This is a genomic window from Paenarthrobacter sp. 10N417, assembly GCF_056394745.1.
The window spans coordinates 57,155-168,815 of sequence record NZ_JBFTIL010000012.1; the positions used below are offsets into that span (position 1 = coordinate 57,155).

The following is a 111,661-nucleotide window of genomic DNA, read 5'->3' on the forward strand; positions in this document are numbered from 1 at the left end:
GGCGACGCTCACGCACGTCGTGAAGGAAAGGACGTCAACCACAACAGCAAGGTCCGCCCGTGGCACTATGGCGCGGGCGCCGTCGAGCCCCCATTCGAACCGGACCGAGTACGGCAACTGCCGCTGGGGCGCTCCCGGTTCGCTCATCCGAGTTCGGCTATGAGGTTGCGGCGGGCTGCGTCAAGCCAGAGCGCCTTGGCCCGCTCACCGTGGAAGAGAGGGTCCAGTGACAGCAGATGACGCACGACGGCGGCACGCCCCTTGGCGAAATCGTCGTCGCTGACGTGGGCATAGTCTTCCCGGACGGCGGCCAGGTAGCGCGCGTAGGACTGTTCGTCGCCTCCGAGTACGGAGAGATCGGCATCGCAGAGGAGGGCTCCGGCATGGTCGCCGGGTTTGGGATTGTGTTCGGCGGTGAGCCGTACCAATCGGGCCACCTCGGCGACGTCTTCCGGGGCCAGACGCGCAGCAGTCAGTCGGTCCTCGGCAAGCCGCGCTGATTCTTCCTCGTCCTGCCCCGCGACGCCTTCATAGACGGCGTCGTGGAACCAGGCCGCCAGCGTGACTGTGCGGGCAGGGAGGGCGGGTTCCGTCAAAATGTCCAGGGCTTCGAGGACGGCCAGCAAATGGGTCCGACTGTGGTACTTACGGCCGTCCTCGCCCCACCGTTCCAGTAGTTCCAAGCCGAGTTCCTCGTGCCCGGGGTAGGTGCTGTTCCATCGCTCCATCAGCGGAACGGTGAGGGCTTTGCTGCGATCGCGTGCGGGAATGCGAAGGCCGCTCGCAATGAGTTTCCGCACCAGGACCCTTGCCTCCACGGGAATGGCTCCAGCCGCTACGAGGTCGTTGTAACGGCGTTCAGGAACGTCGTAGTGGTCGCCGTCGAACGCCCTTTCGGGGACTCCGGCCGCCTCGGCGAAAGCGTGAAGCTCGTCCAAGGACTTGTCTGATACCAGATGTGAAAACACGGTGCCGTGGGCGGGCCACAGGGGCGGATCGACATATACGGCCATTGGCAAAGTGTAAGCCAAACGATCCTTCCCAGTTACCGGTCGTCGGAGCGGCTACCGCCGAGCGTCCGCCCCGGAAGCACAGGCTTCGCTGCCCGTGTGGTCACAGCAACTGGGAAGGAGCGTAGGAGTTCCTTGGCAACAGGTTACGGCTATGACTCCACGCCGGATAGAGTACGACGGCGGCCCGCACCGTTTGCCGCCCAGCGCACCAGCGGCGCTCTCGCCTGGAACTAGACAGTAACATTCCGTTTTACGGAGCAATCACACAACACAATCCGCAAATACGGATCTAGAATCGATTTATGCCGCAAATACGGATTTCCGAAGCAGCCCGGTTCCTTGGTGTCAGCGACGACACTGTGAGGCGGTGGACCGAGAACGGAACACTTACCGCCCGGAAGGACGCCGCGGGCCGACTCGCTGTGGATGGCTTGGAGCTGGCCAAGGTTGCCCGCGATCAGTCCCACCTTCCGGACGATCCCGCCCGTACAGGCAGCTCGGCCCGGAACCGCTTCGTCGGCCTGGTCACGGGCATTACCGCGGACAAGGTCATGGCACAGGTGGAGCTTCAATGTGGGCCGTTCCGTGTGGTGTCGCTGATGAGCAGTGAAGCCGTGCGCGAGCTTGGTCTGGAACTTGGGTCAGTGGCTACAGCGGTGGTGAAGGCCACAACTGTCATCATCGAAACGCCTCAGGGAAAGAGCGTCGTATGAGGAACACTGGCACGAAAGCCATGGCTCTCTTAGTCGCGGTGGCCTTGGCGGCCGGTATGGCGAGCTGTGCTTCAAACGCCGCAGGCCCAGCGGCAACCGGGAATCAGCTGGGGGGCACCATCACCGTCTTCGCGGCAGCGTCCCTCAAAGCACCGTTCACCCAACTTGCCCAGGACTTCGAGGCCTCAAACCCCGGCACCAAAGTGAACCTTAGCTTCGCCGGTTCTTCAGACTTGGCAACGCAAATCACCCAGGGTGCACCAGCTGATGTGTTTGCCTCAGCCGATACCAAGAACATGACCAAGGTCTCGGACGCAAAACTCGTGGACGGCACCGCGACAAACTTTGCCACGAACATACTGGAGATCGCTGTCCCGCCCAGCAACCCGGCGTCGATCTCTTCCTTCGCGGACCTGTCCAAGCCCGGCGTCAAAGTTGTGGTCTGTGCCAGTCAGGTTCCTTGTGGTGCGGCCGCGGAGACGATAGAGAAGGCTTCGGGGACCACCTTGAGCCCGGTCAGCGAAGAGTCATCAGTCAGTGATGTGCTGGGCAAGATCGTCTCGCAGGAAGCCGACGCCGGGCTGGTCTACGTGACGGACATCAAGGGTGCCGGGAGCAAGGTGAAGGGCATACCGTTTCCGGAGTCCGGCAAGGCCGTCAATACGTATCCGATTGCCACTGTGGGCACCAGCAAAAACAAGGACCTCGCCCGGGCCTTCATGGCCATGGTCACCGGCAGCGCGGGGCAGAAGGTCCTGGGTGACGCCGGCTTCGGCCCGTCGTAGGAACGCAATGAATCGAACTGGATACCACGGCATCCCACGGTGGATCTACGTGATCGCCGTTGCGGGCGGTCTGCTGGTGATTCTTCCCCTGCTCGCGATGCTGGTGCGCGTGAACTGGTCCCAGTTCCTTCCGCTCATCACGTCGGAATCGTCGCTCGATGCGTTGGGCCTGAGCCTGAGGACGTCAGCAGCAAGCACCCTGTTGTGCATCGTGCTTGGTGTGCCGTTGGCCCTTGTCCTGGCCCGCGGGGAGTTTCCCGGGCAGAGGCTGCTGCGCTCCTTCGTGCTGTTGCCCCTCGTGCTGCCGCCCGTCGTCGGAGGTATCGCGCTGCTCTACACCTTCGGGCGGCAAGGTTTGCTGGGGAAGTCGCTCGAAATGTTCGGAATTCAGATCGCGTTCTCCACTACCGCCGTGGTGCTTGCACAAACATTCGTGGCCTTGCCGTTCTTGGTTGTCAGCCTCGAAGGCGCCCTGCGGACTGCGGGAAGCAAATATGAGGCCGTGGCGGCGACCCTGGGCGCGCGGCCAACCACGGTCCTGCGCCGGGTCACACTACCCTTGGTGGTTCCAGGGCTCGCGTCGGGGGCCGTTCTGTCCTTCGCGCGCAGCCTCGGAGAGTTTGGCGCTACCTTGACCTTCGCCGGCAGCTTGCAAGGCGTCACGCGCACTCTTCCCTTGGAGATTTACCTTCAGCGCGAAACTGACCCCGACGCCGCCGTCGCTCTTTCTTTGGTTTTGGTGGCGGTCGCCGCGGCAGTAGTGGGCCTGAGTTACGGTCGACGCCCCAGCAACACTGGTGCAAGCGCCCATGCGGACGTCCAGCCATGACGTTTGAACTGGAAGCGAGCCTTAAATCCCGCAACTTCGAGATGTCAATCAAGCTTTCCGACGGCGAAACCCTAGCCATTCTCGGTCCCAACGGCGCCGGAAAATCAACTCTTCTTGGCGTGATTTCGGGCCTGCTGCGGCCAGATTCCGGGAGCGCACAGATTGGCGGCCGGCAGCTTTTTGACCTCGACGGCGGCACCCACGAGTGGAGCGCACCGCACCTGCGCGGCACTGCGCTGCTCGCTCAGGAGGCACTGCTGTTTCCGCACCTGACCGTGCTGGACAACGTCGCCTTCGGGCCGCGCAGCAAGGGCAGATCCAAAGCCGCGGCCCGCGAAACCGCCCGGCTTTGGCTGACTGAGGTGGACGCACTTCACCTGGAATCCCGCAAACCAGCAGAGCTGTCCGGTGGTCAGGCGCAGCGTGTGGCCGTTGCTAGGGCGCTCGCCACGGAGCCCGAGTTATTGCTCCTCGATGAGCCGATGTCGGCCCTGGATATCCATGCCGCACCACTGCTGCGCCGCGTCCTCAAACGGGTCCTGGATGGACGCAACGCCATCATCGTCACGCACGACGTCCTGGACGCCTACATGCTCGCCGATCGCGTCATCGTCGTGGAGAACGGGCGGATTTCCGAGGAAGGCCCAACCCGCCAAGTCCTCGAACGCCCCCGAAGCCACTTCGCGGCCGGGCTTGCAGGACTGAACCTCATCAGCGGAATCATCACCGAGCAGGGAATCACGACGCCGGATGGCCGGCTTTTCGCCGGACAGCACGATCCCGAGTGGTCACCTTCGCCCGGCCAGGCAGGCGTGGCGGCCTTCCCGCCGTCGGCCGTTTCCGTTTTTCTTGGCGAAGTGCACGGCAGCCCACGCAACTCCTTTCCTGTCACCGTCAGTGACTTGGAGCCGCACGGCGACCAGATCCGCGTCAGGGCGGGCGGACCGGGCGCGGGGAAGCGCGGCACATTGTCCGCAGATATCACTCCTGCTGCCTCTGCCGATCTCGGCCTGGCACCGGGCGTGGACGTGCGGTTCGTCGTGAAGTCCGCGCTGGTCTCGATCTATCCGGCGTGAGGCCAGCCCCGCCTGGTTGGCAGTTACATGCCTGGAATGTCCAGGGCCTCGCAGACCTGGATGCTGGCTCCGGGCATCATCAGGTGCGGGTGGCCCTCCAGGAGAGCGAGGGCGCCGGCCATGTTTTCGGCCTGGAGGATGGTGTACCCCGCTACGCCTGTGTTGGTATCGGAGACACCTGAGTTTGCCACTTCCTTACCTCCGCCCAGAGGCGTGCCAAGATCGATGATCCCGTCGCCGGCCTTGTTGGCCCAGTCCATCCAGACCTTCATGCCTTCGGCTGCTGACTCCGGGGAGGCTTCTTCCATTGCGGATTCGGCGGACTGGGGAGCGGTGTAAAGCGCCACGTACTTAGTCATGTCGTGTCCTTTGTTGCCGGCATTTGTCGGTGGTTCCACCCTGTCACTGCCTGATCGTAGACCCCTGTTATTCACATAGCCATGGTTTCGTCTGGACAGGTGTTTCGCCGTGGGCAAACATGGAACACATGGGCCACAAAGCAAAGTTGAGCGTAGTAGACTCAACTTTGAAAGTATTGGTCTTACTCCAGAAAGGGAGCTTTCGTTGGACGTCAAATTCACCACCAAAAGCCAGGAGGCCCTTTCTGCGGCCGCCATGAATGCCTCTACTGCCGGCAACCCGCAATTGGAGCCAGCACACCTGCTGAAGGCCCTCATGGACCAGCGCGAGGGCGTTGCCGTGGCACTCCTGCGCGCCACGGGTGCCGATCCTGATGCCGTGAGCGTTCAGGCCAGTTCGGCCATCAAGTCGCTGCCGTCCTCTTCGGGCAGCTCGGTCCAGCAAGCCCAGCTGTCCCGGCAGTCCATGCAGGCCATTCAGGCTGCCCAGAATGAGGCCGATAAACTCGGCGATTCCTTTGTCTCTACTGAGCACCTGCTGTTGGGGCTTTCGGCCGGCAGCGACGCAGTCGGAAAGCTATTGCGCGACGCCGGTGCCTCCCACGAAGCACTGCTTGCCGCGCTGCCGGGTGTCAGGGGCGATCGAAAGGTCAACTCGCCGGATCCAGAAAATACGTTCCAGGCCTTGGAGAAGTTCGGCACGGACCTCACTGCTATTGCCCGCTCGGGGAAGCTGGACCCGGTCATTGGGCGTGACAGCGAAATCCGTCGCGTGGTTCAGGTCCTGAGCCGGCGCACCAAGAACAACCCGGTACTGATTGGTGAGCCTGGCGTAGGTAAGACCGCGGTAGTCGAGGGCCTCGCCCAACGCATGGTTGCCGGCGACGTCCCGGAGAGCCTCCGCGGCAAGACCCTCATTGCCTTGGACATGGCCTCCATGGTTGCGGGCGCCAAATACCGCGGTGAATTCGAGGAGCGGCTCAAAGCGGTTCTGGAGGAGATCAAGAACTCCAACGGCCAGATCGTCACATTCATCGATGAAATCCACACGGTAGTTGGAGCTGGCGCAACGGGCGACAGCGCGATGGATGCGGGCAACATGCTCAAGCCGATGCTGGCCCGCGGCGAGTTGCGGCTCATTGGTGCCACCACCCTGGACGAGTACCGCGAAAACATCGAGAAGGACCCTGCCTTGGAACGCCGCTTCCAGCAGGTTTACGTGGGCGAGCCGAGCGTCGAGGACACCATCGGCATTCTGCGCGGCCTCAAGGAACGGTACGAGGCCCACCACAAGGTGGCCATCGCCGACTCGGCACTGGTGGCGGCTGCAACCCTGTCCAACCGGTACATCTCGGGCCGTCAGCTCCCGGACAAAGCGATCGACCTCGTGGACGAGGCCGCGTCACGGCTTCGGATGGAGATTGACTCAGCGCCGGAAGAGATCGATCAACTCCGCCGTTCCGTCGATCGCCTCACCATGGAAGAACTGGCCCTGCAGGGCGAGACTGATCCTGCATCCGTTGAGCGGTTGGCTGCCCTTCGCGCTGACATGGCGGACAAGAAGGAAGCACTCAGGGCCCTCAACGCCCGTTGGGAAGCCGAGAAGGCCGGACTCAACCGCGTTGGTGACCTCAAAGCCAAGATCGACGAACTGAGGTCAGCCGCCGAAAAGTACCAGCGCGAAGGCGACCTCGAGTCGGCGTCGCGGATACTTTATGGCGAGCTGCCTGCCCTCGAACGGGAGCTCAATGCTGCGGCCGAGGAGGAGTCCGCGCGCGGCGACGCAAAGCCCGAACTCATGGTCGCAGAGGATGTTACTGCAGACGACATTGCGGAGGTCATCTCAGCATGGACCGGCATTCCCGCTGGGCGCATGCTGCAGGGTGAATCACAAAAGCTGCTGCACATGGAAGAGGAACTCGGTAAACGCCTGATCGGCCAAACCAAGGCCGTGCAGGCAGTTTCGGACGCCGTCCGCCGCGCGCGGGCGGGCATCAGTGACCCCAACCGCCCCACGGGCTCGTTCCTGTTCCTTGGCCCCACCGGCGTCGGCAAGACCGAGCTCGCAAAGGCCTTGGCCGACTTCCTCTTTGACGACGAACGGGCCATGATCCGGATCGACATGTCCGAGTACGGAGAGAAACACTCTGTCGCACGCTTGGTTGGTGCCCCTCCGGGATACGTCGGCTACGAGGAAGGCGGTCAGCTGACGGAAGCTGTGCGTCGCCGCCCGTACTCCGTTGTGCTGCTCGACGAGGTGGAAAAGGCCCACCCAGAAGTGTTCGACATCCTCCTGCAGGTTCTGGATGATGGCCGCCTCACAGACGGTCAAGGACGGACGGTGGACTTCCGCAATACGATCCTGGTGCTGACGTCCAACTCCGGAAGCCAGTTCCTGGTGGACCCGTCCCTGGATGCCAAAGCCAAGCGTGATGCCGTCATGGCCGTGGTACAGGCCTCGTTCAAGCCGGAGTTCCTGAACCGTTTGGACGAGATCGTGCTGTTCGACCCCCTGTCCGTCGAGGAACTGGCCCGGATCGTGGAACTTCACGTTGCCGAACTCACCAAGCGTCTGCGGGACCGCCGCTTGACCCTCGAGGTGAGCGACGGAGCCCGCGCCTGGCTCGCCATGTCCGGCTATGACTCGGCGTACGGCGCGCGGCCTCTGCGACGTCTCGTCCAGCGCGAAATCGGAGACCGCCTGGCCAAGGAGATCCTTGCCGGAACGATCACCGATGGCGACACCGTCTTGGTGGATACTGCGGCCGACGTCGATGAACTCACCATTGAGGGATTTGAGTCGCTGACAGGTCCTGACGGCGGCCCGTCTGTGGGCACTGGGCTACTGGTTCGGAAGAAGTAGGTCGGCGGGCTACTTATTGAGGAGGTCTTCCTTGATGGTGTTGCCCGAATCCACAACGATGAAGCAATCAACGCGGCGGTCGCCCCGATCCCAACTGGTGGTGCTTGGGTAGACGTTCTGCTGGAGCAGTACGTACTTATCGGCCGCCGCGTGATTCAGCTTTACGTCGCCGCAGACTTCACGGCCCTTGTCCTTCAGCGCGTTCGTGCCGGGGAAGGAATCGTCCGCTGGGTATGTGTGGACGGCGCCCAGTTGGGCTGAATGCTCGGTGTCACAGGGCACGGCCCGGGCTTTGGATGCGTTGGGGTCGAAGTCGGCAAAGCAATCGCCTACCTGGAAATCCTTGGCTTCTGTATCCCGCGGTAATGGGCCAAGGCTCGCCGTGGGGCTCGGGGTAGCCACAACAGCCTGAGGCCGTGTACCCAACAGGTTCAGCAGCACCCAGATCACGACGCCGATGAGCACCAGGACACCGACCACGATTGCGCCGATGACAAAACGCTGGCGTTTTACCGGGTCCCCGTGCGGGGCGGGTTGGGGCTGCTGGGGATCCCCTGGCTGGGAGGGGTCCCCGGGCTTGCCGGGGTAGTCTGGCTGGCCGGAGTAGTCTGGCTGGCCGGACTGCTCCGGCTTGCCGAGGTACTCGGACTGACTGGAGTAAGCGGGCAGCGCAGGATCAGGCTGGTCGCTGGGATTGGGAACGAAGTCCGGATCAAGATCCGGTGCAGGATCAGGCTGCAGGCCTGAAGCCTCGGGCTGTGTTTCCGAGGCTTGCTTCGGCTGCACTCCTGGGGCCTGCGGTGGCGTGGGCGGTACCCTGGGCGCAGGTGGCACCCCGGCTTCTCCTTTATCGCGTTTTTCGCGCGGTGAATCATCACGTGGTGGGGTGTTGTCCTCGCTCATATCCCGGAGTCTGCCTTCCTGCTTTGGAGCCGCATTGAGGCAGACTCTACCCAATTTTTTGGTGTATTGGAGGTGGTGGGGAGCGGTTTGGACCGTAGTTGTACCCGATGCAGGTCCGGGGTGGCACGCAGGCACCCCCGAAAGCATGTAATCTAGACATACGACAAATTGACCAAACATTCCGGGGCCTCACCGATAGCCAAGGTGACCACCTCCGGTCCAAGTACAAAAGGGGGTCACGCCATGGGGCGCGGCCGTCAAAAGGCAAAAGCTACCAAGCAGGCTCGGGACATCAAGTACTACTCCCCGAACACTGACTACTCGGCACTTGAGCGTGAGCTCACGGGCCCATCGAGTCGTGTAAAGAGCCACTTCCCCGAAGATCCCCCGGAGCCGGACTACTCGGCTTATGAGGACAAGTACGCGGAAGACGATGACGACGAGGTAGACACCCGCCGTATCGGATAGCTGTCGCAAACAATCGGTGCCTCTGGCACTGACTTGCGTACCGCCGTCGTACATTAAGGTCGTCGCGCATCTTCGGATGCCGAATATCTCTGAAAGAGGCCCGCAGGGCACGCCATTCATTGGCGTACCCTGCGGGCCTTTTTTCGTATCAGTACCACTGGGGTAATGCGGCCCACGTCTGGCGCAAGCAGTGGAAGCGCCATAGCGTAGTCCCCATGGACTCCGACGCGGGGTCAGTTAGGGCCCATTCCAGGCCTCAACACGGGCCACAAGTGACCCCGCGTTGCTAGGAAAGGGAGCGGCATGCCGGCGGTCGAGAGTTACAAGCAGGGGACACCATGTTGGGTGGACCTGTCCTCCACCGACGTCGAGGTTTCCCGGAGGTTTTACAGTGAGCTCTTTGGCTGGGAGCTGGATCCCATGGACGCCGGCAACGGCCTGACTTACTACATGGCAAAACTCCACGGCCGGAACGTTGCCGGCATGATGCAGCAAATGCCGGATGCGCCGGAGGGAATGCCGTCCTACTGGGCCAACTACATTGCCGTGGACTCAGCGGATGAGGCAGCGGAACGGGCTGTGGCGGCAGGCGGGTCGATCTTGTTCGAGCCTGACGACGTGCCGAATGGCAGCGGACGGATGTTCTTCGCCATAGATCCCACGGGTGCACAGATCGGCTTCTGGGAAGCTGGAACGCATCCCGGATCCGGCTTGGTCAACGAGCCTGGCACCATGATATGGAACGAATTACAGACCGACGACGTCCCCAAAGCCGTCAGGTTCTACGAGGCCGTCACGGGGTGCAGCAGCGAAACCACACCCGCAGGAGATCTTCAGGAGTACACCAGCCTGCTGGTCGATGGAAAGCGGATTGCCGGTGCCCTCAAGCTGCCGTTTGAAGGACTTTCGCCGTTCTGGATGACGTACTTCGGCGTCGAGGACGTAGATACTGGAGTGGAGCAGGCCGTTGAGCTTGGAGCGCACGTGATCGCTCCGGCGTTCGATGTCCCAGGCATCGGGCGAATGGCTGTGCTCATGGACCCCGCCGGCGCCGCATTCAGCATCATGACAGGACTTGCCGCATGACTTCCCGGACGCATTATTCAAGCGGTGAACCCTGTTGGGCCGATCTGCAGACCCCGGACGTACCCGCAGCCAAGGAGTTCTACGGCAAGCTGTTCGACTGGACATTTACGGACCTCCCCACACCTGACGGTCGCAGCTACGCTCAGGCCTTTGTTGGCAAGGACCTGGTGGCGGTCATCGCTCCGCAGAACCCCATGCACGAGGCTGCGGGCAAGCATGGACAGTGGAACATCTACCTCGCTGCAACGGACGCCGAGGAGATAGCGGAAGACGCCGTCCATGCTGGTGGGAAGCTCGAGTTTGGCCCGGAGCAGGTTGCCGATACAGGCGTCCTGGCGTTCATCGAGGCGCCCGGCGGCGGGACCACGGGGATCTGGCAAGCGGGCACCCACATTGGAAGCCATCTGTTCAATCAGGCCGGCGCCCTGGCTTGGGCTGAGCTGCTGACTCCAGAACCGCAGGCAGCCACAGCGTTTTTCCAGCAGCTTTTCGGGCATGAAGTCACGGAATATCCCCAGGACGACGGCGGCAGTTACAGCACGCTGATAGTCAAAGGCGAGGAGGTGGCCGGGATTGTCCCTGCCGAACAGGGCGAAGAAGCCGGTTGGCAGATCCATTTCGGAGTTGCAGACGTTCGTAAGGCCGCTGAAGCTGCGGTGGCCGCGGGTGGAATGGTGCTCGTGGAGCCGGAAGACAGGCCAGAAGCAGGATCTCTGGCTACTATCCAGGATCCCCAGGGCGGCGTTCTCAGCTTGATCCAGGTGTAGGTCTACTGGTCCTTCTCGTGGCAGAGGTCCAGGAGGGGGATCAAGACCTCCAGATCGCCTGCTCGGGCCGCCGCAACAATTTTGCGATGCGCATCCGCAACGCGATCAAGCTTGTCCTGGTTCAGGGGATAGGAGCGGCTAATGAGCCGTTGTACCGGGTTGTCCCACACTGATTGCAGCGTCTTTTGCAGGAAGCTATTCGGTGACGCCGCAGCCAGGCTCAGGTGGAAGGCACGCGTGGCCGAGAACAACTCTTCGGCATCCGTGCTGGCTGAGCCCTCGGCAATGAGGAGCTCCAATCGGGCGAGTTCAAGATTTGAATATTTCCCGCCGCCTTGCCTTATGGCCATGACCTCCAGGGCCTTGCGGACCTCGTAGACTTCTTCAACTTCTGACCGCGTAAGGGTTGTGGCGAAGTAGCCGGACCCAGGCTCGAGCGTTGCCAATCCATCGTGGACCAGTCGCGTCAGGGCGTCCCGGACAGGAGTCCGGGAAACACCGTATTCTTCCCCGATTTGCTCCTGGACGAGGGCCGCGCCGGGAGCAATGACGCCATTGACGATGTCGTTGCTGATTCTTTCGTAGACGTGCTCGCTCAGTGGCCGCACCTTCTTGGCTGCTTGCGCAGGCATTCATCCATCCCCTCGTCTGTACTTAAGACTCATTTGATCCTACGTGCTTTACAACACGGTATTCACTGTATACATTGAATCCAATTCTACCAAGCCTGAGGAAAGTTGCTCCATGACCTTGCACCTACCCCGTATCCCCGGCATCGATTTTGCCGCTGCCGGCAAGCAGTTGGGCTACCTGGAGATTGAATACTCGGACAATGAAAACGACGCCGCTGTCATCCCTTCACCTCTTGCCGTCATCAGCGGCGGCGACGGGCCAACTGTTCTCCTGCTGGCCGGAACGCATGGCGATGAATACGAAGGACAGATTCTGCTCCAGGAACTTATCCGCTCCGTTCAGCCCGATGATGTTGCGGGTCGGCTGATCATCCTGCCAGCCCTGAATATTTCCGCAGTCAGGGAAGGCCGACGCGTCGCCAGCGTTGATGGCGTGAACCTCAACCGTGCAATGCCCGGCCGGGCCAATGGAGGACCCGCGCAGCAAATCGCGTCCATTATTGCTGAAGACCTCATCCCTATGGCGGACTACGTCATGGACATCCACTCCGGCGGTGTGGCCTCTGAGTACGTGCCATCGGCCTTCGTCTATCTTGGCCCTACCGCTGAACTCTGGATGGAGAAGATCGCAGCCGTCGCGGCATTCAACGCCCCCTACTCGGTAGCGGTCAAGCCAATGCTTAAAGCCGGTTCCATTAGCGGCGCCGCAGATCTCGCCGGCATTCCGATGATTTCAACAGAATTGGGTGGACGAGGAACAGTGTCCTTGCCCATCCTGAATCGAGCAAGGTCTGGTCTTCGCTCACTATTGGGCCACTGGGGCGTGCTCAAAGACAAGCCAGCCATCCTTCCAGGGAGCGCGGCAGAACAAGCTATTCAGTGGGTGGAGCTGACGGGGCGGTCAGCTGTGTACTCCACCATGGCCGGGCTCCTGGAACCTGTGGTGGCACTCGGCCAGCAGGTCACTGCAGGCGACGTCGTTGCCAGGGTCCACTCAGTAGAGGAACTCGATAGGCCTGCCAAAGATTTCCACGCCCCGATTGATGGGGTGGTCGCGATCGTGCGGCACCCAGCAATCGTCAATGTCGGCACCATCCTGGTCAACATTGCCGTTGACCACGGAACAACCCCACCGGAAGGCCATCATGTCCCGTCCTAATATCGTCAGATCCGGCGCGTTGCTTCTGGCAGCCGCCCTCGCAATGTCCGGCTGTACCACCGCATCACTTGATGCGGGCAAGGAATCTCCAGTCACTTCCGGCCCAGGTACGAGTGCCGTTGGAGTAGCCGCATTCAACCAGGCAGCAGCCGACTTGCTGCCCGCGGATGTCAAAGCCAAGGGAACCCTGGTGGTGGGCACAGATCCCACCTTTCCGCCCTACGAATTCTATGCCGACGACAACAAGACAGTTGTTGGCTGGGATGCCGACTTCGCTAAAGCACTCGGCGAGACCCTTGGCCTCGAAGTGAAGATGACACCTGCAACCTTCGACACGATCCTGCCGGGTGTCAGCTCACGCAAGTACGATGTCGGCATCTCCGGCTTCAATGTCACCGCTGAGCGTCAGAAGAACGCCGATTTTGCGGCCTACCAAAAAAGCGGTTCCGGTCTGGCCGTGAAGGCCGGCAATCCCAAGGACCTGGAGCTGGATCCACTGAAGCTGTGTGGTACCAAGGTGGGCGGCGAGAAGGGGACGACGCAGGGAATCGAAACGCTCCCGGCATTCTCCCAACAGTGCGTCGCGGCCGGTAAGGCACCGATCGACATCCAACTCTTCCCGTCGCAGAACGAGGCGAATCTGGCGCTGGTCTCGGGCAGGGTGGACAGCATTCTATCCGGGCTCATCGGCACGGGATATGCCAGCAAGCTCTCCGGTGGGGCTTTCGAGCTCGCGAGTGATGAGGACTACGACCCCACTCCTGTCGGCATCGCGATGCCCAAGGGTTCGCCGCTGACGGCATCCATCGTGGCGGCAGTGAAGGCACTCGTCATAAGCGATACGTACAAGCAGATCAACAGCAAGTACGGGATTCCCCAGACGGTCGCCATCAGTACGGATGCTGTAGATGCAGGTGGGGCACGGTGAGCAGGCTCATGACCCCATCTGCTACAACAACCAACCACGGCCGTTTCACCGTAGTACCGGCCAGGCACCCATGGCGGTGGGTGGCAGGGACCGCCGTTGCCGTCGTCGTGGTTCTGCTAATGATCTCGACCGTGACCAATCCGCGTTTCGGCTGGGACAAGGTGGCGCTGTATTTCCGTGATGTCGCGATCGTGAACGGCATTGGGATCACTCTGTTCCTAACTGTGGTGTGCATGGCGCTGGGTGTTGGCTTGGGAGTGATCCTGGCTGTGATGCAACTATCGGCAAACCCGGTTGTCAAAGCCTCGGCAAGCGCCTACGTCACCATCTTCCGCGGCACTCCAGTGCTGGTTCAGCTTCTGTTCTGGTTCAACCTCTCGGCGCTTTACCCCGAAATCACCTTCGGTATTCAAGGGGTCAGCCTCGATGCCAACCAACTCATCACGCCCTTGGCTGCTGCGATCCTGGGGCTTGGCCTGAACGAAGCAGCGTACATGTCCGAGATCGTGCGGGCGGGCATCCAGTCGATTGACCAAGGGCAGAGCGAGGCGGCTGGGGCGCTGGGCATGTCACGGATCCAGACGCTTACCCGGGTTGTGCTTCCGCAAGCCATGCGCGTCATCATCCCCCCGACGGGTAATGAATTCATCGGCATGCTCAAGACCACCTCACTGGTCAGCGTGTTGGCCGTCCCGGAACTGCTCTACTCCGCCCAAATCATTTACTCCAAGAACCTGCAGGTAGTGCCGCTGCTCCTGGTGGCAAGCATCTGGTACATCATCATCACCACTGTGTTCAGCATTGGGCAGGCGTCCTTGGAACGCCGATTCTCCCGCGGTACGTCCCGTTCCGTACCGCCCACCACTGTGGAGCGCCTGCGGAAATTCTTCAGGGTCCATTCGCCACTGGCCACAGGAAAGGGCAAAGCATCATGACCATCGAGTCCACGAGCGCACCAGATACAAGGGTGCCATTGGTGCGGGCCCAAGACGTTCGTAAGAGTTTTGGGCCCCACGAGGTTCTCAAAGGAATCGATTTGGAGGTCAGGAGCGGTGAAGTGGTCTGTCTGATCGGCGCCTCCGGTTCCGGGAAAAGTACATTCCTTCGATGCGTGAACCATTTAGAGAAGATCGACGGCGGTCTCCTCTGGGTCGGCGATCGGGTAGTCGGATACCGAATTAAGGGCGACAAGCTCCACGAGCAATCGCATAACGAGATCTGCGCCGACCGGACAGACATCGGAATGGTCTTCCAGCACTTCAATCTGTTCCCGCACATGACTGTGCTGGAGAACCTGATGGAAGCCCCTCTCAGGGTGCTCAAACAACGCAAAGATGAGGTCCGGCGTCGAGCGTTTGGCTTGCTGGAAAAGGTGGGTCTTAAGGAGAAGGCGGACGCGTACCCGCGGCATCTGTCGGGTGGGCAGCAGCAGCGCGTGGCTATTGCGCGTGCATTGTGTATGCAGCCCAAGTTGATGCTGTTCGACGAGCCCACGTCGGCCCTGGATCCGGAGCTTGTGGGCGAGGTCTTGCGCGTCATGAAAGATCTGGCAGGGTCCGGTATGACCATGATTGTGGTGACGCACGAGATGGGGTTTGCCCGGGACGTCGCCGATCGGGTGGTGTTCATGCATGATGGCCGCATTATTGAGGAAGGGCCGGCCGAGTCAGTCATTAACCAACCGCAGCACGAGCGGACGCAGGCCTTCCTGTCGGCCGTTCTTTGACAGACAACTAAAAAAAGAGCGGCGGGGCAGTTGAGATCAACAGCCCCCCCGCCTTGTCGATCGAGTCAGTATCTGCAGTAACCGTGCCCATGATCCAGGACGGCAAGCCGCGCTCATTCAGGCGCGCCACGGCAGCGTCAGCGGCCTCCGGGGACACGATTGCCACCATGCCGACGCCAAGGTTCAGCGTGCGCTCGAGGTCGGCCAGGGGCACGTTGCCAAGCTCGGAAACCAGCTTGAAGATAGGCGGCAGTTCCCACGTATTGCGGTCAACCGTGGCAACCAGGCCCTGGGGGAGGACACGTGCGAGGTTAGCCGCGAGGCCACCACCGGTGACGTGGCTGAAGCCGTGGACGGCCGCGCCGGCTGAGACCGGGAACGTGCGGGCAAGGTCCAGACAGTCGGCGGCGTAGACGCGCGTCGGCTCCAGGAGCTCTTCGCCAAGCGTGCGGCCGAGCTCGGAAACCTGGCGGTCCAAGGCCCAACCGGCGTGGTTGATGACGCGGCGGACCAACGAGTAGCCGTTGGAGTGCAGGCCCGAGGAGGCCATGCCGATCACCACATCACCGGCGCGGACGCGGTCCGGGCCGAGCAAGGCGTCGGCTTCGACAACACCGGTAGCGGCACCCGCGACGTCGTACTCGTGCTCACCGAGCAGGCCGGGGTGCTCAGCGGTTTCGCCGCCAACCAGGGCGGTGCCGGCAACGGAGCAAGCAGCTGCGATACCGCGGACGATGTCCGCAATGCGCTCCGGGACAACCTTGCCGCAAGCGATGTAGTCCGTCATGTATAGGGGCTCAGCGCCAACCACCACGATGTCGTCCACAACCATGCCCACGAGGTCGAAACCGATGGTGTCGTGGATGTCCATGGCCTGCGCGATAGCAACCTTGGTCCCCACGCCATCAGTGGAGGTGGCCAGCAGCGGCTTCTTGTAGGTGAGCAGCTTCGAGACGTCATACAGGCCTGCGAAACCGCCGACGCCGCCAATCACCGAGGTGTTGTGGGTCGCCTTCACGGCGTCCTTCATGAGCTCGACTGCGCGGTCTCCCGCTTCGACGTCGACACCCGCGGAGGCGTAGGTGATGCCTGTTGAATTCGGGGTGCTTCCAGCGGCGGGGGTTGCGGAGGTCATACAGACTCTTTCTTGTCGGCGTCGGTCAAACGATCAGCGTCGGTCAGCAGGTTCTCGAATTCAGCATCGGGGCCCGGATCGCAGCCCGTAGCGCCGGGCTTCTCGGCCGGATCCTCGGAGTCGTCCACTGAGGAGGTGTCTTCAGCCGGAGCCAGTCCGCCGAGATCCGTGCGCTCCAGCAGGTTCTTGCCCAGCTTGTCGGCATGCGGCAGCTCAATCGGGTACTGGCCCGTGAAGCAAGCCGTGCAGAGGCGCTCGCGAGGCTGCTGGGTAGCGCCGATCATGCCGTCTTCGGAGATGTAGGCCAGCGAGTCGGCGCCGATTGCCTGGGAGATTTCCTCGATCGTGGCGCCGTTGGCAATCAGCTCTGCGCGGGAGGCGAAGTCGATGCCGTAGAAGCAGGGCCACTGGACCGGGGGAGAAGAGATCTTCACGTGGACAGCAGCGGCTCCTGCTTCGCGGAGCATCCGTACGATGGCGCGTTGCGTGTTGCCACGGACAATCGAGTCATCCACAACAACAACGCGCTTGCCCCGGATGACAGATTCCAAGGCGTTGAGCTTGAGGCGAATGCCCAACTGGCGCAGGGTCTGCGACGGCTGGATGAAGGTACGGCCTACGTAGGCGTTCTTGACGAAGCCATGAGCGAACGGGATGCCGGACTGCTCCGCGTAGCCAACAGCGGCCGGGGTTCCCGACTCGGGAACCGGGATGACGATGTCGGCCTCGTGGGTGTTTTCGCGGGCCAACTGGCGGCCCATTTCAACACGGGCTTCATACACGGAACGGCCGGCAATGGCAGCATCCGGACGCGCGAGGTAAACGTATTCGAAGACGCAGCCGGCAGGCGTTGCCTCGGCGAAACGCTGGGAGCGGACGCCGTCCTCATCGATGGCAATGAACTCGCCGGGCTCGATCTCACGAATGAAGCTCGCACCAACGGTGGCCAGGCCGGCTTGCTCCGAAGCAACAACCCAGCCGCGCTCCAGGCGCCCCAAACACAGCGGCCGGATGCCGTAGGTGTCGCGCGCGGCGTAGAGCGTCCCTTCATCCATGAAGACGAAACAGAAGCCACCCTTGATCTTGGGCAGCAGCTCCAACGCGGTCTGCTCCAGGGTTTTGCCCTCTTCGCCCTCAAGGAGTGCGGTCACCAAGGCGGTGTCCGAGGTGTTGCCCTGCTTCATCTCACCGGTCAACTGGCCATCGTTGCGCTGAAGGATCATTTCCCGGAGTTCAGCGGTGTTGGTCAGGTTGCCGTTGTGGGCCAAGGCAACCGTGCCGGTCGCCGTTGCGCCCAAGGTTGGCTGCGCATTGGCCCAGTGGCTTGCACCAGTAGTGGAGTACCGGCAGTGGCCAACGGCCAGGTGCCCAGTAAGGGTGTTCAGGGTCGTCTCATCGAAGACCTGGGACACAAGGCCCATGTCTTTATAGACGTTGATGCGCTTGCCGTCACTGGTAGCAATACCAGCCGATTCTTGTCCGCGGTGCTGCAGCGCATACAGCCCGTAATAGGTGAGTTTTGCTACTTCTTCACCGGGAGCCCAGACCCCAAAGACGCCACAAGCGTCCTGAGGGCCTTTTTCGCCGGGGAGAAGATCATGAGAAAGTTTTCCGTCGCCACGTGCCACTGGTCGATTGTCTCATGTTGTGGCCGTGGTAAGTTCCCGCTCCGGCTTTGTGACCCCACGAACAGGCCTGATTCGGCCAAAATGCGGTGTGTCTCACAGCATTACCTCCGAAAGAGGTGCGACGGGTTGCCTGCTTAGCGGCCGCCGTCGTGCTCTGGACCCTCATCCGGAACCGAATCCGGGACGGCTTCCACTACGGCGCGCTTGGACCGCTTGACGCTGATCCGGTCCAGAACCAGGGCGAGGATCGAGAACAGGATGACGCCTCCGGAAACGCAGGCCACAAGGAAGAAGCCGAAGACGGTGCTGGCGTCGAAGGCGGGGTCCGCGGGACGGCCGTACGCGATGAAGGCGGCGGCGATTGCACCCACAATGGCACCGAGAATCATGAACGGAACGAACTTGGGTGCGCGGCGAACTGTAATTTCGCGGCGGGCAGTGCCGTTTCCGGATTGGGCGTTGGTGTCCTCTGAAGCCATGCCTTCCAGCCTACCGTTCCTCGCCGACGTGGCAGTTAATGCCAATGTCTTCGCCAAACATTGGCATTAACTGCCACCTCGGCGAGTACTTCAGCTGCCGCGGTACGTCGAAAACGCGAACGGGCTCAGTAGCAGCGGCACGTGATAGTGCTCGCCGGCGTCCGAAACCGTGAAGTTCAAGTCCACTTCGGGGAAGAACGTTTCCGTGCCGAGGCCCTCGTAGTAGGCACCTGTGGCAAAGTTCAGACGGTAAGCGCCGCCCGGAATCCGCTCCGGACCGAGGTCCTTGATACGGCCGTCGGCATCGGTCTCGCCCTTTGCGATCAGAGTCCAGTTATCGCCTTCGCGGACGTAGAGTACGACGGCGACCCCCGCCGCCGGGCGACCGGAACCGGTATCCAGGATGTGCGTGGTTACCTGTGAAACACTCATGCATTTTCTCCTTCGCTGATCACGCCTGAGAGTCGCAGCAATGCGATCTCCCGCAGCTGGCCAGCCACAATTGCGTCTTCTTCTTCGGGGGTGTGGGTGAGGCGTTCCTGAAGGGAACTCAGGATCTCCTCCGCGCTGCGTCCTGCCGCGCGGATCAGGAAGACCCTGCCGAACTTCTCTTCGTAGGCGCGGTTCCCCTCGGCGAGGGCGGCGGCTGTGCCGTCGTCGCTGGGGTCCACTCCGGATTGTTCCGAACGGGACATGGCCGCCTCGGTGGTCTGGGCCTTGGGTCGTTCGCCGATCCGGGGGTGGTGGGCGAGCGCGGACTCCACCTCTTCCGGCATGAACGGCTCGGCGGCTTGGCGGGCCCGCCCCAGCAGTTCGTCGACGCTCGTGAAGGGTCGGGCGTCGGCGACGTCCTCAACCCAGCGGCTGATATCCAGGCAAGGGGTCAGGGTCCTGATGGCCTCGTCCCGGTCGACACTGTTGAATACTGCAAGCTCCATGCTTGTCATCCTCGTGCAAATGCTGGCATCCATGGTGTGGGCTATGCGGAACTCCTGCCTTTCAGCCGGAGGAAGCTTGCTTCTATGCTTCCGCATCATGGAACTGTTATTTCAGCATACGTAAATAGTTAAGCCGAGCAGTTGGGCTGGTGTCAAGAGAGTATTGCGTTGGAGCGGCGCGTTCTCACGGTGAGGTAGAGGCGGTGGGCGGTAATAACCAGGGCAAGCCAAGCTATCCCGAGAATCCAGGCGGCCAGGACATCAGTGAGCCAGTGGTGCCCGAGGTAGACGCGGCTCAAGCCCATGGTTGCGGCAAACGCTGACGCAAGGACGACGGTGATGATTCTGGCCTTGGCCGTTTTGAGGCGAAGAATGATCAAGTAGGCCACGATTCCTGCGATCACGATGGAGTTCAGGGAGTGGCCGCTGGGGAACGACGGCGAGTGCTCGTACGGAGGAATGGCGTCCGCGAGGTCAGGGCGGGTGCGGCCGAACAACGGCTTCCCCAGAATCGTCATGAGCAGTGAGCCCAGGCCCGCAGTCAGCATCAGGATGACAGGAGTCCAAGAGCGGCGCTTTGTGGCCAGCGCAATCATGATCCCCACTGCGATGATGGGCATGCCAACCGTGCCGCCAACATTCGTATAAGCAGTGATGGCAAGGTCCATTGCGGGGGAGCGAACCGTCTTGGCGGCGTCAAGGACCGGGTGGTCAAGGCCAGCGACCCCGTCAGCTTCCGTGACTGACTCGTAGACCTCGCCGAAAGCCACTGCGAGGGATACAGCGATGACAAGTCCCACTGCCAACGTGATGATCAGCGCGGCATACGGGCCCAGAAGTTTGGTGATTCGTTGTGCAGCTCCCGCCAGGACGCGGCCTACCCGGGTGTTCCACCGTGTGAGGTCCTGGCCTGCGACGAACCGGTCCTGGGTTACCTCGCCGCGGACGCCCTTCTCCGGCTGCTGTTCTCCTTCAGTCGTCACCCTTGTCCCCTTGCCGTGGCGGCTGCGCCCTCGCCGTGGCGGCCTCCGTATTGGTGAGTAACCTTAGCAGTTTGGGCTTGGAGGCAGCTGATGAGGGTCGCCCCGAACCCCACGCTGGGGCAGAATGACGAGAACCAGTTGAAGGAGTACGCCCATGCCCGACATTCTGACGTCAAGGTTCCTGTTCGGTCCCGGTCCGAGCAACTGCTACCCCGAGGCCATGGCCGCGCTGGCCTATCCGGTGCTCGGCCATCTGGATCCGGTCTTCATCGAACGCTTGGACCGTACATGCGAGGGTTTGCGGGCTGTCTGGGGTACTTCGAATGCGCGCACGCTCCCCTTGAGTGCCACAGGTTCAGGCGGCATGGAAGCCGCTTTCGTGAACACAGTGTCCGACGGCGACGTGGCAGTGATCGCTGTCAACGGACTTTTTGGGGCGCGTATGTGTGAGGTCGCGCGCCGGTGCGGGGCAACTGTCGTTCGAGTCGACCACGAGTGGGGCCAGCCGGTGGATGCAGATCGTGTGCTCTCGGCTCATCCGAATCCCAAGGTGGTTGCCGCCGTCCATGCTGAAACGTCCGTCGGCGTCCTCTCCGACATCGCTGCGCTGGGGGCAGGGAAGGGCGACGCCTTGCTGATCACAGACGCCGTGACGTCCATCGGCGGACTGGAGCTCTTGGCAGACGACTGGGGGATCGACGTCGGATATGCCGGGACTCAAAAGTGCCTGGGCGTTCCGCCAGGGCTTTCGCCATTCACCGTGTCCGACCGCGCGTTTGAGCGTCGCGTCAAGGATCCGCGCTCGTGGTACCTGGATATCGGCCTGCTCGGCGGCTACGTCGGGGCTGCCAGCGGTGCCCGTACATACCACCACACGGCGCCGGTCACCATGATCGCCGGCCTAGAGGCTGCGCTCGACCGCATCCTCGCCGAGGGGCTCGACGTAGTCCAAGCCCGCCACCGCGCTGCCGGCGCTGCCTTGCAGAGCGGCCTGCAGGAGATGGGACTTGAGCTGTTCGCGGCTGAAGGCGCCCGGCTGCCGAGCCTCACCACCGTGAAAGTGCCCGACGGCGTCAACTCGGCCGCCGTCCGCTCTTACCTTCTGGAGAACTTCAGTATGGAGATCGGTTCCGGGGTGGGCGAGTTCGCGGATACGGTCTGGCGCATCGGAATGATGGGGCCGAACGCGAACAGCGCCTCCGTGACGTTGGTGCTGGGGGCACTGAAAGAGGCCATCGACAAGGCGTAAGTGAGAGAACGTTCCGGGAAATCGGCGATTATGTGAGAGAAGGATCGGTACTTCGGATCCTCTCTCAGATCGTGATCGGTTTGGGCCGATGCTCTCTCAGATCGTGGTCGGTTTGGGCCGATGTTCTCTCACTTCCGGTAGTGCGGAAGGGTTAGGTATCGCGGGTCAGGATCCACGTGTTCGTGCCGTCCTGGCGTTCGAAGGTTACGGTTGTCACCAAGGCTTCGATGAGCGCCAGGCCTCGTCCGGATTCGGCGTCCTCGTCGGGCATGTTGGGTTGCATGTCCTCAGCGAAGGGTTCGCGGGCATTGTAGGCGCTGACGCGGGCCTGCAGACGAGTGGGACGGACGCTGATATCCACGCCGATCTCAACGGGCTTCTCGGCCACGGGAAGGGCGTGTTGCACGATGTTGGCGGCGGCTTCAATGACGGCGGTGGTGAAGGTCATGCGGTCCATGTCGGGTACGAAGGAGGCAGCGTCCCACAAAGCATCAAGCTCGGCATGGATGGCTTCGATGGCTTCTTCGTTGGACGGGCCGCGGAATCCCCTGCGTGCGATGACCTCAGTCATTTCCGAAGGCCTCCTCGGCTGAGGAGTACGCGGTGAGAACACGGTCCATGTTGGTCAGTTCCAGGACCATCTTGACCTGCGGCTGCACGCCCGAGATGCGCAAATCGCCGCCTGCCTGACGAGCCGCTTTGAGGCAGCCGATGAGGGCTCCGAGGCCGGAGGAATCCATGAAGTCGGTCTCTTCAAGGTTCACCACAACGCGGCTGGATCCACCAGCCACAACCTCGGCCACTAGTTCGCGCAGCTTCGGAGCGGCCACCATGTTCAACCGGCCGACGCTCTTCACCTCCGCGTAGGAGTCTTTGACCTCGTAGCTAAACTGCATCAGCATTCCTCTCTTCGGAGACTTCAGGAACAAATCCCTTGTACAAAACAGCCTTGACCAGCACGCTGAGGACCACCAGATCGTAAGCTACCCACGCTACGTTCACCAGGGTTCCGAGGGGCTCCGACAGCCCGGAAAGAAGCCGCGCCAGCCCAACAACCAGAGCAACGGCCAGCAACACAGCAACGATGATCTGCGGACGAATCAGGCTCCAACTGGGGCCGCCACTCTGCCGGGCTTTGGGCGTGACGGCAAACCCGAGGGGACGTCCGAACCAGACGTTACGTGCCGCCGTCGTGCAGGCCTTGATCCAGGTGGGGAACAGCGCGAGGCTGTACTGCTGCCCGCGCCAGGTGGGGATCCCGTGCCCGGCGATCACAAACAGCATCTGGTTTACCACCATGAACGGGATGAAGCGGGCGAAAAACTCGAGGCTCAGGCTGCTGACGGGGAGGATGCCGAGCGTCAGGTAGATGATAGGCGCCGCAAAATATACGACGGCCGCGAAGCCGCTGAGGTAGCTCCACATGGTCGAGAAGTACATGAGCCGTTGGCCCCAGCTGAGGCGGCGTTGGACCAACGGGTTCTCGCGCAGGAGGACCTGCATGGTGCCTTGGGCCCAGCGAAGGCGTTGGGTCAGCATGGTTTTGATGTCCTCGGGAGCCAGGCCGTTGGCGAGGACTTCGTGGTGGTAGACGCTCTTCCAGCCGAGGGCGTGAAGGCGCATCGCCGTAGCCATGTCCTCGGTGACGGAGATGGTGGCCAAGGGCATGATGGGCTGGGCTTCGTCGGTTCGTTCCACGGAGATGGCGTCCAGGACTGCGTGAACGGACTCGAGGGCGCCCAGCGGAGACCAGTCGCGTCCGGACATGCGGTCGACGGCGTCACTTGCCACTGTCGTGACGCCAGACTCGCCGACGTGGGCCAGTTCCATGGCAGCGATTTCTTCGAGGTCGGATTGGAGCGCTGAGAAGTCGGCGGCCACGAGCGTGCGAACGGCGTCGTCCACTTTGCGGCGCACACGGTACGTGATCTCGCTCAGGGATGCCCCGGCTTGGAGCTCCTGCTGGGCGCTTTCGGTGGCGGCTTCCACCTCGTTGAGCATTTGCTCCACCAACGGATTCTCCGCCTCGGCTGACCGCCTGGCCTTCTTGATAGCGGAACGGGAGGCAGCCAGAGCACGGCGCACACTCTTCTCCGTGGCCTTGACGTAGCCCACCAATCCAAGCTGCATGAGGGCTTCCCTCCGCAGGATTGCATTCGAGCCACAGAAGAACGCCGCGTTCCAGCCGTCCTTGCCCTGCTGGATGGGCCCGTAGAAGAGGGGCGCCTGGCTGCCCAGGGGATCGTCGGCGGGAACGTTGATGAAGTACTGGGGCGTCTGCACCAACGCCACGCGGTCATCGTTGAAGTAGCCCAGCGTCTTGTCCAGGATGTCCGGCTCGGGGATCTGGTCGGCGTCGAGAATCAACAGGTATTCGCCCGACGTAATCATGAGCGCGTTGTTCAGGTTGCCGGCCTTTGCGTGCCGCGGCATGTCCGGCGTCCAGTCGGCGCCGCGGGTTACGTAGCCGATCCCGTTCGACTCGGCGAGCTCGCGCATCTCAGGGCGGTCGCCGTCGTCCAGGATCCAGGTACTGTGCGGCCAGCGGATGGTCTTGGCGGCGAGGGCTGTGGTCATCACCAGGTCCAGCGGTTCGTTGTAAGTGGTGATGAAAACGTCCACCGTCGCGGTATCCGGCGCCGCGGGCGGTGGCTTGCGAATCTTCAGGTTCCAGACCGTCAGGCCGAAAAGCATTACGTCAATGAGGCTGTATGTTTCGGCAATCACCAGCGGGACAGCGATCCACCACGCCTCCCAGTTCAGCGAAGCCAGCCAGCGCCACGCGACGTAGTTCACGCCCAGAATGACCGTTAGGACAACACAAAGCCGAGTCCAGAATCGCGTCACGTTCCCCCCTTTTTGTGGCTAGTACTGGATGGTCTGAGCAACTCCGCTGTGGTTGCCTTCCAGCCCAGCATCACGGCCAACCTCACGCTGTCGATGAACCACGACGGCGGTCACGTCATCTTCCGCTGTGTCCGCCGGTGCCAGCTCGAGCAGGGCAGCGCAGACGTCGTCCGAGGTGCCCCCGCTCCTCGCTGCCTTCTCTACGTTCCGCACGAAATCTTCCAGGGAATCATGCGCGTCCAGCACGCCATCGCTGACGATCACGAGGGAATCACCCGGCTCCAGCTGCAGTTCCGCGGCCGGCCATTGCTGCCCGTCCATGATCCCGACAGGTGGCCCGGCCGAAACCAGCCTCCGTGCCGCCCCCTCAGCGGGAACGTGCAGGCCAAGTCCGTGACCGGCGTCGATATAGCTGAGCTTGCCCGAGGCACTGTCCAGGCGAGCATGGAACATGGTCACGAAGGACCCCGACTGGTCCAGATCGGCGGTGAGGGTGGCGCTGGCGGACTCGAAAGCGTCAGCAATTCCCGGGATGTCCGCCACCGACCGCATCACGGCGCGGACGGTGGCCGCTATCAAGGCCGCACCCATGCCCTTGCCCATGGCGTCGGCGAACGTCAGGTGCATGCCATCACTGGTCTGGTACCAGTCGTAGAAGTCACCACCCACGCTCCGCGATGGGCGGAAGGCACCAGCGACGTCGTAATCCTTCAGCCGGACAGTTTCCTGCGGAAGGAGGCTCGTCTGCACAACCGCAGCGCGGGCGAGTTCGTCAGTCTGGCGGGTGTCCTCGGCGGGTGCAGCGGGTGTTCGGGCACGGCGGAAAAGTGCACGGATGCGGGCCTGCAGTTCCTTGGGGCTGAACGGCTTGTTGACGTAATCATCCGCTCCGGTGTCCAAACCGTTGAGCCGGTCAATCTCGTCGGCTCGGGCCGTGAGCATCAAGATGTAGGCGTCCGAGAACTCCCGCAGGCGCCGGCAAACTTCCATGCCGTCGATGTCCGGGAGGTTGATATCCAGCGTCACCAGTTCGGCGTTGGTGTTACGGACAGCCTCGACGCCGGAAAGACCGTCAGGCGCTTCCGTCACCACAAAATCGAGCTGCTCAAGGACCAAAACGAGGAGGCCACGGATATCGGCGTCATCTTCTACGACTACAGCATGGCGAGGGGACGCGGTTGAGACCATGGCTCCATTAACTACTGCCGCGGGCCTTTTGTCACGTTTAGTAAAGAGACGTGTAACGCCCGCTCACAATAGTGGGCGGGCGTTACAAATATTGTGCAGTTATGTGCGAGAGGGATTCCCTTAAAGCCTCAGGATATGAGAGAGAATCCGCCCGAAATGCTGCAGGAAGTGAGAGAGGGTTAGACGCCCAGCAACTCTTCCTTCAGGGCCTGGACGTGGCCCTGCGCAGAAACCTGGTACTGGGTGAGCTTGACGGTACCTTCGCCGTCGAGCACAACGGTGGAACGGACCAGGCCTTCGACGATTTCGCCGTCAACAAGCTTCTCGCCCCAGGCACCGTAGGCGAGGGCTACTGCATGGTCCTCATCGGAGAGCAGCGGGAAGGTCAGCGCAAATTCACCAGTGAACTTGGCGAGGGCCTCGGGGCCGTCAGGGGAGATCCCGATGACGTCGTAGCCGTGGCCCTGCAGGCTTGCGAGGTTGTCGCGGAAATCGCAGGCCTCGGTGGTGCAGCCGGGGGTGGCTGCCTTGGGGTAGAAGTACACAATGACGTTGCGTCCGCGGTAATCGGACAGCGAGACCTTGGTGCCGTCGGCGTCGAGCAGCGCGAAGTCAGGTGCTTGCGTTCCGACGAGGAGTTTCTGGGTCATGGCGATCCTTTGCGTTTCACCGGCTTGCAGCCGGCATTGGTCATTCAAGAAAACGGATTGTCTAAAGACAGAACAGCGAAGTCAGATGCTGTATTCCGCAGGTCCGCGCACTGTGGCATAAGGCCCTGGCACGAACTGGTAGCCACCACCACGAACGGTGGCGACAGTGTGGCGGGCGCTTCCGAGCTTCCGCCGCACCCTTCCAACATAAACGTCAATGGAGCGAAATGCCGCCCCGGGGAGGTCAAATGACTCCAGAAAACGTTGCAATTCTTCACGACTAATGGCGCGCGAGCAGTTCACCACGAGGTAGCGCAGCAGCTTGTATTCCATGCCAGTAAAGGCGACAGGCTCGCCGTCGAGCAGCACTACTTCAGCGGCGAGGTCGATTGCAAGTTGACTACGACGCCCGGCCAACATGACGGGCTCGACGGCGGTGCTGCCGCCGCTTGTGGTCTGGCCCCCGCCAACGGACTTATCACCCTCGCGTACGGAGGTGATTCGTCCGTTGGAGGGGGAATTTCCGTCTTCCAGAGCCTCGGCGAGGGACAGGGAAGGGTGGGTACCGGCGTCGGCGGCTTCCTGCGGAGTGCCGCCCCAGGAAGTATCGCCGACGCCGGAGTGTTCTGCCCCGATGGCGGGCCAGATGCGGACTTCCGCCTCCGGGGCAAGTTTCATGGCCCGGGCCAGCACAAGGCGTGCTGCCCGTTCCCAGACTGCTGGATCCATCTCGTCGCCCTCGGCCGGGTTGACCCAGAGCGCGAGTCCCCGCGCGCTCACTCCCGGTCGCCGGTCCGGCCGGCGGCCCGTGGCCCGCGCTGCGGGATCACGGAAAGGCGGTGGCCCGTAGGCACTGACTGCCATGACGGTTGACCTAAACGTTGCCGCGGCGGAGCAGCTTGCCGCCGGGGTTCTGGCCGTCGATCGGTGTGCCGCGCAGATAGGTCTTGCGCACGACGCCGGCCAGCGGACGGCCGTCGTACGGCGTGATCGGGTTCTTGTGCTTGAGCTTGGTGACGTCCACAACGAAGGCTTCGTCCGGCGCGAAGATGGAGAAGTCGGCGTCGTAGCCGAGGGCGAGCTGGCCCTTGTTGTGCAGGCGGGCCAAGGCGGCGGGCTTCTCGGCCATCCAGGATACGACCTGTTCCAGCGGGATGCCGCGGTGGCGGGCTTCGGTCCAGATCAGGGACAGGCCCAGCTGCAGCGAGGAAACGCCGCCCCATGCCACTGCGAAGTCGCCGTTCTCCAAGTCCTTCAAATCCAGTGTGGAGGGGGAGTGGTCCGAGACGATGCAGTCGATGGTGCCGTCCTGCAGGCCCTTCCAGAGGAGCTCGCGGTTGGAGGCCTCACGGATGGGCGGGCAGCACTTGTAGGCGGTGGCGCCGTCGGGGATTTCTTCGGCCATGAGCGTCAGGTAGTGCGGGCACGTCTCAACCGTGAGGTTGACGCCGTCGCGCTTTGCTGAGGCGATCATCGGCAGCGCGTCGGAGGAGGAGAGGTGCAGGATGTGGGCGCGGGCGCCGGTCCAGCGGGCGCGTTCGATGACCTCGGCGATGGCCTTGTTCTCAGCGCCGCGGGGGCGGGATGCGAGGAAGGTTTCGTAGTGGTCACCGCCGGGGTGCGGGGCGCGGTCGATCGCGTGAGAGTCCTCGGCGTGCACGATCATGAGGGAGTCGAAGGACTTGAGCTCAGCCATGTCCTCTTCCATCTCATCTGCGTCCAGGTGCGGGAACTCGTCCACGCCGGAGTGCAGGAGGAAGCACTTGAAGCCGAAAACGCCTTCGTCATGCAGCGGGCGGAGGTCCTTTTTGTTGCCCGGAATGGCGCCGCCCCAGAATCCGACGTCCACGAACGCTTGGTCCTTGGCGACGACGCGCTTCTGCTCCAGTCCGTCCACGGTGGTGGTGGGCGGGATGCTGTTCAGCGGCATGTCAATGATGGTGGTGACGCCACCGGCGGCGGCGGCGCGCGTGGCGGAGGCGAAGCCTTCCCACTCGGTGCGGCCGGGCTCGTTGACGTGGACGTGCGTGTCCACCAGGCCGGGGATGAGGGTTTCGTCGTCTGCGAGTTCGATGACCTCGTTGCCCGTGAGGCCGTTGCCCAGGGGTTCGATGGCGACGATGATGCCGTCGCGGATGCCAACTTCGCGGGCTGCGAGTCCGGCGGTGGTCAGGATGCGCTGGCCCCGGATAACGAGGTCATAGGCGCCGATTGCTTCAGACATTGAGGTACTCCTTGTTTTCGGTCCGTTCCGCCAGGTACACGCCTATGTGCTTACCTAATTGTTCAAGCAACGGACCGGCTTCAGCGATACATTTCTGGACATCAGTTTCCATGTCGGTCAAAGCGTGGACCGTGTGGAAGCCGGCATCCGTGAGTTGTTCCCGGCTCAGGGTACTCCGGCCGCAGACTGCGATCACGGGAACCCCGGCCTTCTGTGCTGCGCGCGAGACGCCCATGGGGGTCTTGCCGAGCAGGCTTTGCTCGTCCAGGCTGCCTTCTCCGGTGATCACCAGATCGGCGCCCTTCAGTCTCTGTTCAAGGTCAGTGAATTCAAGCACGACGTCGATACCCGGCCGCCGCTCAGCCTTCAGTGCCGCTATCGCAATGTAACCAACACCGCCTGCTGCTCCTGCGCCGGGTGCCTTCGCGGCGTGCTTGGCCTGCTGGCCGGTTGTTGCTGCGAGGACGTTGACGAAGTGTGGTATTGCGGCGTCCAGTTCGGCGACGTCGTCCGGCGTCGCGCCCTTCTGCGGACCGAAGATGGCTGGGGCTCCGCTGGCCCCCAAAAGGGGATTGTCGACGTCGGACGCCAACACGAACTCCGTTGCCTCGATGCGGACGTCGAAGTTGGAGAAATCGATGCTGTCCACGTCCGCGAGGGCCGCGCCGCCGCCGGGGAGCTCGTTGCCGGCCTTGTCCAGGAACACTGCGCCGAGGCCCTGAAGGACTCCGGCGCCGGCGTCGGTGTTGGCGCTGCCGCCCACGCCCAGGATGATCTTGCGGCAGCCGAGGTCCAGCGCGGCGCGGATGAGTTCGCCCGTGCCGATGCTGGTGGCTTTACGTGCCGTTTCAGACGTGGGGCCGTCGGGGAGGAGCGCGAGGCCGGAAGCAGCCGCCATTTCGATGACTGCTTCCTGGTCCCGCACTGCAAAGTCTGCCTGTACCGGTTCGCCCAGTGGGCCGGCGACGGTGGTGGTCCGGCGGGTGAAGCCGGAGCCGATGGCGGCGTCGATGGTTCCTTCGCCGCCGTCGGCTACCGGAATGCGTGTTGCCTCAAGCCCGGTTTGTCCGAAGCCTGCCAGTAGTCCTGTTGCGAGATGCCTGGCGACGTCGGGCGCGGACAGCGAGCCCTTGAATTTGTCCGGGGCGATGACAACACGCATTCCGGTGCTCCTTTTCCTTTAAGCCTTGGTCAGGATCGCGGTGGGTGCGTCCGCCGCGGTTTCTGCCAGGTCTTCGAACTCGTTCACGCCGTTGATCTCAACACCCATGGAGATGTTGGTGATCTTTTCCAGGATCACTTCAACAACCACGGGAACCTTGAACTCGCCCATCAGTGCCTTGGCCTTGTCGAAGGCAGCGGGCAGGTCGTTGGGGTCCTCAACGCGGATGGCCTTGCAGCCCAAGCCCTCGGCGACCTTGATGTGGTCCACGCCGTAGCCGTTTGTTTCCGGACTGTTGATGTTCTCGAAGGCCAGGGAAACGTTCTGTTCCATGTTGAAGCCGCGCTGCGACTGACGGATCAGGCCCAGGTAGCTGTTGTTCACCACAACGTGGATGTATGGCAGGTTGAACTGTGCGCCAACGGCCAGTTCCTCGATCATGAACTGGAAGTCGTAGTCACCGGACAGGGCAACAACGGTGGCGTCCGGGGTTCCCCTTACTACGCCGAGAGCAGCCGGAGCGGTCCAACCCAGCGGGCCGGCCTGGCCCGCGTTGATCCACTTGCGGGCACCGAACACGTGCAGCATCTGTGCGCCGGCGATCTGCGACAGGCCAATGGTGGACACGTACGTGGTGTCGCGGCCGAAGGCCTTGTTCATCTCCTGGTACACGCGCTGCGGCTTGATCGGCACGTTGTCGAAGTTGGTCTTGCGATGCAGGGAACCCTTGCGCTCCTGGCACTCGGCGACCCAACCCGAGTAGTCCGGCAGGGACTTTGCAGCCTGGCGCTCGCGGGCCAGCTCGATCAGGCCAGCCAGCGCCGCACCGGCGTCGGACGCGATGCCCAAGTCCGGCGAGAAAACGCGACCGATCTGCGTTGGCTCGATGTCGATGTGAACGAACTTACGGCCGGCCGTGTAGGTGTCCAGGCCGCCGGTGTGGCGGTTGGCCCAACGGTTGCCGATGCCGATCACGAAGTCGCTCTGCAAGAAGGTCTCGTTGCCGTAGCGGTGCGAGGTCTGCAGGCCAACCATGCCGGCCATCAGCTGGTGGTCGTCCGGGATGGCGCCCCAACCCATCAGGGTGGGGATAACGGGAACGTTCAGGATCTCGGCCAGTTCAACCAGCTGGGCCGAAGCGCCGGCGTTGATGATGCCGCCACCGGCAACGATCAGCGGGTGCTTGGCAGCGGTCAGCAGGTCCAGTGCCTTTTCCAGCTGCTTGCGGGAAGCTTTGGGCTTCTCCACCGGCAGGGGCTCGTAGGCGTCGATGTCGAACTCGATCTCGGCCATCTGAACGTCGATGGGCAGGTCCAGCAGGACGGGGCCCGGACGACCCGAGCGCATCAGTTGGAACGCCTTCTGGAACGCGCCGGGAACCTGACCCGGCTCCAGGATGGTCATGGCGAACTTGGTCAACGGCTTGGCGATGGACTCGATGTCCACGGCCTGGAAGTCTTCCTTGTGCAGCTTGGCAACCGGTGCCTGACCGGTGATGCAGAGCATGGGGATCGAATCGGCCTGGGCTGCGTACAGGCCAGTGATCATGTCCGTGCCTGCGGGGCCCGACGTGCCGATGCAGATGCCGATGTTGCCATCAGCTGCGCGGCTGTAGCCGTCAGCCATGTGGCTGGCGCCTTCAACGTGGCGGGCCAGCGTGTGGCGGATGCCGCCGTGGGCCCGCATTGCGGAATAGAAGGGGTTGATCGCTGCGCCTGGCAGGCCGAAAGCCTCGGTGGCGCCTTCCTTTTCCAGGATGGCGACTGCCGCATCAACGGTGCGCATCTTAGCCATGGTGTACTCCTTGATTGTTGCCCTTGCGGGCGAAGTATGGGGTGTTTTTGGGTGTGGTGAGGGAGCCGCCGTCGTTTAGTACGACGGCGGGTTCCCTGCTTTTGTTGCTTGTGCCGGCTTTTGCCGGGCTGCTTACTTCCGGCCGCTGAGCTGGAGGACCTGCTTGAAGAGGCCCGAGTGGTCGAGGCCGCCGTCGCCCTGGTTGACGGTTGCGGCGACGAGCTGGGCGACGACTGCGCCGAGCGGGACAGCGACGTTGGCTTCGCGGGCTGCGGAGGTGACGATGCCGAGGTCCTTGTGGTGGAGGGCCAGGCGGAAACCGGGGTCGAAGTTGCGGTCGAGCATCTTCTGACCCTTCTGGTCCAGGACCTTGGAGCCGGCCAAGCCGCCGCCGAGGACCTTCAGTGCTGCGTCGGTGTCTACGCCGTAGGCCTCAAGGAAGGCGATGGCCTCGCCGAGGACCTGGATGTTGACGGCTACGATCAGCTGGTTTGCAGCCTTGACCGTCTGGCCGGAGCCGGACGGGCCGACATGGACGATGGTCTTGCCCACTGCGGTGAGGACATCCTGTGCTGCCTCAAAGTCAGCAGCTTCGCCGCCGACCATGATGGACAGGACGGCGTCGATGGCGCCCTGTTCGCCACCGGACACGGGAGCGTCGAGCGGGCGGATGCCTGCTTCTACTGCTTCTTCCGAGAGGCGCTTGGCGACGTCCGGGCGGATGCTGGATGCGTCGATCCAGAGTGCGCCCGTCTTCGCGTTGGCGAAGACGCCATCCTTGCCGCTGACTACACCCTCAACATCGGGGGAGTCCGGGACCATGGTGATGACGACGTCGGCGTCCTTGACTGCGTCCGCGATGCTCGTGGCACCCTGGCCGCCCTCGGAGACGAGCTTGTCGATCTTGTCCTGGCTGCGGTTGAAACCGGTGACCGTGTGGCCGGCCTTGACGAGGTTGATGGCCATGGGGAGGCCCATGATTCCGAGTCCGATGACTGCAACGTTGCTCATTGTGGTTCTCTTTCTGGGGAAGTCTGTGTGTGGAAAGCGTGTGTGTCTGGTGTCCGGGTGTGTTTTAACCCGGGTGTGCTTACCCAACTAGGTCGCACTAGTGCGCGTTTTGAGGGTTCTAAACGTGCTCTGCTGCTACTTAGTTGGGAGCCCGGTGCTTAGTTGGCGTTGGCGCGCTGGCGGATGGCCCAGCTGAAGGCCGATTCCTGCGGTTCCTTGTACTCGAGGCCGATGTAGCCGTCGTAGCCGAGTTCGCGGCTGCGGGCGATCCATTCGCCGAGGGGGAGGGTGCCGGTTCCGGGAGCGCCGCGGCCGGGGTTGTCGGCGATTTGGATGTGGCCGAAGTCCTTGGCGTGGTTCTCGATGACGGATTCGACGTCGTCGCCGTTGACTGCAAGGTGGTAGAAGTCGGCGAGGAGCTTGATGTTCTGGGCGCCGGATTCTGCCTTGACGCGGGCGATGACCTTGAGGGCGTCTTCAGCGGTGAGGAGCGGGTACTTGGGTGCGCCGCTGACCGGTTCGAGGAGGACAGTTCCGCCAATACGTGCGACGCCTTCGGCTGCTGCGGCGAGGTTCTTGGCCGCGAGTTCGTCCTGTTCTTCAGGAGTGAACTCGTCCTGGCGGTTGCCGTAGAGGGCGTTGAAGGCCTTGCAGCCCAGGCGCTCACCGATGCCGGCTACGACGTCGATGTTGTCCTTGAATTCGGAGCAACGTCCCTTCCAGGACACCAGGCCGCGGTCGCCGCCGGGCATGTTGCCGGCGTTGAAGTTCAGGCCCGTGAGCTGAACGCCGGCGTCCTTGATGGCGGTTTCAAACTCGGTTACTTGTGCGTCGGTGGGGACGGAGGTTTCGAAGGGCCACCAGAACTCGACGGCGTCAAAACCTGCTGCCTTCGCGGCGGCGGGGCGCTCGAGCAAGGGCAGCTCCGTCAGGAGGATGGAGCAGTTCACTGTGTACGTCATCGTAGGTCCTTCCGAGGAGGGGCTTTGATCTATCTTCCTGCTTGCTTGGCTCGGCCTGCTTGATCCTAGCTTCATTTCCGCTTTGTGGAATTTAGATTCTGCTTTATGAAAAGTTTAGGCAAGGTGGCGTTGGGAGTCAAGGGGCGGCGTTTGGGATACCAGGGCTTTCCGGCTTGAGGCCCTGAATGTTGGGATGAAGCGCCGGTTCTACTCAGATGCGGGTGCTTCACATGCTTGTTGTGACCACCACTGGCGACGTTCGACGCGGGCTGTGACTCAGCGGGCCATTGAGGGCAGGGGGTCGGAGAGTGGACCGGTGGGAAAACTGCCGGCCTCTGAAGTGCAAGGCAAGATTGGCTGCCTTCGCTCATCCCAATTGATATGCGGAGGGCATCCTGGCGTCTAAGTTGTTATCGGTCTGGGCCACTGATCTAACCCGAAGAGCTATATCCGAAACTTGAGCTCGGGGCTAGCCCGCTGCAGGCAGCTCCAGGCGAATGCATACAATCGCTATCGGTCTGGAACTCCACATCTTTGCCGAAGCGCTCCCGGGACTTATGAGGTGGAGCCTGGACAAGACATTTGGAAGCAGCCGAGAACGGCTAGCCATTATGTCGGATCCGCGCGCCTAGAACGAGACCAACTCTCCGGAGGCATCAAGGTTCACAGGCTGCAGCAGCTAGCGGAAGGAGAGTTGGACTCCAGGAGGTCACTACAGACCACGAGAAGGTCCAGAGTGCACATGAACCGAAGGCTCGTTGGCTCAGTCTGCGGACATTACAAAGATTATCGTAGCCAGCCAAACCACCGCTTGCCCGTACCTAGCCGTGGACTCCTGAACCACACGGGTCGCTGTCCCGGAAGCTGTCTTTGTGATGGCTGTCCACGGCAGAGGATGTCGGATAGCATCTGGGACGGAATTGTTGCGCTGTAGGCCGGCTGCTGGCGATCACAACAAGTCTCGATTAAATAGCATCACAAAAGGTGAGTTTCCCAGCTATATGGAAGTGGGACACTCTATCCGCGCGTATTCGCGCTGCAATCCAGCCCTGGGGATGGAGACTGAAGCTAGCTGAGCGTCTTGTTGATGGCTTTGAAAAGGTTTTCGAACCGGCTCAAGGTGGTTTCGCTGAGCTTTGGTAGTTGTACGAGCTTGTTGCGGAGTAAGTAGTCAGCAGGACGGCCATGGTCCACGAAGGGTTCCTTGATTGCCCTGCTAATTCTTGCCACAATCTTGTCGGTCCCCGTGACTCCCTTACCGGTGAGCTTCCGACCGAAGGCAAGGTTGTAGAGGTGGATGTAGTCCTTTTCGTCGAACAAGTCCTCAATGTCGGAGGGCGAGATGCCTTCAGTGAATTGATCAGTGACGAAGATTCGCTTCTTCTCTAACAGTCCTCGGTCGGCAAGATTGTGGAGTTTAGTTTGTGCGGAGGGACCGCCATCGATGAGCGTGGTCACATCTAATCCTTGGCCAATTAGGGCCACGAATGATGGGATGTTCGCCGCTCCGCCCGCAGGGAGTATTCGCCACTTGGCGTCGAGGCCTTCTCTGTTGAGGGACTCCAAATGATCTGTCAGCAACGCGAGGTACGTGTAGTCGCTTGTTCCTTCGACTACTAGGTTGTTGGGTCCGATGAAGAGATTCTGGGCTATGTCGTAGCCCAAGGCGGCTTGAAGAGGGAACAGGGAATCGACTCCCACAGCCAAGGTTTCGCGCGTTGCCACGGATCCCCGTTTCGCTCCTTTGTCTTCGATGATCCTCACCCTGTCGAGTTTCGCAGGGTCGACCATGAACGGTGAGTGAGTAGTGAATATAACTTGGGCACTTGCGGCAAGGCGTTCATCGATGTAACGAAGGAAATCGGCTTGAGCCCGTCCGTGCAAAGTGAGGGCAGGCTCGTCGAGTAGGACGACCACGCCGTGCTCGTAGTCCTCGAATTCACTGAACGCCGCGAGGAAGCTGAAGAACCACCTGAAGCCGCTCGACCGTTGATCGAAATTGTTGGTGAAACCATGGCGAGCATCTCTGACTCGAACGTCAAGGAACTGAGCGACGGCCGTCTCACCGTGGTAGCCGTTAGGATTCGGGACTGTCTTCTTGTCAAGATCGATCTCTACGGACAAGTCAGTGTTCTGTTTCCAGAACTCCAGGACTTCCTCCGTCAGTTCGTTGCTTACTGCCTCAAGTTCCGCTTTGCGGTCCTCAAACTCGTCTTCAGTTAACGATGCAGCGTCGGTTGAGGCCAACTTGAGTAGCGCCCTGGCTGTTTGGATGCCAGTTTCACCGGGAATATCGGCACCTTGAAGCTCGGCAATGTTGATGCGCCCAGGAAGCGCCTGGTAGTCCGAAAAGTAGAAAAACTTCGGCAGACGTTTTTCAAGAAGGGCAGCCACAGCTCCTTGAGTATTGTTCCCATTTAGAATAGCTGTCGCTTCCTTCACAAGGTTGGCCAGATCTTGTGTATCCCAATTTTCGTTTTCCGGTGGCCCCAGTCCATCGGCCAGGTTCTTAATCCCGGCCAATCCTTTGCCCAGGAATACCTTACGGAGCGCCTCAGGGGTCTCCAGCGTCTCGAAGAGATTCATGAGTGCCCGCTCTGAATCGACAGAGCAGCCAAGAGCAGATGCACCGCTGTAGTTTCTGCTGACCGTGAATGTTTCGGTTGTGAGTACGCCCTCACCGAACGCATCTATTACTGCATCACGATCGGCTTCCTCGATACCAAAGATAGCCGAGACGGGAACTGCGTCATCGATGCCACCGGCTTTCCTATCTCTCGAAAGCCGCCAACGTGGGTAGTCCTTGCTCGCCTCGAACGTAGTCAACGTATGAACAGGGTTTAGTCGGTATATAGCGTTCAGGAGGGCGGTCTTGCCACTCTCGTTCTTTCCCACGAAGCACGTGACTTGAGGATCAACGTCGATCACCTCGCTGTCCACGACATTGCGGAAGAGCTGGACTCTGACTGATTCGAGACGCATGCTGCTTATTCTGTCGCCTAACCTTCTGTCTGCACCGCATGTAGTAACCGTGTCGACTCGTGGCATTTAGGGACTATCACGACGTTGGGCGTGCCGCCATTCCCCTCCACCGAGGCTTCTGACCCACCTGACGGAACGCTGCACTATCAGGGAACTGGACTGGACAATCTATCGCGGCTGTTCGCCAAGCTAGTACAGGGGCAGAAAAGGGGCTGCCGCCATGCGGTGGTGACTTTTGGCGCCCAAGGAGGTTAGCCCTGGGAAGTTACCTGGTCAGGCTCAATGACTCAATTGGCGGCGGCTTGTCTGGATTCCTGACGTTCTTCGGCATCCGCTTGTTCCGCCCGCAGGATGAAGGCTTCCCACTCGTTATCCGCTTCCATATATTTTTCGCGATAGGTCGTCAAGAAGGTCGGTTCAGTGAGCGGCGGCTTACCGCATTCGTTGGGCAGCTTGTCGCATGTGACGTGCGCTTGGACCATGGGGCCGAGCCAGACATTTAGGTCGTGGATGATGCCTGGGACAGATTTGCCAAGATATGCCTCGAAGTCAGGTGGTGGCTGCAGAAAACCAATGGCTTCGCTGACAGCATCCCGAAGTGGTTTGTCGTCGATGTACCGGGCATGATGTTCCATCTTGCTCACGACCTCAGCAAGCTCGTTCTCGCCGTCTGTTGTGAGGTTGAGGGACCCAGGATCGCGGTGCCGGCGAGCGATGGCCGTAGCCGTTGCCAGCTGGAGAGTGATTTCGCGGGAGGAGTCATGCGACAGCTTGCGCCGTTCCGTAACTCGAGTGGCTTTGTCGGTGCGTTTGCTGGCAAAGTATCCGCCAGCAAGGGTCAAAGCCCCGCCAATCATCGGTCCAATGGCAGGCTGAATGAGCGTAAGTGGGTCCAACGGTTGATCCTGTTCTTGTGCGTGGGCAAAGAGGACAGCGGAACTCTAGCGGTGAGCTGTGAACGCAGTGAGGGCCCCTTTCCACAGGGGCCCTCACTGGCACCTAACGCCGGAGGTGTGAAGGCCACTCGGAGCCCCTTTCTGATCCAGGCGATCAGATGGTACTCCTCCCTCCAGGTACTCGAGTCATCACCGGCACTCGGGTCATCAGGTGCTACAAGTTGAGTCGCTAGGGTCGCAAGAGGCCACCCTAGGCCCAAGATTTACCGGTTCCGGGCACCTAGTTCCTGTTGCTAACTTCAGCTGTTCAACCTGATGTCTTCGAAGTTAGCACATAGGAACCGTGGAATCCCTTGCAATTCCAAGGCCTAAGACGGCTAACATAGTGTTAGTTGCCAAGTTGGCACTGCGCTTATAGACTCCTAGGCAGTGATCCTGTTGACGAAACCCTCGGTTGAAACGTTTAGAAGTATGGAGGACATTTATGATCACCTCGCAAGCCATTTCAGGTACCTCCTCGTCAGCTAACGGAAAAGTCGCCGAGGAAGGCGCTGATCAGGAGCAGCAACGGGCTGCGATTCGAGCCCGGGAGTTTGAAAAATCGAAGAAACTTGCTGAAATCGTTGACGCCAGTGTCGGACGCCGGAAGTCGGTACCCATACGCAAGTCGTTTGTCAGGAGCGAGGATCCTGACAAGCTGGCACCTCTGGCTCAACTCGTTTCTGGCGGTGGTGGCCGAGGCGGGGCCGTAGCCGTGAAGCTCTATGCGGCGTTGATCTGGAAATGCGCCGGGGCTCCTTTTACCGTCAAACGCTCTGCCCGGCAGTGGGCTGAACTCTTAGGACTCCCAGACGCGCCGGGTAAAGGTGCCCGGCGCGTTACCAACGCCCTTCAGGTATTGGAGCGTCTCCGGCTCATCCAACTAGACAAGACCCGCGGAGATGCCTCAGAGGTGACGCTGCTGGACGAGTCGGGGGAGGGGCTGGAATACCGGATCCCTTCCAGCGCGTATTCCCGAGGCGGGCAAAAAAGAGATCTGTACTTTCAGCTCTCAAGTCGGCTATGGACCTCAGGTGATTTCCAGAGTCTCAGCGGACCTGGACTTATCATGCTGCTTATTCTCCTTGCCGAGGAGGGGTACAAACCGGGAAACAACCTTGCCCTGAATTGGAAGGGACCGCTCATGTCCGGGAAGAACGTTTGGTTCACCACAGAGAACTTTCCCGCCCGATACGGGATCAGCGCGGCCACTAGGTCCCGCGGAACGAAAGAGCTGGAAGAAGCCGGCCTGCTGGACACCTGGAGAATGCCTGTTGGTCCAAAGAGTGAGATGCTCACGTTCAGCACGGAAAAGGTCCGTAAGGTGTACGTACTCCTTGGAAACGCCGTGATTGGAGCCGAGGAGGACGCCAAACCTACGGCGAAGAAGCCGGTCAAGCCGGCCAGTCCTGGTGCAGCCATTCCGAAACGCAATTACCGGCGTAAAACCCCGGGACCCGTTCAAAGGAGCTGAGTACCTGGCGCAGCGCTGACCTTCGCGGCCCTGCCCTCGATTGGCCTGCGCGAAGCTGTGCCAGAGATGGTCCGCTGCGTTTGGTGAGGCCGCCGCTGCCAAGAGCTTGCACGAGGCGAAACTGCTGGCCGACGGCAGCTTCAAAGGTGACAAATGGTCAACCCGGGAGCAGAGGTACGAGTGCGCCGAGCAGGAACTCTCGCCCGCATGGAGGGCGTCTGGCGGAAGATAGAGAACCCGTGACCCGCAACGACAGCCGCCAGCTAAAAGACCCAAGCCTAAAGGCTGGTTCCGCTGAACACCACGAGTCATTTGCCGATACCGGTGCCAAAGAAACGCAGCTGCGCGGCTGCCTGGCAACCGCCAGGAGCGAGGACACGCGCCCAGCCCAGCCGTCACAACCGCGAATGCAACCAAAGTCAGGAAGTCCCGCACGGGGACGGCCTTAGGAGTCGAACGGTTTAAGAGCGGCCCCACCAGATAACCAATACATGGTTTCACTGCTTTAGCCCCGGGTTGTTGACCATAGACTTTAGAGCCAAGTGCGGGGGACGAAAAAGAGAGAACTGGCCATGTCAAAGATAAATGAAGGACTGCCCAGCGGACGGATCGTCACGGCAGACGACGACAGTATGGAGTCCGCTTTCAAAAGCATGGCCGCATCCCTAACCAGTCTGCGCCCTGGGGAAACGCCCGCTGATTTTGTGGCCCGCGGTCCGGAAGTGATCCGTGAAAATGTGGAAGCGATCGCCAATGCTGTCGAGCAGGCCGATGCATTTGACGTCATTGAACTCATGCGGCTTCGCGAAACTCCAATGATGCTAGAGGGTTACCGTGAGAGCCTCGCCGATAACCTCCCGACAGCCGTGGACATAGTCGCAGTAATTCTGCTCGCACGCGGTACACGTCTCCTGCCGAACGCCGACCCAAAAGCCGCGCAGCCATCGCATGTAATCCCAGAACTTCATGAGCGTGCAAGGACACTGCTTACCTTGGGGCAGTTCACCCTCTTATCAGAGGGGCAGGCAGAGAAGTTCGGGCCGCTAACTAGTCTGGCCGCCACTTACGTCGGTCACGAACTCAACGTGAAATCCAAGCAGTATGTTCACTTTCAGGAGCGGTTGAACGAAGCACTGTTCAGTAGCAAACACCTTGGCAATCTTCTGTTTGAAGCTCTTGGGTTTAATTACGAAGACTTCTTGGCGGTTCGTGAGGCGATCGGTTCGGTCTTTTGGAACCGCTTTTTTGATGCCAGGGACACTCTCGGCGACGTCGCGCAGGAATGGTCGGGCGGTCTAAATGACCAATCGGCCGAACGCACAGAGCAAGGCAGAGCGGCCGTGTACAGTCTGATGTTTTTCCCAGGCGAACGCGCGAGCCTCACCGCAGTAGAACTCGCGGATGACGCGTCGGTGCCTGAGGGCCGCGTAAGACGAATACTTGAACGGTTCAGCATCTCATTCGGTGTGGAGACGGATGCGTTCGCCGCAGTACGGTCATTCTTGTCGGGCGACAACCCACTGCGCAACGCATCGCTCATCGGTGATGGTCACGGCAACTATGTCGGCACTGGCATTCCCATAGGGACGGACTGCTTCCGACAGGTCGTCGAGACCGAGTTGAAGGGTCATTCCGCCCGATGGCGGCGCTATGAAAAACGCCGCGCGATCGTCAGTGAGCAGTTTTCGGTCGAGCATCTGACGACGCTGCTTGGAGCGGACGCYGCCCATGTGAATCTCAAATATTTCAGGCCCAATCCCGGGGTGAACTTAGACGAACTGTCAGCACGTGCCGTAGACATCACCTCAATGGCTGAACAAACAGAGGCTGATGCACTGTTCCTCATTGAGGACGTGGCAGTCTGCGTTGAGGTCAAGGGACGAAGCGTTTCGCATCAAGCACGAGGGGGCCACGTACAGCGTCTGACGGGAGATTTGAAGGCTACAGTGGGCGAGGCTACGGACCAAGCACTGCGGCTGGAGGGGCTGATTCGCGCTAATCATGGGCTCTGGCTTGAAGATAGAACCTGGCTCGACTTGTCAGAAATTCGAGAGGTGCGTTCTATCGCAATCTGCCTCGATGATATGGGCCCCCTCGGGATAGCCCTTGAYGAATTAGTCCGCGGGAATGTCATCAAGAGCGATAGATTTCCGTGGATTGTCTCGCTGCATGATCTAGCGATCATCGCAGAAGTACTTGAACGCCCCGCAGAGTTTCTTCTCTACCTTCGGCGCCGCACCGAGTCTGAGGTTTCTCTCAACTTTTGGGCCGTCGATGAGCTCGACCTGTTTATGTTGTTCTTGTCCGGGCACCTATACGTCGAACCCGATCCAGATCGCGTCAGTGAGGAATTTTTGGGAGTCCGTCGTCCATCCGTCGGTGATAGACGACGGTATCGAGCTGGCGCCGTACCAACTCGTGTAATGACCCACACCGATCAGCTGGATGCATGGGTTTATCACCAAGAGGGTTCAGTTGAGGAGCCGGCAGTGAAGCCGGCACTCAAAATACACCCCGCAATATTAAGCCTCGTCGACTTCTTACAAGATGGTAAGAAACCCGGATGGTTCCGTTTCTCGGCAGATCTGTTGAACCTCAGCGGGGACGCACAAGAGAAGCTTGCAGGTGACATCCAGACACTGATCTCCAAGACCAAAAAGGACGGACGGCCGCACAGCCTCTTCGTCGCCTTCGCTGGATCGTGGGGGTACCCAACACTTTTCGTCGGGACCCAACCAGGCTCTATGGCTCAGCCTGCAGCGAGTAACCGCCTAGCTACCTATGGGATCGCCAAGAAGCACCAGATTAAGTCTGACCGGGCGCTGATGGTGTTGCTCGACGAACGGGGGAAAGTCCGGTCGGTGCGTTACGACAACGCCCCGTACGTCGACAACAAGGACCTAGACGCGCTAGGCCATGCGGCTGGTCTACTGCCTCCAGAGTTCATGGCTCGGCCGATACCGCCCTCAGCTCGGAGGGCCACCAAAAGACTGAATGCCGGCAAGAAAAAGCGCCGGCGTCGGTAGCGCTCTACAATGGCCGAAAAACCGAGCCCAAGTGTGTGTTAGCGTGGGCTCACCTCGCATGAGGCGCTCGTGCTGCTCAACTTGCTTGAGCTTCGCCAGCACTTCGACCCTCAGAACTCTCCACGAGTTTTGTCGCATGATGGACTGACATCGATCATGGTTATCGGAGGAAATGTGAACACTGCGGTTTCAGAAGATGTGGTCCCTGGAACAGCAAGGCGTCGCGGCACAGCCACGGGTGAAGCCGTTCAGTGCAATGGTCAACAAATGCTTGATCTCATCTTTGAGTTGCCCGCCATTAGGCAAACACAGAAGCCGCTCACGTGGGTACTCCTGTATCACTGGTCCAAGGATGAGCCGGTGGTGAGGGCCGAATTGTCGTTGCCAGCCGAGATCCTTGACGGCAACATCACTCAGAAGACGCGGAGGATTTTCCTGCCACCCGCTGACTTGTCGGATCTTGAAATCTCTCATCGTCCAACCGGACCGCAAGACGACGTCGACTTTAGGATCGTTGAACTGTCATGACGCTAGAACCCTCTCGGATCACTCTGGCGAGGTTGCGGGCGGGAATCAGTAAAGCTCAACTGGCTGAGCGTCTCAATGCTACGCCGCGCACGGTGACGAACTACGAGACCCACGGAGCCCCGGAGAGGATGGCCGGGGCTCTAGCCATGGCTATCGGATGCAAGCCTGCTTTCTTGTCGCTGCCTCCTGCTGAGCCGCTTGAGGAGGAACGTGTCTTCTTCCGCGCCCGTCGTCGCTCAAGCGCAGCGCAGAAGCACGCGGCCACGTCAGCCGGTCGCATAGGCGTGGAACTGTACGCGTTCCTACTCGACCACTTTGCCCTGCCACCTTTGGACGTTCCTGATCTTTCTTTGCTGGGCCCGCTCCAAGCAGCTCAACAACTTCGGGTGGAGTGGGGGCTTGGAATTGATCCTCTTCCGAACTCCGTGCGTCTGGCGGAGGCTCATGGCGTACGAGTGCTTAGTTTGCCCGAAGGGGCCGAAGAAGTAGACGCGTTCAGTCTTTGGGAGGATGGACTGCCGTACGTCTTCCTTTCCACGATGAAGACGGCGGAGCGTTCCCGCTTCGATCTAGCGCACGAGTTGGGACACCTTGTCCTGCACGCGGGCCTGGATGCTTCCGTTGGCAGTGAGCGCAATGCTGAGAAAGAGGCAGATCAGTTCGCCTCAGAGTTCCTCATGCCGCGCGTACTCTTGCGCTCTAGCGTGGGACGCGAACCTTCCGTCGAGTCTCTTCTAAAGTTGAAGGCTCATCTTGGCCTCTCTGCTATGGCACTTGCTGATGCGTTTCACAAAGCCGGCATCTATACCGATTGGTCCTATCGCCAAACGTGCGTTGACCTGACCCGTCGCGGATATCGATCCAGCGAACCTGAGGGGATGGTCCGTGAGACGTCCAAGGTTTTCGGATTTGTTCTCCCAGCCTTGAGAAGGTCGAAGGGCTGGGGTGTTGATGACATCGCCCGCGGCATCGGTATCTCAAATTCTGAGCTACACGGGCTGGCCTTTGGGCAAGCTTTGAGTGCGGTGGGGGACGGGGTTRCCGTCCAAAAACCACAACGATCCAATGCTCACCTATCTCTCGTTCTGTGAGTACTCATCGATTTACCGCCTTTCCGGTTACTCCAGAAGTATCGGTCAAGGACAAGGGCTACGATCGTCACACCCAGTCCGATTCCGAAGCCAGCCACCGCTCCATAAATTGGCCAAAAGACAGCGAACGGAACGAAACCTGCAAGGAACGTAATAACGCGACGCATACGAGGGGTCACTTTCCTGGTCGGCAGCGTCAGAGACGCCGAAAATAAGTGCTTGCAGGCGTCATCTAGACGATGATTCAGAATTACGTGTCACGAATTGCCTGCTCCGAAGGCCGATCCGTGCCCACCGAAGGCAAACTGTAGAACCGGCCATACTTAGCCAGGACCAAATACATGACAACCGCGGTGACCCCACCCAGGAGGGGCCCGGCCCAAACCGCTATGGACGTTCCATGAATGAGGATCGCCGCAGCCGTGAAAGCGGAGGCGAGGAGGCTAATCGCTGGTGCATCTGAGCCCGGCTCCCGATGGATCTTGCGGCCGATCTGGCCATAGTGGAGTCCCTGCAGGATGATGAGCAGGATAAATACGCCCAGAACAACCAAGGGCCATGGCCAATCGGCCACGGTCGCAACAGTAAGGGCCAGCCCATAAGAGACGGCTAGCCCCATCCAGTAGCTCCGGATCCGCATGGTTGAGTTCGCGTTCATCGTAGGTCCCCCAAAGATTCTTCGATACGCGTGTGAAGGGCAAGCGCAAGAATATCAAATCGATAGCTAAATTGCCTATGCCTCGACATGATCGGGCATTGATTCCCACCACCTAGACCCCCTTTCCCCACCACCTAGATAGCGCCACGCAGCACCTATCTTTGGGGCATTCCACCACCTAGTTTCAATTTCCTCCACCATGGCACCCACTCCGGCCCATAGCTTCGTCTCAAGAACGAAGGAACTATTGGGGGGTTGGGGAATTGACGTTAAGTCAGCAGCAGACCATTGCCGCAGCAGTGGATCAGTGGATTACCGGCATGCCAGGGCGCATCGCAGGCCATGTCATTTTCGTTGAGAATCCCGAGCACATCGACTACGCGAAGACGCTGGTCACTGAGGGCTCGGTCATCCTTGCTCTCAATGGGGACAAGGACGACGAGGCCATCACAACAGTGTCCGGCTCGTTCGACGCCGCCGGCGAAGAACTCCTGGTAGACGGCACACTCAGCCTGGAAATCCAGGACTACGTGGCCATTCCTTTCGTCAATCTGGTGGGCGTAACAGTGGTCAGGATGACCACCTGCGAGGACTGGCAGGCCTTTTTTGACGATGCGGAAGAAGCCAGGCGTTCGGGACATTTCGTCCGGCAGTTGACGGAAGCGAATGCCGTTCTTTCCGAGCGTGCCTTGCTCGCAGGGATGGAACAGAAGGGCATCTCACCGGCAAGGCTTCACATCACGTCGGATGGAAGAATTCTCAGCGGCCCCTATGGAGCAGAGTTTGGCCGGGTCGGCGATGCGATTGAAGACCTGCGTGCAAAGTCACTGGGCCCGGCATCAGCCATGCCTAACTGCAACGCAGACGTCGAGGCACTCAAAGCCAACCCGTGGATTCCGCGCTACCTCGCAGCCTTGGATGCTTGGAAGTTCATTCCACGTGAAGCTCGCGAGACCACAAGGTTTGTGGGCTTCGGAGTCAGCCTCTTCAGTACAGCCTCGGGGGTCCCTTCGGCTTCAGCTCCTTTCATCGTCCAAAGGGCAGGGGAGTACACGCTCCTGGACACCAAGTCGGGTCGCGTCTTCAAGATTGGGGTTGACGCCGCCACCATCATCGAAGCCATCTCCAACTTCCGGGATATCAGCGTTGCTGCCACGGACATAGCGCCAGCCCTCAACGTCTCAGAGGCCGTAGCCACAGGATCCGTGACGGCAGTCCTGAATCAATTCGAACAGCTCGGCATTGACCTCATCGGCACAAACCGATGACCGCACCCCTAAAACCGCAGTTCCCACTCTGGGTCCCGCTGGTAAGCCAACATGACTTCGAGGCAGCAAGCTACACAGCGGTGAGTGCCGAAGGCGTCCATGTCACCTTCGAAGACGGGCGACGACGGCTCTGCGCGAAGAGCGGACTATGGAACGCGAACCTCGGCTACGGCAACGCACGGATTGCAGAGTCAATAGCCAAAGAACTGGAAACTGCGTCCTACCTCCCGCTCTTCCGGACCGCGCACAGTAAGGCTATCGAGGCCTCGAAAGCCCTCCTTGATTTGCCCCATGATCAATTCGAGCGAGTCCTCTTCTCCACCTCCGGAGGTGCCGCCAACGACGCCGTCATGAAGCTCGCCCGCCACTACTTTGTCCTGGACAAACAACCCGATCGCAAACTCATCGTCGGGTTAAGCGGCAGCTACCACGGGCTCACGTACGGGAGCCAGGCACTCAGCGGCGACGACCTCGGCCAGGCCGTCTATGGCGTGGACAGGCGCAACATTCGGCACGTCCGGTTCGACGACGGTGGTGCCGAGCTGGCCCATCTCATGCAAAGGGAGGGCCATCGCATCGCGGCGGTCATCATCGAGCCCGTCCTTGGCTCGGGTGCGGAAGTCGTACCGGACGCTTTCGTGAATGCACTCCTCAAACACCGGGAGGAGCAGAGGTTCCTTGTTGTGGCTGACGAAGTCGCCACCGGATTCGGCCGTATTAAAGGGTGGTTTGCTTCGGATGAGTGGCGGGAAGCCCCGGACGTCATTGTTACTTCCAAGGGACTGACCAACGGCACCAGCGCATGCGCAGCCCTTCTTATCGGCCAGCGCGTAACCCAGCTCTTTGATAAGAACGAGGCCGTCTTTGTCCACGGCGAAACCCAGGCCGGAACACCAGCAACCTGCGCTGCCATTCTCAGCACGATCTCCGAGATGACGAGGCTGGATCACACCACCCTGACCCAGCGGGTCTCAGAAGGCCTCAACACGCTCATTGCCAAACTCCAAGGCATTCCAGGGGTTGCCGAGTCCTCCGGACGCGGCTGTATGAGGGGCATCCTGTTGCGAACCAAGACTGGATCACCCCTTTCTCCCAACGGTGTCCTGGCCGTCGTACGGCGGATCCATCAAGCCGGAGCCATCTTTCAGCCTGGGCCAGGCCGGATCCAACTCCTGCCAGCACTGACCTATACGCAGGAGAACTTCGAGGAACTGCACGCGGCCATCGTCCAGGGTCTGGCAAAAGCAGAACGCGACGGAGTCTTCGCATGATCGCGGATCGCACGTGGAACACGCGCTGCGTCGTCCTCGATCCAGGGATGGCACCTAAATACATCGGCGGGCTTGCCCGCGGCCGGACCGGACTCGTGGTGGATAGTGCACTCGCAGGACAGAGGGATGCCCTCTTGGCCGGCGACCTCAAGGGAGCGCCAACGTTCAACCTAAAAGCTGGCCCGGTCACAGGGGAGACCCTGAGGCTTGTGGGCGGTTTCATTCGCAAACACGGACTTCAGAGCGTTGTGGGCCTTGGTGGAGGTTCGGTGTTGGACGCCGTAAAGCTGGCGGCACTGTTCACCGCGGACCCGAGCCTCACGGTCTTCGTCGAACGTCACGCCAAGCGTTCGGGTCTCGTCGTTCTACCTCCGGTCCCTTATCCAAATGAGCGTCCCCGAACCGTCCTCATGTCGTCAACCGTGGGGACCGGTGCTGAAGTCAGCGCTGTAGCGTGCCTGGACACCGCCGTCGGGCGCCGTTTGATCGCCTCACGTCACCTGTCAGGTGATGTGGCAGTGCTCGACGCCGGGAATCTCGCCACCCTGCCGAGGCAGCTGCTTTTCGAAGGGCTGCTTGAGGCGTTCCTCCGGGTGGCCGGCACCATGCTCGGCAGCAGCGCGAACATTTTCGACGACGACGGTTACTCACTTTTGGCGCGGATCGTCAGGCTCGGGAATCGAGTGACACGTGAGGACGGGCCCGAGCTGAGACTGAAGGCGGCCCACCTCAGCATGGAGACACACACCGGCTGGGCGCTGATAGCTCGGGACCCCTACGGAGCGAAGCACTGGTATGTCGCCAACGAACTTGCCTATGTCACTGGAGTCCGAAAGATGACCGCCACAGCGTCGGTGATCAGTCCCATCTGGGAGGAGATCGCCAATGGAACCGCAGCCTGGGGTGACCGTAGTCGCCTGCTGAAGCTCTGGTCCGTGGTTATGGACGCGGATCCTTCACTGGACCCCAACCCCGCCAAGGGCATCAACCAATTGATATGGCGGTGGGGCATCGCACGCCTGGATGCCATTAGCGAGCAGTCGTTGATGAAGACCACCGCCGCCGCTCTCCGGAACTGGGGTGGCGGGTTGCCGATGCTGCGGAGCCTTGATGGCGTGCAGCTCCAGTACGTCCTCTCCAAGGCAGCGCTGGAACAACAAATCTTGCCAGGCCCAGTGGGCGAGCTACGAGCGGTAAGGGAAAGGGGGTGAGTACATGAGCAGCACTCTTGCACCCAGGACTTTGGACCTCCACGTCCAGGAACTGGAAAGCATCGACGTCCCTGACGACTGGAGCGAACGCATCCACGGCATCACCGTTGGCCTCGCATTGATCGGGATCGCCGTCAGCATCACCTGACGGGCTCGCGCAGGCCTTCCAACTTGCAACGAAGGGAGGTGAACGCAAATGCAGAAACAGCTCAACATCTCCATCCAGGAGATCGAATCGCTGGACACCCCGGACTTCAACAACTGGTTCATCGGAGTATCCCAGGGAGTTGCAATCGGCATTATCGCCGTCAGCATCACCTAACCCGTCCGGAACGGACAGACCGAACAACAGCACGAACTAGAAGAGAAAGGAGAACGCAATGATCGCAAACTCGAACCTTCAGCTGACCATCGAAGAACTGGAGAACCTCGACACCCCGGACGATACCCCGTGGTACATGCGCGTTGGTGACGTCATCATCATCGCCGGCATCGTCATCGGAATCGCCGCCACCTAGCTGGTGCACGCGGGTGGCGCGACGCTTCGCCGCCGCCCGCGTGGATCCCCGACTCCTACCAACTCCCGGAGAACACGAGCTGATGAATATCCCGCCCGACAAATCTGCCGATGCCATCCTGCGCGTCCTTGGCCACTTGGATCCTCCCGAGGATCTGTACAGCGTTGCAGGCTCCCGTCTTTACGATCAGATCACCGCTGATGACCTCACCGAACTGCCCGAGATCCTGGCTGCAGCACGCAAAACCACCGGGCCCATTCTTGAATTGGCTGCGGGATCAGGGCGGATCACCCGGCCACTCCTTGCCCTGGGACGTCCGCTGACCGCCGTCGACTCCTCGCCGGAAATGCTCGCGATGCTCGCGGAAAGGATCGACACCAAAGCCTTTAATCCCCGCGAAGTGCCGGTGGAGTTGCTCGAGGCGGACATGTCCCGATTTGAGATCGACGGCGGCTTCGGTTGCGTCGTTCTCGGCGCCAGTTCCATCACGCTCCTGGACCCCCAAGACAGGAGGGAGTTGTTCCGCCGCGTCCGTGACTGCTTGATGCCCGACGGACGCTTCTTGTTGACGGTACTGAACGCTGACAGTCACCAGGCATCGGAAAGACACGACGGCGGAACGACAGTTTCGGCGCTGGGCGAGGACGCATTCCTCATCACCGTGGAAAGCCGTGATCCGGTCAACGGGGCCCGGCACGTAACTATGATCCACGTTGGCTTCGATGAAGGCGGTACGTACCGATCCTCCGCGTATTCAAGCGACATCGCGTTCGTCAGTAACAGCCTCATCGAGGAAGAAGTGCTGGCAGAAGGCCTAACCATCCTCGAGCGTCGCTCAGTCCGCATCGCCGCGCAGGTTCCCGGCCTGAACGACATCGAGCTGTGGGTGTGTGGCAGATGAGCATCGATCCAGTACTTACCCTTGATCCGTCGCTGGGTCTGGTGTCCTCCGCGACGGTCTACCTGCCAAACGATGTAGGGCTCTGGCGAACCGTTGCGTCCCTCGCAAATGGGCGCCCCGACGGGAAGGGTTTCGCGACCGCCGTCGGAGCTTTTGACGTGAAGAAGAGATCCTCCATGACGCGGGGCGCAGGTGAGGCCGTAGAGCGTTTCGCGTTAGCGCCCATGGCAGCAGACGCTGAGCACCTCCTTGTCGGGAGGGACGCCATCGACAAGCGCATCGATTTTCTCAGCGCAGGGTTGGGACGCGCCTCCGCCCTCGCCTTCGACTTCCCGTGGTACCGGGCAACGGACTTGCTGACAGGCCAGGAATCACACGTACCGGCTCCTGTGGTGGACTACGCCGCTGCTGGATCCACGCATCCGGATCCATGGAACGGGTTCTTTGATCCATCGCCGAATGGCGCAGCGTCCGGTCCGTCAGAACACTTCGCGCGAGCATCCGGCATCGGTGAAGTCATAGAACGGGATGCCTTCCTTTCTGCCTGGCGCCAAAGGGTTCCCCTCCACGAGTTCGTGGCTGGGTCGATGCCGGCAGATGTGCTCCACGCCCCAGGCACACGGGGTTTGCTTCTGCTTCTGGAGGCTGCACGCAAAGCTGACATCGCCCCAACGCTGGCCTTCATCCCACAGGGTAAAAGTCCCTTGCATATTGGGGTCTGCATCATCGCTGGCGACACCGGGCACGGCCACTTCGGTGCTGTTGGACTCAAGGCGGCCGCCGACCCCGTCGCCGCTCTGAAGGGAGCCCTGCAGGAAGGCCTGCAGATTCGCGAACTCTTCTTGTCACGGACGCCATCGGCAGTTCAATTACCGGAGGTGGTAGACGACGAATCCCGCGCGGACTTCTGGACCACCGGGCAAGCCCTGGCTGAATTACTTTTGTGGGTTCGAACCTTCAGGCCTGCCCACTTTCCGCAGGTCAAATCCATTCCGAACGTCGACGTCCTGGTGAAGTTTTTGGCGGGGCGAGACATTCGATCACACTGGGTCAGCCTCACCCACCGCCTCCCAGCGGCAATTCAGGAACTCGGGTGGGTAGCGGGCAAGGCGATTTGTCCCGGTGCTGTTCCCCTAACGATGGATGAAACCAAAGGACTGGTCCAGATGCCGTCCGGTTCGGTCTGTGACCCCGCCGGTATGTCCCTAACACCGCACCCGCTGATATGAGAAAGCTCGCCATGCTCGGATCACCCAAGACCCCGACACCCGTTCAGTGGCCGGTTCAGTTGGCGCCAGCGGCCTCCATTGATCAACCGTTAGCGGACGGCGGCCCCTGGATTGTTGCCACAAACAGTGTTCCAAAAGCCCGGGTTTCAGCAGATGTGGCCGCCGTCCTCAGAGCAGTTGATGGTGAGAGAAACCCCGCCCAGGTAGCCAACCTTTTGGGGTTGCCGTGGACGGCGGCCGACGTCATGGGGATCGTTCGGCAGCTGGCGCACACTGGCATTTTCGACGGCGGCACGAACCAGCCGAGGGACCGGCGGGTTCAATTCCGGCCACCCTTGACGGTGCAGTTCACCTTGTTCAATCCGGCGCCGCTGCTACTGCGATTCCGACCTTTGGTCGCTGCCTTTGCGCGACCGATAGCCGCACTGCCCCTTGCCCTGGTTCTCATAGGCGGCATGGTGGGAGCCCTGACGGCTGGCCCAAGCATTTGGCGGGTCTTGGCGACGCCGCTGCCACTTGAGGTATATCTGTACGTTGCTCTTGCGATGTTTGCCTCCACGTTGCTTCATGAATTCGGCCACGGAATGGCTCTCAGCTACTTTGGCGGCACCCCTCGGCGAATCGGCATCATGCTGTTCTACCTGTCCCCTGCCTTCTTCTGCGACGTAACCGATGGCTGGCGGCTGAGCTCACGAAAACAGCGGGTGGTGATCGCCCTCGCCGGGCCCCTGGTCCATCTTGGTCTGGGGAGCATCGCGCTGGCGGTGCAGACTTTACTTCCGGCGTCCTCGGTGAAGGATGCGGCTCTGCTCTACGGCATCATTTGTTGGGCTGTCGCCATTCTGAATCTTTTCCCATTCATCAAGCTGGACGGCTACGTTGCGTTGATGTCCGCTCTGGACATTCCCCATCTTCGCCAGAAATCCGTGAAGGCACTGGCCGACGTCGTTGGCTCCCGGGTTCTAGGAGCGCGGGCCAGTTTTCGCGGTAATGGTTTGCTCCCGTGGTTCGGACTGGCGAGCTTCATCTCTGGCGTCGGCTTCATGATGATTGGCTTTCAACGCATCGTGCCGATCTTCCTGCAGCTCGGATACATAGGGCACATTGTGGTGTTTGCCATCCTCTGCTTGCTCGTAGTGATGGCTTCCAGGAGTGTGGTTCAGTTCTTCCGCGGGGCTGCGGAGAACGGAAGCCCGCTGTGGAGGCGTGTCCTTTTCATGCTCGCAGGCTCTCTTGCTATCGGAGTTCTTCTCGCCGTGATCCCAGTGAATCGGGTGACCTTAGCGGGCTACACCTATTTGAATGGCCAGTTGCTCATCGTGACGCCCGACGGGGCTGACAATCGCGAGCTGGAACCGGGCGATACCGTCACGTTGCAGTCGCAGGGAATGGTCATTCACGAAAACCTGGGCCACGCCACGATTGGGGAGCACCCGCCGTCGTCATCCACTGCACCTGTGGACACCATCGTTCCCATAGCGCTCGCAGGTACCGCCCTGCCTGTGCTGGCCTACGCAGGTCAGGTGGAAGAAAGCACATCCCTCCGCGCTTCCGGGCGGGCAGAAGTAGCGAGCCGACTCCAAACAACTTTGGGGGAGTGGCTCTGGCAAGCCATTTCGCATTCCCCGTTATGGCCCGGACAACCCGAACGGGACGACTCCACGAGAGGGCACTCATGACAATCCACGCCAGCTTTGAGGGATTCACCAAGAGAAGAGGCAAACGATTGACCGTCGACGATCTGACGTTCGACGTGCCTGCCGGGCGGATTGTGGGACTCATCGGACCCAACGGTGCCGGCAAGAGTACGGCACTTGGAGGACTGACAGGTTTGGTGGAGGCGACGTCGGGCCGGGCAACAGTCTTCGGAACCGCCTACCGCTTGCTAAAGAGGCCAGCCGTACACGTTGGAGTGAACTTGGACGGGATGGAAGTAGAGCCTGGATTGACGGGCCGCCGTCATCTTCAGATTTGCCAGTTGGCAACAGGCGTGGATCGGGAAAACGTTGAACGGGTCCTGGAAATCGTGGACCTTGCTGCTCATGCGGACAGAAAAGTGCGCGACTACTCGCTGGGGATGAAACAACGGCTGGGGATTGCGTCCGCCATTATCGGTAACCCTCGACTGCTTGTCCTCGACGAGCCCGCGAACGGCCTGGATCCGGAAGGCATCCAGTGGTTGCGCGGCTTTCTGCGCCGGTTTGCTGAGTCCGGCGGGAGTGCCTTGGTCTCAAGCCACCAGCTGATGGAACTCGAACAAATTGCCCATGACGTCGTCATTCTCAAACAGCGGACATTGTTCCAAGGGACCCTCGAGGAAGCGAAGGCTCTCGGCGGCGGAAGCCTAGAATCTGCGTATTTCAAGATCCTGGAGGGTGCCCAGTGACGGTCCATTCGAACTCCAACTGGGCCGGTGGACTACGGGCAGAACTACTGAGGTACTTCAGCGGATATTCCATATTGGGCATCGTCGCTTTCAGCGCCTTGGTGCCCTGGTTCGTGGCCAACTTCCTCGGCTGGCCGGACAATGCAGATCAGCTTTCCACCGCGGACAACATTCAAGCATTTTGGGCTTTGGCCACCACTATTGCGATCGTGGCCACCTTTGCCGGGAGCTACCTGGTCACACGGGAGTCCTACTACGGGACCCTCCGACGCAGCGTGGTGATGAGCGGGCCAATGCACCTTGTTGCGGTCAAGTACGCCGCAGCCTTGGTGGTCGGGATCGCCACTCTGACGGCGGGGATCGTGGTTTGGGGAGCCAGCGTAGCCTTCACCCTGCCATTGGAAATGCGCGCGGACCTCCTCACCCCAAGGTCTTGGGAAGCCCTGCCCGGCGTCGTGGTCGCGTCCGCTATTGGTTCCCTGTGGGGTTGCTCGCTCGGCTGGATCATTCGGCACTACTACGCGACGACGATCGTCACCATGCTTATTCCGCTCGCCGTCGAACTGCCCATCTTGGCAAACGATCCGGAAATAGGGCGTTGGCTGCCCTCCGGCGCGTTGGCAGGCATTGCCTCTCTTCCTTTTGAGGGCCTTCTTCAACCAGGTCCCGCGGTCTTGGTCTCGCTGGCGTGGCTTCTGGCAGCAAGTGCCGGCGCGGTTGCCGTGCTCAAGAGAAAGGAGTTCTAAATGGTGTCCTCGCTTCTTGCGGATCTTCGCCGCCCGTGGCTGTGGAAGGGTTCCGGGATTGCTTCCCTGCTGGTGATCGGACTGCTGGTTGCGCTCCTGGTGACCGCCAGGCTCGAATCCACCACCCCTCCAGGTCTTGAAGGAGTTTTTCGAGGGGCAGGGTTATCGCTCATGCTCACGGGTGCGGGTGTGATGGGCTCTTTTTCCTTCACCGCGGATTTCCGGGCAGGATGCCTTACACGCAGGGTTCTGTTGTTTCAAAGGAACCCGGCGTTCATTGCAAGAGCACTTACAACTGCTCTGGCAGCAATCCTGAGCGGCGCGATGGTGGGCATCTGCTTCGGTCTTGCCGGGGGAATATTCGCCCAAGGATGGCAGGTCAGCCCGCATGTGGTGCTGGCCTTCGCTGGAATGGCAGCCATGGGATCGGCCTGGGGATTCGCGATCGGTTCCCTTCTTCGCAGCCACCTTGTGAGCCTCTTCGCGGTTCCCCTCAGTTTGGTTATGCCGCAGATCCTGTCCCTGGGCAGTGCCGAGACGTACCTCTTCCCATTCCAAGCTGCCGACTGGGCGAATCAAGCGGCAGTCCACATACCGGCGTCGGAGTCTTTCTTCGGGGCCGTTGCTTGGCTGTTAATCGTCTTGGGGGCAGCCTGCGCCGTGTTCTCCAAACGTGACTTGGCCTGATATCTACCACTCAATCAAGGAACTCATTGTGAATCGTAAACCGATGGTCTGGCTGCTTCTCGCCCTCATTATGGCCTCCTACGCCACCTACATTTTCCTCTCAAGCGGCAGCGAATCTGTTTGGTCCTTTATTTCCGGAATCATCATCGCGGCAGCTTCGTTGGTGATGGTGTGGAGATTCTGCCGGGAACTCAAGACCAACCGCCAAGAGTGAACAATTCGGACGAATTGTGGCGAAAGCTCTGGACGACGCGTGCTTACAAAGGCTTTGTCACCATCAATCAGGACACCTACTTGGAGGCTGACGGCTCAGTTTCAACCTGGGACGTCATCGCAAGCCCGGACTCCGCAGCAGTTCTCGCCTTCACGGACGGTGGAACCGATGTGGTGCTGTTTGAGCAGTTCCGCGTCGGGCCAGGAAAAACCTTGCTGGAACTGCCCGGGGGATACCTGAATGAGAACGAAGCTCCCGTAGATGGCGGCCAGCGCGAGTTGGCCGAGGAAACAGGTTACCAATCGTCAGCCGTCTACTACGCAGGATCCGAATGGTGGTCCGCCAACTCGTCCCGGCGGAAGCATTTGATCATTGCAGCAGAAGCCCGCCTCGGAAGCGACCCATCGTGGGACCCTTCCGAGGCGGGCTTCGTGCGGTTACTGCCCAGCGACGAACTGATGGACTTCCTGCTGAGCGGTGAGCTGACGGACGCGGGACTCGCCTGCCGCGGACTTATGAAGTTCGCTGCCAGCGCCCAAGAGAGCCCGACGTTGGAAAAACTGCAGGCAACAGTCCGAGGCCTGTTTCCTGGCTAATACGTCAATCACGGCCCGCTGCTTGGCTTCAAAACCATGGCCGATCCACCTCCACGACGTTTCGGCTCAGCTGCAGCCGTAAGCTTTCCGCCGTCGCCGAACTCAATCGCCGTGGCCGCACCTATTTCGGCCGCTGAGGTGAAAGCATCACCGGCCGGGACCAGATCATGGCCCAACGATTTCAGTGCAGGACCATAAGCATCAATGAACGCCGGCTCGGAACTCACGGTGGGCCCGTTTCGAGGAGCTGCACGCGGAGCTGCGATGGCCTCAGAGATATCCATCCCCAGGTCAACGCGATTCAGAATCGTCTGCAACACGGTGGTGATGATGGTGGATCCGCCCGGGGAGCCGAGAGCCAGGAACGGGTCACCGTCTTCCAGGATGATGGTTGGCGACATCGAAGAACGGGGACGCTTGCCTGGCTGGATCCTGTTGGGATCAGTCGCCTTGTATTCGGCGCTGAAGTCAGTCAACTCATTGTTCAAGAGGAATCCGCGGCCTGGGACGACGATCCCTGATCCACCCGTCTGCTCAATGGTCAGGGTGTACTCCACAACGTTGCCCCATTTGTCGGCGACCGTCATGTTGGTGGTGGAAATGTTCTCGGTGTCCGTCTCGTCGGCGAGAGGTGCTGCCGCGGCCGGGCACGCGCCGTCGTACTTTGTTATGTCACCAGGGGCGACCGGCTTCTTAGCCGCGGCAGTCGGATTGATCTCGCAAGCCCGTTCCTTGCCGAAAACCTCATCGGTGAGGACATCGGTGGGAACGTCAACGAATTTCGGGTCACCCACATACGCGCCACGGTCCGCGAACGCCAGCGAGCTGGCCTCGACATAGTGGTGCAGGGCATCCTTCGGTTCCATGCCGGCGAGATCGAAGTTTTCAAGAATGTTCAGCGACTCGCCAACCGTGGTGCCGCCGCTGCTGGATGGCGCCATCCCGTAGACGTCATAGCCGCGGTAGTTCACGTGCGTCGGATCCTGATTAACGGCTTCGTACGCAGCCAAATCGTCAGTGGTCATGAACCCGGTTGGAACGGGCAGATCAGTGTCGCCCGATTTCGGCGGCGCTTTTACTGCGGAGACAATTTCCTCTGCCAGCGGACCCGTGTAGAAAGCGCTGGTGCCTTGCTTCGCCAGCAGGCGGTATGTCTCGGCCAGCTCGGGGTTCTTGAAGATACTCCCGACGGCGGGAGCGTCACCGCCGGGGAGGAACAGGTCCTGCGTGGAAGTGAAGGTGTTGAAACGGAACTTGTTATCAAGGGTCTGGTTTCGGAACGTATCGTCCACCACGAAACCGCGGTTGGCTACCTTGATGGCGGGCTTGAGTGCCTCGCCGAGGTTCAAAGTCCCCCAACGTTCAAGTGCGCGTTCCCAAGTTGCCGGGGTGCCGGGGACGCCGACAGAGACGCCGCTCGTTGGCAGCTCGGGCCGCTTCGTCGTAAAGAGATAGGGCTTGCCTGTGGCGGGATCGATGAACGCATCGTTCGGCATGGTTGCCGGCGCCGTTTCGCGGCCATCGATGGTGCTGACTTTCTTGGTCTTGGCGTCGTAGAACACGAAGTAGCCGCCGCCTCCAATGCCGGCGCTATACGGTTCTGTGACACCCAGAGTGGCAGCGGCGGCGACAGCTGCGTCGGCCGCGTTACCACCTTTGCGGAGTACTTCGATGGCGGCTGCTGAAGCTTCCGGATCGACTGTGCTCACGGCGCCGCCGTACCCGGTGGCAGTAGGGTTTTTGTCGGTTTCGCGAGGGTCGGCGAAGGCGGGACTCGCCACCGCTCCGCTTGTCACGCTCAGGGCCAGGGCTGCGGTGACCGCAGCCAATTGGCGTCTCACATGTGTCATGGTTCTCCCAGATTTTTCCCAGACGATGATGTGGTTGGACGGTCCGGCCACCCTACTTCGGGACATTGGGGAGATTCAACGGGTTGTTTTCGCCGCCAAAAGCTGGCAGGGGGCTCAGCCTCTGAACGGCCCAGCTTGTCAGGCGCGGGACGATTTGCGAACGATCAGCTCGAAGTCAAAGAGTTCGTTGACGATTGTTTTGTTCCCGTCGGCGTCGTCGTTCCCGTCGACCAGGATCTCAACAGCGCGGTTCGCTATGGATTGCGTTGGCTGCCGAATGGAGGACAGAGGAGGCACGGAGAATTCGGAGGCGGCAGTCCCATCGACGCCGATCACGGCAAGTTCGTTCGGAACATTGAGACCAAGTGTGTAGGCAGCGAACAAAACACCGTGGGCTTGTTCATCCGTTGTCGCGTAAATGGACCGTGGGGCATCGGAAGTTCTGAGCCACTCCAAGGCAACCTCTGCGGCTCCAGCCCTGGAGATCGGTGACGCCCGTCGGGAAACAGTCACTGATGTGCCGGAAACGGCTCGCTCGAAACCAGAGGCATGCTGCCTGGTGCCCACGGAGTCGACTGGCCCGTTCAGCAGACCGATGCTCTGGTAGCCCTCTTCAAGCAAATGACGCGTGGCCACATAGGCGGCTTGCTCGTAGTCGATGGTCAGGGATGATGCATGTTGTCCAGCCGACAGTGGGTGGAGTGCAACAACAGGTAGACCCGCAGCGTTTATCGGTTTTAGATCAGGCTCGTCGAGTAGCGAAACAAGGATGATGGAGTCCGCCTTCCTTTCGATGAACGACTCCATGAGACGGCGTTCCTGCTCCTCCACCGTTGCGGAATCCCCAATCAACAGCAGGTGGCCGCGTTCTGCGGCAGCAACTTCTACTGCCCTCGCCAGTTCGGCAAAGAATGGGTTGGCGATGTCCGGGACGATGAGGCCGATGGACCTGGTCTTGCCTGCGCTCAGTGCACGCGCCAACGCGTTTGGCTTGTAGTCCAGTTCCTTGGCAGCCTTGAGCACGCGTTCACGGGCAGCCGCGGAAACTGCGCGGGGGCCGTTGTTGAACACGTAACTGACAACAGCGTTTGACGTTCCTGCCAGTTTTGCCACGTCTCTGGCTGTCGGCATGGGCTTCTCCTGATGTGCTAACGGTCTAACCGGGTAGATCTGTTGATCATAACTGCTGGGGCTGATGATTCAATACTTCGGAAATCTCTTGTCAAAGCTATTTCCTCCGCGTAGTCTAACCGGTTAGATGCTCGTTTCGCATCCGACTCAATCTCCAGAAAGGCTTCCCGTGAAGCACAATCTCCTTGCAGCCACGTCGCTGCTTGCGGCCGGAGCAATCTTCCTGTCCGGCTGCTCCACGAGCTCCCAGAACTCGCCTTCTGCACTAGGAAGTGAAGGCTCCGGAACTGGCACAGTAAATCTTCTTGGTCCTGAAGATCCGGCCACTTTCGCCCCAGTCATTGCCGCTTTCCAAGCTAAGAATCCGGACATTTCCATCAAGTATTCGCAGGTGCCGTTCGACCAACTCAACCCAACGCTCCAGCAGCGGCTTGGAGCCAAGGACGACACAATAGATGTCTATACAGTCGATCAGCCGAGGCTGTCACAGTTGGCTGCTCAAGGTTTCCTTGAGGACCTGAGCAGTCTGAAGGAGCCCGCCAAACCCGCCGTTCCGGACGCGCAGTTCAGTGTCAACCTTTACGAAGACAAGCTTTGGGCGCTGCCCATCTGGAACTCCACCCAAATGCTGTTCTTCAACAAGACAGCCCTGGATGCGGCCGGCGTGAAGCACCCGTCGGTTGATCCCTCCCAGCGAATGACGTGGGAACAGATTGTTGCCGACGCCAAGAAGGTCCAGGCGGCGGGAACGCAATACGGCCTGCTCCTTGAACAAGTGGAGGCGTACTATCAGCTGCAGCCCCTGGCGGAGTCCGCTGGCGGAGGTTCAGGCATCACTGGCGACAAGATGTTGACCACGGACATCGAAAACGCGGGCTGGGAAAAGGCCATGCAGTGGTATGCGGATACGTTCGCGTCGGGACTCTCTCCCCGGGGCGTTGGCGGTTTCCAGACCAGCCCGGTCTTCACGTCCGGCAATGTGGCGTACTTTGTTGGGGGCCCTTGGGATGTTGGCGGGTTCGCCAAGACGGACATCGATTGGGGAGTGGCGCCCATGCCGTACTTCGAGGGCGGAAGTCAGGTAACGCCAACAGGCTCGTGGTCATGGGGCATCAATCCAGCATCCAAGAACAAGGCGGCCGCAAAGAAGTTCCTGGAGTTTGCATCCCTGGACCCGGCAGGAAACCTGGCCACCACCGAATCGACCACCATCATCCCGGCCAACGGTGCTGCAACGGCCCAGTATCTGCCCAAGCTTGAAGCGTTGGGCGGTGACCACAGCAAGGGGCTGGCTAAGTTGATCGAACACGAAAACACTCAGACGGCAAAACCGCGCCCGGTCAGCGTTGGCTATATCCAGTTCGAAGAAATCATGGGCAAGGCCTTCGCTGATATCCGAAACGGGACTCCAGTCAACGAGCGACTGAAGCAGGCATCCCAGCAGATCACCGACGCTTGGAAGCGGCTCTAGGCATGTCCCCCTCGCAAACAACCAATCGTCCACGTGCAACGCAGCATCGAACCGTGGCGGTGCCTCCGGTTCGTCGCAGGAGGCGTGCATCGTTGGTGGCAGTGGCGGCGGCGTTCCTGGCTCCCGCTTTGATCAGCCTGATAGTGCTTCGTCTTGCACCCGCGGCTGTGGCCCTGTGGGAGAGCCTGTTCCGTGAAAGCTTCCTGCGTGGTGGAACAGTGTTTGTGGGCTTTGAAAACTACGGGGACCTCTTTGGCAATGCAGACTTCAACAACGCCCTGCTGGTGACGCTGGTCTTTTCGGCAATCGTGAACCCTCTCCAGATTGCTGTGTCGTTCCTGCTTGCTGTTCTCTACACCCGGAAGGCTGCCGGCGCAAAGGTTTGGCGCTCCCTTGTGGTCCTTCCGATAGCAGTCCCGCCTGCAGTTTCGGCGGTGGTGTGGAGCGTCATCTACCGGCCCGACGGCCTGGGTAATTCATTCCTTGACCTTCTGGGACTTCCGGCGCAGCCGTTCCTGACCTCGCCGCAGCAGTCGCTCGCTTCCATCATGGTGCTCCTGAGCTGGATCGGCGTCGGCTATTGGATGCTGTTCCTGATCGCCGGTATCAACGATGTTCCCAACGAGCTCTACGAGGCCGCATCCATCGATGGAGCCTCGGCCTGGCGGAAGCTCTGGTCCATCACGTTCCCCTTGGTCCGTCGACCTCTTGCCTTCGTCCTGGTTGCCGACACCGTTTCCAACTTCCTGATCTTCGCGCCCGTCCAAATACTCACCAAAGGCGGTCCGTCAGGTTCCAGCAACCTGCTCATGTATGACATCTACACCCGGGCTTACACCCTCGGGGACCTAAGTAAAGCCCAAGCGGAAGTGATCATTCTCGTGTTACTGACCCTCGCCGTCGTCGCCTTGCAATTCCGGCTGCTTCGAAGCTCTGATGCGGCATGAGTACGGTCGCCGCGGCCAAAGCATCAGGGCGCCGGAGCCTTGGCTACATCGCGCTGAGCGTCGTGGGCGCCTGTGTTGGACTGTTGTTCCTGATCCCGCTCTGGTGGACGTTCGTTAATTCGCTGCGACCCGGTGGCGATACCTTCCGGTACCTGAACCCGTTGCAATGGGAAACGTTCTTCACCATGACTCCGAGCCTGGACAACTATGCCGAGCTGCTGCGCAGCAACCTGGGCCTGGCCATGCTGAACTCGATATTCGTCAGCGCGGCCACCGTGGTGATCGGGCTCGTGATTTGTTCCATGGCAGCTTTCGCCCTCGCCGCCATCCCATTTCGTGGAAGCGGCGCTGTCTTCGTGGTGGTGGTGGTGAGCTTCCTGATCCCGTTCGACGCGATCGCCATCCCGTTGGCGGACCTCTTCCGTGACTGGAACCTGCAGAATACATATGCGGGGCTGATCCTTCCCGGTTTGGGAAATGGCATGGCGATATTCCTTCTACGCACGTTCTTCCTGGCCATTCCCAAGGACCTGGTGGAAGCAGGCCGCTTGGACGGTTTGGGCTGGTGGGGCATCTTCCGGCGGATCTATCTGCCGCTGTCCGTTCCGTCCCTCATTGGCGCTGGACTGACGCTCTTCCTGTTCCAATGGCAGTCCTACGTTTGGCCGTTGCTCAATGGCACGGACGAGCAGCACATCCTGGGTCCTATCGCACTGTCCAATCTCCAAGGTCAGTTCAACGTGGACTACGGCGTGATGTTCGCTGGGTCGATAGTCCTTACGGTGATTCCGCTCGCCATCATCATTGGGTTCCAGCGCTACTTCATCCAGTCCGTGACCACCACCGGTCTCAAGTAACTCCCCATCAATCACCTCGGCACGGCACACCCCTGTCCGAAGCAAACTACAGAAGGAACAACCATGGGTGCTCAGCACCGCATCATCCTTGACACCGACATTGGATCCGACGTCGACGACGCACTGGCTTTGGCCCTGATCTTTGGCTCACCCGAGGCTGAACTCCTTGGCGTCACCACGGTGTACGGGGACACTCTGCTGCGGGCTCGGCTCGCAAAGCGGTTCGGCAAACTGTCGGGCCGTGATATCGCCGTGTATCAGGGAATTGCCAGCCCGAAGTCAGGCCGTGAAGTGTGGTGGCCCGGTCACGAAGGTTCCTTGCACGACGGACTCCCGCAGGAAACCATCGAGTCCGAGGACGCCGTGGCGTATCTTGTGCGCGAAGTCGCCAACAATCCCGGACAGATCGACCTGATTGCGATTGGACCCCTGACGAACATCGCGGCGGCCCTTGAAACTGATCCAACGTTCGAGCGTAATGTGCGGCATCTGTGGATCATGGGCGGAGCGTTCGGCACGGGCGAAACCGAGCACAACTTCCGCAGTGATGACCAAGCAGCGCGGACCGTTTTCGCTTCCGCCCTCAATATCACCGTCACCGGCCTTGAAGTAACGCGCCAAGTGGAGATGCGCCGGGACCAGCTCGAGCTGATCGCTGCGGCCGGCCCGCTAGGGCAAGCGCTCGACGCCGATATCCGGCAGTGGTGGGCGTTCTGGAACGAGGAATGGAATGTTCCCCACGACCCCATCACGGTCCTGACGCTGCTTCGACCGGAACTTTTCGAAGTGTCCGGACCCGGTACGGTCTCGATCACGTGCGACGGCGACTCGGCTGGCCTGAGCACGTTCACCCCGGATTCCGAGGGCCGGGTTCGGCGCGTTATCAGCATCGACGCCCAAGCAGTCGCGAACGAAATCAGCACCAGGATCGTCAAAGCAGGCAAGCTGCTGCATAACGTGGAAACTCCCTGAGCCTGACCATGCCGTCACTGCTGGGCGGAGCGCGTGCTTCGCTCAGCAGTTACGGGGTCGGCCGGTAGCCAGCGCTGTGCGGGATGCGTTTCACCGCATCCCGCCTGGGTTAGAGGTAGCTCTTTACGCTGGCGCGAAGCGCTTCCGTGTGCTCGTAGATTTCCTCCAGTGATCTGATGGGCACTCGGGTTTCCTCTTTGTTTGCGTCGAACAAACCGATGTACTTCTGGCTTCGATTGAAATGCAGTCGAGCGATGGGCTTGCGGTTGTTGTCATCCAGCAGCACGGCGAAATATGACTTCGCGTCTCTTTGGACAACGCGCGCCGGTTTTACTTCACTACACACAATGGCCCGGACGATCTGGTAGCCCTCAATTTCTTCAAGAGTCGTTTCTATTGTGTCGGCTTCTGCAAGGTCAGCTTCTGCAACCGGCTGGCTTGATACGGCAGCCGCAGCGACATCATCGCCAGCCGTATATGCCTGTGCACCGAGGGCCTTCTTGAGCCGTTCGTTGACCTGATCGTTGAGGAATTGCTTAGAGGCTTTGGCAACGAGACTTGTAAATTGCTCCCGGACGCGTTGCGTGTAGGGGCCTGTGTAGACACGAGCGGTGAGGAACTTGACCCACTCGTCTTCTGGTTCCCGGAATTGTGCCGCGAGTGTTCTCTTCAGTTCCCCGATGTATTTCAATTCCTCGGCGGCGCTGATGATGGAGTCAAGATCGAACACATCCTTCGATAACTTCTGAAGTTCGGGAAGCAGAGTTTCATCAATGTCGTTCAGGTCCAGTACCAGGAAGGGTTTAGCGTCCATGCGGTTGGGCGCATCAAGGTCAGTGAAGAACTGGTAGATCTCACCGTTAGTGAGGATCGCGATCCTTGCGTTCGTAACCGCAAAATAGCGGAAGAGTTGTGATGCGTGCTCGATCTTCACTGGTTCGATTGACTTCTTACACTCAATCAAGATCTGGATCTCACCATCTTTCACGATGGCGTAATCGACCTTTTCGCCCTTCTTCACACCGACATCTGCTGTGAACTCGGGAACGACTTCTAACGGATTGAAAACGTCATAGCCCAAAATCGAGGAGATAAATGGCATTACGAAGGCGTTCTTCGTGGCTTCTTCGGTCTCAATGACTCCCCGCTGCTGCCGCACCTTTGCTGCCAGCGCCGCAAGTCGTTCTGCAAACTCCAATTTGACCCCCATGGTCTCAGGAACGATTAGTGAGCCCCACAGTATCCGAGGCATGCGACAAAACTGTGCAATGAGACTCTGGGCCCCAAATCAGGCCCTCACAGCCTCCAGCACACTTTCGCCGATTTCCCTGCCGATCTGGTGAAGCAACTCCGCTGAAAGCAAAGGGTCTTTCGAGGAGTCCAGCGAAGTGTAGTCAGCCAGCGCATACACCCGGGACAGAGACATCTCGGCCCACCGCTCCTGCGGCAGCAGCGAGCGGCCGGCGACGGCGATGATGGGCCGGGTGCCGGAACGGCGGGCGACGGCGGCTGGCAGCTTCCCGGCCAGGGTCTGCTCGTCGATGCTGCCCTCGCCGGTGATCACAAGATCGCAGTTCTCCTTGCGGCCATCGAAGTCCAAGAGGTCCAGGAAGTAGTCGGCGCCTGACACTTGCTTCGCACCCAAAGCCAAGCAGGCGAAGCCGATCCCGCCGGCACTGCCTGCGCCTGGCGATTCAGCTAACCCGGTGTCCGCAAACCCCGTGTCAGCGAGCACCGAAACGAAGTGCGTCAGACCGGCGTCGAGCGTTGAAACATCGGCGGGGGAGCAGCCCTTCTGGGGCCCGAAAACCGCGGGTGCACCGTCGGTACCGCACAGGGGGTTGTGGACGTCGCTCGCGAGGATGAGTTCCACGTTCGCCAGTTCCGGCACCAACGAGCCGGACACCGAGTGCACCTGAGAGAGCGAGCGCCCGTTGCCTGGCAGCGAGAGACCGGACACATCCAGGAACCGGAGGCCCAACGCGGTGAGCATCCCCATTCCACCATCGGTGCTGGAACTGCCGCCGAGCGCCAGCACCAAACGCACCGGCCGGAGGCCCAAAGCAAACAGCACAGCTTCGCCGAAACCGCGGCTTGAGGACTCCATTGGCGCCAAGTCACCTTGAGGCAGGACGGCCAAACCGCACGTGTTCGCGACCTCCACAACTGCCGTGGCGCCGTCGAACGCTATGTTTGCCTGGACGGGATGGCCCGTGGGACCGGTGACGGTCCAGTTGTAGCGGCCGAAGCCGGATGCGACGGCGGCATCGACGCTGCCGTCACCTCCGTCCGCGAGTGGAAGGAGTTCGCAGCCAAGCGCCCCGACCGGACTGGCGGCACGGAGTCCGGCAGCCAGGGCTTCCGCAACCTCGCCGGCGGTGAGACTGCCTTTGAACTTGTCGGGGGCGATGAGCACGGTCTTCGGGGCGATGGAGTTGTTCATGTCAGAGGGATTTCGAGTAGGCGGGGCGACGGTCGACGGAGGCAGCTGGTCCAGAAGGCACGACGGCGGCTGAGTGTTTGGGTGCCTCGTCCGGCTCGGTCTCCTCCTCCATAGGGATCGCCGGAGTGTCATCCACGGGCATCGGTTCCACGGTCTCGCCGGCAAAGACGCGGCGGACTCGGTCGGTGTCCAGAGTGCGGTCCCAGCGGGCGATGACCAGAGTGGCCACGGCGTTGCCGGTGAAGTTCACCAGGGCTCGGCACTCCGACATGAACTTGTCGATGCCGAAGATCAGCATGATTCCGGCCGCGGGGATGGTGCCGAGCGTAGTGAGCGTGGCAGTGAGGGCAATGAAACCGCCACCGGCAACGCCTGCTGCACCCTTTGACGTCAGGAGCATCACCGCGAGCAGGCCGAGCTGCTGGCCAATGGTCAGCTCCGTGTTGGTTGCCTGTGCGATGTACAGGGCAGCGAGCGAAAGGTAGATGGCGGCGCCGTCCAGGTTGAAGCTGTAACCGGTAGGCACCACCAGGCCAACCGTCTCCTTTTTCACGCCGGCATGTTCCAGCTTGCGCATCAGGCCAGGCAGGGCAGGTTCAGCCGTGGACGTGCCCAGAATGAGCATGTACTCCTCTTTAAGGTGCCGGATCATGGTAAAGATGTTCAACCGCAGCATGGCCATGATGGAGCCGAGCACCACAATCACGAACAGGATGGACGTGCCGTAGAAGAGGGCAATCAATCCACCCATGCTGGTCAGCGACGAAACACCGTACTTGCCCACCGCGAAGGCCATGGCACCGAAAGCACCCAGCGGAGCGGCCTTCATGATGAAGCCCAGGATCTTGAACATCACGCCGGTCAGCCGTTGGACGCCGTCCAGCACCGGTGCGCCAACTTTGCCCATGGCGTTCAGGGCGATGCCGAACACCACAGCAATGAAGATGATCTGCAGGATGTCGCCCTCAACGAACGGGCCCGCGATGCTGTTGGGAATGATGTGGGTTATGAACTGCCACCACTCCTGGTGCTGCCCGGCATCGATCAACTTCGCAGCGGACTCGGAGGTCTTGATTGTGCTGGCATCAGCGTTGACCCCGTCCCCAAGCCGGAAGACATTGATGGCGACCAAGCCGAACACCATGGCGCAGATGGTGCCGATCTGGAAGTAGGTGAGGGCCTTCAGGCCAGTCATTCCCACCTTCTTGAGATCGGCCACGCTGGCGATACCACCCACGATGGTTAGGAACACGATGGGGCCGATGAGCATCTTCATTGCGTTCACAAAAGTGGTGCCGATGGGTTCCATGGCGATGCCCGCGGTCGGAGCGAGCCAGCCCAGGAGGATGCCGACCAAGATCGCGGTGAGCACCCAAAAGTACAACTGCCGATACCAGCGGGTCTTGCGTGGCATGTTCTTATCTGCTGGCGATGCGCCGGCGGTGATGTGTTCCATGATTCCTACCTCGTTGTGGAATGTCTCTGGAGAAGCTGAAGGGGAGGTTCGACGGCGGCCGGCTGACCGCCGTCGAACGTTTACTCTGTTGGGTTAGACCGCCGCGAGAGTGTGGGTGAGGGCAGAGATGATGGCCTCGGTGACGTCGTCCGTGGTGGCCTCGCCGCCAACGTCGCGGGTCAGGTGGCCGGAACCGGTCGCCTGCTCGATCGCTGCTTCGACGCGGCGGGCCTCCTCGTGGAGGCCGAAGTGGTCCAGCATGAGTGCCGCGCTGGCGATCGCACCAATCGGGTTGCTGATGCCTTGGCCGGCGATATCCGGTGCGGAACCGTGAACCGGCTCGAACATGGACGGGAAGCGGCGCTCCGGGTTCAGGTTTGCGCTCGCGGCAAGCCCCAAGCTGCCGGCGAGGGCGGAGCCGAGGTCCGAGAGGATGTCGGCGTTCAGGTTGGAGGCAACTACCACGGACAGGTCCTCGGGCTTGAGAATGAACTTGGCGCTCATGGCGTCAACCAACACGCTCTCTGTCTGCACGTCAGGGTAGTCCAAGGCGACGCGCTGGAAGGTTTCGTCCCAGAGGACCATGCCGTACTGCTGGGCGTTGGACTTGGTGACGGAGGAAACCTTCTTGACCGTGCGGGTCCGGGCCAGGTCGAACGCGAAACGCATGATGCGCTCGCAGCCCTTTTCCGTGAAAAGCGCGGTCTGCAAAGCGACTTCGTTGCCGGGACCGCGGCCGCTCAGGTTGCGGCCGCCAAGACCGGCGTATTCGCCTTCGCTGTTTTCGCGGACAACGATCCAGTCGAGTTCGATGTTGTCCGCTTTGCGAAGCGGGGACTGGATGCCTGGAAGGAACTTGACCGGGCGGATGTTGGCCCACTGGTCGAAGTTCTGCGTGATGTTCAGGCGCAGGCCCCAGAGGCTGATGTGGTCCGGGACGTTCTCCCAGCCGACGGCTCCGAAGTAGATGGCGTCGAAATCCTTGAGGGCGTCCAGGCCTTTGGGGTCCATCATCTGCCCCGTCTCCTTGTAGTAGCCGCAACCCCAAGGGAACTCGGTCCATTCGAAGGCGAACTTGCCGTTGGAGTTCTCAGCCAAAGCATCCAACACGCGGCGTCCGGCGGAAACGACTTCCTTGCCCACACCATCTGCGGGAATCGATGCGATGCTGAATTTCTGGGTGGCGCTCATGCGGACCTCCTCGTTGAGTTATTAGCAGTGGGCCTGTTAGCAGGGTCACACTGTTCTTCCTCTTCAAGTAGACGGTTCAGCGCCTATTGGCGTCCAAGACTTAGTTTCGATACGGCTGATAGGTAGTGCCTATCAGTTTCCGCCGTAACTGCTTGCCACGTCCAAGAACGCTCTGGCAGCAGGCGTGAGATTTTCCTTCCGGCTCAGCACAGCGACATCCAGATAATTGACTGGCTCGATCAACAGCGTCCTCAGGCCCGCCTTATGCGCCGTGGGTGCCCATGACGACGGCATCACAGCGTGACCGACCCCTGCCAGAACCAACGGAAGGATGGACGTCCTGTGGGCGACTTCCACCACGATCTCCACTTCCACGCCGTGCGCCAAAGCGTCGTCCACCATCCAGCGCATGAGTGACCCACGCTGGCTGACGATGAGGCGATGATTGCCGAGGTCCTCGCGTTGGATGGCTGTGTCCTTCGGCGCGAACGTGTCCGCTTGTGGGTTGACGATCAAGATCAGGGGTTGGCGCTCAAGCTCCAGGACTTCGACGCCAGGCACCTTGATTTTGGTAGGCGAGCCCGCCAAGCCGATCTCGCTGCTGCCGCTGCGGACGGACTCGATCACTTCTTCCGGCGTGAAAGCGGCGCCCACGTTGAGTCGGACCCACGGATGGAGCTTGGTGAAAGCGGCGATCATGGAGGTTAAAGGTTCGATGCCGGGAGAGGGCATCGTGATGATGTCCAGTCGGCCGCTGCGCATTCCCCTCAAAGACTGGACGGCAGATTGGGCCGCATCGAGATCCCTCATCACCAGGCGAGCCGGGCCCACGAGTTCCTTGCCGGCTTCGCTCAGGACTGCGCGCCTGCCAATCCGATGGAACAGGGGAACGCCGAGCTCTTTCTCAAGGCTCGCAATGGTTTGGGACAGTGATGGTTGGGCGATCAGAAGATGCTCGGCCGCGCGGTTGAAACCGTCGTGATCCACGACGGCGAGGAAGTACTTGAGCTTTCGCGTGTCCACGGTGTGGGGTCCTATGAAAGCCGCTGCCAATGGGACCTGTACGAGTAGGACTCCGGGAGGAAATAGCTGGACTGAAGCTCGACCATGGCGTGCTGATTGTCGTAGTAGGCAAGGTCGATGCGCAGCGAAGTTTCTCCTTCTTCGCGTTGAAGGTTCGTGGCTGCCTCTGCTGACAAGCCCGATGCGGTGATGCTCTGCTCTGCGCTTGCGATGCCTCCGGGGATGCGCTCATCCAGGATTTCGGCCACAGTCCTATACGATGCGGTCCCGGGTTCCTTTAGTTCGCTTACATCCTGGAGCATTTCCCCGATGTGAGGGGGCATAAACACCGAGGTGTAGCAAAAGGCGCCCTGGTCGCTAAGGCGCCGGAACGAAGCGCAGGCCACGTCGTCCGTCGGCAGGCGGAGCCTGCCTGCTGCAGCCAGGTCAATGCGCTTATGGAGCGGGATGACGAGTTCGTAGCGCGAATCATGGACCGATGAGAGCAAGTCCCGCGCCGAGGTGAATTGCCGTCCGGTCCCACCTGAGGGTGCCAGGAACGTACCTTTGCCTGCGATTCGTACGATCAGTCGTTCCCTTGCTAGCTCTTCCAAGGACTTGCGGACTGTCTGGCGGCTTAGCCCGAACTGTTTCATCAGTTGGGCCTCTGTGGGCAGCATAGCGGTATCAGGCAGGACGTTCATCTTGATGGCTTCCCGCAGTGCCCTGCCGAGCCACTCGTAACGCTTTTCACCCGGCAACGGTCCGGCACGCCGGATGTCGCTGAGGAGTGATTCCATGTCGAGGGTTTCGATGGAAGTGGTCACAGTGGCCGCCTTCGCTTGATTGTACGTACAAATACCACCATAGCGAATACCACCAACTTCAGCCACTCCCCGCCCCTGCGCACTCCGGTCGGCATCGTTCACGTTCCGTGCGCGAAAAGAGAGAACCTTTTAGGCCTCTAGACAACCGTGCAACAATACATGTACCGTAAATGAACGTACAAATAGGCGGTTTGTCATGACTGCGCAAGGAGGCATTGTCAGATGACTGAAAACCCAAACTTGACCGTGGGTGGGCTCGAAGTGGAGCCAGGAGTGAAAAAGAAGGGCTGGCTCAAGCTGGGCACCAGGCCGGATGGGACGCCCTTGGGCATCCCACTGGTAGTGATTAACGGTGCCAAGCCAGGCCCGAGACTGGCCCTGATCGCTGGTGTGCACGGAGACGAGTATGACTGCTGCGAAGGTCTTCGACGGTTTCTGTCCGATGTTGATCCATCGACGCTTTCCGGGGCTATTGTCGCCACCACACAGGCCAACCCCGCGGCATTTGAAAGCTTCTCCCGCCACAGCCCGGTAGACCACCTGGATCTAAACAGGTGTTTTCCCGGTAACCCTGATGGCTTCCTGACTGAACGCGTTGCAGACGCGCTTGTCACGCACATCATGGCCGGAGCGGACTACCTGCTTGACATGCACAGCGGCGGAATGACTCTTGGCCTCATGCCGTTTGTTGGTTTCGATGACAGCCCGGGGGAAATCGGTGAGAAGTCCTTCAAGCTGGCTCAATCAACCGGTATTGAAACCTTGTATGCGGCCGTGCCGTTCAAGAACGTTCTGCGATTGGTCGCTGCCGAGAGCGGAGTCCCGTCCATTCTGGTCGAAATCGGGTCGGAAGGGCGCATGCGGGAGGACCTGGCGGAACAGGCCAGAATGACGCTTGCCGGTGTTGCCCAGCGGCTTGGCATGGTTCCGGAATCGGAAAAATGGACGATCCCTTACACGGAGAATCACATCATCGTCCGCGCAGCGAAGACGGGGGAGTTCCTGCAGGCACCAACGGGCGGGTTCCTTCTGCACCGTGTGGCTCTGGGGCAGACCGTAGAGGCGGGAGAGATCCTGGGCGAGATTGTCGATCCCTTTGGCGAGCAACTTCACGAAATCCGCGCCCCACATGGCGGTCTTATCGGTGAAATGCGAACGGTTCCCGCCACAAGGATCGGTGACTGGACGTACGCCGTGCTGCCGATTGCAGGAAGCGTGCCCACCGGATCCGATCTGCAGACCCTTAGGACGTTGCCATGAATATGAAAACGGTTGAGACATCCGTGGAGTCACCCCTCTTTTACGGCGGTGACGGGCTACAGGAAACCAAAGTCCGGCGCATGCGAACCCTTATGGACGAGAGGGGGCTTGATGCAATCCTGTTCATTAAGCACGACGCCGTGAGGTGGATAACCGGGTTCTACGCAAAGGGGTACCGCCCCTTTATCGAGATCGAGTACCTGGCTCTGCTCATCAACAACGGCCCGGTAATTCTCGGAACCGCACTCAGCGGCGAACGCGCCCGGGCAATGTCACGCTCCAGGGCTGACGAAGTTGTGCAACTTGGCGGCCGGAGCACATGGGCGGGAACCGTCGAAGATCTTCTCAGCGCACACGGCTTGACGAAGGGTCGGATTGGCTTTGACTTCCTAACCCATGACCTGGACCGAGAGCTCCAAAACCGGCTTCCCAAGGCCGAGTTCGTGGACGCATCGGGTCTTTGGACCGACGCAACCAAAATCAAGGAGCCCGAAGAAATCGCCCTCCTAAGGCAGGCGCTGGCCATCACCCAGGACGGAATGAGGGTCGCCTTGGAAACAATCCGTCGGCCGGATGCGCCACGTGAAATTGATGTTGCTGCCGCGGCTGAGTACGAAATGCGCCTCGCGGGATCGGAAATGACGCCCTTCATTACCAACGTGGCGTCCGGACCAAACGCAGCCATCTTCGAAAGGCTCGCAACCGAACGACGGATTAACGACGGCGACATGGTGATCGTGGATCTTGGTTGCGTCTACCGCGGGTACACCGGAGATTTCGCACGCGGAGCTGTCCGCGGAAAAGCCTCCGGAGCCCAGAAGCGGCTCTACCGGGCCGCCTGGCTCGCCCAACAGGAAGCCATCCAGGCTATCCGGCCCGGAGTCACGTGTGCCTCCATCGACAAGATCGCACGCGATGTCCTCATCCAAGAAGGATACGGCGACTACACCATGCCCTGGGCCTCCGGCCACCAGCTCGGCTATGGCCTTCACGGGGCGCCGGTCATCGCACCGGGAGTGCACGACGTGTTGATGCCCGGAATGGTCATCAACATTGAGCCTGCCGCCTGCACCCCTGACCAGCCGGAAGTAGGCGGCGTCGAGATTGAAGACACCGTACTTGTCACGGAAAACGGATACGAAATGCTTACAAACTTCCCCTACGACGAAGACCTCTTGTCCTGACCCGGCTGCCCAGAAAGGTAGGAAAATAAAATGAATGAAACAACGAAAGCAACTCCCGTGGTGAGCGAAACCGTTACCACCTCCATCAGGCGACGGGCAGTGCTCGCTGGCGCCATTGGCAACATGGTTGAATGGTATGACTTCGCTGTCTACGGACTGTTCGCCGTAATCATCGCAGCGAACTTCTTCCCAAATCAGGACCCAACGGCGGGCCTTCTGTCGACCTTTGCCGTCTTCGCGGCATCGTTCTTTATCCGCCCCCTCGGCGCCGTTTTCTTCGGTCATTTTGGAGACAAGCACGGGCGAAAGAACGTACTCCTGGCCACTGTTGCACTCATGGGCGCAGCAACCGTAGCCATCGGCCTAACACCCAGTTATGCGTCAATTGGCCTTGCAGCACCCGCTTTGCTCGTCCTGTTTCGTTTTGTCCAGGCCTTCTCGGCCGGCGGGGAGTGGAGCGGCTCCTCTGTCTACACAGTCGAATATGCGCCGCGCAGTCGTCGTTTCCTTTACGGCAGCTGGGTTCAAGTCAGCGCGTCCGCGGGAACCCTGGTGGGCTCGCTGACTGCAGCACTCTGCGGCCTGTTGTCTTCGGACGCGGCCCTCCGTGACTGGGTTTGGAGGATTCCTTTCATCCTCGGCGGCGTCATCGGTGTGCTGGGGCTTATCTTGCGGGCAAAACTGGAGGACACTCCGGAATTCAGGAAAGCCCAGTCAGAACCGAAACCCCACAAGACCCCACTTGGTTCGGTGTTCAGGAACTACCGCTCCGAAGGGCTCATCGCCATCGGAATTACCATCGGCTACTCGGTAAGCATCTATATGTTCTCTACTTACCTGCCGACCTATATCAAGACCACAACGCAGGTACGTCTGACGGACGCCCTGCTCGGGAACTCCTTGCAGCTGGTGGTCCTGATGATCCTGATTCCATTCGCTGCGATTCTCGCCGACAAAGTCGGCAGCAGGAAGTTGCTCATCGCCTTCGCCGCACTCATGATCGTCTGCGTCGTACCCCTCTTCCAGCTCATCGCGGTCGGCACGGTGGGCGCCGTGATACTTGGACAGGTCTTGTTTGCCGCAATTGTCTCGCTGATTGGAGGAACTGCGGTCACCACCACCACCCGGCTGTTCCCCATAGACGTCCGATACACAGGACTCGGCGTCAGCTACAACATCGCTGTGGCCGGCTTCGGAGGAACTGCGCCCTTCATCTCAACCTGGCTCATCGGATCCACCGGCAGCCCAATCTCACCGGCGTACTATGTCATCTTTGCCGCGCTGATTGTCGGACTGGTCGCCGTATTTGCCCTGAAAGGCAGGGACGCGGCTGCAGCATCAAATTAGCCGCAAAGCAAAATAGCGTGGTGCTGGAGGGGAGGGAACGGAAGTGTCCCTCCCCTCCAGTTGCATCTGACGGGAAGGGATAATTCAAATCCGCGCATCATCCCGCATTTGCGCCGATGCAATCTGATAGGAAAGACAGTGTGAAATCACTGGATGACTACCTCTACGACATCGACAACCGGCCGTCGAATCGTGAACTTCGGTTTTGGGTCGGGTTTCAGGTGGTGGTCTTGGGGGCCCTTGGTTATGTTGTCCCCTTGTTCATCCTGCACTGGGCTGGTGTGCGGCAATGGACGCTGGTCATTATTCCGTTGCTCTGCGCGGCCGCGTCAGTGTGGTGGCTCTTGCGATTCCTCAAACGACGAGGCATGGAGAGCAAAGCGAAATACCTGGCTCACGGCGGCGACCCTGCGGGCACCAGTGACCTTCTGTTCGGCCAAGTGTCCTACGAGATTACGCCGGATGGACGTTGGAAGTGGCCAACGCCAAGCTCAGGCGAATAGAGCGCTGTTCCTGGAGCCGCGACGAAACCGCGTCTAAAAGTAGCTGGCAGTAGTGGTTGCTCCCAGCGTTCAGAACAACCACTACTGCCAGCCAGTTGGGTTTAAAACGCGGACGAGCTCCTTCGCCGAGACCACCCGGTTCAGCTCGGCGAACACGTCGTCGGGTGTTCCGTTGGCGTCAACCCCTAGGAAGTCGGCGAACTCCGGGAGCGAGCGGTACGCAGCCCGGAAAGCTTCCAGATCCGCTAGCTCTTCGTGGTCCGTGCCCCGCGCCATGACCCGTCCATGAGCACGGCGTGGGTCAACGTCCAGGTGGACTATGAGGTCCGGATCGGGGAGCTTTTCCACCAGCCAGGGGAGCAGCCGGCCCCGGCCCAAACCAGCAGCGCGGCGCAGTGCGAGTTGGCAGTACAGATGCCTGTCCATGACCACCAGGCCGCTGAAGTTCCGGGCTCGTGCATGTGAAACTAGGACGTTGCCCACGCGGACGCACGTCTCTACAAAATCGGCACCGCGTGTCGGCAACTTCCACCCGAATCGCTCCGAAATGAGCGACATCCGTCGCCGTGCAGCGTGGTTGCTGAGGAGCAGCGCGTTCCGCCCCTCGGCGCGGGCCGAATCCACCAAGGCGCGGGCCGCCGTCGTCTTTCCTGAACCGTCTATTCCTGTCAGAACAATGAGCATGGGGCCTCCCGTCGTCTCAATTCCAACGGAGGAAATGCCGGCCTTGTCCCTGATCGAGGCATAGATCACGTCCCGGGCAAGCCCTGCTCACCCAAGAGGCCGCCACGTAAACCGGGGTTGCTCGCGGTTCAGGAACGCGCTGATGCCGATCTCCATGTCAGGACTATCAGGCATCGCGGACCAGGCGGCAGCCCACTCCTGATCAATGTCAGGGTGCCCGGCATCCGAAGCGTCCGCAGCTTCCAGGTCCACCAGCCGCTTCATGGAATGCACGGAGAAACGCGAGCGGCTCCGCAGGGAACCAAGAAGCGCCTCACACTGTTGCTCAAAGGATTCGGAAGGAACGACGTCGGCCACCAAACCCAGCGCTTGGGCTTGCGTTGCGCTAAATGTTTGCCCAGTAAGGAGGATATATTTGGCGTTGGCGTGCCCCACCAGGCGGACCAGCCGTTCAATCCCTGGACGTGGGTAGATGATGCCGATTTTGGCCGGGGTCAGTCCGAAGACGGCGCGCTCATTGGCCATAATGAAGTCGCAGGCCGAGGCGATTTGCCACCCTCCGCCCATGCAGGCGCCACCAACCAAGGCCACCGTGGGCTTGGAAAGCGATGCAATGGCGTTATCGGCCAGGCTGAGGTGGTCAACCACCGAACCGTCCGCCTGGGGATCCAACAACACGGACGAGAGTTCGCTGATGGAAGCCCCTGCGCAAAAAGTGTCGCCCGCACCGCGCAGAGCCACCACGGCAATATCGGGATCGGCGTCGAGGCTGGGCATCAGCTCCTGGATTTCCAGGCACATGGCCTTGGTCAGGGCATTGCGCTGCGCCGGATTGCAGATTTCCACGGTCGCTATGCCATCAGCCACCGAAACCGCCATGCGGCCCACAACGCCCACAAGGCCCGCAACGCCCACAACGCCCTCATGAGAAACAGGGGAAACACGCGAAGCCTCGGAAACTCTGGTCATCGCAGGACTCCAATCTGTGCCGAAACCGACGCAGGCCCGCACAGAACGCGACCCTCGAGCTCAAGCCGGGTGACGTCGTCGTGCGTCATTCCCAGTTCCATGAGTACTTCGGTGGTGTGTTCGCCGAGCAGCGGCGGGGGCGACACGATCTCGCTGGCCTCGCCGTCCAAGCTAAGTGGCCCGCGCAGGAGTGGAAGCTCAGAGCCATCCAGCCGCTGGGTGTGCTGGACAAGACCCAGAGCGGCAACCTGCTCGGAAGCCAGAGCCTGTACGTAGTCGTAGATGGGGCCGGACGGGATCCCTGCCTGGCTGATTAAGGGCACCCATTCGGCCGCCGGTTTGGCCACCAAAGCAGCTTCGATGAGTTCGGTAAGCAGCTGTCTGTTGGCCGAGCGGTCCGCCCCAGTGATGAAGCGGGGATCCTCTACGGCCAAGGGAATGCCTAACAAGCCACAGAATTCCTTCCACTGTTTGTCGCTGCCCACTGCGATGTTGATGGGTTCGGTGGCGGTGGCGAACTTGCCGTAGGGGGCGATGACTGGGTGGTTGTTCCCTTGTGGCGTAGGCGCTTCGCCGAGGCTGAGCGCTTTCTGTCCTTGGAAAGCGGACAGGTTCAGTGCCGTCTCCAAAAGTGAAGTGGACACCCGGCTGGCGTTCTCACCATTCCGGGCTCCGAGCAGCGCTGCGAGGATCCCAAACGCGCACACCATTCCCGAGGTGATATCCACGATCGGTATCCCAACCCTGTATGTTTCGCCGGCACCGGACCCCGTGACCGACATCAGTCCGGACATTCCCTGGATGACCTGATCCAGTCCGGCGTCGTCCTTAAGTGGTCCAGTGTTGCCGAATCCGGTGACGGATCCGACGACCAGTCCGGGATTGAGTTCTTCCAATCGTGAAGAGGGAAACCCCATTTTCTCAAGGGTGCCGGGTTTGAAGTTCTCCACCAGGACGTCGGCATCCGCTATCAGCGTGGAGAGGATGTCGCGTCCCTCGGCTGAGTAGAAATCGACACATACAGAGGATTTGTTCCGGTTCACAGAATCAAAGTAGAGGCTGTGGCCATCCTGGAATGGCGGCCATTGGCGGGCAGTATCGCCCCCGTTGATGCTTTCTACCTTGATGATCCGGGCACCCATATCGGCCAGGAGTGCAGTGCAGTAGGGTCCCGCGAGGGCTCGGCTGAGATCGACCACGGTGATTCCGCGGAGTGGTTTGAGCATGGTGGGCACCTTTCGTGCGTAGGAAAACTTGAGTGGTAGGAAAGTCAGAGACTCGACGGAACCACCAGCGCACCGACCAGCAGCAGGGGCCCGACCACCACCATGGACAGCCCCCAACGGGTGAGGAGCCTGGTGATGCGGGGCCGCTCATCTGCATCGACCGTGGCCACGAAGGTGGCGCCGACGGTCGAGAACGGCGAGACGTCAACGATGGAGGAACACACCCCCAGTGCGGCGATGACGGCCCACCCGGCAATATCTCCCGAGGCCACGAGCGGCAGTGCCAGCGGCACGAGCGCCGCGAGCATTCCGGTGGTGGAGGCGAACGCGGAGATGAGCCCGCCGATCCCGCAGATCACCAGCGCGGCCAGCAGGGGAGTCCCGACGGCGCCCGCTGCTTCGCCGAGCATTGCGACGGCGCCCATGGTCTGAAGCACTCCGACGAACGTGATGATCCCGCCCACCAGCAACACGGTGGACCAGTCGATTTTGGCGACAGAAGATTTGCCGGATTGCGGATCGCAAAGGGTGAGGACTGATGCGAACGCGAAGCAGAGAACGCCGATGTCCGGATTTGAGCCCAAGACCGACATGAGGACGACGGTGACAACCAGGCCGGCCATGCACAGCACCGTGATGATTTGGTTGCGGTTGAGCTTTGAGGTCGACGTCGGTACCTCCGGCGCCGCTGCCTGAGGCGCGGCTGCCGGGTCAAGGACCTGAACGGCTGCTTGCTTGCCGCGAGCAATGTTGCCTTCGCGCTCAAAGGGGTGCGACGGCGTCGGGCGGTTTGCGCTGAAGGACGGCAGCTGGGTGCCGAAACCATCAGCGGTACGCTTGTTGAGCAGCTTGAACCCGCCGAACATCACATAGGCGGCGGCCAGCAGCAGGAGATTGGTTCCCAGGGCGACGCTGAAGAGGACCAGGGGATCAAGGTCGATTCCCGCTGCCCGGGCTGTGCCGTACGTGACAATGCCGTACAAGCTGGTGGGGGCGAAGCCACCTGCACTCAGGCCGGACCCAATGGCGATGCCCATCAGCATGCGGTCGATGCCATAGCGTTTGGCGAGCGGCATGCCGATGGGGGCCATGACCAAGCCTGCCAAGGGGGAACCCATAGCTGAGATGCCGATGGTGAGCGCGAAAAATGCGATGGGGAGAAAGAAGGCGCGGTCACCTACTTTGGTGATGGCCATCTCGATGATGCGGTCGATGGTTCCGTTGGCCTGGGCGATCGAGAAGAAATACGTGACGCCTACGAGCAGGACGAGGATCCCGATGGGGAAGCCCGACACCACCTTGTCGATGGTCATTCCTGCCATCCAAACGCCAACGCCGGCAGCCGCTGCGAACATGAGCACGCCAATGTGCACTTTGCGCAGGGTTGCAAGGACAAAGACGCCCACAAAGATGGCGAGGGCAGCTATTTGTTGTTCCAAGAGCCGTTCTCCAATCAAACATCGTCGGTTCACTGGATGAACCAATGGTTCATTCTGGGAAATCGCCTGTACCGTAGGGCATAAGAAAGTGAGCGGTCAAGGGGGAGTGCGAATGAGTACCCAGAGTGTGGTCACGGCGATACGGGTTCTAGAAGCCGTGTCGGACAACCAGCCGGCAGGGCTATCGGAGCTGAGCCGTGAGGTGGACGTCCCGAAGGCTACGGTCCTTCGTATGCTGAGGACCCTGGCGGAATTGGGATGGGTGGCACAGTCTGAAGCCCAGGCGGGAAAGTGGGTCCTGACCAACCATGCCTTTGCTGTGGCAAGCCGTGGCAGCAGCGGCTCCGTCATCCGCGACGCCGCCATGGGCCCTCTGAACGCATTGCAGTTGGACACCACGGAGACCGTCCACCTCGCAGTCCCGGACCGCGGATACATGCTCATCATCGAACGCCTCGACACGCCCCACGTCCTCCGGGCTTTCCTTCCGCTGGGATCCCGACTGCCGATGCATGCGTCCTCCACCGGGATTGCCTACTTGTCAGCTGCTGACGACGCAATCGTGGATGAATATCTGGCCACACCCCTTGAAGCCCTAACACCGCAAACCGTCGTTGACCCGGCCCAACTCCGGGCCATGATCGGGGAAACCCGCGCCCGCGGATACTCCATCAATGAACAGGGCCTCAGTACGGGAATCACCTCAATCGGGGTTCCTTTGCTGGGACCAGGCGGCGTGGCCGCAGGATCAATCTCCATCTCCGGGCCTTCAAGCAGGATCGTGCCTGCCAAGTATCAGGAGTACGGCGAGGCCGCTGCGGGTACTGCGCGGGAGATCAGCCAGGCACTCGGAGCCTTTTCGGCGAAGAGGTACTAAGTTTCCTGTCGAAATACTTCGCCGGGACAGAACGCGCGCCTATCATGATGCTGTGCACGTGCTTCGGAGGGCAGTGGTTCTGTTTGAACTGTTGTCATTTGGGGTAAGTACGGAATAAGGAGATCATTTCTCCGTTCGGTGCCCGTTGCTTTGGGGTGGAGCTCCAATTGGAGTCCCAGCGGACGCCTTCCTAACTGGACAAATTTGTTTGAAGGGATGCGTAGCTTAGATGAACACACTATTGGTGATTGCCGGCGTCATTGCGATCGTGCTGCTGCTTGTTGGCGGTTTTAACCAGGCCTTGAGTTTCCTGCTGTGGGTAGGAATTATCTTGCTGGTCTTGGCCCTTATTGGCTGGGTTCTTGGCCGGGGCCGGTCGCGCGTATGACAACTGATCCAACCGAAGTTGCCGGCTTCAGCCAGGTACACGATGGGATCACGACACCAGGTCATCCGATCCCCCGTGATCTTGGGGCACCCGCCTCCAACGATCAGGTACCTGTTGGCGACGCATCCGGGGAGGGTTCGGAAGATGCCGCCGATGCTGGAGGGAATGAATCAGCGAATCCACCCGGGCCGGCAGAAGAAAAGGATGAGCGAACCGCAGATGATCGCGGTTTGACTACCGAAACCAATCCTTCGGATTGACACGGGTTTTGCGGTCGCGGGCAGGGTACGAATCCCCGCCCCGACCGCGCCCTTGGCCACCCAGAAAGTAGTAATACCTGGGTTTCCCGTTTTATCGATTGGGGAAGAAATGCGAATCGGTTCAATTATTGGGCTGTTCGTAGTTGTGTGGCTCGTCATTGGAGCAATAGCGGCCGGTCAACGCGGCTATTACAACGCCCCACCCGCGCAGTGTTCGCAGTTTGCGACCATCGCCCTGAATATTGTGGCCGGGCCCCTTAATTACACGGGGATGGATCCACAAGCCGGCTGCCAGATTCCGCAGCCATCGTGAGTTCGAATGGCAGGCGCCTCGCGTCGATTCTCCTGGCTCTGGCGGTACTCGCCGGGGTGCTGACCGCATGCTCACAGCGGCCTTCCCCCGACGCGCTTAAGGGACCAGCGAAAGACGTGTTTTCCGCCGTCCAAGCCGCCACCCTGGCTGTAGACCTCAGGATCAAGGACAGCACGACGGCGGCTGCCGGGTCCACTGCGGCAGATGACATGCTGGGCGAGGTCCAGTCGGCTGCCGATGAAGTTGAAGGTTTCACAGCCCCAACCGAGGAGGAAAAGTCGCTTCGGGATGACATGCTGGCCTCCTTCGCCACCATCTCGCGCGCGTTGCTCCATGCCCGTGATGCGTTGACTGCCCCGAGCGGCGGCCCTGAACAGGGGCAATCGGGATCAGGCGCGCACGGCCTGCCAGAAGTCCTGGGTGAGTTGCGCAGTGCCACCGATCAGCTCAAAGCCCTCATGACCAAGGCCGGCATCCAGTGAAGCGGCTCCTCGGTGTTGCCCTGGGCATCCTGACGGCGATCGGGGGCTTTGTTGACATCGGGGATTTGGTGACCAATGCCGTAGTAGGTTCACGCTTTGGGCTTTCCCTGGCGTGGGTGGTGGTGGTCGGCGTCGTCGGAATCTGCCTCTTTGCCAACATGTCAGGACGGGTGGCGGCCGTCTCAGGCCGGGCAACCTTCGAGGTGATTCGTGAGCGCATGGGGCCGCGTGCCGGGCTGGCCAACCTTGCCGCTTCCTTCCTGATCAACCTGATGACCGTCACCGCCGAGATCGGCGGCATCGCCCTGGCCCTGCAGTTGGCCAGTGGCGTGGCTTATCTGCTGTGGGTCCCCGTTGCGTTGCTGGCTGTGTGGCTGGTCATTTGGCGCGTGAAGTTCAAGATCATGGAGAACGTCACCGGGCTCCTGGGACTTTCCTTGATCGTCTTTGCAGTGGCCCTTTTCCTGCTCAAGCCCGATTGGGGTGTCCTGGCCAGCCAGGCGTTCGCACCGTCGGTCCCACAGGAGGAGGGCTCAGGGGTCTATTGGTACTTCGCCATCGCACTGTTCGGGGCTGCCATGACACCCTATGAGGTCTTCTTCTTCTCCTCGGGCGCTGTGGAGGAAAGGTGGAAGGTCAAGGATCTGCTCCAGGCCCGGATGAATGTCCTGCTTGGTTTCCCACTGGGTGGGTTCCTTTCCGTGGCAATCGCCGCTTGCGCCGCCGTCGTCCTCCTGCCTGCGGGGATCAGCGTCACTACGCTTTCGCAAGTGGCGTTGCCCGTCGCGCAGGGGGGAGGCCAGTTAGCGCTGGCTGTGCTGATTTTGGGCGTTGTGGCCGCTACATTCGGGGCGGCTCTGGAAACGACGCTTTCAAGCGGCTACACGTTGGCGCAGTTCTTTGGGTGGTCGTGGGGAAAGTTCCGGCGCCCGGCTCAGGCAGCCAGGTTCCATATCTCCATGATCGTGGTCCTTCTGGCAGGTGCCGCAGTCCTCGCCACTGGTGTAGATCCCATCCTGGTGACGGAGTATTCGGTGGTGTTCTCCGCGATCGCCCTTCCGCTCACCTATCTACCGATCCTGATTGTCGCGAACGATCCCCAATATATGGGCGAGCACGTTAACAACAGGGCAGTGAATATTGCCGGAATGGTGTATTTGGTGATCATCCTGGCTGCATCCTTGGCGGCCATTCCGCTCATGATTGTTACAGGAGCAGGCGCATGAGTGCCACCAAGCGCAAGAGGATCCAGCCGAGGGAAATCAGGCCTGCGCCGCGCCCGGCCGGGTTGGTCCTTGACGCCCAGCTCCACCTGCTGGACCGGCAGGTGTTGGACGTCGACGGCGTACCTGTCACCACCGTGGACGACCTCGAGTTGAGCGGTCCCGCGGCTGACGAGCCCATCCCGGAAGGCGCAGAACCGCCCACTATTACTGCACTGCTAACAGGCGCAATACTGGGCACGCGGATCTTCGGCGGCAGGCCGCCGTCGAACAGGTTGATCCGTATTCCATGGGATGCGGTTTCCGGTGTGGACACTGTTATTACGGTTGGAGTGCGTTCTGACTCGCTCGAAGCATCATGGGTGGAGCGGTGGCTTCGGGATCGTGTCATCGGCCGGATTCCGGGAGGTAGACATGATCCTGAATGACGTGTTGGGAACGAGGGTGGTGGACAGCAACGGTGAGCTGCTGGGGCAAATCTCGGACGCCCGCTTCGCACTGGACGCGACGCCAACCCAGCCACTGAGCCGGGCCCGTTTGGTGGGCATCATCGTCAGTCCGCGCACCGCGACATCATTCCTTGGATTTGAACGGCAAGGGATGACGCAGCCCTGGCCGGTGGCGCAGTTCATGCGTTGGTGGCATAGAGGATCGTTCCTGGTGTTGTGGGAGGACATAGCGATGATGGGTTCACAGGAGGTGGTGTTGCGTCCGGACTTCGTGGCTTACGAATCCGGGCTGCCACGATAGCGCCCCAAGCACCAAATTGCTAAGTTTGCTGACTAATTTCTTCAAAGCATGGACACGTCGCCAACCGTCCTTATAGGTTCGAAGTGTTCCATTAACACGTTCCACCGCATGGAAAGGACAGGTCACATGGACAAGCAGAACGCCACGCCTGAAGAGGAAGCGGGGGGCTACGGCACCCCTACAGCAGAGCAGGAAGCGGGCGGATCGCAAGCCCAGCCCCGCGTGGAAGAGGATCTCAGCGAAGCCGGCTTGAGCGAGGACAGCCCTGACGGCGAAACATACGTAACCGGCGCCCCAAATCTCAGCCACCTGGATCCTGAGGACTCGGACAGCGCGGGCGAACCGGGGGCAGGCCGCTTTGGCGGCATCGACGAACAGTCCCAGGCCGAGCAGAATCTGGACCAGCCTGCTGACTCACTGGCCGATGGCAGTGGCAATGAGCTGCCACGGGACCAGTCACCCAAGGACGACGACGAAGAGGATTTCGACGCAGGTTAGGCCGTAACCCCGGCGCGCCCCATAAGACAGGCGCGCCAACGGTTATGCAGCCAGCCGGCTGGCGCGCCGCCGGCATTACCCAACTCAAAAGAGTCCGTACAAGAAGAGAACATTGAAGGAGCGACAACCCATGGCTACCGTCAATAAATCAATTGAAGTAGATGTCCCCGTGTCCGTTGCCTACAACCAGTGGACGCAGTTCGAGACTTTTCCCGAGTTCATGAACGGGGTGGAGTCCGTGCAGCAGATCGATGATACGGCGCTCCACTTCGCAACGAACGTGGGTGGCGTGAAGCGCGAATACAACGCCCAAATCATTGAGCAGGTGCCTGATTCCCTGGTCAGCTGGGCGAGCGTGGACGGCCCGCGCAATGCGGGAACGGTGACCTTTGAACCGTTGGATGCCGGGCATACCCGCGTCAACGTGGAGATCGACTGGGAGCCGGACACCCTCGCTGAAAAGGCCGGCTCGGCAGTCGGAGCTGACAGTTTGCGTGTGGGCGCGGATCTGGACAAATTCAAGAAGTTCATCGAAGCCCAGGGACACGAAACCGGAGCCTGGCGTGGCACAGTAACCGGTGGCGATGTGGACGAAGGCGGAGGAGCATTGGTTTAACGGCTTCCGGTTAAGCCTCTTACCCTGGAGGTCGGCCAGCGAACGGGCCGGCCTCCACGGGTGCCACGAAGAAAAAGCTCCAGCAAGGAGAAGTGATGGCCACGTCCAGCAACGTAGAGGAAGAACGGAAGTTCGACGTCGACCCGTCCACGCCGCTTCCCACCCTTGGAGATATCGACGGCGTGGCCCGGGTGGGAGAGCCGGCCACCCATAGCCTGGAAGCGGTCTACTTCGACACCAACGATCTCGCGCTTGCGGCCCGCGGAATCACCCTGCGACGGCGGACAGGTGGTCCCGACGCCGGCTGGCACCTCAAGCTTCCCCACAGCCCGGGACGTCGCACCGAAATCCACGCGCCCCTGGGCCAAGCCGATACCGTGCCGGTGGAACTGATGGACCGTGTCCTTGCTTATACGCGGGGACACGCGGTCATTGCAGTGGCCACCCTCAACACCGAGCGCACCAGCTACCCCCTCTACCAGGACGACGGCGGTCGGGTGGCGGAGTTCGTGGATGACCACGTGCAGGCACATGTTTCACTGGGTGATCCCACTGAACAACATCCCGCTGAACAACGGTGGCGCGAGTGGGAAGTGGAACTCAACGGTAATGGGCACGCGAACAACGGCGATGACATCCTGGACGCCGTCGCAGCCCAGCTCATTGAGGTCGGTGCGAGCCCCAGCGAACGCACGTCCAAGCTGGCAACAGCTCTGGGAGACTCCTGGCCCCGAGCAAAGGGGACCGGCCGTGAGGTCCCCAGCCGTAAAGGCCCGGCCGTGGTTCCCGTGCTGAACTACCTCGACGCCCAAGTGGCCAAGTTGCTCCTGCAGGACGCGCATGTGCGAATGAACCGTGACGATTCCGTCCATGAGATGCGCTCGTTGACCCGGCGGATCCGCTCGGTACTCCATAGTTACCGAAAGCTTTTCAAGGGTTCCCCGGTTCAGGAACTTGAGCTCGAGCTGAAATCGTTGGCCAAGACGCTTGGACGCTACCGGGACGTGGAGGTCGTCCATGAGCGGCTCCGAAAGGATGCGGAGGAGCTGCCAATGAAACTGGTTTTGGGTCCGCTTCACGCCGAGCTGGATGAGCGCATGAAAGTTCGGGCGGATACAGCGATGGCAGCCATCAGGACCCGGCTCAACAGCCCCCGCTATTTCAGGCTTCTGGATGGGCTCGAAGCCTTCCTGGACTCTCCTGCCATTGCGCCGAAAGGAACCGGGCCTGCGCGCAAGACCACAGCGAAACTCGTCAACAAAGCTGTCAAACGCCTGGCCAAACGCCACGACGCAGCGGTGGGCGCCGCCGTCGGGCCTTCACGTGACTCGGCGTTTCACAATGTGCGCAAGACTGCCAAGAAGCTGCGCTTCGCCGCGGCCACCGCTGAAAGTGTCCACGGGAAGCGCGCCGCAAAGCTCGCGGACGCTGCCCATGATGTCCAGACCATTTTGGGTGAACATCAGGACAGCGCCATGGCCCGTGCCGAGCTGTTGAAGCTGGGGTCCGTGTCCGGTGCCGGTAACAGCGCCTTCACTTACGGCCTGCTCCATGCCGCAGAACGAGCAAAGGCCGACGCCGCGCAGCAGCAGTATCTGCGTAGCGGCAAGAAAGCCCGGAAGCTCCGCCTCAAGAAGTAGGAGGTGCTACTTCTTGAGGAAGGTCAGAAGGGCTTCGTTGACCTCGGCGCCGTGCGTCCACAGCAGACCGTGGGGTGCGCCCTCGATCTCCTGATACTCGGCGCTGGGCAGTGCGTTCTTGAAGCGCCGCCCCGTGACGTCGATGGGGAGGATGTTGTCCGCGGTGCCGTGAACAATCAAAGCGGGAACATCGATCTTGGGGATGTCTGCACGGAAGTCGGTCAGCCAAGTGGGCTGCGCGGCTGCGGAAGCAAAGGCACCCGACTGGCTGGCAAGGTTCCAGCTGGCGTCCAGGGATTCCTGGCTGAGGCGCTCTGTCCCCAGGAAGGTTTCGGTGTTGTAGAAGTTCTTGAAGAACTCGGTAAAGAAGGCGTAGCGGTCGGCCTTGGCAGCCTCATACAACCCACTAAAGACGTCCTGCGGAAGGCCGTCCGGGTTGTCGTCGGTTTTCAGCATGAACGGCTCCAACGAACCGAGGAAGACGGCCTTCGCCACCCGGGCCGAACCGTAGGTGCTGATGTAGCGTGCAACCTCTCCCGTTCCCATGGAGAAGCCAACCAGCACGGCATCGTTCAGGTCCAGCGTTTCCAGGAGGGTCTTCAGGTCTGCGGCGAAGGTGTCGTAGTCATAGCCCACCGTGGGTTTGCTGGACTTGCCGAAGCCTCGGCGGTCGTAGGTAATGACGCGGTAGCCGGCGTCCAGGAGGGCAGCAGTTTGCTTCTCCCACGATGAACCGTCCAGCGGATACCCATGGATAAGGACCACTGGCTGGCCCGTCCCGTGGTCCTCATAATAAAGCTCAATCTCGGTGCTGTTTTCGTTTCCGACGGTGATGTAAGCCAAAACTGAAGTCCCTTCTTAGCGGTTCTGGGTGGAACAGGTCCAGCCTACTGTCCAGACGCACAGAGACACTCCCACAGCGGTGAGGGTGGTGTTCCCACCACCACCATCCACGGACACTGGTTGCCGAGGGCTGCGCGATGGATTCTGGGATCACCGCCGATGACGATCCTAGGAATACCCATGCCACTTGCCCTACGCTCCAGCACCCGGAGTTACGCCTCCATCGACGAACTCCTGGGCGATGGTCGCGGTCGGTTCTTCAGCCACGGCTACAAGACCACCAACCCAAGGCTGCGGGAACTCCGCGTGAACCATACGGTCTCCGAATCCGTGCTTACGGCCCGCGCCGCTCTTGGCGTTGAAGGTACGTGGTCCATCAAGGGGAACTCGGAGCAAACACCGCACCTTGGCACCACGGATGTCCTTGTTTTGGCTGCCAGGATGGCAGAGGCCTTGCTGGCCAGCCGCTATTCACCTGAACTGTTGCCTGCTGCCTACCTGGCGTCGGTGACCATCTCGGGTGGCAGTGAACCTGTGGAAGGTACGCTGGGCGATCTCGAATGCCGGGCGACGCTGCAGGACCTGGGAAACGCTTCGGTCCTTCGCTGCTCTGTTGCGTCGATGACCGCGGTCTTGGAAGTGGCCCATGAGCACGCCGAACTTGGGCTCGCGTCAGTCCAATCGCCGTCCGAGGAAGCTTTGGTGGGTGACGCCTACACGCGTCTCTACGGTGGGCTGTGGGCAGAACGGCAGGTTTCGCTGCTGGATGTCGTCCTGGATCCGAGTGAGGGAGATGCCGGTGAAGGAACGGCCTGCGCGCAGCTCTCCTTCCGCCAGCAGCCCTCACTGTCCCGACGCCTGGATGACCGCCGCGGGCTGGAGGCCGCCTACCCACAGGCGCTATCCGCCGTCGAGTACTTTGTTGCCTCGCTGCAGTTGGGGCAGGTTCTCCTGTACCGGCTCGATTCCATGAACCGCGCGGACAGCAACACCTTGTGGATGCGCAAAACCCGCATCACACTCAGCGGCCCCTGCCCGAAGAATGGGGGCGGGCAGGGGACCGGCCTTGCGGTGCGGCTGCATAAGAGCCGGTTGATCGAAAAGGACGGCGGATGGTGGCGCTGCGCTGACGTGGTAGGAACGTTCGACGGCGGCGAAGTAGTTTGCAGCGTTGCCCACCAACTGCCGTCCCGACTTGCGGCCGTGCGCGCTTCCGTGGGGGATGAAAAATGAGTGCGGCGTCCGCCGTTGTTCGGGGACTGGGTGGCGCGCTGCCCAGAAAGGTGGTTACCAACGAGCACCTGTCTGCCGTCATGGACACCTCCGACGAATGGATCAGGCGCAGGACAGGCATCGCCGAACGCCGCCACTCGGACAAAACGGAAAGCACCAGCGTCTTGGCCACCACGGCCGGGCGGCGAGCCTTGGCCAGTGCCGGCGTCGACTCGGCTGGGCTCCTGATTGTGGCGACCTCGACGCCGGACAAGGTCTGCCCGGCCACTGCACCCAAGGTGGCGGCGAACCTGGGGTTGAAGGGCATCGCTGCATTCGATGTGTCCGCGGTTTGCTCCGGATTTGTCTATGCCTTGACTACCGCCACGTGGGCCATCCGTTCAGGATCCGTGAACTCGGCACTGGTAATCGGCGCGGACACCTTCACCCGCCTGCTCGATCCGACGGACCGGACCACCTCGGTGATCTTCGGGGACGGAGCGGGCGCGGCTTATCTGTCAGCTGGAACAGCAGACGAACCCGGGGCCATCAAGGCGTCAACGCTGCACTCCGATGGCAAGGGCGAAACCCTCATCCATGTGCCGGAAGGTCCGGGTTCATTCTTTGAGATGCAGGGCAAAGAGGTTTTCACGCAGGCAGTCGCAGCGATGTCCGGATCCGTGGAAACAGTGCTCGCCAGCGCTGGTTGGGCTGCCGACGACGTGGATTCCTTGATTGCACACCAAGCGAACCTTCGGATTCTGAACGCCGTTGCTTCGGTGACCGGCATTCCGGAATCCAGGGCCGAGGTCCACCTGGACAGGGTGGGCAATACGTCAGCCGCATCCATTCCGCTGGCCATGACCGACGCCGGAACCAAAGGCCACAGGAGCCCCGGAGACAAGGTGGTCCTGACGGCCTTTGGCGGAGGAACCACCTGGGGAGCCATTGCCATGACATGGCCATCGATCTCGGTTGTCGACCCGCACTAGGGTCGGACACCGATTCCTGCAGGCCGGGGTGCCGTGCAGGACCACTGTGGCACCGGCTAACCCGGGCCACCTGTAAAAGGGGGAAGCAATGGAAATTACAGCTATGGACGTCGTAGGGGCGATCGGGTCCACCATGGACGAGCTCGGCCACATGGGGCCTGACGACTCGTTCTCTGACCTTGACATCGATTCTCTGTCACTTGTTGAAGCCGCCGTGATCCTTAGCAACAAATTCGGTGTTCGCGTCGACGAATTCGAGCTCACCGAGGCAGGCAGCGCCCGCGCCGCAGCCAGCATGGTCACGGAAAAGCTGGCCCTGCAGCCCGCCATCTAGTCACACCACCACAAGAAGACGCAAACAGTAAGGACACCCATGGCCACTCCGGCGATTGCAGTTGTTTATTATTCAGGCTCGGGCCACACCAAGGTCCTGGCAGACGCAGTGGTTTCCGCCGCCGCCACCGGAGCCACAACGGCTCTCCTGCGGGTGGATGAGTTGACCCAGGAATCCTGGGATTTCATCGACCAGGCAGACGCCATCATTTTCGGCGCCCCCACCTACATGGGCACCGCACCATCGGCCTTCCATGCGTTCGCCGAGAAGACCGCAGGCCGTTGGGCCGTGCAGAAATGGCACAACAAGTTGGGTGCCGGCTTTACCAATGCCGCCTGCAAAGCCGGTGACAAGAATTCCACCCTGGACTACTTCTCCACTTTCGCAGCCCAGCACGGCATGAACTGGATCAACCTGGGCCTGCTCCCGGGATGGAAGAGCACCAAGGGCACAGAAAACGATCTCAACCGCTTTGGCTACTTCAACGGTGCCGCCGCCCAGACATTCTCGGACGTCGGTGTGGAAGGCGTTCACCCTGCAGACATCGCTACTGCGGAGCACCTGGGGCGGCGGGTTGCGGAGATGGCCGCTATCTTCGCCGCCGGCAAGACCGCTCTTGACCGCGAACTGGTGAGCGCTGGAGTTTAGGACCTCCTCGTTTCAGGGCCACGGAAAAAGCCTGGCGACGCCCATATTGGGGTGTCGCCAGGCTTTTTCCCTGGCGCCGAATAGTTTGCGTGTCACAGCCAGTTTGCGTGTCATAAGGGGGCATGCGTGTCATAAGCGGACAGGGTGGCTGCCACGATCGCCCTGACCTTCGCGTTGCCTACATGGAACAGATGGCCACCGCCCACGACCTCGATCAATCGTGGCTTCTGCGCGCACCAGTCCGCCCAGCCCCGTGACTCTGAAGCCGTAACCACAGGGTCATCAGAGCTGTAGAGGACCGTGGCCGGCACCTCCAATTGGCGGGCAGGCAGTCTGCCGGGATAGCTCTCCAACAATGCCAGATCCTCAAGCAGTACTTCCCGGGCCCGCTCGGACAGGGCGGTCGTGCTGAGCACGAGCTCGGCCAGGGCCGCCACGGATGGCGAAGCCCCGGGCAGGGCTGCCACGGACCGTGCCAGTCCGGACGGCGAAGTCCCGGACTCTGCCCTCCCTGGCTGGGCACTGGAAGCGGCTGCCGCGGCAGCACCGGCGTCGTTCATTCCCGACGGCGGCCGCGCGGCTGCGAGGAACACGTGCACCACCCGCCCGGTGTCCTGAAGCCGAAGGGCGGCCTCGAAAGCGAGCACCGCCCCCATGCTGTGGCCATAGAGCGCCAATTGCCCGGACTGCGAGCTTGCGATTCGTTCGGCCATAGCGGCCGCGGCACCGCCAACGGAACGGAAATCCCTGCCGCGGTATGCGAGCTTGGTGACGTGCATGCCGTCGAAACGCCAGCCCGCAAAACTCGCTGTGGTTCCGCCGGCGTGGTGCAGGCAAAACAGGTGCATGCCGGCGTCCTGGCGCTAGTTGAAAGCGAGTCGGTGGCGGTCGTGTTCCATGCGGGAAGCGGCGACGTCGTCCATGTGTTCCTCGGCCCACTCCTTCATCTCAAAGATGATCCGCAGGAGCGAATGTCCGCGCGGAGTGAGCTCGTAGTCAGTTCGAACGGGGACGGAGACGGTCACATGCCTGAGGACCAGCCCGTCCCGTTCAAGCGAGCGGAGCGTGGACGTCAACATTTTCTGGCTTGCGCCGGGTATTCGTTTGCGGAGGTCGCTGTGCCGCTGCTGCCCATCCTCCAGCGCGAGCATCACCAAGGTGACCCACTTGCTGCTGATGGCCTCAAGCAGTTGGCGTGCCGGGCAAAGATCCAGGGAAGCGTTGTAGTGCTTCTGGGCCTTCATGCGTTTCTGTTCAGCCGTGAGAGTCATTTCCCCAATACTTTCCTCATCAAATGGACTGCTTGCCACAGCTTACTTGGGGGTTGTTACAGGTGGGGAAACAGTGACTCAAACCTTAACTGCCTCTGGCGTGACCAGTAGCGATTCTCCGGCCAATGCCATGAAAGGAAGATCCGAGCTGTGGTCTCCATAGGCGAAGCTGCCTGAGAGGTCCACCGAGAACTCGGCGGCGTGCGCTGCCACGGCCCGCGCTTTGGCGTCGGCTACCAGGGCCTCCTCGATGTCGCCGGTATAGATACCATTCGCAGCAGTAGGGACCGTGCACAGCAGTTCGAGGTGGGGCCACCGCCGTCGAACACGTACCAGAGCAGGCTCGAACGACGCCGTGACGGCCACAATGCGCCGTCCCTCCGCGGTGTGTTTGTCCAGGAGGGAGGCGACGGGTTCCAGGAAGGACCAGCCGTTCGGCGACGCGGCCTGGAAATCTGCCCAGCGCTCGCCGAGTTCCTGGACTTCGCTCACGCTGCGACCCCGCCACCAGCTGAAGTACCGGGCGTTCGTCACAGATCGGGGTACGCCGTTCCTGGCTGCCGCCCGCAGGCCCTCAAGGAAGTCCTCCGCCTCGGCTTTGCGGGAGTGGCCGGCATCGAACCGGAGGAACTCGAAGATGGTGTTGTAGGCGGTGACGGTGCCGTCGATGTCGGTGTAGGCGGCCTGCAAGGGGTTTCCGGATTCTTCCACAGGAAGAATCCTAGGGACCGCTGCGGCAAGTGGAAGCCCTTCAGGGGAGGGCACTTTGAGGTGCCCTAGGCACAAAAAAGTGCGTTCTTACGCGCTGATGCGATGTCCGTGAGGATCGAATACGGGGCACAAAACGTCCCCGCAGCAAAGCCTCGAAAGGAAGCCAATGCCTACCATCCTCCACATCAACGCCTCTCCGCGCTACGCCAACAGCGACTCCCTGCGGTTGGCCCGGCACTTCATCGACTCCGTCCAGGCTGCCGGTCCGGAGAGCTTTGAGCTGGAGACCCTGAACTTGTTCGACGACGGCGCGTTGCCTGTTTTCGGTCGGATCGCGGCTGCCGCCAAGATGGCTGTCTTCACCGGACAGGACCAGACGCCGGAGCAGGTTGCCGCTTGGGAATCCGCCCGCGCTGTGTTCGATCAGTTCGCTGCAGCCGACGCATACGTCTTCAACATCCCCATGTGGAACTCGGGCGTCCCCTACGTGCTGAAGCAGTGGATTGACATCATCACCCAGCCCGGCTGGAGCTTCGGCTTTGACCCGGAGCAGGGCTACCGCGGCCTCATGGAAGGCAAGCAGGCCCTTGCGATCCACACCAGCGGTGTCTACGCGCCGGGTGTTCCGGCCGCTTTCGGCTCCGACTTCAGCAGCACCTTCTTCGCTAACTGGCTGAACTTTGTGGGCATCGAGGACGCAACTCACGTCCGCTTCGCTCCCACTGTCCTGAATGGCGACGTCGATGGCACCCGCAAGGTTGCAGAAGCGGACTTGAGCGACGCCGCAATCGAGTTCGCCGGCAAGCTCAGCGCCGCGGGTACCCTCCAGCTCGTCAACGACTAGGTGCTCCCTGTGCGCATCGGCATTTCGGGTACCTATTCCTCGGGCAAGACGTTTACGTCCATGGCCTTGTCCCACTACACCGGGTTGCCCCGCACCAAAGCCAGGACCATGCGGGAGATCCTGCCCGAGGCCGCCCCTGGCAAGACCCTCGAGGAATGCACTGCCGCGGAGCTCATCCAGATGATCGTGACCCGCCATGTGGAGCGTGCCGTGTACGAGGACAAGCTCTCGGCCGGTTTCATCTCCGACGGTTCATCGCTGCAGGAATGGATCTACGGGTCCGTGCGGGTTTCCCTCGGGCTGAACCCCAGCGCCTCAGCACACCTGGCGGCGGGGGAGAGCGTGGAGAAAACTCCGGAACTCGCCTTCTTCGAAGAGGTGATGACCAGCCTCGGCAACAGCTTCAAGCGGCATGTCAAGAACTCCTTCGATGTGTTCGTGCACCTGAAGAACGAGCTTCCGCTCTCTGCTGATGGACACCGTCCGGTCAACGATCAGTTCCGGAACATGTCCGATGAGATCCTGCAGCACACCATGGACGAGTTGGGCATCCCCTTCCATGTTGTGTCGGCTTCCGTGGAGGAGCGTCTGGTCCGGATTGCTTCCCTGCTCAACCTGGAGCCCCGCATGAGTCCCCAGGACGCCACACGCCTGGCAGCCGAGGAATACGCGCAGCTGGACGTGCGCTCCGAACGGGAGCGGGTCCTGCAGTAACCAGGAAATATCCGTTTGGATCCTGCTCACCGGTTCGTCCGGCCATCCGCTGTGCCGTAGCTGCCCAGCGGGTGGCCGGACGCTCGTCTTTTTACTGGAGACCCCCTTGCCTAACGACCAGCCTGTTTCCCATCAAGCCCGCTCCAACCACGCCCGCCTTGGCGAGTTCTTCCGCACGCGTCGCGAGCAGACCCGTCCGCAGGATGTCGGGTTACCAGTCAGCCCACGACGCCGGACTCCCGGACTCAGGCGCGAAGAGGTGGCCGTCCTGGCCAATGTTGGGGTCTCCTGGTACACGTGGCTGGAACAGGGGCGGGCCATTGGCGCCTCCGAGGAAATTCTCGATGCCATTTCGAACGCACTGCGGCTTAGCCCTGAGGACCGAACCTATGTCCGGCGGCTTGCGTCCGGGCGCCGTCCGGGCCCTTCCGGCAATACGGTCAGTAGGGCTGGCGGTCCGACTTCGGGACAGGCCGCCGGTCACAACTTCGACGTCGACGACTCCCAGCTCGCTCTGCTGCAGCAACTGGTGGATGCCATGGCGAATCCCAGCTACATCGCTGACCCTTTCTGGACCGTAGTGGCCATGAATTCCGCGGCCGCAGAAACTTTCGATACCCGTGTGGGTGAAAGCTGCCTCCAACGCTTCTTCACGGATCCGGAGCTCGCCAGGCCCCACGTGCACAAGGAGATGATGGCCCGTTCCATGGTGGCGCAGTTCCGGGCGCAATCAGCCAACTTCCCGGACGATCACCGTTTCGATGCCATGGCACGCGGCCTATGCCAGGTCTCGGAAGCCTTCCGGGAATTATGGCAGCGGCAAGTGGTTGCCGATTCTTACCACGTGGATGTTGTGTATGAACACCCCGAGGTAGGCCGCCTAAGTTTCGCTCCCATGGTGCTGGGTGTCCCGCAGTTCCGGGCCCTCCGTCTTTTCACTTACCTACCCAAAAGCGGAACCGGAACGCAGGCTGCCCTGCAAGGTTTGAACAGGAAAGCAGTGGTCTGAGAATCCCTCTAGTTGCCCACAGCAACCAGACGTAAACTAGCCTTCGGTTCACTACGTTGGTTCGGAGTTCCCATGCTTTGGAAGGTTCTTGTTCGGTTCCTGAAGCCGCACCAGCGGTTGCTGATTGCCGTCGTCGTATTTCAATTGGCGCAGTCCATCGCGTCGCTTTACCTGCCTACGCTCAACGCCGACATCATCGATAACGGTGTGGCTACCGGCGATACGGATTACATCCTGCGCATGGGTGGTCTCATGTTGCTGATCACGCTGTTGCAGATTGCGTGTGCGGTGGTGGCCGTGTACTTCGGCGCGAAGGCAGCCATGGGAATGGGCCGCGACCTGCGGGACGCCGTCTTTGCAAGGGTGGGGGAGTTCTCCGAGCAGGAAGTCACTAAATTTGGGGCGCCGTCCTTGATCACCCGGTCCACCAATGACGTCCAGCAGGTTCAGCAACTGGTCCTCATGTCCTGCACGCTGATGGTTGCGGCGCCCATGCTCAGTATCGGGGGCGTGATCATGGCCGTGCGGCAGGACGCCCAACTGTCCTGGCTGATCGCGGTATGCGTGCCTGTATTGCTGGTGGCCGTCGGGTTGATCGTGACCCGGATGGTGCCGCTGTTCCGCAAAATGCAGGTCCGGATCGACGCCGTCAACCGTGTCCTGCGCGAGCAACTCACCGGCATCCGCGTGGTCCGCGCTTTCGTGCGGGAAGACATGGAGACCTCCCGGTTTGGCAAGGCGAACGAAGACGTCACGGACGTTGCGCTGCGGGCCGGCCGTTTGATGGCGCTCATGTTCCCTGTGGTCATGTTGGTGATGAACATTTCCAGCGTGGCGGTCATCTGGTTCGGCTCATTCCGGATCGAAGACGGTTCCATGCAGGTAGGCACGCTGATCGCCTTCCTCAGCTACCTCATGCAGATCCTCATGTCCGTCATGATGGCCACTTTCATGGCCGTGATGATCCCGCGCGCGTCCGTTTCTGCGGACAGGATCGGGCAGGTGCTGGAGACCGCCTCAAGTGTCCAGCCGCCGTCGAACCCTGTTACTGGCGGTATCCGCCGCGGCGAACTGGAAATGCGCGACGTCGGATTCGCCTACCCGGGTGCCGAGCAGCCCGTGCTCAGCGGCGTTACCTTCACCGCCCTGGCCGGCCAGACCACGGCAATCATTGGCAGCACGGGCGCCGGGAAGACCACGTTGGTGAACCTGATGCCGCGGCTGTTCGACGCCACTGCGGGAGCAGTCCGGATGGACGGCGTGGACATTCGGGATCTGCATCCGGACCTGTTGTGGGGGCACATCGGCCTGGTGCCGCAACGGCCGTATCTCTTCTCGGGCACCGTCCGCAGCAACCTCCAATACGGCAAACCCGACGCCAGCGACGACGAACTGTGGCAGGCCCTTTCAGTGGCCCAGGCGCGGGACTTTGTTGAAGAGATGGAAGGTGGACTGGATGCGCCCATCTCGCAGGGCGGCACCAACGTTTCCGGCGGGCAACGGCAACGCCTGGCCATTGCCCGGGCACTCGTGAAACAGCCGGAGCTCTACATTTTCGACGATTCCTTCTCCTCGCTGGACACCGCCACGGACGCCCGCCTCCGGCAGGCCCTCAAACACCACACCAACGGCGCCACGCTGGTGATCATCGCCCAGCGCGTCTCCAGCATCGCGGACGCGGACCAGATATTAGTGCTCGACGACGGCAGGATCGTTGGGCAGGGAACCCACGATGAGCTGTTGGAGACGTCCGAAACATACAGGGAAATCGTGTCTTCCCAGCTGGCAGCGGAGGAGGCGGCATGAGCGCCATGACAGCAGGTCAACGGGGGCCACAGCGGCCACCCATGGGGCCCCGAGGTGGCGGTCCGTTCGGTGGCATGAACATTCCGGCGGAGAAAGCTTCCAACTTTGGTGCCTCGGCCCGGCGGCTGCTGGGCACTTTGCGGCCTGAGCGGTTCTGGCTGACGCTGGTCCTGGTATTCGCTGTGGTCAGCGTCACCTTGTCCGTCATCGGGCCCAGACTGCTGGGCGAAGGAACCAACCTCATCTTCGCCGGCGTGGTGTCCAAACAACTGCCAGCAGGGGTTTCCAAAGCCCAAGTGATCGCGGGCCTGCGCGCCTCCGGCGAGAACAACAAAGCCGACATGCTGAACGCCATGAACCTGACACCCGGCATCGGAATCGACTTCGGTGCGCTGTCATCCGTGCTGCTCTGGGTGCTGGCGCTGTACGTCCTGGCCTCAGCGTTCGGTTGGATGCAGGCGTACGTGCTCAACGGCGTCGTGCAACGGACCGTGTATCGCCTCCGCGAGCGGATCGAAGCGAAAATCCATCGGCTTCCCCTGCGCTATTTCGACTCCATCCAGCGTGGTGAGCTGCTCAGCCGCGTAACCAACGACGTCGACAACATCTCCCAAAGCCTGCAGCAATCCATCAGCCAGGTCGTGTCCTCGCTGCTGACCGTACTGGGCGTGCTGGTGATGATGTTCCTGCTCTCGCCGCTGCTCGCCATCATTGCGTTGGTGACCATCCCGCTTACCCTGGGGACCACGGTGGTGATTGCCAAGCGCTCGCAGAAACTGTTCGTCGCGCAATGGAAAAACACCGGCGAGCTCAACGGGCAGATTGAGGAAACGTACACCGGTCACGCACTCGTGAAGGTCTTTGGCCGGCAGAACGAAGTCCAGGCGAAGTTCCGCGCCAAGAACAGCGAGCTGTACCAAGCAAGCTTCGGGGCGCAATTCGTGAGCGGGCTGATCATGCCGGCCATGACGTTCATCGGAAACCTGGTGTACGTGGGCATCGCCGTGGTGGGCGGCCTGCAAGTGGCCTCGGGAGCAATGCAGTTGGGTGACGTCCAGGCCTTCATTCAATACTCACGGCAATTCACCATGCCGTTGGCGCAGCTGGGATCCATGGCCAATATGTTGCAGTCGGGCGTTGCCTCGGCGGAACGGGTGTTCGACCTGCTGGATGAGGAAGAAGAATCGGCCGAACCTGCTCCTGTTCCGCGGTCCGGTCCATCGCGTGGGCGGCTCGTGTTCGAGAATGTGTCCTTCCGGTACCTGCCCGACAAGCCACTCATCACGGACCTCAGCCTGGTGGCCGAACCAGGTCAGAGCATAGCCATTGTTGGGCCGACAGGGGCCGGTAAGACAACGCTGGTGAACCTCATGATGCGCTTCTACGAACTGGATGCAGGGCGCATAACCCTCGACGGCGTGGACATCGCCTCCATGTCACGGCAGGAACTGCGCTCGCGGATGGGCATGGTCCTGCAGGATACGTGGCTGTTCGGCGGGACTATCCGCGACAACATCGCCTATGGTCGGCCCACGGCTTCCGAGCCGGAGATCCTTGAGGCTGCGCAGGCCACCTACGTGGACCGGTTCGTCCGTTCCCTTCCCGAGGGCTACGACACCGTGCTCGACGACGAAGGCGGCAACGTCTCCGCCGGCGAGAAGCAGCTGCTCACCATCGCCCGGGCCTTCTTGTCCCGTCCATCGGTCCTGATCCTCGATGAAGCCACCAGCTCGGTGGATACGCGTACCGAGGTTCTGGTGCAGAAAGCCATGAACGCACTGCGCTCTGACCGGACCAGCTTCGTCATCGCGCACCGGCTCTCCACCATCCGCGATGCCAATCTCATCCTGGTGATGGAATCCGGGCAAATCGTGGAACAGGGGACCCACGCTGAGCTGCTTGCTGCGGGCGGGGCGTACTCACGGCTCTACGAGGCACAGTTCGCGGCGCCGGCGGCTGAAGAGGTGTGAGCTTAGGGAAGCCGGGAGGGCCGCAGCACCGTTGCCTCGCCGGCCCTGGCTGGATCCAAGGGCACAGGACTCACCAACACAGCCGGACCCCTGTGGAGTAGTCCTCCGGAGATCACCTGGCAACGCACGCCGCCCCTGCCGCGCATCGCCTTGTGTGCCCCCGGTGCCAGCATCTGGTCCATCCAAGCGCAAGGGTGTGCTGGCCTCCCTGCCTTCAGCCGCACGGAATCGCCGCCGGACTCCAGAGTGAACTCATGCCCCAGCAAGGGGGCCAGTTCGGCCCCGTGAAGCACTACGTTTCGCCGGGTCATCAGTGGGTCGAAGGGCCCGGCGTCCAGCTCGGAGGCAATCGACTCAAGCGCTTCCACCGCGAACACGGTCACTGCGGCGTCCATGTGGGCGGCCTTGCCGAAGAACCTGTCACCCACAATGCCCTTGCCCGCCACAAGCTCGGCCTGCTCAGCGTCCGTCGTCGGAACATCCGCGGCGCCTTCGCGGGCGCGGCCAAAATAGGCGTGCGCCGGCGATACCAAGAGATGCAGCACCTCGACGTCGTACCTGTACTCAGGGGTCATCATTCAACGCTAGCGCCTCGACGCTTCGAACGGCAGCGCCCTATGTGCGAGAGGCTCTAGAGGCCTTTCGCGACAAGGTGCCGGGCCAGAGCGTCCACAATTGGCAGTTGCCCTTTGACGAGCTTGGTCCTGGCTGTTGCTTCTCCAAACCACCGTGCGTCGTCTATTTCCGGAAATTCCTTGATGGAGCCGGATCCCTTAGGCCATTCCATAGGAAAGGTGTTGCTGACGATCTCATCGGGCTGGAAGGAGTCTGCTTCTGCTGCGAAGGCGGTGATGAGTTTGCCGGAGGGCTGTTTGAAAACCCCCAACAACTCGTAGTCAGCCGGTGGCGGCGGAGTCCCAATTTCCTCGATAAATTCGCGTCGGGCGGCAACCAAAGGGTCTTCGTCCTCAAGGAATTCGCCCTTGGGAATTGACCAGGCGTGTTCGTCCTTGTGCGCCCAGAAAGGTCCACCCATGTGGGCAATCCAAAGTTCCAGCTCTCCCGTGGAACCGTGCCGGTAGAGCAGGATTCCCGCGCTGCGAATCGTGATGTGACCTCCCGGCGTCATGAATTGAATGCGAAATGAACGGGCTAAGCCAAGATTACTCCCGGCCAGGCGGCCGTTATCCAATTGATGGCATATCCCGGATTTTGGTTCTTCAATTCGCTTCCTAAGGACCCATGTCTACTTGATAATCGAGGAACTGCACGTTCCTGGTGGGGGTGGAATGTTGTTGCGGTCTCCGGTTTTTGCCGGGGAGAGTCTGGGCGCATCAATGGAGGCACGGCTATGGCATGGTCAGTAGGGCTCATTCCGCATGGGCGAAGAAAAGCAGCAGGTTTGGCCGTCGTGCTGGCGGTGGGTTTATCAATGCTCACTGGAACAGGCCCATCACACGCAGCCGATACAACCCCCATGGCTGAGGACCCTGGCCCTGTGGGCAGCTTTGCCTGGAAGGGTTTCAACTGGCAGAAGCGTTTCTGGGGTGGGGCCCCGATGTACAACGCGAGCTGGGACGCAAACAACGTGAGCAACCCGGACGCCAACGGGTTCGTCAAACTGTCGATCACCAACCCGACCGGTTCGGCTCCCAAGGGCGCGGAGTTCCAATCCACGCGGGAGGGATTCGGCTACGGAACGTACAGCACCACCGTGGAAAAGGACGTTAGCGCGCTCCAGAAGGAAGTTGTTTGGGGTTGCCTCTTCACCTATGACCCCGCCGCCGAACCTGGCTACACAGAGATCGACCTCTGCGAGGCATCCGCCTGGGGAGGTGGAGCTGCCTACGGCCAGAACTGGCCTGTCACTCAAGGCCATGGCTATTGGTTTGACGCCACACTGCCCCCCGGGCAGGGCAACAACACAGTCACGTTCGATGTCACGAATGCCCCGATCCTCACCCACAGGATGGTCTGGGAACCCGGCAAGCTAACTTTCGAGACGTTTGCCGGGGAGGGCTTCGGGGGAACGCTGCTGAAGCGGACTGTCCTGCAAGGCTCCACAGTTCCAGTTCCGGCCAACGAACAGATCCACTTCAACCTATGGGTTACCGGGGGCGGTGGGGGTGATGCAGCCCATGTTGCACCTGAATCCGTCACCATTCGTGATTTCTCGTTTGTTCCGGGCATCCCGTTGACAGCCCCAATACCTACTATCTCCGGAACGGCGGCAGTTGGATCAACGCTGACTGCCAATCCAGGCGCCTGGACCACCGGAACTGCATTGACTTATCAGTGGTACAGGAACGGAACGGCAATCGCTGGCGCAACAACCGCCACCCGGGCCCTTGCGGCTGCGGATCAGGGTGCCACGTTGACCGTGCGGGTTACGGGCACCAAGGCCGGTTATGCCACGACTACCAAGGAATCGGCGCCCACGGCTGCCGTGGTGGCCGGTACACTGCTTGCACCCACTCCCACCGTCACGGGGACGCTCACCGTTGGCTCCACGCTGACGGCCAACCCGGGGACGTGGACCTCAGGAACTACGCTGACGTACCAGTGGTACCGCTCCGGTGTGGCGATCGCGGGGGCAACAGCCAAGACCTATGTCCTGGTGGCCGCCGACCAAGCAGACACCATGCGAGTTCGGGTTACCGGAACGAAGGCCGGGTACACCACCGTATCCAAGTATTCGGCTGATACGGCGCTCGTTAGTTAACGAACGGCGGGGTTAAAACAACAAACCCGCGGTTGTGTCGCGCTGGGGGCGTGATCCGACACAACTGCGGGTTTGCTGGGCTTGCTAGTTTTTCTGCGCGCGGACCGGGACGATCCTCTTGATGGCCAGGCCAAGGGCCAGCATGGCGAAGGCGGCCAGTGCGAACCAGAAGAGGTCCCCGGCGCCGGTCATGGCAAGAGTGCCGGAGCCGGCTCCTCCTGCAATTGCTGCGCCTACGGATCCTGCTGGGTTGTTGTACATGAGTCGTTTACCAAACTTTCTTTCTGTTGAGTGCGGCGTCCAGGTAGGCCTTGGCGTGGACTGCCTGGAGGAAAACGTCGATGACGGTTTCGTACATGGTTGCGGCAAGCAACATGTACCTCCAGCCCCGGAAACGCAGAGTTACTATGCGTTCCAGGACGAAGATGCAGGTGACGGCGAGCCAGAATGGGTGGAGGTTCAGTCCCATTCCGCTGGTCAGGGCAAAGACGATGGATCCGAGGTAGGCCAGGGTTACCAGGACGCCGAGCATGGAGAGGAACTGCCGTCCCCAGTAGGCCCTGGTCACTTTGGTCCACCCGTACTGCACGCAGTTCTCCACGGCTCCGCGCTTCCACCGGAGCCGCTGCGCCCAAAGTTCCCGCCACGTCGGCATGACTTCGGTGACCAGCGTGCAGTTTGACGGTGAAGCTATGCGGTATCCGAGGGTGAGGAGAGCAAAGGACAATTCGTTGTCTTCGGTCAGCACCGAGGTATCGTAGACGCCGCCCTCGCCGTTTCCAGGAGGAAGCGTGCCGTTCAACCGTGCTGCGACGACGTCCCCGAGGGTCTTAATGCGGAATAACGCGGCAGTCCCGGTGACTACCAGGCACCTGCCGTGGAGGCGCTTCACATCCCTGGCGTAGCGGGCATACTCATTTCGCTGCAGGTGTCCGACGAATCCGCCTCCCGGCCCACCGCTGAACACTCCACCCACCGCCCCCAACAGTTCGTCCTTGAGGAGGTTGTTCGTGGCATTCTCGATGAAGTCCGGGGCAAGCTGCGAATCGGCGTCCTGGACCAGAATCAGGTCTTCGGGATCGGCTCCCGGAAGAAGCTGCCCCAGAGCGAAGTTCAGGGCGCCGGCCTTCTTATCCCTGTTGCCAACAGTGCGGAGGACTTCGACGCCCTGGGCAAGGGCGAGTTCTTCAGTATCGTCAGTGCAGTTATCGGCCACCACGATCACACGATCCGGGCGTTTGGTCTGGTTGTTCAGCGAGATGAGGGTTTCGGTAATGCCGGCGGATTCGTTGTGTGCCGGGACCAGAACCGTGACCACACCACCGGGGGCACGGTGGGATCCTCGTGGTGCAGCAGTTGTCTCTGAAATGACGGCCCGATGCATCTGGGATTCCTCCGTTCGAACTCGAAGTGGTGTTTCACTTAGAGTTTCAACGGAAACGCAAGAAACCTGTCCGCAAAGCATCAAGGAAGTCTCAAGGTTTGATCAGGAGTTCCCTGACGCAGTCACGATTCAGAAAACGCAAGAGGACGACGCCGGGAGGTTCCGGCGTCGTCCTCTTGTGGTGAGTTTGAGCTGCTTAGCGGCTCAGGCTAACGGTGAAGGTTTTCGGTCCGCTGAGCGTTACTGCAATGCCGCAGTTTTCGGCAGCGGCGCGAGGAGAAAGATCCCGGATGGCGGCGTCGATGGTGTGGTCGATCGCCGACTTGTCCCAGATTTTCAGCGTGATGGAGTCAGTATGTGTCGTCATTGTCAGTACTTTCACTCAGGCCGTTAACAGCCCCAAGCTTCTTCGCAGGGGCCGCATCCTCGTCGGTGAGGATTGCTGATTCAGCTTGTACGGGAACGAATTCCCTCATTCATGGTTCATGCTGCCTACCGCGATTGACAAGCCGATCCGGCCAAGTGTGACCGATTACACGTTGGAAGTTACTCCGTGTAACCCGTGCTGATGCTCTGCTCGCGCCAACGTTCCACCTCGGCACGCTGGGCCTCTTCCACCGCGCCGTAGGCGTAGACGGCGTCGGCACCCAGCAGCAGGAACGCGGGCGTCTCAGCTGCTTCGACGGCGGCGATGATCACCTCTGCTGCTTTGTCCGGGTCGCCCTGCTGCGTGCCGTGGACCGTGTCGTGTTCCTTGCGGCGTTTGCCCGCAGTCTCGGCGTAATCCTCAATTGTCCGCGCCGACTGGGTGAGTGAACGCCCCGCAAAGTCGGTACGGAACGCCCCGGGCTCCACCACTGTCACGGAGATCCCCAGAGGCTTCAGTTCCTTCTGCAGTGAGCCGGTCAGTCCCTCCAGCGCAGCCTTCGACGCTGAGTAATAGCCGGAACCGGGCGGGCAGATGCGAGCGCCGATGGAGGAAATATTCACTATTGCACCTGATCGGCGGGAGCGCATTCCAGGCAGGACGGCCTTGATCATGGCGACCGGGCCAAAAACGTTGGTGTCGAACAGCGCCCGGACGTCGCCGTCGTCGCCTTCTTCAATGGCTGCACGGTAACCGTAGCCGGCATTGTTGACCAGCACGTCCACCGCGCCAAACTGGTCCTCGGCCTGTTGCACGGCGGCGTCGACCTGCGACTGCTCGGTGACATCGAGCGCGACGGCAAGGGCGGTCGTCGGGAACTCGGTGGTCAGCTCCTGCAGTTTGGAGACGTCGCGGGCGGTGACGACGCCGTTATCGCCCCGTGCGAGCACGGCTTGGGCCAGCGCGCGGCCGAGTCCGGTGGAGCAGCCTGTGATGAGCCAGGTAGTCATGACGTTCCTTTCATAGGTGGACCACTCAGGCGTGCCGCCCGGATCGTGCTGATCCGGGCGGCAGTGGTTGTTTTGTTTCGTGCGGTGGCTGCTACCGCTGGCCGGGCAGGCCACCCATCGGTGGGATGTAGCCCGGGCCGAAACCCTCGTCGTCCTTCCGTTCCGCGGCGCTGCGTGTATCGCTGTCCGCTGTCTCGTCGGAATCGCCATCCAGATCTGCCAGGCCGTTGGTCTGATCGAAGGCGTGCGTAATGGGGTCTACGATCGGGACGTCGCCGGGCTTATCAGTACCGGCTCCGTTTGCGGCCGCTGTTGTGGCCCCGGTTGCTGCGCTGGATGCTGCGCCGGTTGTCGTAGTGTCCGTCGTCCCCGTGGTGCCCATGTCAGCATCCGGTTGGGGTGTCTTCTTCTCGATGTACTCCTTGAACTTCTTCAAGTCCGACTCTGCCTGCCTTTCAACCACATGCAGTTTGTCGCCGAGGAATTCAAGGACGCCGTGAGGCTCGTATTCGAGTGACAGATGTAAGGACGTCTGGCTCGGGCCAGCTTCCTTGAAGTCCACCCACCCGGCATTCTTGGCACCTTCCACCGCGGCCCATGCCACGGCCCGGTCCATGTCCTGCTGAACGATCTTCGCTTCCCAGCGGCGATGGACGCCAGCGATTTCGGCCACCCATTCCAGACGGTCATCGCTCAGCCGCGTCACGCGTTCCACTCCGCCCATGAAACGGGGGAATTCCTCGAACCGCGTCCACTGTCTGTAGGCCGTACTTACCGGAACGTTGACCATGATGGTTTTGTCGACTTTCGTGGTCATAATGTCCTCCTCCTCTGACTCGCTACCATATTTGTCAGCATACTTACAATATCGAGCTTTGAGCGGAGTAACCAGAGGTTCCCGATACCTGCTGGAGTGCTAGGAGATCACCCGACCGTTCTGGATCAGGAACTCCAAATGTTCCGAGATGTCTGCCAGTACCGCGATGTCCGCCACGGGGTCGGCGCCCAACACCAGCATGTCCGCGTCAGCGCCAGGCGCGATCACGCCTAATTCACCTTCGCGGTCAAGCAGCAGGGCCGCCGTCGTGGTTGCTGAGCGGATGGCATCGATTGCTGGTTGGACCTTGCCGAGGAGCCTGAACTGTTCGTTCTGATGGCGGTGCATGCCACCAAGGAGGTCCGAGCCGAATGCCATTTTCACGCCGGCTTCATGTGCTCGGGAGATGGCTTCCAGTCCGCTGGTTAATACTGAGTCCACTTTGGCCCACATCTCCTCGGTGAGCCCGAATTCCTTTCCCTCTTCCTTAAGCGCCCAGTAGGTGACGAGCGTGGGAACCAGGAAGGCGTCCTTCTCGATGAAGAGCTTGAGGCTTTCGTCGTCGAGGAGGTTTCCGTGTTCGATCGAGCGGACGCCGGCTTCGAGTGCGCGGTTGATGGCGCGGGCCGTGTAGGCGTGGGCGGCGACGTAGCGGTTGGCGGCTTCGGCTTCTTCCACCGCGGCGCGCATTTCTTCCATGGAGTATTGGGTGGAATCAATGCGGTCCGTGGGGGAGGAGACTCCACCGGACGCCATAATCTTGATGTGGTGGGCGCCCTTGCGGATCTCGTCGCGAGCGGCTGCCCGCACTGCGTCAACGCCGTCGGCTACGCGACCGATTCCACAGCACCCGCGGCCATTGGGATCGTGGTCTTCACCGGGCAGCCGCATGTCGCCGTGACCGCCGGTCTGGCTCAGAGCGTGGCCGCAGAAGTGGATCTTCGGCCCCTCCAGCAGCCCTTCCTGCTGAGCCATCGCCAGGCCAAAATCGGCGCCGGAAAGGTCGCGGACGGTGGTGAAACCGCGGCGCAGCATCTGTCCCATGATCCGGGCCGTCTGTGCGTACACATACGATGCCGGTGTCCAGGTCAGTGAGCGGAAGTCAGCGCTGGACGCGACCACGTGGACGTGCGCGTCAATGAGCCCCGGGATGACAAACTTTCCAGTTCCATCAATCACGCGGGCTCCGGAAGGCGTCTCGGCGTCGGGGCCGACGCTGCTGATCTTCCCCGCGACACTCACGACGTCGGCTGTGGAGTACGTGCCTGCCTCGACATCAAGGACGCTTGCGTTGCGAATGAGAAGGGCGGGCGCCTGCTGGTCGGTGGCTTGGGTTTCTGGGGTGGTGCTCATTTAGACGGTTTCCTTCCCGGGGACTTCGGGGACTTCGGTGGCTGCGGGGACTTCGGTGGGATGGGCCGAAAATGCCTCAACGAGGTCAGCAAGGTTACGGCTGACGACCTTGACGGCGGTTTCCACACTTTGCGGGGTATAGCGGCCTTCAGCATCCAACATGGCGAGGACGCCCACCACGTTGCCGTCAGGGTCGAGGACGGGAACGTTGATGACCGCGCCACAGCCGAGTTGTTGGATGAGTCCGGAGTCCGTGAAAACCTCTTGGAGGCCCTTAAGATCCGGGGCAAGGAAGGGCTTCTTGTCGTCGATGACCGTTCCCAGCCAGCCAGGCGAGATCTCCACGGTCTTCTCGGCGCCCACGGGATACTCGGCGGGATGGCTTGTGAAAAGGCGCCGGAGGCCGGATCGCTGCGGGATCCATTGGAGGGCGGTGAAGAGAATGACGCCCGGGTCCTGGGCCATGGCCTCGAATGTTTGCCGAAACACTGCGTCAGTTGCCAAGAAACTCATTGCTGCGCCTTTCCTGCCGGAGCCGGATCATGTTCAGCACGCGCGTTGATGTCCTCCAAAGACTTGCCTGCGGTCGATGCTCCAAAAATCACCACGCCCAGCACGCCGATGGTCAACACCACCGTGGTCATGGTGAACACCCCGCCGAAACCGAGGGCCACTGAGAAGATTCCGATGATCGATGGTGCGAGGATGCTGCCGATGCGACCAACGGCGCTGGCAAGGCCAACACCAGTGGCACGCATCCAGGTGGGGAAGAGCTCCGGAGTGTAGGCGTAAACACCGGCATACGTACCGTTCAGGAAGAAGGACAGGGTTGCAGCGGCCACCAGGATCATGCCGGAATCATTGGATTGGCTCAGCCAGAACGCGCTGAGGGCTGATCCTGCCAGATACAGGGCGATGGTGTTCTTCCGATCGATCCGGTCGCACAGCCATGCTGCCGAGAAGTAGCCCGGAATCTGCGCCAGGTAAATGATGATGGAGTATTCGAAGCTCTTGGTTACGGTGATGCCGCGGCCCACCAGCAGCGTGGGAATCCAGGAGAAGAAGCCGTAGTAGGAGAAGGTGATCACGAACCAGATCAGCCATATGACGGCCGTCCGACGGCGCATGGCCTTTGACCACATGAACTTCAGCGCGTTCCAGATGCTGATCTTCTGCTCGTGCTTGGCGATCTCCTCCTGGGCTGGAGGCAGGGAAGCGAGCTCTTTGCCGGTGGCCTTAACCACACTCTGTTCAAAGCGCTCCACGACCTCAGTTGCTTCGGCTACGCGGCCGCGGCTGATAAGGAAGCGCGGCGATTCAGGCAGGCTACGACGCCACCAGAGCAGTAGAAGGATAGGGATGGCCGTGACCACCTGGGCCCAGCGCCAGCCGTCCTCACCCATCGGCACGATGAACCGGCCAATCAGTGCAGCGCCCACGAAGCCGAAGGAGAAGAAGCCGGCAAGGGTTCCAATGAACCAGCCGCGACGCTTCGGGGGGATGAACTCTGACAGGAATGGAGCGATGATAACGCTTTCTGCGCCTGCCCCCAGTCCTGCAAAGACCCGTGCAATCAAGAAGACTTCGAAGTTGGGAGCCATGGCTGCAACCACTGACATGAGGCAGTAGAAGGCGAGTGCCCAAAGCATGACCTTCTTGCGGCCAAATCGGTCGCCCATCCATCCGGAGAGGATCGCGCCGAAGAAGAAGCCTAACGGGGCGGCCGAACCTACCAGGCCGAGGCTGGCGTTGCTGAGGCCCCACAATTCCTGGATTCGAGGGAGCAGGAACGCGACCACGGCGCCGTCCATGCCGTCGAATGAGTAGCCGAGGCCTCCGATGAGGAGAAGCTTGTAGTGTGGTCGACTGAGAGCCAGACGATCCAAGCGTGCTGTGAGAGACATGGTGATTCCTGCCAAAGTGGGCCAAGTTGTACATTTTTAGGAATATGCACAAGTCTGTGCAGATGCGATGTTTCGAAGTTACGGCCAAAGTGTGAGGTAGGTCAATAGGTGGAAGAACATTTCGACTCGTCAACGTTGACCGAGTGGCTCGACAGCCGTGTCCAGGGCCGGAAGCTTGCAGCACGCCAGATGCAAGTGGTGGGGATCCTGCGCTCGCAGCCGCGCCTTGCCTCATACGGGTCTGTGAGTGACATTGCTGCAGCAGCCGCTTCAAACGCCTCCACGGTGACTAGAACCGCTCAAACACTGGGATTCAGGGGCTGGGCAGACTTTCAATTTGAACTCAGGTCACGCTTCCTGGCATCGCTGAGCGCGGTGGAAGTTGCCGCCGAGCACAACGGCCACATCAGTAGTCCTGCACAGGCTGCGGTCTCCACCGATCGCGCGAATTTGGCCCATTTTGAACGAACTCTGGACGCAGGCACAATCCATCAGATTGCCAAGGCCATCGCTGGCGCCCGGCAAACCTTCATTGTGGCAGCAGGAAGCTACGCCATCCCGGGCAAGGCTTTGGAGCACAACGCAATCATCGCCGGCTACAACGTCCGGCTCCTCGACGCCGACGTCGCCGCCCTGACAAATGCCATCGCGCGGCTGGGCGCCGAGGACCTCGTCATCGCCATTAGCCTTTGGAGGGTTTACGACAGCACCATTCGCGCCGTCGACATTGCCCACAATATCGGGGCGCCGGTCGTTTCCATCACTGACAGCGCGGGCTCACCTGTGGCCGTGCACGCCCAGCACCGGATCGTCGTGCCCACCGAAGGTGCCGGCTTCTTCCCCTCCCTGACAGGTGCGGTAGCCGCGGTCCAGGCGATCGCCGTCGAACTTGCCTCCCTGGACCGCGAACGCTCAAACCAGAACATCGCTGCTTCGGAGCGCACATGGGACCAGATGCGGATCATGCATCCGCGGTCGAGTTCCTAAGGCTGTGGCTTCCTGACCCTCATTGCGGGTGATCATCGCCCGCTTGCGGCGGTAACGCGGGTTGTAAACCGCAGGACCTACGACGCCGGGCCCTCCTCCCCGGGCAGCGCACCTCCGACGAGGGCCAGGTTTTGGATGACGGCCAGGCCGAACTGGGCGGTGTCGTTGGTGGAAACAGTGGGGGCTTCGTCGACTGGTTGAAGGACATAAGGCGGCAGGATCTTCTTCAAGGTGAAGGCCTCGGCGTGGTTCAGGTTCTCCCCGCCCTGGGCAAAGCTGTCCCAGGCCAGCTCCGCCAAATCAGGAGACCCGAGTCGAGCCGCGGCGTAGGCAGTGAGTCGGCTGTGCGCCTGAGTCAGGTAGATGCCTGCAAGGGGCTGCCCCACTTCGGCGGCTTGCTCCTCTGGCGAAGCCAGGAACAGCCTGCAGTATTGCAGCCACGCCTTCTCAAAGGACGCGTCCGGCACCAGGCTGATCAGTTCGCTGCAGATTTCCACCAAACCGAACACGGCACTCAGGTGCGAAACGCTGATGGCTTCCCTGCCGGCGTCGAACCTTCCTTGATCGAGGTCGTAGAGCGCCTCGCCGGTGAGGAAGCCGTACTTCAGGGCGCCGATATCGGCCATGGTTCCCAGGAGGCGGTCGCGTGAGCGGGGGTTTCCGGTGCGTTCCCAATCCGTGAGCCAGGTGGCCGCGAGGGAGCCCCAGTCTGTCCCGAGCCCGACGCCCAAGGCGCCACGGTCGGGGCGGTAGGTATCGGCGTCGCGACGTACTTTTCGGACCGGATCCAGGCCAAGGAAGTTCTGGTCACTGTCCACGAGTTCGGTGAGGAGATCGCCGGTGCGCTCGTCGGCGGTCAGGTAATAGTAGAAGCGCCGGTAGGCCGGGGTGCTGATTCGGAGTTGCTTGGCGCTGCAACCCCAGTGCTGCACGTTGTGCCGCGAGCCCAGGCCGCGCCAAGGGCCAAGGTGGTACACATCCACTTCACCGGTGTGGCGGGTCATGGCCTCGGCGAAGCGGAAGACGTCGGCGCGACCCGACCGGAGGTACATGTACCAAAGCCAGAGATCGGGCGAAAGTTCCGAGTTGTCCCAGGCGTAACCGCCGACGTCGTAGCGCCAGACATGCCGATCGGAGTCGTAGGTGTGCATGACGTCGCCGTAGTTCCAGAACCCGTACCAGTGGCGCTGTTCCGTTTGGCCCTGGTAGAAGTCGAACAGGAAGTCCAACTTGTCTTCCAGCTCTGCCCGGGCCGGGGTGCTGCGGTCCACGGGGGACCAGTCGCCGAAGACGCCGGCGGCGTGCAGGTACTGGGGGGACGGCTGCAGAAGCGGGGGAGTGGACGCCGACAGGGCATCGGCGGCGAGGCTTTCCGTGGAGGGCGTGGCTTCGTAGGCGAACAGGGTCAGCTCATGAGTGCGGGCGATTCCGGAGGGATTGCCAAAGCCGGGCTCGTAATCCTCGTACGTGATCTCCAAGCCCTCGAGTTGTTCCTCAAAGGTGTCCTGGCCGAGGCCATCGTGGTAGAAGCGGAGGTCCATGGGCTGGGCTTCGGGGGAGTAGAGCCAAGCCGTCATCGTGGCCTCGGACGTTGCGGCGCCGCGTATGTCCAGCTGGCCAGGATGCGACTGCCAGAAATCGCGCACGCCAATCCCGAATCCACCCCTCAGGTCACTCAGGGAGCAGAATCCCGACGAGCGCGTGCCGCCGGAAATTCCCACCCAGCCATGACCCGGCGCGGTACGTTTCCGCAGCTCAAAACCGTCGGCGCTCAACTGAGTCAGCGTGTAGTCGTTCCACGACGGGATGAGATGCAGCCGTTCGGAAACCAGCGGGCTCCATTCGTTGAGCGGCGGTGTGGGCTGGCCGGTGATCTGGGCTTGGCGTACGGCCTCGCCCGGATCCCGTCGCAGGCCCGTCAACCCGCGGACCGCTTCCACGAGGAATCCGCCGTCCGCACCGGCGATCCGGACGTGACGATCGTGCAATTCGCTTTCCAACGGAACACTGACGCGGACACCCAATCCGGCGAGGAAGTCCTTGTCAGCCTCGCCGTCCCAAATGAACGAATGCATCATCCGGATGCTCCGCGCGCCGGCATAGAAGTAGAAGCGAACGATGAATGGAAGCCATTCCCTTTCGCTCCGGTCCGCCCGATGACGGCCTTCCAGGCGCACGACTGCCCGAACATGCCCGCGCTGTTCCACTGTCAGGGAAGTGACCTGGCCAGTGAAACCTTCGCGCGTTGTGCTGCCAGCTCCCTCGCTCAGCCCGGTCTGGAGAAGGCTCACGAGTCTGCCGTCCTTCGCCACCACCGAACCGTCGCGGGTCAGGGTGCTGAACAAAGTGGATCCTGACCGGGGGAGCACTATTTCCAAGGTCCCGGTGGAGACCGTTACGGCCTCTTCCGTTTCGGTGACGGTCACGTCAGGTGAGCGCTCGACGGCGGCTGCCGGACCGCCGTCGGGCTCTTCCGGTGGGTGCGCGCCACTGTCGGTGCTGACGGTGTAGGCGGCCGAGGGCTTATCGCTCGCGCCGACCGCGACGCCCGCCCACTTGAGCGAGCCGTCCGGCCAAGTGGCGAGCGGCCAGGTTTGGGCGTTGACGGCCTCGCCCGTGGCATCGAAAACGGCCAGCTCTTCCGGACCCCGCACGGTACCCCGCGGAAAGGGCATCCCCCACGTTGTCCCACTGTTAAGTCCCGCGGGCGGTTCGTCGTCGAGCCACGTGATCTGGGCGTGCTGAGTCATGTTCGATTCCACCTAAGGTTTCGGAAAGCGCTTTCTTTGGTACGTTTCAAAAACCTACCTTCCGATGTTGCGCGCCGCAAGGGGTGGCTGCAGGATGATCCGGAATAAGCGTTGACACGGAGCCATTGCGGCGATATCGTACAACCAAATGGTTGTAGATCAGCTCAGTTCAGTACCTTCCGGCGATGTCGAACTCGACCGCCTGTTCCAAGCCTTGGCAGACGCCACTCGGCGCGACATTGTGGCCAGGGTGACATCCGGGGAGTATTCGGTATCCGGGTTGGCTGCGCTCTACGCCATGAGTTTCGCGGCCGTGCAGAAGCATGTGGCGATCCTGGAACGGGCCTCCCTGGTGACCAAGGAGAAACGTGGGAGGGAGCAGATCGTGCGGGGAAATCGTGATGGTCTGCAAAAAGCCCGGCGTCTGTTGGATCAATACGAAATGATCTGGCGGCAACGTGCCAGCCAGATCGCGGACATTCTCGCTGAAGATGATGAAAGGGATTTGCCATGACTGTTGTCAGCGTAGACAAGGACGTTGAGGCCCTGAGCCTCACGGTCGTTGCGGAGTTCGATGCCGGGGTCAAGCGCGTTTGGAGGATTTGGGAGGATCCGCGACAGCTCGAGCGGTGGTGGGGACCGCCTTCCGTTCCGGCCACGTTCGAAACGCACGATTTCACCCCCGGAGGCAAGGCCGGCTATTACATGACGGTGCCGGACGGCACAAAGGCCCGCGGCTGGTGGCAGTTCACCACCGTAAACGCGCCGGACCACCTCGAATTCGACTACGGATTTGCCGACGAACAGGGCGTCCCGGTTTACGAGCACGGAGCCGCTCACGCCACCGTCAGGCTTGAGCCTGTTGGCGACCGCACCCGGATGACCATGTCCACGCGCTTTGACTCTGAAGAACAGCTTCAGAAGATGTC

General features: G+C 61.0%; 114 protein-coding genes (2 of these 114 cut by a window edge). 62 read left to right on the top strand and 52 right to left on the bottom strand.

The window, feature by feature from the left end:
* Both AC1DCM_RS15395 and AC1DCM_RS15400 read right to left on the bottom strand, forming a co-directional pair.
* Positions 1–147: the 5' portion of a 2-phosphosulfolactate phosphatase gene (locus AC1DCM_RS15395; RefSeq protein ID WP_477518879.1), read on the bottom strand. 618 nt of this gene lie to the left of the window's left edge; the window shows 147 of its 765 coding nt (coding positions 1–147); it begins with the start codon at positions 145–147; its stop codon lies off the left edge, out of view.
* The gene (locus AC1DCM_RS15400) at positions 144–1,013 is read right to left on the bottom strand and encodes a DUF4031 domain-containing protein (RefSeq protein ID WP_477518989.1); all 870 of its coding nucleotides are present in this window, start codon (positions 1,011–1,013) and stop codon (positions 144–146) included. The genes AC1DCM_RS15395 and AC1DCM_RS15400 overlap by 4 nt, the downstream gene beginning before the upstream one ends.
* Positions 1,014–1,315: 302 nt before the next feature.
* Here AC1DCM_RS15400 and AC1DCM_RS15405 point away from each other — a divergent pair, with 302 nt between their 5' ends.
* The 4 genes from AC1DCM_RS15405 to AC1DCM_RS15420 are packed head-to-tail and all read left to right on the top strand — an operon-like array spanning position 1,316 to position 4,416.
* Complete coding sequence (locus tag AC1DCM_RS15405; protein WP_416417530.1) at positions 1,316–1,726, top strand: TOBE domain-containing protein; 411 nt, start codon at positions 1,316–1,318, stop codon at positions 1,724–1,726.
* Positions 1,723–2,511, top strand: a complete 789-nt coding sequence (gene modA / locus AC1DCM_RS15410; RefSeq protein ID WP_477518880.1) for a molybdate ABC transporter substrate-binding protein — start codon at positions 1,723–1,725, stop codon at positions 2,509–2,511. Before AC1DCM_RS15405 ends, modA begins: the two co-directional genes overlap by 4 nt.
* Before the next feature lie 7 nt (positions 2,512–2,518).
* Positions 2,519–3,340 (top strand): ABC transporter permease, encoded by an 822-nt coding sequence (locus tag AC1DCM_RS15415; protein ID WP_477518881.1) that lies wholly within the window; start codon positions 2,519–2,521, stop codon positions 3,338–3,340.
* Complete coding sequence (locus AC1DCM_RS15420; protein WP_477518882.1) at positions 3,337–4,416, top strand: sulfate/molybdate ABC transporter ATP-binding protein; 1,080 nt, start codon at positions 3,337–3,339, stop codon at positions 4,414–4,416. The genes AC1DCM_RS15415 and AC1DCM_RS15420 overlap by 4 nt, the downstream gene beginning before the upstream one ends.
* Positions 4,417–4,439: 23 nt before the next feature.
* On the opposite strand, the gene AC1DCM_RS15425 is transcribed toward AC1DCM_RS15420, so the two are convergent.
* A complete protein-coding gene (locus tag AC1DCM_RS15425; RefSeq protein ID WP_477518883.1) occupies positions 4,440–4,775 on the bottom strand; it encodes a YciI family protein in 336 nt (111 codons plus the stop codon).
* Positions 4,776–4,980: 205 nt separating this feature from the next.
* Between AC1DCM_RS15425 and clpB the strand changes: the two genes are divergently transcribed.
* Positions 4,981–7,638, top strand: coding sequence for an ATP-dependent chaperone ClpB (clpB, locus tag AC1DCM_RS15430; protein ID WP_442003281.1), 2,658 nt, complete (start codon positions 4,981–4,983; stop codon positions 7,636–7,638).
* Between the two features lie 9 nt (positions 7,639–7,647).
* Here the strand turns inward: clpB and AC1DCM_RS15435 are convergent, their stop codons facing one another.
* Positions 7,648–8,424 carry a septum formation family protein gene (locus tag AC1DCM_RS15435; RefSeq protein ID WP_477518884.1) on the bottom strand — a complete coding sequence of 259 codons (777 nt, stop codon included), beginning with the start codon at positions 8,422–8,424 and terminating at the stop codon, positions 7,648–7,650.
* Positions 8,425–8,784: 360 nt separating this feature from the next.
* Here AC1DCM_RS15435 and AC1DCM_RS15440 point away from each other — a divergent pair, with 360 nt between their 5' ends.
* The 3 genes from AC1DCM_RS15440 (at position 8,785) to AC1DCM_RS15450 (ending at position 10,862) form a co-directional block, all read left to right on the top strand.
* Positions 8,785–9,009: a DUF3073 domain-containing protein gene (locus tag AC1DCM_RS15440; protein WP_024818182.1), complete on the top strand. Its 225-nt coding sequence runs from the start codon at positions 8,785–8,787 to the stop codon at positions 9,007–9,009.
* Positions 9,010–9,312: 303 nt separating this feature from the next.
* Positions 9,313–10,095: a VOC family protein gene (locus AC1DCM_RS15445; RefSeq protein WP_477518885.1), complete on the top strand. Its 783-nt coding sequence runs from the start codon at positions 9,313–9,315 to the stop codon at positions 10,093–10,095.
* A complete protein-coding gene (locus tag AC1DCM_RS15450) occupies positions 10,092–10,862 on the top strand; it encodes a VOC family protein (protein WP_477518886.1) in 771 nt (256 codons plus the stop codon). Before AC1DCM_RS15445 ends, AC1DCM_RS15450 begins: the two co-directional genes overlap by 4 nt.
* Before the next feature lie 2 nt (positions 10,863–10,864).
* Here AC1DCM_RS15450 and AC1DCM_RS15455 read toward each other — a convergent pair whose 3' ends face one another.
* Positions 10,865–11,494, bottom strand: coding sequence for a GntR family transcriptional regulator (locus AC1DCM_RS15455; protein WP_477518887.1), 630 nt, complete (start codon positions 11,492–11,494; stop codon positions 10,865–10,867).
* 112 nt (positions 11,495–11,606) lie between these two features.
* Here AC1DCM_RS15455 and AC1DCM_RS15460 point away from each other — a divergent pair, with 112 nt between their 5' ends.
* Genes AC1DCM_RS15460 through AC1DCM_RS15475 form a run of 4 tightly spaced genes read left to right on the top strand, consistent with a single transcriptional unit; the run spans position 11,607 to position 15,307 of the window.
* A complete protein-coding gene (locus AC1DCM_RS15460; RefSeq protein ID WP_477518888.1) occupies positions 11,607–12,653 on the top strand; it encodes a succinylglutamate desuccinylase in 1,047 nt (348 codons plus the stop codon).
* On the top strand, positions 12,640–13,581 hold the full coding sequence (locus AC1DCM_RS15465; RefSeq protein WP_477518889.1) for an ABC transporter substrate-binding protein: 942 nt from the start codon (positions 12,640–12,642) through the stop codon (positions 13,579–13,581). Before AC1DCM_RS15460 ends, AC1DCM_RS15465 begins: the two co-directional genes overlap by 14 nt.
* An 8-nt stretch (positions 13,582–13,589) precedes the next feature.
* On the top strand, positions 13,590–14,516 hold the full coding sequence (locus AC1DCM_RS15470; protein WP_477518890.1) for an amino acid ABC transporter permease: 927 nt from the start codon (positions 13,590–13,592) through the stop codon (positions 14,514–14,516).
* On the top strand, positions 14,513–15,307 hold the full coding sequence (locus AC1DCM_RS15475; protein WP_477518891.1) for an amino acid ABC transporter ATP-binding protein: 795 nt from the start codon (positions 14,513–14,515) through the stop codon (positions 15,305–15,307). Before AC1DCM_RS15470 ends, AC1DCM_RS15475 begins: the two co-directional genes overlap by 4 nt.
* Before the next feature lie 7 nt (positions 15,308–15,314).
* Here AC1DCM_RS15475 and purM read toward each other — a convergent pair whose 3' ends face one another.
* The 6 genes from purM to AC1DCM_RS15505 form a co-directional block, all read right to left on the bottom strand.
* Positions 15,315–16,442, bottom strand: coding sequence for a phosphoribosylformylglycinamidine cyclo-ligase (gene purM / locus AC1DCM_RS15480; protein WP_477518892.1), 1,128 nt, complete (start codon positions 16,440–16,442; stop codon positions 15,315–15,317).
* Positions 16,439–18,070: an amidophosphoribosyltransferase gene (purF, locus tag AC1DCM_RS15485; RefSeq protein ID WP_442016083.1), complete on the bottom strand. Its 1,632-nt coding sequence runs from the start codon at positions 18,068–18,070 to the stop codon at positions 16,439–16,441. Before purF ends, purM begins: the two co-directional genes overlap by 4 nt.
* Before the next feature lie 134 nt (positions 18,071–18,204).
* Positions 18,205–18,549 (bottom strand): hypothetical protein, encoded by a 345-nt coding sequence (locus AC1DCM_RS15490; protein WP_477513896.1) that lies wholly within the window; start codon positions 18,547–18,549, stop codon positions 18,205–18,207.
* A 90-nt stretch (positions 18,550–18,639) separates the two neighbouring features.
* Entirely contained in the window at positions 18,640–18,981 is a 342-nt protein-coding gene (uraH, locus tag AC1DCM_RS15495) for a hydroxyisourate hydrolase (protein ID WP_431116739.1), read from the bottom strand.
* The gene (uraD, locus tag AC1DCM_RS15500; RefSeq protein WP_477518893.1) at positions 18,978–19,487 is read right to left on the bottom strand and encodes a 2-oxo-4-hydroxy-4-carboxy-5-ureidoimidazoline decarboxylase; all 510 of its coding nucleotides are present in this window, start codon (positions 19,485–19,487) and stop codon (positions 18,978–18,980) included. Before uraD ends, uraH begins: the two co-directional genes overlap by 4 nt.
* A gap of 152 nt (positions 19,488–19,639) precedes the next feature.
* Positions 19,640–20,470, bottom strand: a complete 831-nt coding sequence (locus AC1DCM_RS15505) for a phosphatase PAP2 family protein (RefSeq protein WP_477518894.1) — start codon at positions 20,468–20,470, stop codon at positions 19,640–19,642.
* A gap of 154 nt (positions 20,471–20,624) precedes the next feature.
* On the opposite strand from AC1DCM_RS15505, the gene AC1DCM_RS15510 reads away from it, so the two are divergent.
* Positions 20,625–21,719, top strand: coding sequence for a pyridoxal-phosphate-dependent aminotransferase family protein (locus tag AC1DCM_RS15510; RefSeq protein WP_477518895.1), 1,095 nt, complete (start codon positions 20,625–20,627; stop codon positions 21,717–21,719).
* 151 nt (positions 21,720–21,870) lie between these two features.
* Here the strand turns inward: AC1DCM_RS15510 and AC1DCM_RS15515 are convergent, their stop codons facing one another.
* The 13 genes from AC1DCM_RS15515 to AC1DCM_RS15575 form a co-directional block, all read right to left on the bottom strand.
* Positions 21,871–22,290 (bottom strand): ATP-binding protein, encoded by a 420-nt coding sequence (locus AC1DCM_RS15515; protein WP_477518896.1) that lies wholly within the window; start codon positions 22,288–22,290, stop codon positions 21,871–21,873.
* Positions 22,283–22,615, bottom strand: a complete 333-nt coding sequence (locus AC1DCM_RS15520) for an STAS domain-containing protein (RefSeq protein WP_431116731.1) — start codon at positions 22,613–22,615, stop codon at positions 22,283–22,285. Before AC1DCM_RS15520 ends, AC1DCM_RS15515 begins: the two co-directional genes overlap by 8 nt.
* Entirely contained in the window at positions 22,605–24,566 is a 1,962-nt protein-coding gene (locus AC1DCM_RS15525) for a glycosyltransferase family 2 protein (protein WP_477518897.1), read from the bottom strand. The genes AC1DCM_RS15520 and AC1DCM_RS15525 overlap by 11 nt, the downstream gene beginning before the upstream one ends.
* 18 nt (positions 24,567–24,584) lie before the next feature.
* Positions 24,585–25,754 (bottom strand): PP2C family protein-serine/threonine phosphatase, encoded by a 1,170-nt coding sequence (locus tag AC1DCM_RS15530; RefSeq protein WP_477518898.1) that lies wholly within the window; start codon positions 25,752–25,754, stop codon positions 24,585–24,587.
* 179 nt (positions 25,755–25,933) lie between these two features.
* On the bottom strand, positions 25,934–26,404 hold the full coding sequence (gene bcp, locus AC1DCM_RS15535) for a thioredoxin-dependent thiol peroxidase (RefSeq protein ID WP_477518899.1): 471 nt from the start codon (positions 26,402–26,404) through the stop codon (positions 25,934–25,936).
* Between the two features lie 81 nt (positions 26,405–26,485).
* The gene (locus AC1DCM_RS15540) at positions 26,486–27,268 is read right to left on the bottom strand and encodes a winged helix-turn-helix domain-containing protein (RefSeq protein WP_477518900.1); all 783 of its coding nucleotides are present in this window, start codon (positions 27,266–27,268) and stop codon (positions 26,486–26,488) included.
* Positions 27,269–27,278: 10 nt separating this feature from the next.
* Positions 27,279–28,628 carry an allantoinase AllB gene (gene allB, locus AC1DCM_RS15545; RefSeq protein ID WP_224165429.1) on the bottom strand — a complete coding sequence of 450 codons (1,350 nt, stop codon included), beginning with the start codon at positions 28,626–28,628 and terminating at the stop codon, positions 27,279–27,281.
* A complete protein-coding gene (locus AC1DCM_RS15550; RefSeq protein ID WP_477518901.1) occupies positions 28,621–29,790 on the bottom strand; it encodes a glycerate kinase in 1,170 nt (389 codons plus the stop codon). Before AC1DCM_RS15550 ends, allB begins: the two co-directional genes overlap by 8 nt.
* 18 nt (positions 29,791–29,808) lie before the next feature.
* Positions 29,809–31,584 carry a glyoxylate carboligase gene (gene gcl / locus AC1DCM_RS15555; protein ID WP_477518902.1) on the bottom strand — a complete coding sequence of 592 codons (1,776 nt, stop codon included), beginning with the start codon at positions 31,582–31,584 and terminating at the stop codon, positions 29,809–29,811.
* Between the two features lie 132 nt (positions 31,585–31,716).
* Positions 31,717–32,682 carry a 2-hydroxy-3-oxopropionate reductase gene (locus tag AC1DCM_RS15560; RefSeq protein WP_477518903.1) on the bottom strand — a complete coding sequence of 322 codons (966 nt, stop codon included), beginning with the start codon at positions 32,680–32,682 and terminating at the stop codon, positions 31,717–31,719.
* A 71-nt stretch (positions 32,683–32,753) separates the two neighbouring features.
* Positions 32,754–33,557 (bottom strand): hydroxypyruvate isomerase family protein, encoded by an 804-nt coding sequence (locus tag AC1DCM_RS15565; protein ID WP_089596273.1) that lies wholly within the window; start codon positions 33,555–33,557, stop codon positions 32,754–32,756.
* 1,068 nt (positions 33,558–34,625) lie between these two features.
* Positions 34,626–36,539: an AAA family ATPase gene (locus AC1DCM_RS15570; RefSeq protein ID WP_477518904.1), complete on the bottom strand. Its 1,914-nt coding sequence runs from the start codon at positions 36,537–36,539 to the stop codon at positions 34,626–34,628.
* Positions 36,540–36,826: 287 nt separating this feature from the next.
* Complete coding sequence (locus AC1DCM_RS15575; RefSeq protein WP_477518905.1) at positions 36,827–37,435, bottom strand: hypothetical protein; 609 nt, start codon at positions 37,433–37,435, stop codon at positions 36,827–36,829.
* 484 nt (positions 37,436–37,919) lie between these two features.
* Here AC1DCM_RS15575 and AC1DCM_RS15580 point away from each other — a divergent pair, with 484 nt between their 5' ends.
* The 4 genes from AC1DCM_RS15580 to AC1DCM_RS15595 all read left to right on the top strand — a co-directional run bounded on the left by AC1DCM_RS15580 (position 37,920) and on the right by AC1DCM_RS15595 (position 43,593).
* Entirely contained in the window at positions 37,920–38,948 is a 1,029-nt protein-coding gene (locus AC1DCM_RS15580; protein ID WP_477518906.1) for a hypothetical protein, read from the top strand.
* A 572-nt stretch (positions 38,949–39,520) separates the two neighbouring features.
* Complete coding sequence (locus AC1DCM_RS15585) at positions 39,521–41,974, top strand: hypothetical protein (RefSeq protein ID WP_477518907.1); 2,454 nt, start codon at positions 39,521–39,523, stop codon at positions 41,972–41,974.
* Between the two features lie 267 nt (positions 41,975–42,241).
* Positions 42,242–42,502 (top strand): hypothetical protein, encoded by a 261-nt coding sequence (locus AC1DCM_RS15590; protein WP_477518908.1) that lies wholly within the window; start codon positions 42,242–42,244, stop codon positions 42,500–42,502.
* Positions 42,499–43,593 (top strand): ImmA/IrrE family metallo-endopeptidase, encoded by a 1,095-nt coding sequence (locus AC1DCM_RS15595; protein WP_477518909.1) that lies wholly within the window; start codon positions 42,499–42,501, stop codon positions 43,591–43,593. Before AC1DCM_RS15590 ends, AC1DCM_RS15595 begins: the two co-directional genes overlap by 4 nt.
* Before the next feature lie 250 nt (positions 43,594–43,843).
* Here AC1DCM_RS15595 and AC1DCM_RS15600 read toward each other — a convergent pair whose 3' ends face one another.
* Positions 43,844–44,251, bottom strand: coding sequence for a hypothetical protein (locus tag AC1DCM_RS15600; protein ID WP_477518910.1), 408 nt, complete (start codon positions 44,249–44,251; stop codon positions 43,844–43,846).
* 263 nt (positions 44,252–44,514) lie between these two features.
* On the opposite strand from AC1DCM_RS15600, the gene mpaB reads away from it, so the two are divergent.
* From mpaB to AC1DCM_RS15670, 14 genes are all read left to right on the top strand, one after another.
* The gene (gene mpaB, locus AC1DCM_RS15605; protein WP_477518911.1) at positions 44,515–45,519 is read left to right on the top strand and encodes a daptide biosynthesis RiPP recognition protein; all 1,005 of its coding nucleotides are present in this window, start codon (positions 44,515–44,517) and stop codon (positions 45,517–45,519) included.
* Positions 45,516–46,790, top strand: coding sequence for a daptide-type RiPP biosynthesis aminotransferase (mpaD, locus tag AC1DCM_RS15610; RefSeq protein WP_477518912.1), 1,275 nt, complete (start codon positions 45,516–45,518; stop codon positions 46,788–46,790). Before mpaB ends, mpaD begins: the two co-directional genes overlap by 4 nt.
* Complete coding sequence (gene mpaC / locus AC1DCM_RS15615; RefSeq protein ID WP_477518913.1) at positions 46,787–48,001, top strand: daptide-type RiPP biosynthesis dehydogenase; 1,215 nt, start codon at positions 46,787–46,789, stop codon at positions 47,999–48,001. The genes mpaD and mpaC overlap by 4 nt, the downstream gene beginning before the upstream one ends.
* Positions 48,002–48,005: 4 nt before the next feature.
* Complete coding sequence (locus AC1DCM_RS15620) at positions 48,006–48,149, top strand: daptide-type RiPP (protein ID WP_477518914.1); 144 nt, start codon at positions 48,006–48,008, stop codon at positions 48,147–48,149.
* A 48-nt stretch (positions 48,150–48,197) separates the two neighbouring features.
* Positions 48,198–48,323 (top strand): daptide-type RiPP, encoded by a 126-nt coding sequence (locus tag AC1DCM_RS15625; protein WP_263422335.1) that lies wholly within the window; start codon positions 48,198–48,200, stop codon positions 48,321–48,323.
* Between the two features lie 58 nt (positions 48,324–48,381).
* Complete coding sequence (locus AC1DCM_RS15630) at positions 48,382–48,519, top strand: daptide-type RiPP (protein ID WP_431116703.1); 138 nt, start codon at positions 48,382–48,384, stop codon at positions 48,517–48,519.
* 82 nt (positions 48,520–48,601) lie between these two features.
* The gene (gene mpaM / locus AC1DCM_RS15635) at positions 48,602–49,420 is read left to right on the top strand and encodes a daptide-type RiPP biosynthesis methyltransferase (RefSeq protein WP_477518915.1); all 819 of its coding nucleotides are present in this window, start codon (positions 48,602–48,604) and stop codon (positions 49,418–49,420) included.
* Positions 49,417–50,649: a YcaO-like family protein gene (locus AC1DCM_RS15640; RefSeq protein ID WP_477518916.1), complete on the top strand. Its 1,233-nt coding sequence runs from the start codon at positions 49,417–49,419 to the stop codon at positions 50,647–50,649. The genes mpaM and AC1DCM_RS15640 overlap by 4 nt, the downstream gene beginning before the upstream one ends.
* Positions 50,650–50,660: 11 nt before the next feature.
* Complete coding sequence (gene mpaP / locus AC1DCM_RS15645; RefSeq protein WP_477518917.1) at positions 50,661–52,328, top strand: daptide biosynthesis intramembrane metalloprotease; 1,668 nt, start codon at positions 50,661–50,663, stop codon at positions 52,326–52,328.
* Complete coding sequence (locus tag AC1DCM_RS15650; protein WP_477518918.1) at positions 52,325–53,035, top strand: ABC transporter ATP-binding protein; 711 nt, start codon at positions 52,325–52,327, stop codon at positions 53,033–53,035. The genes mpaP and AC1DCM_RS15650 overlap by 4 nt, the downstream gene beginning before the upstream one ends.
* On the top strand, positions 53,032–53,781 hold the full coding sequence (locus AC1DCM_RS15655; RefSeq protein WP_477518919.1) for a hypothetical protein: 750 nt from the start codon (positions 53,032–53,034) through the stop codon (positions 53,779–53,781). The genes AC1DCM_RS15650 and AC1DCM_RS15655 overlap by 4 nt, the downstream gene beginning before the upstream one ends.
* Positions 53,782–54,468 (top strand): hypothetical protein, encoded by a 687-nt coding sequence (locus tag AC1DCM_RS15660; protein WP_477518920.1) that lies wholly within the window; start codon positions 53,782–53,784, stop codon positions 54,466–54,468.
* A gap of 28 nt (positions 54,469–54,496) precedes the next feature.
* Positions 54,497–54,682, top strand: a complete 186-nt coding sequence (locus tag AC1DCM_RS15665; protein WP_477518921.1) for a hypothetical protein — start codon at positions 54,497–54,499, stop codon at positions 54,680–54,682.
* The gene (locus AC1DCM_RS15670) at positions 54,679–55,278 is read left to right on the top strand and encodes an NUDIX hydrolase (RefSeq protein WP_477518922.1); all 600 of its coding nucleotides are present in this window, start codon (positions 54,679–54,681) and stop codon (positions 55,276–55,278) included. The genes AC1DCM_RS15665 and AC1DCM_RS15670 overlap by 4 nt, the downstream gene beginning before the upstream one ends.
* An 8-nt stretch (positions 55,279–55,286) precedes the next feature.
* Here the strand turns inward: AC1DCM_RS15670 and ggt are convergent, their stop codons facing one another.
* On the bottom strand, positions 55,287–57,128 hold the full coding sequence (ggt, locus tag AC1DCM_RS15675; protein WP_477518923.1) for a gamma-glutamyltransferase: 1,842 nt from the start codon (positions 57,126–57,128) through the stop codon (positions 55,287–55,289).
* 138 nt (positions 57,129–57,266) lie between these two features.
* Positions 57,267–58,259, bottom strand: coding sequence for a LacI family DNA-binding transcriptional regulator (locus tag AC1DCM_RS15680; protein ID WP_477518924.1), 993 nt, complete (start codon positions 58,257–58,259; stop codon positions 57,267–57,269).
* Between the two features lie 169 nt (positions 58,260–58,428).
* Here AC1DCM_RS15680 and AC1DCM_RS15685 point away from each other — a divergent pair, with 169 nt between their 5' ends.
* The 4 genes from AC1DCM_RS15685 (at position 58,429) to AC1DCM_RS15700 (ending at position 62,506) form a co-directional block, all read left to right on the top strand.
* The gene (locus tag AC1DCM_RS15685) at positions 58,429–59,730 is read left to right on the top strand and encodes a sugar ABC transporter substrate-binding protein (protein WP_477518925.1); all 1,302 of its coding nucleotides are present in this window, start codon (positions 58,429–58,431) and stop codon (positions 59,728–59,730) included.
* A gap of 53 nt (positions 59,731–59,783) precedes the next feature.
* Entirely contained in the window at positions 59,784–60,677 is an 894-nt protein-coding gene (locus AC1DCM_RS15690; RefSeq protein ID WP_477518926.1) for a carbohydrate ABC transporter permease, read from the top strand.
* Entirely contained in the window at positions 60,674–61,534 is an 861-nt protein-coding gene (locus tag AC1DCM_RS15695; protein ID WP_477518927.1) for a carbohydrate ABC transporter permease, read from the top strand. Before AC1DCM_RS15690 ends, AC1DCM_RS15695 begins: the two co-directional genes overlap by 4 nt.
* Positions 61,535–61,597: 63 nt before the next feature.
* Entirely contained in the window at positions 61,598–62,506 is a 909-nt protein-coding gene (locus AC1DCM_RS15700) for a nucleoside hydrolase (RefSeq protein ID WP_477518928.1), read from the top strand.
* A gap of 109 nt (positions 62,507–62,615) precedes the next feature.
* On the opposite strand, the gene AC1DCM_RS15705 is transcribed toward AC1DCM_RS15700, so the two are convergent.
* The 6 genes from AC1DCM_RS15705 to AC1DCM_RS15730 form a co-directional block, all read right to left on the bottom strand.
* A complete protein-coding gene (locus tag AC1DCM_RS15705) occupies positions 62,616–63,704 on the bottom strand; it encodes a type I restriction endonuclease (protein WP_477518929.1) in 1,089 nt (362 codons plus the stop codon).
* A 90-nt stretch (positions 63,705–63,794) separates the two neighbouring features.
* Positions 63,795–64,949, bottom strand: a complete 1,155-nt coding sequence (locus AC1DCM_RS15710; RefSeq protein ID WP_477518930.1) for a glycerate kinase — start codon at positions 64,947–64,949, stop codon at positions 63,795–63,797.
* Position 64,950: 1 nt separating this feature from the next.
* On the bottom strand, positions 64,951–66,405 hold the full coding sequence (gene dctA / locus AC1DCM_RS15715; RefSeq protein ID WP_477518931.1) for a C4-dicarboxylate transporter DctA: 1,455 nt from the start codon (positions 66,403–66,405) through the stop codon (positions 64,951–64,953).
* A 93-nt stretch (positions 66,406–66,498) separates the two neighbouring features.
* Positions 66,499–67,596, bottom strand: a complete 1,098-nt coding sequence (locus tag AC1DCM_RS15720; RefSeq protein WP_477518932.1) for a tartrate dehydrogenase — start codon at positions 67,594–67,596, stop codon at positions 66,499–66,501.
* A 132-nt stretch (positions 67,597–67,728) separates the two neighbouring features.
* Positions 67,729–68,619: a LysR family transcriptional regulator gene (locus tag AC1DCM_RS15725; protein ID WP_477518933.1), complete on the bottom strand. Its 891-nt coding sequence runs from the start codon at positions 68,617–68,619 to the stop codon at positions 67,729–67,731.
* An 11-nt stretch (positions 68,620–68,630) separates the two neighbouring features.
* Positions 68,631–69,425 carry a GntR family transcriptional regulator gene (locus tag AC1DCM_RS15730; RefSeq protein ID WP_477518934.1) on the bottom strand — a complete coding sequence of 265 codons (795 nt, stop codon included), beginning with the start codon at positions 69,423–69,425 and terminating at the stop codon, positions 68,631–68,633.
* Positions 69,426–69,647: 222 nt separating this feature from the next.
* Between AC1DCM_RS15730 and AC1DCM_RS15735 the strand changes: the two genes are divergently transcribed.
* The 4 genes from AC1DCM_RS15735 (at position 69,648) to AC1DCM_RS15750 (ending at position 73,719) form a co-directional block, all read left to right on the top strand.
* A complete protein-coding gene (locus AC1DCM_RS15735; RefSeq protein ID WP_477518935.1) occupies positions 69,648–70,685 on the top strand; it encodes a succinylglutamate desuccinylase/aspartoacylase family protein in 1,038 nt (345 codons plus the stop codon).
* A complete protein-coding gene (locus tag AC1DCM_RS15740) occupies positions 70,682–71,869 on the top strand; it encodes a M24 family metallopeptidase (RefSeq protein WP_477518936.1) in 1,188 nt (395 codons plus the stop codon). Before AC1DCM_RS15735 ends, AC1DCM_RS15740 begins: the two co-directional genes overlap by 4 nt.
* Positions 71,870–71,899: 30 nt before the next feature.
* On the top strand, positions 71,900–73,216 hold the full coding sequence (locus AC1DCM_RS15745) for an MFS transporter (protein ID WP_477518937.1): 1,317 nt from the start codon (positions 71,900–71,902) through the stop codon (positions 73,214–73,216).
* Between the two features lie 140 nt (positions 73,217–73,356).
* On the top strand, positions 73,357–73,719 hold the full coding sequence (locus tag AC1DCM_RS15750; RefSeq protein ID WP_477518938.1) for a hypothetical protein: 363 nt from the start codon (positions 73,357–73,359) through the stop codon (positions 73,717–73,719).
* An 81-nt stretch (positions 73,720–73,800) separates the two neighbouring features.
* Here AC1DCM_RS15750 and AC1DCM_RS15755 read toward each other — a convergent pair whose 3' ends face one another.
* The 4 genes from AC1DCM_RS15755 to AC1DCM_RS15770 all read right to left on the bottom strand — a co-directional run bounded on the left by AC1DCM_RS15755 (position 73,801) and on the right by AC1DCM_RS15770 (position 78,037).
* Positions 73,801–74,403: a nucleoside/nucleotide kinase family protein gene (locus AC1DCM_RS15755; RefSeq protein WP_477518939.1), complete on the bottom strand. Its 603-nt coding sequence runs from the start codon at positions 74,401–74,403 to the stop codon at positions 73,801–73,803.
* Between the two features lie 87 nt (positions 74,404–74,490).
* Positions 74,491–75,372, bottom strand: a complete 882-nt coding sequence (locus tag AC1DCM_RS15760; RefSeq protein ID WP_477518940.1) for an enoyl-CoA hydratase/isomerase family protein — start codon at positions 75,370–75,372, stop codon at positions 74,491–74,493.
* Positions 75,369–76,598, bottom strand: a complete 1,230-nt coding sequence (locus tag AC1DCM_RS15765; RefSeq protein ID WP_477518941.1) for a CaiB/BaiF CoA transferase family protein — start codon at positions 76,596–76,598, stop codon at positions 75,369–75,371. Before AC1DCM_RS15765 ends, AC1DCM_RS15760 begins: the two co-directional genes overlap by 4 nt.
* Before the next feature lie 44 nt (positions 76,599–76,642).
* Positions 76,643–78,037, bottom strand: coding sequence for an SLC13 family permease (locus AC1DCM_RS15770; protein ID WP_442016131.1), 1,395 nt, complete (start codon positions 78,035–78,037; stop codon positions 76,643–76,645).
* A gap of 112 nt (positions 78,038–78,149) precedes the next feature.
* Between AC1DCM_RS15770 and AC1DCM_RS15775 the strand changes: the two genes are divergently transcribed.
* The 10 genes from AC1DCM_RS15775 (at position 78,150) to AC1DCM_RS15820 (ending at position 85,084) form a co-directional block, all read left to right on the top strand.
* Entirely contained in the window at positions 78,150–78,914 is a 765-nt protein-coding gene (locus AC1DCM_RS15775; protein WP_442016132.1) for an IclR family transcriptional regulator, read from the top strand.
* A 229-nt stretch (positions 78,915–79,143) separates the two neighbouring features.
* Positions 79,144–79,302, top strand: a complete 159-nt coding sequence (locus AC1DCM_RS15780) for a hypothetical protein (RefSeq protein WP_216926527.1) — start codon at positions 79,144–79,146, stop codon at positions 79,300–79,302.
* Positions 79,303–79,671: 369 nt separating this feature from the next.
* Positions 79,672–79,875 carry a hypothetical protein gene (locus AC1DCM_RS15785; protein WP_477518942.1) on the top strand — a complete coding sequence of 68 codons (204 nt, stop codon included), beginning with the start codon at positions 79,672–79,674 and terminating at the stop codon, positions 79,873–79,875.
* Positions 79,872–80,357: a hypothetical protein gene (locus tag AC1DCM_RS15790; protein ID WP_442016133.1), complete on the top strand. Its 486-nt coding sequence runs from the start codon at positions 79,872–79,874 to the stop codon at positions 80,355–80,357. The genes AC1DCM_RS15785 and AC1DCM_RS15790 overlap by 4 nt, the downstream gene beginning before the upstream one ends.
* On the top strand, positions 80,354–81,583 hold the full coding sequence (locus AC1DCM_RS15795) for an Nramp family divalent metal transporter (protein WP_442016134.1): 1,230 nt from the start codon (positions 80,354–80,356) through the stop codon (positions 81,581–81,583). Before AC1DCM_RS15790 ends, AC1DCM_RS15795 begins: the two co-directional genes overlap by 4 nt.
* Positions 81,580–82,008: a hypothetical protein gene (locus tag AC1DCM_RS15800; RefSeq protein WP_442016135.1), complete on the top strand. Its 429-nt coding sequence runs from the start codon at positions 81,580–81,582 to the stop codon at positions 82,006–82,008. Before AC1DCM_RS15795 ends, AC1DCM_RS15800 begins: the two co-directional genes overlap by 4 nt.
* The gene (locus tag AC1DCM_RS15805) at positions 81,995–82,330 is read left to right on the top strand and encodes a PRC-barrel domain-containing protein (RefSeq protein WP_442016136.1); all 336 of its coding nucleotides are present in this window, start codon (positions 81,995–81,997) and stop codon (positions 82,328–82,330) included. The genes AC1DCM_RS15800 and AC1DCM_RS15805 overlap by 14 nt, the downstream gene beginning before the upstream one ends.
* A gap of 126 nt (positions 82,331–82,456) precedes the next feature.
* Complete coding sequence (locus AC1DCM_RS15810) at positions 82,457–82,828, top strand: hypothetical protein (protein WP_442016137.1); 372 nt, start codon at positions 82,457–82,459, stop codon at positions 82,826–82,828.
* A 130-nt stretch (positions 82,829–82,958) separates the two neighbouring features.
* Positions 82,959–83,444: an SRPBCC family protein gene (locus AC1DCM_RS15815; protein WP_477518943.1), complete on the top strand. Its 486-nt coding sequence runs from the start codon at positions 82,959–82,961 to the stop codon at positions 83,442–83,444.
* Between the two features lie 95 nt (positions 83,445–83,539).
* Positions 83,540–85,084, top strand: coding sequence for a CYTH and CHAD domain-containing protein (locus AC1DCM_RS15820; protein ID WP_477518944.1), 1,545 nt, complete (start codon positions 83,540–83,542; stop codon positions 85,082–85,084).
* Positions 85,085–85,090: 6 nt separating this feature from the next.
* Here AC1DCM_RS15820 and AC1DCM_RS15825 read toward each other — a convergent pair whose 3' ends face one another.
* Complete coding sequence (locus tag AC1DCM_RS15825) at positions 85,091–85,927, bottom strand: alpha/beta fold hydrolase (RefSeq protein WP_477518945.1); 837 nt, start codon at positions 85,925–85,927, stop codon at positions 85,091–85,093.
* A gap of 180 nt (positions 85,928–86,107) precedes the next feature.
* Here AC1DCM_RS15825 and AC1DCM_RS15830 point away from each other — a divergent pair, with 180 nt between their 5' ends.
* The 4 genes from AC1DCM_RS15830 (at position 86,108) to AC1DCM_RS15845 (ending at position 89,113) form a co-directional block, all read left to right on the top strand.
* A complete protein-coding gene (locus AC1DCM_RS15830; RefSeq protein ID WP_477518946.1) occupies positions 86,108–87,160 on the top strand; it encodes an AvrD family protein in 1,053 nt (350 codons plus the stop codon).
* Complete coding sequence (locus tag AC1DCM_RS15835; protein ID WP_477518947.1) at positions 87,157–88,131, top strand: beta-ketoacyl-ACP synthase III; 975 nt, start codon at positions 87,157–87,159, stop codon at positions 88,129–88,131. Before AC1DCM_RS15830 ends, AC1DCM_RS15835 begins: the two co-directional genes overlap by 4 nt.
* Positions 88,132–88,219: 88 nt before the next feature.
* Entirely contained in the window at positions 88,220–88,465 is a 246-nt protein-coding gene (locus AC1DCM_RS15840; protein WP_223934523.1) for an acyl carrier protein, read from the top strand.
* A 39-nt stretch (positions 88,466–88,504) separates the two neighbouring features.
* A complete protein-coding gene (locus AC1DCM_RS15845; RefSeq protein ID WP_477518948.1) occupies positions 88,505–89,113 on the top strand; it encodes a flavodoxin family protein in 609 nt (202 codons plus the stop codon).
* 110 nt (positions 89,114–89,223) lie between these two features.
* On the opposite strand, the gene AC1DCM_RS15850 is transcribed toward AC1DCM_RS15845, so the two are convergent.
* From AC1DCM_RS15850 to AC1DCM_RS15860, 3 genes are all read right to left on the bottom strand, one after another.
* Positions 89,224–89,961 (bottom strand): thioesterase II family protein, encoded by a 738-nt coding sequence (locus tag AC1DCM_RS15850; RefSeq protein WP_477518949.1) that lies wholly within the window; start codon positions 89,959–89,961, stop codon positions 89,224–89,226.
* A gap of 15 nt (positions 89,962–89,976) precedes the next feature.
* Positions 89,977–90,384 (bottom strand): winged helix-turn-helix transcriptional regulator, encoded by a 408-nt coding sequence (locus AC1DCM_RS15855; protein ID WP_442016146.1) that lies wholly within the window; start codon positions 90,382–90,384, stop codon positions 89,977–89,979.
* Positions 90,385–90,462: 78 nt separating this feature from the next.
* A complete protein-coding gene (locus tag AC1DCM_RS15860) occupies positions 90,463–91,095 on the bottom strand; it encodes an HAD family hydrolase (protein ID WP_477518950.1) in 633 nt (210 codons plus the stop codon).
* 166 nt (positions 91,096–91,261) lie between these two features.
* On the opposite strand from AC1DCM_RS15860, the gene AC1DCM_RS15865 reads away from it, so the two are divergent.
* From AC1DCM_RS15865 to AC1DCM_RS15885, 5 genes are all read left to right on the top strand, one after another.
* Entirely contained in the window at positions 91,262–91,939 is a 678-nt protein-coding gene (locus AC1DCM_RS15865; RefSeq protein WP_477518951.1) for an FMN-dependent NADH-azoreductase, read from the top strand.
* A 9-nt stretch (positions 91,940–91,948) separates the two neighbouring features.
* Positions 91,949–92,653, top strand: a complete 705-nt coding sequence (locus tag AC1DCM_RS15870) for an AAA family ATPase (protein WP_477518952.1) — start codon at positions 91,949–91,951, stop codon at positions 92,651–92,653.
* A gap of 106 nt (positions 92,654–92,759) precedes the next feature.
* Positions 92,760–93,662 carry a helix-turn-helix transcriptional regulator gene (locus AC1DCM_RS15875; RefSeq protein ID WP_477518953.1) on the top strand — a complete coding sequence of 301 codons (903 nt, stop codon included), beginning with the start codon at positions 92,760–92,762 and terminating at the stop codon, positions 93,660–93,662.
* A 72-nt stretch (positions 93,663–93,734) separates the two neighbouring features.
* A complete protein-coding gene (locus tag AC1DCM_RS15880) occupies positions 93,735–95,468 on the top strand; it encodes an ABC transporter ATP-binding protein (protein WP_477518954.1) in 1,734 nt (577 codons plus the stop codon).
* Positions 95,465–97,438: an ABC transporter ATP-binding protein gene (locus AC1DCM_RS15885; protein ID WP_477518955.1), complete on the top strand. Its 1,974-nt coding sequence runs from the start codon at positions 95,465–95,467 to the stop codon at positions 97,436–97,438. Before AC1DCM_RS15880 ends, AC1DCM_RS15885 begins: the two co-directional genes overlap by 4 nt.
* Before the next feature lie 2 nt (positions 97,439–97,440).
* Here AC1DCM_RS15885 and AC1DCM_RS15890 read toward each other — a convergent pair whose 3' ends face one another.
* Positions 97,441–98,013, bottom strand: coding sequence for an MOSC domain-containing protein (locus AC1DCM_RS15890; protein WP_477518990.1), 573 nt, complete (start codon positions 98,011–98,013; stop codon positions 97,441–97,443).
* Positions 98,014–98,069: 56 nt separating this feature from the next.
* Entirely contained in the window at positions 98,070–98,549 is a 480-nt protein-coding gene (locus tag AC1DCM_RS15895) for an NUDIX hydrolase (RefSeq protein WP_477518991.1), read from the bottom strand.
* 240 nt (positions 98,550–98,789) lie between these two features.
* Here AC1DCM_RS15895 and AC1DCM_RS15900 point away from each other — a divergent pair, with 240 nt between their 5' ends.
* Positions 98,790–100,160, top strand: a complete 1,371-nt coding sequence (locus AC1DCM_RS15900; protein ID WP_477518956.1) for a hypothetical protein — start codon at positions 98,790–98,792, stop codon at positions 100,158–100,160.
* An 84-nt stretch (positions 100,161–100,244) separates the two neighbouring features.
* Here the strand turns inward: AC1DCM_RS15900 and AC1DCM_RS15905 are convergent, their stop codons facing one another.
* From AC1DCM_RS15905 to AC1DCM_RS15940, 8 genes are all read right to left on the bottom strand, one after another.
* On the bottom strand, positions 100,245–100,421 hold the full coding sequence (locus AC1DCM_RS15905; RefSeq protein ID WP_442003195.1) for a hypothetical protein: 177 nt from the start codon (positions 100,419–100,421) through the stop codon (positions 100,245–100,247).
* A gap of 7 nt (positions 100,422–100,428) precedes the next feature.
* Positions 100,429–101,544, bottom strand: coding sequence for a glycosyltransferase family 2 protein (locus AC1DCM_RS15910; RefSeq protein WP_477518957.1), 1,116 nt, complete (start codon positions 101,542–101,544; stop codon positions 100,429–100,431).
* A 196-nt stretch (positions 101,545–101,740) separates the two neighbouring features.
* A complete protein-coding gene (locus AC1DCM_RS15915) occupies positions 101,741–101,911 on the bottom strand; it encodes a hypothetical protein (RefSeq protein WP_216926503.1) in 171 nt (56 codons plus the stop codon).
* A 179-nt stretch (positions 101,912–102,090) separates the two neighbouring features.
* The gene (locus tag AC1DCM_RS15920; RefSeq protein WP_477518958.1) at positions 102,091–102,921 is read right to left on the bottom strand and encodes an oxidoreductase; all 831 of its coding nucleotides are present in this window, start codon (positions 102,919–102,921) and stop codon (positions 102,091–102,093) included.
* A 91-nt stretch (positions 102,922–103,012) separates the two neighbouring features.
* Complete coding sequence (locus AC1DCM_RS15925; RefSeq protein WP_477518959.1) at positions 103,013–103,738, bottom strand: SRPBCC family protein; 726 nt, start codon at positions 103,736–103,738, stop codon at positions 103,013–103,015.
* A 99-nt stretch (positions 103,739–103,837) separates the two neighbouring features.
* Positions 103,838–105,091: a metal-dependent hydrolase family protein gene (locus AC1DCM_RS15930; RefSeq protein WP_477518960.1), complete on the bottom strand. Its 1,254-nt coding sequence runs from the start codon at positions 105,089–105,091 to the stop codon at positions 103,838–103,840.
* Complete coding sequence (locus AC1DCM_RS15935; RefSeq protein ID WP_477518961.1) at positions 105,092–105,604, bottom strand: GAF domain-containing protein; 513 nt, start codon at positions 105,602–105,604, stop codon at positions 105,092–105,094.
* Entirely contained in the window at positions 105,601–106,995 is a 1,395-nt protein-coding gene (locus tag AC1DCM_RS15940; RefSeq protein ID WP_477518962.1) for an MFS transporter, read from the bottom strand. Before AC1DCM_RS15940 ends, AC1DCM_RS15935 begins: the two co-directional genes overlap by 4 nt.
* Positions 106,996–107,103: 108 nt before the next feature.
* Here AC1DCM_RS15940 and AC1DCM_RS15945 point away from each other — a divergent pair, with 108 nt between their 5' ends.
* Positions 107,104–107,982 (top strand): MurR/RpiR family transcriptional regulator, encoded by an 879-nt coding sequence (locus AC1DCM_RS15945; RefSeq protein WP_477518963.1) that lies wholly within the window; start codon positions 107,104–107,106, stop codon positions 107,980–107,982.
* 77 nt (positions 107,983–108,059) lie between these two features.
* Here the strand turns inward: AC1DCM_RS15945 and AC1DCM_RS15950 are convergent, their stop codons facing one another.
* On the bottom strand, positions 108,060–110,732 hold the full coding sequence (locus AC1DCM_RS15950) for an exo-rhamnogalacturonan lyase family protein (RefSeq protein ID WP_477518964.1): 2,673 nt from the start codon (positions 110,730–110,732) through the stop codon (positions 108,060–108,062).
* A 148-nt stretch (positions 110,733–110,880) separates the two neighbouring features.
* Here AC1DCM_RS15950 and AC1DCM_RS15955 point away from each other — a divergent pair, with 148 nt between their 5' ends.
* Both AC1DCM_RS15955 and AC1DCM_RS15960 read left to right on the top strand, forming a co-directional pair.
* Complete coding sequence (locus AC1DCM_RS15955; protein WP_477518965.1) at positions 110,881–111,246, top strand: ArsR/SmtB family transcription factor; 366 nt, start codon at positions 110,881–110,883, stop codon at positions 111,244–111,246.
* Positions 111,243–111,661 carry the 5' portion of an SRPBCC family protein gene (locus AC1DCM_RS15960; RefSeq protein ID WP_477518966.1) on the top strand. It continues 79 nt past the right edge of the window, so 419 of the gene's 498 nt are visible here — the first part of the coding sequence; its start codon is at positions 111,243–111,245; the stop codon falls past the right edge of the window. Before AC1DCM_RS15955 ends, AC1DCM_RS15960 begins: the two co-directional genes overlap by 4 nt.

Excerpts from the sequence above, each read along its gene's own strand:
- AC1DCM_RS15400 (WP_477518989.1), bottom strand. The coding sequence starts at position 1,013 with ATGGCCGTATATGTCGATCCGCCCCTGTGGCCCGCCCACGGCACCGTG.
- AC1DCM_RS15405 (WP_416417530.1), top strand. The coding sequence starts at position 1,316 with ATGCCGCAAATACGGATTTCCGAAGCAGCCCGGTTCCTTGGTGTCAGC.
- modA (WP_477518880.1), top strand. The coding sequence starts at position 1,723 with ATGAGGAACACTGGCACGAAAGCCATGGCTCTCTTAGTCGCGGTGGCC.
- AC1DCM_RS15415 (WP_477518881.1), top strand. The coding sequence starts at position 2,519 with ATGAATCGAACTGGATACCACGGCATCCCACGGTGGATCTACGTGATC.
- AC1DCM_RS15420 (WP_477518882.1), top strand. The coding sequence starts at position 3,337 with ATGACGTTTGAACTGGAAGCGAGCCTTAAATCCCGCAACTTCGAGATG.
- AC1DCM_RS15425 (WP_477518883.1), bottom strand. The coding sequence starts at position 4,775 with ATGACTAAGTACGTGGCGCTTTACACCGCTCCCCAGTCCGCCGAATCC.
- AC1DCM_RS15440 (WP_024818182.1), top strand. The coding sequence starts at position 8,785 with ATGGGGCGCGGCCGTCAAAAGGCAAAAGCTACCAAGCAGGCTCGGGAC.
- AC1DCM_RS15445 (WP_477518885.1), top strand. The coding sequence starts at position 9,313 with ATGCCGGCGGTCGAGAGTTACAAGCAGGGGACACCATGTTGGGTGGAC.
- AC1DCM_RS15450 (WP_477518886.1), top strand. The coding sequence starts at position 10,092 with ATGACTTCCCGGACGCATTATTCAAGCGGTGAACCCTGTTGGGCCGAT.
- AC1DCM_RS15455 (WP_477518887.1), bottom strand. The coding sequence starts at position 11,494 with ATGCCTGCGCAAGCAGCCAAGAAGGTGCGGCCACTGAGCGAGCACGTC.
- AC1DCM_RS15460 (WP_477518888.1), top strand. The coding sequence starts at position 11,607 with ATGACCTTGCACCTACCCCGTATCCCCGGCATCGATTTTGCCGCTGCC.
- AC1DCM_RS15465 (WP_477518889.1), top strand. The coding sequence starts at position 12,640 with ATGTCCCGTCCTAATATCGTCAGATCCGGCGCGTTGCTTCTGGCAGCC.
- AC1DCM_RS15470 (WP_477518890.1), top strand. The coding sequence starts at position 13,590 with ATGACCCCATCTGCTACAACAACCAACCACGGCCGTTTCACCGTAGTA.
- AC1DCM_RS15475 (WP_477518891.1), top strand. The coding sequence starts at position 14,513 with ATGACCATCGAGTCCACGAGCGCACCAGATACAAGGGTGCCATTGGTG.
- purM (WP_477518892.1), bottom strand. The coding sequence starts at position 16,442 with ATGACCTCCGCAACCCCCGCCGCTGGAAGCACCCCGAATTCAACAGGC.
- AC1DCM_RS15490 (WP_477513896.1), bottom strand. The coding sequence starts at position 18,549 with ATGGCTTCAGAGGACACCAACGCCCAATCCGGAAACGGCACTGCCCGC.
- uraH (WP_431116739.1), bottom strand. The coding sequence starts at position 18,981 with ATGAGTGTTTCACAGGTAACCACGCACATCCTGGATACCGGTTCCGGT.
- uraD (WP_477518893.1), bottom strand. The coding sequence starts at position 19,487 with ATGGAGCTTGCAGTATTCAACAGTGTCGACCGGGACGAGGCCATCAGG.
- AC1DCM_RS15510 (WP_477518895.1), top strand. The coding sequence starts at position 20,625 with ATGCCCGACATTCTGACGTCAAGGTTCCTGTTCGGTCCCGGTCCGAGC.
- AC1DCM_RS15515 (WP_477518896.1), bottom strand. The coding sequence starts at position 22,290 with ATGACTGAGGTCATCGCACGCAGGGGATTCCGCGGCCCGTCCAACGAA.
- AC1DCM_RS15520 (WP_431116731.1), bottom strand. The coding sequence starts at position 22,615 with ATGCAGTTTAGCTACGAGGTCAAAGACTCCTACGCGGAGGTGAAGAGC.
- AC1DCM_RS15530 (WP_477518898.1), bottom strand. The coding sequence starts at position 25,754 with ATGGTCTCAACCGCGTCCCCTCGCCATGCTGTAGTCGTAGAAGATGAC.
- bcp (WP_477518899.1), bottom strand. The coding sequence starts at position 26,404 with ATGACCCAGAAACTCCTCGTCGGAACGCAAGCACCTGACTTCGCGCTG.
- AC1DCM_RS15540 (WP_477518900.1), bottom strand. The coding sequence starts at position 27,268 with ATGGCAGTCAGTGCCTACGGGCCACCGCCTTTCCGTGATCCCGCAGCG.
- allB (WP_224165429.1), bottom strand. The coding sequence starts at position 28,628 with ATGTCTGAAGCAATCGGCGCCTATGACCTCGTTATCCGGGGCCAGCGC.
- AC1DCM_RS15550 (WP_477518901.1), bottom strand. The coding sequence starts at position 29,790 with ATGCGTGTTGTCATCGCCCCGGACAAATTCAAGGGCTCGCTGTCCGCG.
- gcl (WP_477518902.1), bottom strand. The coding sequence starts at position 31,584 with ATGGCTAAGATGCGCACCGTTGATGCGGCAGTCGCCATCCTGGAAAAG.
- AC1DCM_RS15565 (WP_089596273.1), bottom strand. The coding sequence starts at position 33,557 with ATGACGTACACAGTGAACTGCTCCATCCTCCTGACGGAGCTGCCCTTG.
- AC1DCM_RS15570 (WP_477518904.1), bottom strand. The coding sequence starts at position 36,539 with ATGCGTCTCGAATCAGTCAGAGTCCAGCTCTTCCGCAATGTCGTGGAC.
- AC1DCM_RS15580 (WP_477518906.1), top strand. The coding sequence starts at position 37,920 with ATGATCACCTCGCAAGCCATTTCAGGTACCTCCTCGTCAGCTAACGGA.
- AC1DCM_RS15590 (WP_477518908.1), top strand. The coding sequence starts at position 42,242 with ATGCTTGATCTCATCTTTGAGTTGCCCGCCATTAGGCAAACACAGAAG.
- AC1DCM_RS15600 (WP_477518910.1), bottom strand. The coding sequence starts at position 44,251 with ATGAACGCGAACTCAACCATGCGGATCCGGAGCTACTGGATGGGGCTA.
- mpaD (WP_477518912.1), top strand. The coding sequence starts at position 45,516 with ATGACCGCACCCCTAAAACCGCAGTTCCCACTCTGGGTCCCGCTGGTA.
- mpaC (WP_477518913.1), top strand. The coding sequence starts at position 46,787 with ATGATCGCGGATCGCACGTGGAACACGCGCTGCGTCGTCCTCGATCCA.
- AC1DCM_RS15620 (WP_477518914.1), top strand. The coding sequence starts at position 48,006 with ATGAGCAGCACTCTTGCACCCAGGACTTTGGACCTCCACGTCCAGGAA.
- AC1DCM_RS15625 (WP_263422335.1), top strand. The coding sequence starts at position 48,198 with ATGCAGAAACAGCTCAACATCTCCATCCAGGAGATCGAATCGCTGGAC.
- AC1DCM_RS15630 (WP_431116703.1), top strand. The coding sequence starts at position 48,382 with ATGATCGCAAACTCGAACCTTCAGCTGACCATCGAAGAACTGGAGAAC.
- mpaM (WP_477518915.1), top strand. The coding sequence starts at position 48,602 with ATGAATATCCCGCCCGACAAATCTGCCGATGCCATCCTGCGCGTCCTT.
- AC1DCM_RS15640 (WP_477518916.1), top strand. The coding sequence starts at position 49,417 with ATGAGCATCGATCCAGTACTTACCCTTGATCCGTCGCTGGGTCTGGTG.
- mpaP (WP_477518917.1), top strand. The coding sequence starts at position 50,661 with ATGCTCGGATCACCCAAGACCCCGACACCCGTTCAGTGGCCGGTTCAG.
- AC1DCM_RS15650 (WP_477518918.1), top strand. The coding sequence starts at position 52,325 with ATGACAATCCACGCCAGCTTTGAGGGATTCACCAAGAGAAGAGGCAAA.
- AC1DCM_RS15660 (WP_477518920.1), top strand. The coding sequence starts at position 53,782 with ATGGTGTCCTCGCTTCTTGCGGATCTTCGCCGCCCGTGGCTGTGGAAG.
- ggt (WP_477518923.1), bottom strand. The coding sequence starts at position 57,128 with ATGACACATGTGAGACGCCAATTGGCTGCGGTCACCGCAGCCCTGGCC.
- AC1DCM_RS15680 (WP_477518924.1), bottom strand. The coding sequence starts at position 58,259 with ATGCCGACAGCCAGAGACGTGGCAAAACTGGCAGGAACGTCAAACGCT.
- AC1DCM_RS15695 (WP_477518927.1), top strand. The coding sequence starts at position 60,674 with ATGAGTACGGTCGCCGCGGCCAAAGCATCAGGGCGCCGGAGCCTTGGC.
- AC1DCM_RS15700 (WP_477518928.1), top strand. The coding sequence starts at position 61,598 with ATGGGTGCTCAGCACCGCATCATCCTTGACACCGACATTGGATCCGAC.
- AC1DCM_RS15710 (WP_477518930.1), bottom strand. The coding sequence starts at position 64,949 with ATGAACAACTCCATCGCCCCGAAGACCGTGCTCATCGCCCCCGACAAG.
- dctA (WP_477518931.1), bottom strand. The coding sequence starts at position 66,405 with ATGGAACACATCACCGCCGGCGCATCGCCAGCAGATAAGAACATGCCA.
- AC1DCM_RS15720 (WP_477518932.1), bottom strand. The coding sequence starts at position 67,596 with ATGAGCGCCACCCAGAAATTCAGCATCGCATCGATTCCCGCAGATGGT.
- AC1DCM_RS15735 (WP_477518935.1), top strand. The coding sequence starts at position 69,648 with ATGACTGAAAACCCAAACTTGACCGTGGGTGGGCTCGAAGTGGAGCCA.
- AC1DCM_RS15740 (WP_477518936.1), top strand. The coding sequence starts at position 70,682 with ATGAATATGAAAACGGTTGAGACATCCGTGGAGTCACCCCTCTTTTAC.
- AC1DCM_RS15745 (WP_477518937.1), top strand. The coding sequence starts at position 71,900 with ATGAATGAAACAACGAAAGCAACTCCCGTGGTGAGCGAAACCGTTACC.
- AC1DCM_RS15755 (WP_477518939.1), bottom strand. The coding sequence starts at position 74,403 with ATGCTCATTGTTCTGACAGGAATAGACGGTTCAGGAAAGACGACGGCG.
- AC1DCM_RS15760 (WP_477518940.1), bottom strand. The coding sequence starts at position 75,372 with ATGACCAGAGTTTCCGAGGCTTCGCGTGTTTCCCCTGTTTCTCATGAG.
- AC1DCM_RS15765 (WP_477518941.1), bottom strand. The coding sequence starts at position 76,598 with ATGCTCAAACCACTCCGCGGAATCACCGTGGTCGATCTCAGCCGAGCC.
- AC1DCM_RS15775 (WP_442016132.1), top strand. The coding sequence starts at position 78,150 with ATGAGTACCCAGAGTGTGGTCACGGCGATACGGGTTCTAGAAGCCGTG.
- AC1DCM_RS15780 (WP_216926527.1), top strand. The coding sequence starts at position 79,144 with ATGAACACACTATTGGTGATTGCCGGCGTCATTGCGATCGTGCTGCTG.
- AC1DCM_RS15785 (WP_477518942.1), top strand. The coding sequence starts at position 79,672 with ATGCGAATCGGTTCAATTATTGGGCTGTTCGTAGTTGTGTGGCTCGTC.
- AC1DCM_RS15800 (WP_442016135.1), top strand. The coding sequence starts at position 81,580 with ATGAGTGCCACCAAGCGCAAGAGGATCCAGCCGAGGGAAATCAGGCCT.
- AC1DCM_RS15805 (WP_442016136.1), top strand. The coding sequence starts at position 81,995 with ATGATCCTGAATGACGTGTTGGGAACGAGGGTGGTGGACAGCAACGGT.
- AC1DCM_RS15810 (WP_442016137.1), top strand. The coding sequence starts at position 82,457 with ATGGACAAGCAGAACGCCACGCCTGAAGAGGAAGCGGGGGGCTACGGC.
- AC1DCM_RS15815 (WP_477518943.1), top strand. The coding sequence starts at position 82,959 with ATGGCTACCGTCAATAAATCAATTGAAGTAGATGTCCCCGTGTCCGTT.
- AC1DCM_RS15820 (WP_477518944.1), top strand. The coding sequence starts at position 83,540 with ATGGCCACGTCCAGCAACGTAGAGGAAGAACGGAAGTTCGACGTCGAC.
- AC1DCM_RS15830 (WP_477518946.1), top strand. The coding sequence starts at position 86,108 with ATGCCACTTGCCCTACGCTCCAGCACCCGGAGTTACGCCTCCATCGAC.
- AC1DCM_RS15835 (WP_477518947.1), top strand. The coding sequence starts at position 87,157 with ATGAGTGCGGCGTCCGCCGTTGTTCGGGGACTGGGTGGCGCGCTGCCC.
- AC1DCM_RS15840 (WP_223934523.1), top strand. The coding sequence starts at position 88,220 with ATGGAAATTACAGCTATGGACGTCGTAGGGGCGATCGGGTCCACCATG.
- AC1DCM_RS15845 (WP_477518948.1), top strand. The coding sequence starts at position 88,505 with ATGGCCACTCCGGCGATTGCAGTTGTTTATTATTCAGGCTCGGGCCAC.
- AC1DCM_RS15850 (WP_477518949.1), bottom strand. The coding sequence starts at position 89,961 with ATGCACCTGTTTTGCCTGCACCACGCCGGCGGAACCACAGCGAGTTTT.
- AC1DCM_RS15855 (WP_442016146.1), bottom strand. The coding sequence starts at position 90,384 with ATGACTCTCACGGCTGAACAGAAACGCATGAAGGCCCAGAAGCACTAC.
- AC1DCM_RS15865 (WP_477518951.1), top strand. The coding sequence starts at position 91,262 with ATGCCTACCATCCTCCACATCAACGCCTCTCCGCGCTACGCCAACAGC.
- AC1DCM_RS15880 (WP_477518954.1), top strand. The coding sequence starts at position 93,735 with ATGCTTTGGAAGGTTCTTGTTCGGTTCCTGAAGCCGCACCAGCGGTTG.
- AC1DCM_RS15885 (WP_477518955.1), top strand. The coding sequence starts at position 95,465 with ATGAGCGCCATGACAGCAGGTCAACGGGGGCCACAGCGGCCACCCATG.
- AC1DCM_RS15890 (WP_477518990.1), bottom strand. The coding sequence starts at position 98,013 with ATGACCCCTGAGTACAGGTACGACGTCGAGGTGCTGCATCTCTTGGTA.
- AC1DCM_RS15900 (WP_477518956.1), top strand. The coding sequence starts at position 98,790 with ATGGCATGGTCAGTAGGGCTCATTCCGCATGGGCGAAGAAAAGCAGCA.
- AC1DCM_RS15905 (WP_442003195.1), bottom strand. The coding sequence starts at position 100,421 with ATGTACAACAACCCAGCAGGATCCGTAGGCGCAGCAATTGCAGGAGGA.
- AC1DCM_RS15910 (WP_477518957.1), bottom strand. The coding sequence starts at position 101,544 with ATGCATCGGGCCGTCATTTCAGAGACAACTGCTGCACCACGAGGATCC.
- AC1DCM_RS15915 (WP_216926503.1), bottom strand. The coding sequence starts at position 101,911 with ATGACGACACATACTGACTCCATCACGCTGAAAATCTGGGACAAGTCG.
- AC1DCM_RS15920 (WP_477518958.1), bottom strand. The coding sequence starts at position 102,921 with ATGACTACCTGGCTCATCACAGGCTGCTCCACCGGACTCGGCCGCGCG.
- AC1DCM_RS15925 (WP_477518959.1), bottom strand. The coding sequence starts at position 103,738 with ATGACCACGAAAGTCGACAAAACCATCATGGTCAACGTTCCGGTAAGT.
- AC1DCM_RS15930 (WP_477518960.1), bottom strand. The coding sequence starts at position 105,091 with ATGAGCACCACCCCAGAAACCCAAGCCACCGACCAGCAGGCGCCCGCC.
- AC1DCM_RS15935 (WP_477518961.1), bottom strand. The coding sequence starts at position 105,604 with ATGAGTTTCTTGGCAACTGACGCAGTGTTTCGGCAAACATTCGAGGCC.
- AC1DCM_RS15940 (WP_477518962.1), bottom strand. The coding sequence starts at position 106,995 with ATGTCTCTCACAGCACGCTTGGATCGTCTGGCTCTCAGTCGACCACAC.
- AC1DCM_RS15950 (WP_477518964.1), bottom strand. The coding sequence starts at position 110,732 with ATGACTCAGCACGCCCAGATCACGTGGCTCGACGACGAACCGCCCGCG.
- AC1DCM_RS15955 (WP_477518965.1), top strand. The coding sequence starts at position 110,881 with ATGGTTGTAGATCAGCTCAGTTCAGTACCTTCCGGCGATGTCGAACTC.